Here is a 115,343-nt window from a genome sequence, read left to right on the forward strand (position 1 = left end):
CTAGGGCTGTTAAAAAGCCACCCGTTTCACGGGTGGATATTTACTCGCAGAAAAGTAAAGGAGGCTATAGGATGAAAAAGATAAAACTGGTGATTTTTGATATGGACGGTTTGATGTTTGAAACAGGTCGTCTAGCTTACCGCGCTTATTTAAGAGCCGCGGAGGAATATGATTTTGAAGTTTGCCAAGAAGTTTATTATTACCTGACTGGCAGAACGGAAGCAGATATTCGTATAGGGATGCAGGATCTTTATGGCAGTACGGTACCAACGGATCGGTGGCGAGCAGCGATGAATCGTCAGAAAAAAGTGATTTTAGCTGAAGAAAAACGGGTGTTCAAAAAGCCCGGCCTTCTTGACCTGTTAGAAGCATTAAAAAAACAAGATTGCTTGATAGCCGTGGCATCCTCTTCATCGAAAGAAAAAATCAAGGCGTACTTTGAAATGGAACAGATGCCAGATTGGTTTGATACGGTGGTTTCTGGGGATCAAGTGCGAAAGGGCAAACCTGATCCAGAAATCTTTCTAACAGCTTGCCAACAATTAGGCGTAAAGCCTGAAGAAGCCTTGGTATTAGAAGATTCTCTAGCTGGCATAAAAGCCGCAAAACAAGCCGAGATCCCAGCTTTTCTGATTGCGGATGATTTGAGTGCTTTGCCAGTCAAGAAAAATGGAAAGTATCCTTTGCTTAAACAGCCAAAACTTGAGCAAGAAGTAGCTGCACAGGTGAAAACTTTTTCTGATCTGACGAAAGTCAAAGACTGGCTCGTCGTGAATCATTTTTCTTGGGATTGATCGATATTCCAAGAAGTATCAACAAAGCAAAAGGGTATGAAGCAAGAAAGTACGGTGTTTTAAAACAGGCATAGTTTTGTGGAATCAGTAAAACAACAAAGGTTCATTTTGGCAATTGGTTTTTTCCTGCTCATTTCTCTATGAAGAAGGGGGAGTTAGAGCGTTTTTCACTAGTTTCTAGGAATGAGGCAAAAGGCTGACTAGAAAAACGAGTAAGATTGTAGCAGCTCACTTTACAGCTAAGTGAAGCTGCTTTTTTTACGCTATTCCTTCAGCAACGAAAAATGAGCATTGTGTTTTAAACGGTATTCTTTTGGCGTCAGTGAGGTCAATGCTTTGAAATTTCGATTGAAGGTTCGCACATTTTGAAAGCCTGCTTGTTCTGCTACTTCCGTAATCGGCAAGAGACTATGGGTCAGCAAAAAAGAGGCATGGCGTATTCTTGCTTGATTCAAAAGCCGAGGAAAGGTGCTTTTCAATTTATCGGTGATCATTCTGGAAACGTAGACGCTGCTATAACCGATACTGCTGCTTAGTTTTTCGAGCGTCAGTTCTTCTTTGAAATGGGATTCGATGTAAACAAGTAGCTGGATCAGGATATCCTCTTGATTTTTGGCTGGTAATAAAGTCGTTTGGTGTTCAAAAAGGTAAAGGACTTGATACAGTGCCGATTTTCGTAAATAGAGGGAATCCGTTTCAAATAAAGGATAGTAGAGCTGCTTGGCAACAGAGGAATCAATGGTGATCACCGGATCTGACAAAGCGAAATCTTTCGTTTTGGCGTAAAAATCTGGAATATACTCAGGTGAAAACACAAGAATATGCAATTGTGATTCCTTAGGGGTTTCAATCGCATGAGTCTGATAAGGCATGACTAATAACACTTGGCCTGTCGTAAGGACATAGGGACTTTCTTCGATTTTGACAACCGCTTCGCCGTCACTACAAAAAAGCAATTCAAAGGAACGATGAAAATGTTCCATGTAATTAAGCGAGTAGGGATGGTAACTGGAAACGCCTAGGTATTCGCCGAAATGGTATTCTTCTAAAATGGTCACGCGATCTATCCTCCATTTTTTGTCTATCGATGTGTGGAAATCGTCCTGTGAATGATAGCGATTTCATTCTATAATTATGACAGTTCAGCTGAAGAAAGTAAATAGAACAATGATTAGTGAATATTTTTAAAATGAGCTGCAGCAGCAAGTTTCTTTTTTTTGTTAGGTATATTAGTAAAGAAAACTTACTAACTGAATGAAGCTCATTCCTACTGACACTCAGTTGAATCACAAAATGCCAAAAAGGGAAAGAGGAGGAAATTTTTTTGATTACCAATCCGATACTAACAGGCTTTCATCCAGACCCGAGTATTTGTCGTGCAGGTGAAGATTATTACATTGCTACGTCGACCTTTGAATGGTTTCCAGGTGTGCGCATCTTCCATTCGAAGGATTTGAAGAACTGGCGCTTGATCAGTACACCAGTCAATCGTGTCAGTCAGTTGAATATGCTAGGAAACCCAGATTCTGGGGGCGTTTGGGCGCCAAACTTAAGTTACAGTGATGGTCGTTTTTGGTTGATTTATTCAGATGTCAAAACACAATCTAATAGTTGGAAAGATGTGAACAATTATTTGATCACCTGTGAAACCATTGATGGGGATTGGTCAGAACCAATTTATATGAATTCTTCTGGTTTCGATCCCTCGTTATTTCATGACGACGACGGCAAAAAATATTTTCTGAACATGGTTTGGGATTATCGCCTGACAAACCATTCCTTTTATGGGATCGCTCTCCAAGAGTTTGATTGGCAAGCCAAGAAATTGGTGGGGCAGCCCAAAATAATCTTCAAAGGAACAGAGCGCAAATTGACGGAAGCACCGGTTATGTATAAAGTGAACGGCTATTATTATTTATTGACGGCAGAAGGCGGCACTAAGTTTGAACATGCAAGTACCATCGCTCGTGGGACGCACATCGAAGGGCCTTATGAAGTTCATCCTCAAAACCCTCTGATCAGTTCCTGGGGACAGCCAGAGATCCTGCTACAAAAAGCTGGCCATGGTTCATTTGTGAAAACGCAGACCGATGAATGGTATTTTGTTCACTTAACAGGGCGAGCGCTGAAGTATCCAGAAACGCCCCTCTTAGAAAATCGCGGTTATTGCCCGCTCGGACGAGAAACAGCGATCCAGTCTGTTTATTGGGAAAATGATTGGCCGTATATCACAGGCGGAAACTTTCCAAAAGAGGAAGTCCCACAGCCACAGCTGCCTGAACATCCGTGGGAAATAGAATCAGGCTTTGATGATTTTGAAGAGGCGTCGTTGGCACCAGTGTTTCAAACCTTGCGGATTCCTTTTTCTGAGGAAATCGGTAGTTTGACCGCACGACCAGGGTACTTGCGCTTGTATGGGCGAGAGTCGTTCAATTCCTTGTTCCATCAAGCACTGGTGGCAAGAAGATGGAGCGATTTTCGTTTCGAAGCAACGACTGCCGTCGAATTTTCACCGACCTCGTTTCTACAGTTGGCAGGCATGACGAATTACTACAATACACAAAACTGGTCGGCGATCTACATCACTCATGATGAGACGAAAGGCAGAATCATCACTGTATTGGCAAGCGAAAAGGGCCAACTGAAGAGTCAAAAAGCACCAGAAGTTGTGATACCAGCCGATGTACAAACAGTCTACTTCAAAACGATCGTTAATTATGCCCACTATCAATACGCGTACTCGTTTGATCAAAAAGAGTGGCAGGTCATCGATCATCTATTTGACAGCTTGCAATTGTCTGACGACTATGTAGCAGAACATTACGGTGGATTCTTTACAGGGGCTTTTGTAGGGATGTTTGCGATCGATACGACCGGCAATCGTTTGGCGGCTGATTTTGATTCATTTGACTATCAAAAAATCGAGGAGGAAGAAAGATGAAAAATTGGAAACGGGTCTTACAAACAGCGTCAGTAGCGGGCTTAGCAGCTTTTATGCTTAGTGGCTGCGGGAATGGTTCTGGAAACAGCAGCTCAGATAATAGCGCAACGGGAAGTAGTGGCAAGGATGAACTCGTGGTTTGGACCTTTACTTCAGAATTATCAACAATGATCAATGATTACTATTTGCCGGCGCATGACGACTTGGCCTATGACATTCGGATCGTGGAGATTCCTTCTGACCAATTCGAGACCAAGCTCGATCCGATTCTCGGTTCCAAAGATGCACCAGATGTGATTGCTTTAGAATCTGCCTTTGTCAAAAAATATGTGGAATCAGGCATGATGGCAGACCTTGGTTCACTGGGGCTTGATGAAGCCGCGGCAGATACGTATCAATATGTCAAAGACGTAGGGACTTCAAAAGACGGGGTTCTTCATGCCTTGGCTTGGCAAGCTGCTCCTGGCGGTTTTTATTACCGGGCATCGATGGCAGAAGAGCTGCTAGGGATCGATGATCCAGCGGCTGCGCAAGCGGCATTGTCAGACTACGACAAGTTCTATGAGCAAGCCAAAGCAGTCAAAGAAAAAAGTGGTGGAACCACCTATATGATCTCTAGTGTCCAAGATTTGGCAAAGCCTTTTTATGGTCAACGTGAACATGGCTGGGTTGAAGACGGCAAATTAGTGATCGACGACAGTTTGTATGACTTGTTGGATGTATCACGCAAATTTGTAGAAGAAGGCCTGACACAAGATACAGAAGGACAATCAGAAGCTTGGTTTGCTGGAATGAATGGCGACAATGTATTCGGTTATAGTTTGCCGACATGGGGGCTGCACTATTGGTTAAAACCAAATGCGACAGCTGCCGATAACTCTAGCTCAACAGAAGGGGACTGGCGCATGATCCAAGGACCTTCGTCGTGGTTCTGGGGCGGCACATGGATCGGTGCTACGGCAAATTCTGAGATGCAAGAAGAAGCTGCGCAATTGGTGGCTTACTTGACCACAGATCAAGCATTTTTAAAACAATGGGCCGAAGATACCGGTGATTTTGTATCAAATGAACGAGTCGTTGAAGAAATTAAAGGCGAATATGAAGAGGAATTTTTAGGCGGTCAAAACCACTATGCAGAATTTGCCGATATGGTTCAAGACATCAACGCGAAAATTCTGACCGAGTATGATCAGACGATTGAAACCCTCTTTACGGATAGTTGTTTGACACCATATTCAAAAGGTGAAGTGGATCAGGAAACGGCGATCCAAAACTTTAAAGATGCGGTCGTCAATGCTTATCCAGATGTTCAAGTAGATTAGGTGTTGGAGAAACCGGCACCGAAGACGGGGTCGGTTTCAACCTTTTCTAGGTACTATGCGCTGCTTAAATGGCTTGTCTTTACAGGCAGAAGTTGGCAGTAGAAGAAAAAATATCAGGGGGATTACGATGCAGAATAAGAGAAGATTTGAACAGTATCATCGCTATGGGCTATTATTTATCGCACCATTTTTTCTAGCATTCTTGGTTTTTCAGCTTTATCCAATTCTCTATACGATTTACCTAAGCTTTACGGATCTAAAAGGGTGGAATCCAGCTGCCAATCTTGTCGGACTGGATAACTATTTTGCGATTTTTCGCAACCCGTTATTTTTAAAATCCATCAGCAATACCTTTATTTTGTGGGGCGTAAACTTTGTCCCTCAAATTGGCTTGGCTCTGTTGCTGGCGGCATGGTTTACCAATATCAAGTTGCGCTTGCGGGGGAAAGGCTTTTTCAAAGTCGTTTTTTACTTACCCAACATCATTACTGCCGCTTCAGTAGCAATCTTATTTTTCGTTTTGTTCAGTTTTCCGTTAGGTCCGATCAACCTAGTCTTGCAGCATTTCGGTGTTTTGGACCAGCCCTATGACTTTTTCCGTAGTGAAACGGGCACTCGGCTGATCGTTTCCTTTATCCAATTTTGGATGTGGTATGGTCAGACCACGATCGTTTTGGTTTCGGGCATTTTGAGCATTGATGATGCTCTTTTTGAATCAGCAATGGTCGATGGAGCCAATGATGGTCAAATTTTCCGCAAGATCACGCTGCCTTTGTTAAAACCAATCTTGCTTTATACATTGGTGACATCTTTGATTGGCGGCTTGCAAATGTTCGACATTCCTTTTTTGCTGACAAACGGCAATCCCAACAATAGTGTCTTAACGATCACGATGTTTATCTACAACCAAGCCTTTACCGGGAGTCGGAATTTCAACGTTGCCGCAACCGCGTCGGTGCTATTACTGGTACTTTCAATCGTATTAAGCACGTTATTGTTTCAATTTTTCAAAGAAAATAGCAAAGTGGGGCGAAAATAAATGGAAAATAGCTATCGGGCAAAACGATTGTTGATCTATGTCTTTTTGGTGTTGCTGACCATCTTAAGTATTCTGCCCTTTTGGGTCGTCTTAGTCAATGCGACCCGTTCAGCAGAACAGATCCAGCAAGGGCTGTCCTTGTGGCCAGGCGGTAATCTCCAATACAACTGGTCCGTCTTAATGGGCAGAGGCTTCAATGTTTTCAATGGATTTAAAAATAGTTTCTTGATTGCGGCTGGCGCTACCGTTCTCAATGTATATTTTTCGGCATTGACAGCTTATGGCGTGATCGCCTATGAGTTTCGTGGCAAGAAAGTCCTGTTTGCTGTCATTCTTGGGCTGATCATGATTCCTCAGCAAATTAGCATGATCGGTTTTTATCAATTTATGAATCGCTTAGGGCTCTTAAATAATTTTCTGCCATTGATTTTACCAGCGATCGCATCACCTGCTACCGTTTTTTTCTTAAAGCAATACTTAGAAACGATCTATCATCCTGATTTGGCAGATTCTGCTCGTTTGGACGGAGCCGGCGAAATCAAAATTTTCCATCGCATCATGTTGCCCTTGATGAAACCGGGCTTAGCCACCATGGCGATTTTCTCGTTCGTGACCTCGTGGAATAATTTCTTGATGCCCTTGATCTTGATCAACGATACGGAAAAGTATACGTTGCCGATGCTGGTCCAATTGCTGAAAACGGATGTTTACCGTACTGAATTTGGCAGTATGTATCTAGGGATTTCATTAAGTATTATTCCTTTGCTACTGATTTACCTGTTTCTATCGAAATACATCGTGGGCGGTGTGACGGCTGGCGGAATCAAAGGATAGCGATACCCTTTTACCAAAAGAAAACGCTGGACTGAGTTTTCAGTCCAGCGTTCATTTAACGGATCACACGGGAGAGATCAAGTGCCGCAAAGCGCAAATCGTTGATATTCAAGAAATGTTTCGCCACTAAAACGTTGCCGCCAAACAGCGGGGCCTGATCGCCTAATCGACTGTTTTTGATCTTCGTGTTTTTGGTGAACTGGCTGGTCAATTTTTGTTGCAGCGCCAGTAATAAATCAGGAATTTTGCGATAGACCGAGCTGTTGATATAGACTTCTTCGGGATCAGAAAAAGTGATGACATTGTTTAGCCCAATACTAAGAAACTCAACATTTTGTTGCGCCAATTCGACTGCTGATTTTTCTCCGGCATGATAGGCTTGTGCAAATGTATCCGAATTAACGAACGCTGTTTTTGTATAGTGACTGTAGGTGTCAAACAAGACTTTGTTCGACGCATATTGCTCTAAGCAGCCTCGATTGCCGCAAGGGCACAAGTTGCCGTGAGGAAAGAGCGTAGAATGGCCAACTTCCCCCGCCATGCCGTGAGTACCGGTTTGCAGCTGCCCATCAACGATGATTCCGACACCGATCCCACTATGGACGCTGACGCTCAGTAAATTCGTGGAATCAGAAGAAAAACAGTACTCGCCTAAAGCCGTCAGATTGGCTTCGTTTTCTATATAGACCGCCGTATTGTATTTTTGGCTCAAAGGGGCGATCAAATCAAAGTGTTCCAAGTCGTAGTAGGGGGCAAAGGTGACCGTCTGATTGTGAACGATGCCGTGGATCGCCAAACAGATTCCTACTAATCCATGAGTGGTTTGCGGCATTTGCGGCCAAAACTCTTTCATCATGGAATCGATCGTCGCTAGTACATTTTCTTTGGTGATCAATTCATGGGAATGGTCGGCAGAGGCGATCATCTCGCCATTGATATAAGAGAGCATCCCTCGAACATAGTTATAGCCGATGTCAAAGGTAACAGCTAAGCTGCTACGGTGATTGAATTGCAATTGAATCGGTTTGCGACCACCGATCGAAGTGGAATCACCAATGCCGACTTCGCGCACGAAGTCCGTGTCGATCAGTTTTTTGGTTATTTGAGAAACAGACGCTTTATTGAGATGGGTCAAATTTGACACTTCCGCTCGTGACACATTTTCATTGTCAATGATCGTCTTCAATACAGCCGCTTCATTTTGTTCGCGTATGCCCATTTTATTGATAATCATGTGTTCTCCTCTTCGTAGATGTGATTAGTGTTAGTTTACCGTGCAAATTAATATTGTGCAAGCTGAAGAATAAAGAAAAGACGCAGAATGTAGGAGCAGCAGTTTGAGAAGGAAAAACCATGAAAGATTCGTTGAAAGCGCTTGACAGGAATGCGAGAATCGTTTACTATCCAATTAGTTAGTTTTGAATGCTAATTAACCGTTTAAGAGTCAATGGTTAACTGCTTCAAACAGAGGAAGGAGAGAAGAGATGGCTTATTTTTTAGGGTTGGATCTAGGAACAAGTGCGTTAAAAGGCTTAGTTTTTGATCAAACCGGGGAACTCCAAGGAACAGCAAGTGCTGACTATCCATTGTCATCCCCTAGACCGGGATTCAGTGAGCAAGAGCCGGTGCATTGGCAAGAGGCGGCAGATAAGGTGATCAAAACCTTGATCCAGCAGATTCCAACGCTGCAGAAGGAATTGATCGGCGTCAGCTTTTCTGGGCAAATGCATAGTCTTGTTTTATTGGATGAAGAAAACCGAGTCATTCGTCCGGCAATATTATGGAATGACGTTCGAACCACCAAACAATGCCAAGCGATCATGGCATCCTTTGGAGAGGAAATAAAAGCAATCACCAAGAATGTTGCTTTGGAAGGATTCACTTTACCAAAAATTTTATGGGTCCAAGAACACGAGCCTGAACATTGGCAACAAGTTCGTCACATGATGCTGCCAAAAGACTACTTGGCTTTTTTGCTGACTGGGAACTATTCGATGGATTATTCCGATGCAGCGGGTACGTTACTGCTGGATATCGAAAAGAAGTGCTGGTCTGAAGCCATTCTAGAAAAATTCGAAATCGCATCGGATTTACTGCCGCCGCTTTTTGAATCAGCAGCGCCTGTAGGGCAAATGCGAAAAGAGCTGCAAGAAGCCTTTGGCTTTGAACAAGAGGTGACGATCTATGCAGGTGGCGCAGACAATGCCTGTGCTGCATTAGGTTCAGGGATCATCGCCGAAGGTGTCGGCATGGTGTCGATTGGCACGAGCGGTGTGTTCTTATCCTTTGAAGAAGCGCAAGAGGTTGATTATCAAGGAGATCTACACCTTTTCCGTCATGCGATCAAAGACAAGTTGTATTCAATGGGGGTCACGTTAGCCGCTGGAAATTCCTTAAGCTGGTATCGTGATACGTTTGCCCCCAACCAATCGTTTCAGGAATTGCTTTCAGCGATCAGTGAGGTAAACCCAGGGGCAGAAGGCCTGCTGTTTACGCCTTATATCGTGGGCGAACGCACCCCGCATACCGACAGCCAAATCAGGGGTAGTTTTATCGGCATCGACACACGGCATCGCGAAAAGCATTTCAGTCGTGCGGTCTTAGAAGGGATCACCTTCTCTTTAAAAGATTCCCAAATGATCATGGAAGAACGGGCACAACGGAAATTCACCCAGATCGTTTCTGTGGGGGGCGGTGCGAATAATGCCGAATGGCTGCAAATGCAAGCCGATATTTTTAATGCAGAAATGCTGACTTTGTCTACTGAGCAAGGCCCAGGTATGGGCGCAGCAATGCTGGCAGCAATCGGCAGTGGCATTTATCCAGATGCAGCTGCCTGTGTTAACGCCTTTGTCAAATACGGCAAAGCCATTGCACCGATTCCTGAAAATGTCGCCAAATACCAAGAAATTTATACGATCTACCGCACCGTCTACCAACAAACCGCCCCTATCTGCCATGCATTGGCGCAAATCGAGTAGCGTAATGGCAGCAGGCAATCTACCTGATCAAAGCGAGGAATCGTTTTTGGTTCTAAATGATTGGAAACAAGTAAGTTAGTTTATTACACTAAAAAACATAAAATGGAGGCAACAACAATGACTTATTTTCCAGAGATCGAAAAAATCCGCTACGAAGGTCCTAAAACAGACAATATGTTTGCATTTCGCCACTACGATGCCGAAGAAGTTGTTTTAGGCAAGAAAATGAAAGATCATCTACGTTTTGCAATCGCCTATTGGCATACGATGACGCAAGACGGCTCTGATCCTTTCGGCGCACCTGTCAACAAACGGACGTGGATCGGTGACACCGAAATGGAAACGGCGAAAAATCGAGTAGAAGCCTTCTTCGAGATTTGCGAAAAATTAGGGGCAGAGTTCTTCTGTTTCCATGATGTTGACGTGGCACCTGCAGGAGAAACGTTAGAAGAATTTTTCCAAAACTTAGACGAAATCACCGATTTGATCAAAGAAAAAATGGAACAAACGGGAATCAAACTATTATGGAATACAGCAAATATGTTCTCACATCCTCGTTTCAATAACGGCGCTGCTTCCACCAATAATGCGGAAGTTTATGCGTATGCGGCAGCCCAAGTCAAAAAAGGCTTAGATATCTCGAAAAAATTAGGCGGCGAAAACTATGTCTTCTGGGGTGGCCGTGAAGGCTATGAAACCTTGTTGAATACAGACATGAAATTTGAACAAGACAACATCGCCCGTCTATTCAAAATGGCGATCGCTTATGGCGAAAAAATCGGTCATAAACCGCAGTTCTTATTAGAGCCGAAACCAAAAGAACCATCAAAACATCAATATGATTTTGATGCAGCGACAACGATGGCCTTCATTCAGCACTACGGCTTAGAAGGAGATTTCAAATTAAACCTAGAAGCCAATCATGCAACATTAGCTGGCCATACCTTTGAACATGAAATCGCCGTTGCCCGTAGCTATAACGCATTAGGCTCACTTGATGCCAACCAAGGAGATATGCTGTTAGGGTGGGATACGGATGAATTCCCAACCAACGTCTTTGACTCCACACTCGCTTTATACGAAGTCTTAGAAAACGGCGGCATCGCGCCGGGAGGAATCAATTTCGATTCTAAAGTCCGTCGTTCGTCATTTGAAATGGAAGATCTGTTGTTAGCCCACATCGCTGGTATGGATACGTATGCCAGAGCGTTGAAAGCAGCAGCGAAACTAAAAGAAGACCGCTTCTTAGACGAGTTGAAGGAAAAACGGTACGCCTCTTTCCAAGAAGGCATCGGAGCGAAGATCGTTGCTGATGAGGAAAGCTTAGAAACACTGACAGATTACGCATTGGCTCATGATCAAATCGAATTAGAATCCAGCCACATTGAATATGTGAAATCTCGTTTGAATGATTACCTGTTTTAATAAGAAACGACTGTCGTTCTGAGGAGCGGCAGTTTTTTCACCTAAAAATATCTTTTAGCAATTGTTACGAATCAACCAAATTATGATACGATAAAATGTAACCGATTTATTTCGGTTTAGGAAATGAAGGAGGCAACTTGATGTTTCACACAAACTTAGATCCTTTCCCAGAAAACTTCTTATGGGGGGCAGCTTCGGCGGCCTATCAAATTGAAGGAGCATGGGCAGAAGACGGCAAAGGTCCGTCGATTTGGGACACCTATGCCCAAATTCCTGGCAATACTTTTGAGGAAACCAACGGCAAAGTGGCGATCGATCATTACCATCGATACAAAGAAGATATTGCCTTGATGAAGCAAATGGGCTTGAAAGCCTATCGCTTCAGCGTGGCGTGGTCGCGAATCTTGCCTGATGGCGAAGGCGCGGTCAATGAAGCGGGTGTGGCGTTTTACGAAAAGCTGGTGGACGAATTGCTTCGGCAAGGAGTAGAGCCGATTTTGACGCTGTATCATTGGGACCTTCCCCAGGCTTTGCAAGACAAATACTTAGGATGGGAAGGCCGAGAAACAGCAGAAGCATTTGAACGGTATTGCCGGATCCTTTTTGAACGCCTAGGAAAGAAAGTCATCTATTGGGTCACGATGAATGAACAAAATGTCTTCACTTCTCTTGGGTACCGTTGGGCGGCACATCCACCAGGCTTGAAGGACTTAAAACGGATGTATGCAGCCAATCATATCATCAACCTTGCCAATGCTAAGGCGATCAATTTGTTCCATGAGCTGGTTCCTCAGGGCAAGATCGGTCCAAGTTTTGGCTATGGACCGATGTATCCGTTTAGCTGTGACCCTGAAGATGTGCTGGCAGCAGAAAATGGCGAAGCCTTCAACAACGCATGGTTTTTAGATGTCTATTGCAAAGGCGAATACCCGAAATTTGTCTACAAGCAATTAGCCAAAGTTGGCTTGGCTCCTGAAGTCACTCCAGAAGATCAAGCACTATTAAAACAGGCAAAACCTGATTTCTTAGGGATCAATTACTATCACGGTGGGACGGCTCAGCAAAACAATTTGCAAAAGCAGTCAGCTGAAAAGAAAGAATTTTCTAAAGTCGATCCGTATTTGATGCAAGCGGCAGCTGGTGAGTTCTCACCCGAAGAAACCATGTTTGCGACAGCAGAAAATCCCCACTTGAAAAAAACGGATTGGGGCTGGGAGATCGATCCCGTTGGTTTCCGTGTAGCCTTGCGGCGCATCCAAGCCAATTATGACTTGCCGATTTTTATTACTGAAAATGGGTTAGGCGCTATCGATCAATTGACAGAAGACAAACAGATCCATGACCCATACCGCATCACCTATTTGCAGGAACATCTGGTTGAACTGCAAAAGGCCATCACGGATGGGGTTGAGCTGATCGGCTATTGTGCTTGGTCCTTTACAGATCTACTAAGTTGGTTGAATGGATACAAAAAACGCTATGGGTTTGTTTATGTCGATCGCGACAATCAAAGCGAACGTCAGTTGGCGCGCATCCCGAAAGATAGTTTTTATTGGTATCAAGAGGTGATTCGCACCAACGGGGCAAGTTTGACAAGTGAAACATGATGTAACGAAGGAGTAGCTGAAAATGGAGGTTGGAAAATGCGTAAAGTGTTGATCGTTGACGATGAAGCATCGATCCGAAATGGGCTACCTCTGATCATCGATTGGGAACGTCTGGGGTATCAAATCGTCGGGTCGGCGGAAAACGGCGAAGCTGGCTTGGCAATGATCCGCGAATTGAAGCCAGACGTTGTGATCGCTGATATTCGTATGCCGGGAAAAAATGGTCTTGAGATGGTGCAAGCAGCATCGGAGGAAGGGCTTTTGTTTTTTGCCATTATTTTATCCGGCTACTCAGATTTTGATTATGCCAAACAAGCGTTGCAACTGGGCGCTGTGACCTATTTGCTGAAACCAGTTGACGAAGAAGAGCTGATCGGTATTTTGACGAAAATCGATCAAAAAGCCAAGACCGATCAGCAGAAAAATCAGAAGAGTCAGTTGATGGAGAAATTGTTTGGCGGGGATCAAACGGGAATCAAAGACGCACAAGCCATCAAGCTATTGCGTCTTTCCGAGGAGGCAGATGCCCAAAAGCTGGTTGAGAAATTGCAGGAGCAAGTGGCGCAAGTCGTCACCTTGATCCATCGGCATCATCGGTATTTGGTCTTGTTAAACGAGGAGCGCTTTCCCGACGAGGCGATCGATGCATGGTGCCGTAAAAAAATGGCTCACCAAGAAATCTTGATCTCCCGCTGGTTTGCGGCGCAAGATAACTTGAAGCCATTGATGATCGATATCCAGACATTGAGTAAATTGATTTTCTTATTTCCCAATCAAGTCATTTCTCACCATGTTTTGGATACGACGCAAGAAGCAGAAGAACGAAGCGATTTGCGTGAAGAATTAGTTAAGGCGATTTTGGCAAACGATCCGTTAGAACAGCCGTTATCCCGCTATTATCAAACCTTTTATCATTCATTGGCATTGGAAGAAGAGATTAAATGGCAAATCAATGGTGACATTGAATGGCTGCAGCATCAAATCAGTGAAAAAGTAGCCTTAGCGATCGAATGGTCGACAGACGAAGTACATCAGCAGATTTTTCTCGCCCAGACGTTTCCAATGCTGCAAGAGGTGATCACCGCAAAACTAGCAGACTTGCAAGCAACAGTCGCCAGCAGTTTGAACCAAATCGATATCATTGCAGAATTGATCCAATACACGAAAAAGCATTATCAAGAAGATTTGACCTTGAAAAAAATCGGGGAACGTTTCAATTACAATAGTGCCTATCTAGGCAAGAAGTTTCGCAAAGAAACTGGGAAAAATTATTTGGCGTTCTTGGATGAAGTACGAATGGAAAAAGCGGTGGAAATCTTGCGTCATTCCAATCTGATGGTCTACGAAGTTGCTGAATTGGTGGGCTACAGCAATGTTGATTATTTCTACAAAAAGTTCAAACAATACCATCAAGTTTCACCGAATGAGTTTCGGAAAACATAAGAAAATTCGCTGATACATGAGCAGCTGTTTTTCAGGAAAACAGTCCATCGCATAGGCAATGAAAAGAGAAATTTGTGAAAAGAAAAAGCGGCATTACAGGTTCGCATGGCGGCAGCAAGAGACAACACGTCTTTTTTTGTCGCCATTTTTTTGAATAATCTCGTCAGAAGCTCATACAAGAAAATGCTTTAAAAAAGCTATTGACGTCGTTTTCATTTTGAAGTATAGTAAGTGCATCGGATCGTTACTGATAATGCAGGCGTGACCACAGGTATGAGATTTTCTCCATTCGTTTGTTTTGGAAAAAGATCATAGCTAGTTGGTGACGTTATTTTTTTGTTTTATTTTAGGAGGTGTTGACCATGGAAATCGTCAAAGTATTTAATAATAATGCTTCATTAGTCCTGAACGACAATCACCAAGAAGAAGTTGTGATGGGGAGTGGCATCGGCTTTGGTTTGAGGCCAGGCGACACTGTCGATCAAAAGAAAATAGAAAAGCGATTCATCATTAACGACCAAAAAAGCATTGCAGATTTGGAACAGCTGCTTAAACGGATTGAATATCGTGATCTGCAACTGGCCAGCGATATTTTAAAATTGTTTGAGGAAGCGTTTCAATGCGAAAGCAATCCTGCACTGCTAGTGGCACTTGCAGACCATATCGGTTTTGCTCTGACGAGGGCAAGAGAAGGGATGAAAATTCAAACACCCCTAGAATGGGAATTAAAGCAGGTGTACCCGAAAGAATATGAAATTGGTCTTCAAGCGGTTGAGCTGATGCAAAAGCGAACACATCTGAATATTCCGAAAGATGAGGCTGCTTTTATTACGCTGCATTTCGTGAATTTTTTAGGCGATAACAACGGAATGGAAGAAACAATGCTGATTTCCAAAGTCATGAAAGATATTTTGACGATCATCAATTATCATTATGGCAAAGAATTCAGACAAGACTCTATTTATTTTTCCCGATTCATCACTCACATTCGCTACTTTGTTAAACGACAGATGAGCAATGAGCTACCAGCTCAACCAGCCTCTAGTTTATTAGATGTGATTCAACTGAAATATCCGTTGGATTATGAGTGTGCTATGAAAATCAAGCAATTTCTGGAAAATAGGTATCAGTGGGAAATCACTGAAGATGAAGTGTTGTATTTAACCTTACATTTAAATCGATTGGCATCTTAACGGATCGTTACTGGTAAAGCAGGCGTGACCTAGAGTGAGCACTCAAACGAGTCTTTTGTTTGAGGTGTCTTCTAGATCACGCTTTTTATTATACGCAAAAGGAGAATAACTATGAAATTTGAAAACGAAAGTGCCGCGATCATTCGCTTGATCGGTGGTGAAAAAAATATCGACAGCTTGGTTCATTGTGCAACGAGATTGCGTTTTGGCTTGAAGGATGACGCCAAGGCTAATAAAGGGGAACTTCAAAAACTACCCTATGTGATGTCCGTTGTACAAAGTGGAGGACAATATCAAGTCGTAATCGGCAGCAATGTATCAGATTATTATGCGACGATCTCAGCTATGGCTGGGTTATCAGATCAAGAAACAGGTTCTTCGAAAAAAACAGGTTTTAATTTGAACGCCGTATTTGAAATTATCTCAGGTGCTTTTTCTCCTTTAATTCCTGCTCTAGCAGGTTCGGGGATGCTAAAAGCACTGCTGACGGTTTTGACCCAATTTAATTGGTTATCAGCAGAATCTTCTACTTATGTCATTTTGAGTGCCGCGAGTAATGCAATATTTTATTTTTTACCGATTTTCTTAGGGATCACGTTGTCGAAAAGATTAGGTGCCAACATGTACGTTGGCGGTGTGATTGGTGCAGCATTGTTGGAACCTCAGTTTACTGGGTTGATTGGCGTGGAAAATACAAATTTCTTAGGGATACCAGTTCAAGCCGTGGACTATGCCACAACCCTATTTCCGATTTTTGCGGCTATTTTTATTTATCAATTTGTAGATAAATTTTTGAAAAAGATTATTTATAAAGACATTCAATTGTTTGCCGTACCCATGCTTAGTTTGATGATCATGATTCCATTGACCGTTATCCTTTTTGGTCCATTCGGCACCTTTTTCGGGGATCTTTTATCAGGAAGTGTAATGTGGTTATTTGAAAAAAGCCGGATCCTTTCAGGCATCGTTTTAGGCGGCGGGATGACCTTCATGGTTATGTTTGGTTTGCACTGGGGCTTTACACCTGTAACGTTAGATAATCTGACAAGATTAGGTGGAGACCCTATTGAAGGAATGGCATTGGCCGCTGTTTTTGCTCAAATCGGGATTGCAGTTGGCTTCTTCTTACGAGCGAAAAAACATTCGAAAATGCGGGCTTTGGCAGGCCCAGTTGCCTTGACTGGCTTCTTTGCCGGCGTGACAGAGCCCATCGTCTATGGGATTATTCTTCGTTACAAAAGACTTTTGCCGATCGTAGCTATTTCCGGTGGTTTAGGCGGAGCAGTGTTAGGCGCTTTTGGTGTGACGATGAATGCGTATGTTTTCCATAATATTTTTTCCTTGCCTGTTTATAGTCCTTTGGTGGGTTATCTGATCGGAATCACCGTTTCATTGTTGTCAGGAGCTTTACTGGCTTATTTCTTCGGCGTGAAGGAAAGTGAACTAGCAGAATTTGAAGCAGAGCCTGAATCAGAGGTAGAAAGTATCTTAACCAATGCAGCAACTCCGATTTATTCACCGGTAAAAGGACAAGTGATGCCTTTAGCAGAAGTGGAAGACGATGTGTTCGCCAGCGGAATCGCTGGACAAGGAATTGCGGTCATCCCCGATGAAGGAATCATTCGGGCACCTTTTGCAGGTACTGTTGTTGCTGTTTTCCCTTCTAAGCATGCGATTGGTATTAAATCTGATCAAGGGGTTGAATTATTGATCCACGTCGGATTGAATACCGTGAATCTAAATGGTGAGTTTTTTGATGTTAACGTCGAAAATGGTGCGACAATTGCACGAGGAGATCGTTTGTTGACCTTTGACCGGCAGGCGATTCTGGATAAAGGCTATCAATTATCGACACCCGTGATCGTTACAAATTGTGGACCAGATACAGTAATCGAGTACGAAACAACGGCCGGAACAATTGAAGTAGAAGGGATTCTGTTTACCGTAAACAACGAAGGATAGGAGTTTGAAAATGAAAGAAAACTTTTTATGGGGCGGTGCGATCTCCGCTCATCAAGTGGAAGGTGCTTGGCAAGAAGGCGGGAAAGGGATCAGTATTGCCGATGTGATGACAGCAGGAACGAAAGATCGGCCTCGGAAAATTACCAACACAATCTTGCCTGAGGAATATTACCCGAATCATGAAGGCATTGATTTTTACCATCGTTACCCGGAAGATATCAAACTTTTTGCGGAAATGGGTTTCAAAGCTTTGCGAATCAGTATCGCATGGACACGAATTTTTCCTTTAGGAGATGAACAACTACCGAACGAAGAAGGGCTGTATTTTTACGATCAGGTCTTTGGCGAGATGCAAAAATATGGAATAGAACCTGTTGTGACGTTGTCTCATTTCGAGATGCCCTATCATTTAGTTGAAACCTATGGGGCTTGGCGCAACAGAAAGATGATCGGATTTTTTGAACGTTTTGCGCAAACTGTAATGGAACGCTACAAAGAAAAAGTGCGGTATTGGCTAACATTTAACGAGATCAACAATCAGCGGATCATCGATAATCCAATTTACAGTTTTACCAATTCTGGTGTGATCTTTGACGAGGATGAGGAGAAACTAGCAGGCATGTACCAAGCTGCTCACTATCAGTTTGTTGCTTCAGCTCGTGTCGTCACAGCTGCGAAAAAAATCAATCCTGAGTTTCAAATTGGCTGCTGTTTAGCTGCCACGCCTAATTACCCCCTGACCTCTGATCCTCGTGATCAATTGTTAGCACAACAAGAGGATAATAATCAACTCTATTTCACAGATGTACACGTTCGCGGACACTACCCAAAAAGAATTCTCAATGAATGGCAGAAAAAAGGGTACACGATCGATGTAACAGAAGCCGATCTTGATGATTTGGCAAAGGGCACCGTTGATTATATCGGGATTACTTATTATTTAAGCAATACAGTATCTACCCGCTCAGATGCAAACTATTTACATGATCCTCTGTTGGGCAGCAGTGTGCTGACAACGAATCCTTATGCAACGATGACGGAATGGGGCTGGACGATTGACCACATTGGTTTGCGCTATATGCTGAATCTCTTGCAGGACCGTTATGAACTGCCGATTTTCATTGTGGAAAATGGCTTTGGTTTTAATGACCAAATGACAGAAACCGGCATTCATGATCCCGAACGGATTGACTATCTAGCAGAACACATCAAACAAATGATGCTTGCCATCGAGGAAGACGGCATTGATGTGATTGGGTATACAGCATGGGGCTGTATTGATCTCATCTCATTTACTACAGGTGAAATGCGAAAAAGATATGGGTTCATCTATGTAGACCGTGACAATGAAGGGAATGGTTCGTTTGATCGAATCAAGAAAGATTCTTTTGATTGGTATAAGGAAGTCATTGCTTCAAATGGAGCAATGCTGAAATAAAAAAGAAGTATCCTAGAGCCTATCGGAGACAGAAAAAGCTAATTTTTATAGTAAGAAAGTCTATTCTAAGAAGTAGGCTTTCTTTTTTTTCTTTTATATAATTTAAATGAAACTGTAAGCGCTTTTCGAACGGAGGAGGAGAAATGACAGATGTACGCCTGTGCTTTGATGTAGGCGGGACCTATATCAAATTCGGGGTTTTTACCGAGAAGAATCAATGGCTGGACCGAGGCAAAATCAAAACCCCGAGTAATACGCGGGATGAATTTTTTGCTGCCTTAGCTGCCAAAATAAAAGAAGTCGAGCAAGTGCATGTCATCGAAGGGATCGGGCTGAGTTTTCCTGGTTTCATTGATTCAGTCAATGGCCGAGCGATCATGGCGGGGGCGTTGGCTCCTTTACACGGCTGTGCTGTTGTACAAGAGCTGCAGCAGCGTTTAAACAAGTCCTATCCGATCTGGATCGAAAATGATGCGAAATGTGCTGCTTTAGCAGAACTTTCTACCGGCAATGCTGCTGACGTACAAGATTTTGTCATGATCACATTAGGCACCGGTATTGGTGGCGCGCTCGTTCATCAGCGCCAGTTGATTCACGGACATGGGTTTCGGGCAGGAGAATTCGGAATGATGATCACTGATTTTCAAGCATCTTCTTTTGCGACCCTCCATGATCTAGCTTCAACGAGAGGACTGATTGCTGCCTATCGGCGGGCAAAAGCGATTCCTGAATCAGAGGAGATTTTAGGCGAAACCATCATGCAACAGCGGTCGAGTGATCCTGAAACGCAGGAGATCCTGAAACAGTGGGCACGTTATGTCGCACTTGCGATTTACAACCTAGCTGTCACGATGAATCCCGAAAAAATACTGATCGGCGGCGGCATCAGCCAACACCCTGATCTATTAGCTATAATCAAACAAGCAATCAATGAGAACCCCCATTGGCCGGATTTCCAAGTGCCGATCGAGACTTGTCGTTACTATAATGATTCCGGTCTGTTAGGGGCGTTGACATTGATCCAACAAGGAGGAAAAAAATGAAATTTTCAGATGGCGGTTGGTTATTTCGTGAAGGATTTGATGTGAAATTTGCGGTGCATGTCTACGATGCCCGTAAAGAAGAAAACAAATTGGTTTTATATCTGCCTTATAGCTATGTCGGACATAAAGGGGCAACGCTGGATGGCGGATTGTTAACGATGGAAGTCACTACCCCTAGAAGCAATATCATTGGGATCACCCTCTATAACTATAAAGGGGTCCAAGCCAAAGCCCCCGATTTTGAATTGATGACAGAAGCGATCACTCCTGATATTTCAGAAGACGAGCAATCATATGTTTTTCGCTCGGGAGACTTGCAAGTCGTAATCACCAAAGAGGAAAATGTGACAGCTTCGTTTTATTACAAAGAACAGCTGATTACCCAAAGCAAGCCTCGCAGCAAAGCCTTAGTGATCGATCCGCAAGCAAATACCCATATCAGCGAACAGTTGACCCTGGATGTGGGAGAAACGATCTATGGTTTAGGGGAACGCTTTACAAATTTCGTGAAGAACGGCCAGAGTGTTGATATCTGGAATGCCGACGGGGGCACTGGTACAGAGCAAGCTTATAAAAATATTCCTTTTTATGTAAGTAATAAAGGGTATGGCGTCTTTGTCAATTCACCAGATCGGGTGCAATTCGAAGTGGGGAGTGAAAAAGTTTCGCGTGTTCAATTCAGCAATCCAGGACAATCGCTGCAGTACTTTGTGATTGCCGGCGATGAGTTAAAACAAGTGATTCAGCGCTACACTGATTTAACGGGGAAACCGTCGTTGCCGCCTGCGTGGTCCTTTGGTTTGTGGCTAAGTACCTCGTTCTTGACGGATTATGATGAACAAACCGTGACGTCTTTTGTAGACGGTATGGCAGAACGTGATATCCCTCTTGAGGTCTTTCATTTTGACTGCTTATGGATGAAAGAATACGAGTGGTGCAACTTCACATGGGATGAACGAACTTTCCCAGAACCTGAAAAAATGCTGCAGCGCTTGAAAGCCAAAGGATTGAAAATCTGTGTCTGGATCAATCCTTACATTGGGCAAAAATCACCCTTGTTTGATGAAGGGATGGCGAATGGCTACTTTTTGAAACGCGCCAATGGAGATGTCTGGCAATGGGACAAATGGCAAGCTGGTTTGGCGATCGTCGACTTCACCAACCCTGAAGCGGTCGCTTGGTACAACAGCAAGCTGCGTGCCTTATTAGACATGGGGGTGGATTGCTTCAAAACGGATTTTGGTGAACGGATTCCCACCGATGCGGTGTACTATGATGGCTCTGATCCAGAAAAAATGCACAATTATTACGCCTATCTATACAATAAGGTCGTCTTTGACTTGCTGAAAGAAGTCAAGGGAGCAGAAGAAGCCATCGTTTTTGCGCGGGCAGCTTCGGTTGGTTCACAACGCTTGCCTGTACACTGGGGCGGCGACAGTACCTCAGATTATCCATCGATGGCAGAGTCGCTGCGGGCAGGTCTGTCCTTTGGGTTAGGCGGCTTTGGGTATTGGAGCCACGATATCTCAGGGTTTGAAGCTGGCTCAACGCCAGACCTCTACAAGCGCTGGACACAATTTGGTCTGCTGTCTTCCCATAGCCGTTACCATGGCAGCTGGGAATACAAAGTGCCATGGGTCTATGACGACGAAGCCGTGGCGGTAGCTAAAGCCTTTACCAAGTTAAAACTGTCCTTGATGCCTTACTTGCAAGCCCAATCGGTGCTAACCGCTCAAACGGGGATTCCGATGATGCGAGCAATGGTCTTAGAGTTTCCTGAAGACGAGATGACCCATCATTTGGATCGCCAATACATGCTGGGGGAACACCTTTTAGTGGCGCCCATTTTTAATGATCAAGGAACAGTCTCCTTTTACGTACCGAAAACGAAGGGGTATTGGATCGACTATTTATCTGGCAAAGCATACGAGGGCGGACGCTGGTACCAAGAAACCTATGACTATTTCCACTTGCCACTGTTAGTCCGACCAAATCAAGTCATTATCGAAGGCCATGAACAAACCAAAGCAGTCTATGACTATGCCCAACAGCCAACGATCCATCTTTTTGATCCGCAAGACAAGACCGCTGCCGCTATCTATGATCACCACGGTGAGTGGCTTGGCGAGGCCATTGTCGAAAGAGTCGATCAAGAACTGATCGTCAAGCTGACTGGCATCCAGCAAGCATCCTTGCAGATACACACGACTGCTGGAAAAACGAGCCATGAGCTGACGGCTGACCAAACCACGATAAAGGAGTTTTAGATGCCCATGCGAACCATCACGAATCCAATTTTACCTGGATTTCATCCAGATCCCAGTATTTGCCGTGTCGGTGAAGACTTTTATCTGGTGACGAGTACCTTTGAATATTTTCCTGGATTACCAATCTATCACAGTAAAAACTTGGCAGACTGGCAGCTGATTGGCCATGGACTTTCGCGACCTGAGCAGTTGCAGCTACCGACGAAAAATCCCAATGCTTTTGGTCTGTATGCCCCAACCTTGCGTTTCATCAAGGACCGCTTTTACCTCGTTTGTACTAACGTTGGCGCAAACGAAGGAGGAGAAGGCAACTTTCTGATTTGGACGGATGACATCGCTGGTGAATGGTCTGACCCGATTTGGCTGGACACCCCTGGGATCGACCCGACGATTTTCGTAGATGACGATGGGCAGACCTATTACTTAGGCACCCATAAGGAGATCTATCTGCGGACGATCGATTTGGCTTCTGGAGAACTAGGCCCGCGGCAAAATATTTGGACGGGCAGCGGAGCGGCTGATCCAGAAGGCCCCCACTTGTATAAAAAAGACGGCTATTACTACCTGTTGATCTCCGAAGGCGGAACGTCCTATGGGCATATGCTGACCATGGCCCGCAGCCGTTCCTTGACGGGACCCTATGAAGCATGCCCAAACAATCCAGTGATGACCAATCGCAGTACGAATCTGCCACTGCAAGCCGCAGGGCATGCGGATCTCGTGCAAGATACTAAAGGCAACTGGTGGGCAGTCTGTCTAGCAGTACGCCCCATCAGCTATCCTTTGAGGCATTTGTTAGGGCGGGAAACATGCCTACTGCCAGTAGACTGGTCAAACCCATGGCCGGAGTTTGGCGAAGAAGGTCATTTACCAGAAACCATTCAGGTAGACACAGCGGCGGCACCAAAGGAAACACAAAAGAAGAGCAGCAAGCCTGATTACGTGACTTTATTCGAATGGGACCCGACGTTGATTGAAGAAGAGCCGCATGGCTTCTTGCTGCATCCTAATCAGACGGGTCTGTCTGATCAAGGCAAACTTGCGGCTGTGTTCCAACGGCAAACCGCCTTTGATCAACAATTTCAAGCAACCTTTGATTGTCGGCAACTAACGGATGGACAAGCGGGATTGACGGTTTTCTTAAATGCCACCCATCACTATGAGGGCTACTTGGAAAAAACGGCGTCCAGTCAGCAGCTAGTTTTCCGCCGACAAATCGGTTCCCTATGGAAAGTAGAAAAGAAACTGCCTTATGCAGCAGATACAGTCACCTTGCAGCTGAGCGCAGATAAAGAAACTTATCGTTTTTCTGTTGTTGATGAGCAAGGACAAGCACAACCTTTAGGTAGGGGAGAAACAAAATATCTGACTACTGAAGTTGGCGGTGTCTTTACTGGGATCATGGTAGGCTGCTATGCTAGCGCCTCTTCATCCCAACAAACCCTTCGTGTGCGGGATTTCTAATCAATCAAAAGCCCCCCTTCGATTTCTGAAACAGGAATCGAAGGGGGGCTTTGCTGTTTTAGTGAGGAGAAGATGAATCTTGGCTTAGATCGTGGATCCGCAAGGTGACTTGTGTGCCGCTGCCCAACACACTCTCGATCGTCAAGCCGTATTCAGGTCCATAAAACATTTTGACCCGATGATTGACGTTGGCTAGCCCAATGTTCTTTTTGGCATGGGTGGAGGGCGTCTTGATTTTTTGCTGCAAGCGTTCAAGTTTTTCTGGCGGTATCCCGCTGCCGTTGTCTTGTACCACGATCACCAGATCATGGCCGTCTTTGGTAATCGTCAAACGGACAAACCCTGGATAGGTGATGCCTTCCAAGCCATGGGAGATGGCGTTTTCCACCAATGGTTGAATCAGGAGGGGCAATATTTGGACTTCTTTTTGGTCGATCTCATTGGAGACTGAATAGGAAAAGTTGACTCGATCGCCAAAGCGCATCCGCTGGATCTTGACATACACGTGAACCGCGTCTAAGGACTCTTCTAAGCTCGTTCGCTTGGTTCCGTGGGCTTCTAGCGTATAGCGCATCGATTTTGCCAGTAACTTGATGGCATAAACGACGTCAGAATTGCCAGAAGTCAGCGCCATCATACGAATCGTTTCTAATGTATTGAACAAGAAGTGGGGGTTGATCTGCCCCGCTAAGATATTAAATTCCATTTGCTGCTGCTGAGTCAACAGCTCTTGCTGTGCCAAACGTGAACGGTAGATCTCTTCTTCTTTTTTCTTGATTCGTTGAATGATCTTGTGGAAATCAAGAGAGATCTGTGAAATCTCGTCTTCGCCGCTGATATTTTGAAAGAAATCATAATCCTCGATCGAGGCAAAGTAGACCGCCTGCTGCAGTTGAGAGATTCGTTTGGTAAAGAATCGAGCAAAGAGAAAGACGATGATGAAAGTAGTGATCAAAATCACCAAAACGATCGTGCTCCACCGGATCAGATTGGTGCGTAGATTGCTGTAGGCATTGGTATCCGCACTATAAATCGTGATGATGTCTTCTTTGTTACTCATGGGTAAGGTGCTTTTGGTGAGCATCACCTTGGTACCATCATTTTTTAAAAAGGCAGCACTCGTTTGCGGCTCAGAAAGAGCTGTCAGCTGTCCCGGTTCCCCAACTTGATTGATTTTGTCGCTATAAAAGATGACATCATCATTTAACTGTAATTCCAATTCATAGGATGAATTACGAAGTCGGTTGCTGAGATAATTGTAATCGACTTGGATCTCCAAAACGGCTGTTTCTTTTGATAAAGGCAAAGGCAACGTTTTATAAAGACTCAAGCGATTTGCTTTGTAATCCTCTGGCATCGTCATCAAAAAAGCATCGGGTTGCTTGAGCGCTCGTTGGTACCAGGCGGTCGCTTGAATCGTGTCATCTGCCTGTTGAAAATATTTATAGTTCGGAATGGTTTGATTCGTCGTATAGATGGTTAATTTCGCAATCGAGGTTTGAAGATTTCTGATCTCATCTAGCTGATCATAGCTATTGATGTCCACAATCGCTTCTTGATCGTCAAGGTAATTGGCAGTTAAAAGTTGACGTAGATGGGTATCGTTTGATAAGGAACTCGCCGTGTTGGTCAGCGTGTTTGTTGTATCAAAAAGAACAGATTTGACACGCTGAGCATTCAACTCTGCCAAGTGTTGGTAATTGCCTGTCAGCTGTTTGGTTGAATCGTAGACCAATAAGAGACCTATAGTCACTGTGGATAAAAAAACAACAGGTAGATAAAGAATGAACAATTGTCGCCGAATGGAAAACTGACTCAGACGACGAAAAAGTGAGAGATGACTGATTCTTTTCATGCTTGTTGATTACGAAAGATAGAAAGCAACAGGAACGAACTACAATAAATAACAAAAGAAAAGCCGAAAATCAACAAGAGAAATTTAAACAACGGAAATAAAACAACAAAACAAAACGCAGCGGTAGGAATAAGTGCGAGGGCTAACGAACGGATAGGATCCGCGATCGGTAACAGAAACGCATTTTTTAGTGTTTGCCTAAAGCTGTTTTCATAACGTCCAATTAAGGCAAGGCAATAGACTAACACAATAAACAGATAAATAGCTGTAACAATTAGAGCGAAAGCAAAAATACTGGCAAGAATGGTTTTTGAGGAAAACCAAAACAAGCTACTATACAGTAGTGCTACCATGGGGAGCCCAAGAAGGAGAAAACTACCGGTGGCTTTCATAAAGTTTGCTCGTAGCGCTCGCACATAGCCTACAATCAATTCACCACGCTCCTCATCCGCATAACGAATCGTCACTTCATAAAGGGCAGCTGTCGCAGCACCAATCGTAATAATTGGCAAACAGCTAATGATATATAGTAAATTTAACAATGTGAATTGTGAAAAAACGGTGGTTATTTTGTACAGTTGGCCATCAGGATTGTACTTCATTTTTATCCCTCCAAAATTGATATATTCCTATAGTACTCGCAAAAAACAAATTTTGAAAGCCTTACCATTCGAGCGGTTTCTAGCGAAAACATTGATAGATCAACGTTCTTTATAAATAAAAGAAAAATGAAGTCTAAAATGTACGGATTGACCTCTATTTTTCACAGGTGGCAAATAAGCATTCAGGTGCTAGTATTAAAAATGTAAAAGCGGTTACAAAAAAAGGGGGAGGAAAATGGAAAGTAAACTAAGCAGTGTCCCAAGAAAAAATAAGCGGGTGACACGAGAAGGGAAGATTTTGTTTTTATGTATCGTTCCCTTTCTGATTCTCGTGTTTTTGTTCTCTTATTTTCCTTTGCACGGATGGATTTATTCACTTTATGATTACAAACCAGCATTAGGTTTAGCGCGCAGCGAGTTCGTAGGCTTCAAATGGTTTCGACTTCTTGTCTCTAGTCCAACACAAGTGGATCAGATCGTACAAGTAATGAAAAACACCTTTGCCATGAGTTTTTTAGGGATCGCCACTTCGATCCTACCAGTAGGCTTCGCCATTTTACTGAACGAAATCAAGTGCAAATGGTTTAAAAATTTGGTCCAAACGCTGACCACGCTACCGAATTTTATCAGTTGGGTTTTGGTGTATACGATTGCCTTTAGCTTGTTTTCTTCAACAGGGCTGGTAAACACGTTGCTGCAAGAATGGGGCTTCGTTACCGATCCAGTCAAATTTTTGGATAGCGGCAATCATACGTGGCTGATGATGTGTCTTTGGAATATTTGGAAAGGCTTGGGCTGGGGTGCCATCATGTATCTTGCAGGCATTTCAGGAATTGACCCCGAATTGTATGAATCGGCACGAATCGATGGGGCGAATCGTTTCCACCTGATGCGTCATATCACACTACCTGCCTTGATGCCGACGTTCCTTGTGATGCTGATGCTGTCTATCGCCAACTTGCTGAACAACGGAATGGATCAGTACTTTGTCTTCCAAAATGCATTCAATCGAAACACGATCCAAGTCCTCGATTTGTATGTCTACAATTTAGGGATGGGCGGAAATAGTCTATCGCTAGCGACCGCGATCAGTATGCTAAAAAGCGTCATTTCTGTTGCCTTGTTAGCCATCGTCAATATTGCTTCGAAAAAAATTCGGGGGACATCCATTATTTAGAAGAGGAGGATATCAATGGAACTATCGATTAGTGAAAAGAAAAAGGCGAAAAAAGTACGCAAACGTGAAAACCTGACGTTTAGTATCCTCAATTATACCTTTTTCTTTTTGATTACGTTGATTTGCGCGTATCCCTTTTATTACTTGATCATTAATTCAATCAGTAATAATGAGTTGAGTGCGTTAGGCCAAATTCGCTTTTTTCCACAAGAGATCCATTTTGAAAACTATAGTCAAGTGTTACAGCTAAAAGGATTGCCTCTAGCCGCAACGGTTTCGGTGGCTAGAACGGTGATTGGTACCGCCGCGACTGTCTTAGCTTCAGCCTTCTTAGGCTTCATGTTTACCCAAGAAAAAATGTGGAAACGAAAATTTTGGTATCGCTTTGTCGTGATTACAATGTATTTCAATGCAGGGTTGATTCCATTATTCATCACGATGAAGACATTAGGTTTAACGAATAACTTTTGGGTCTATATTTTGCCGGCTGTCGTTCAGCCCTTTAATATCATCTTGGTGAAAACCTATATTGAGTCGATCCCCAAATCATTGCAAGAAGCAGCTGAAATGGATGGAGCTGGCATCATTCAAGTATTCTTTCGGGTAATTTTACCCAACTGTACCCCGATTTTAGCAACAGTAGCGATTTTCTCGGCAGTGGGTCAATGGAATTCCTTCCAGGATACACTGATTTACATTACGGATCAAAGTCTCTACTCCTTGCAATACCTTCTTTACACGTATATCAATCAAGCCAATTCGTTAGCACAAATGGTCAAAAATACATCGGGATCACTTTCTAGCATCGCTTCAGCAGCAACAACGCAGACGCCGACGTCGATCCGCATGACCGTTTCAGTCATTGTTGTTTTACCAATCATGTTCATTTATCCGCTATTCCAGAAGTATTTTGTTAAAGGAATTATGTTGGGTGCGGTGAAAGGCTAATAAAAAGAAAGAGGGAAGAAAATGAAAAAAATGTCCAAATATGTAACAACAGGTTTGTTAGGCATGACATTGCTAGGTAGTTTAGCCGGCTGTGGAGGAGCGGCTGAATCTGAGACAGATGCTGCTTCCAGTGAAAGTGGCTACGATGAAACGATCACGATCGATGTCTATAATGGGCTAGCCAACTATATGGGAATGCAAGAAGGTTGGTTTGCCAAAATCGTGCGGGATAAATTCAATATGGAATTGAACATCATCGCACCAAACGTTGCTGGAAACGGTGATACCCTTTATCAAACGAGAACGGCAGCAGGCGATTTGGGTGATTTGATCATTGTTGATAATGGCCAACAATACAACGAATTGGTTGAAGCAGGTTTGTTGACCGATGCGAGCGAGTATTATGAAACTATGGAAAACGTTCAACGCTTCGATGCGGCTGTTCAAAATCTAAACAAAGATGCCGATGGGCTGTATGGCTTTCCAACTTCTGTTTCTACCTTAAAGGCCACCGATCCTTCAGAAGGATTAGATCCTACATTTGGTGCTTATGTGCGTTGGGATCTTTATGGGGAGCAAGGATACCCAGAAATCGGGACATTGGAAGACCTGCTTCCTGTGATTCAAAAAATGCAAGAAGACAATCCAACAACAGATTCTGGCAAAAAAGTGTATGGGTTTTCTCTATTCAGCGATTGGGACGGCAACATGATGAATGCAGGCAAACAGCTTGTCACCTACTATGGGTACGATGAATCAGGATTTGTCTTGGCAAAAGCCGATGGATCTGATTATCAAAGCATTCTCGATAGTGACTCTGAATATATTCGTGCACTTAAGTTTTACTTCGAAGCCAATCAAATGGGCTTAGTTGACCCAGAATCAACGACGCAAAATTACGATACACTTTTTGCAAAATTCCAAGAAGGACAAGTGTTATTCTCATGGTGGCCTTGGTTAGGTCAAGCGGCCTTTAATACGACCACGAACTTGACTGAAGGAAAAGGATTTATGTTGGCACCGATCCAAGATCAAAAAATCTTCTCTTATGGTGCGGAAGTATACGGTGGCAAACAATTTATCGGGATCGGTTCTAATGCCGAAGACCCAGAGCGAATCGCAGCCTTCATTGACTGGCTCTACTCTTCAGAAGGTGTGTTAGCAAATTCTTCTCAAACAAGCGGCAGTAGTGGTCCAGAAGGCTTGACTTGGGAAATGAAAGACGGCGAGCCTGTCTTAACTGAGTTCGGAAAACAAGCATTGCTAGATGGTGATGGGGATGTGCCAGAAGGATACGGTGGCGGAAGTTACAAAGATGGCGTATCTGCACTCAACGTCAATACGGTATTACCGATCGATATCAATCCTGATACCGGCTTCCCATATGCTTACACAATGTGGGAAAGCTATCAAAATGAAACAACCGATCCTGTAAAAGAAGATTGGTCAAAAAATATGGGTGGTGCAGAATCCACCATTGGCTATTTAGAGGAGAACGACCAATTGTTAGTTGCCCCTGGTGCCAGCTATGTAGCGCCAGAAGATAGTTCAGAGATCTCTACGTTGCGTAACCAAGCCAAAGCGACGATCATCGAGTACTCTTGGCGAATGGTTTTTGCCAAAGATGAAGCAGAATTTGATCAATTGCTAAAAGAAATGCAAGAAACAGCAGATGGTCTTGGCTATCAAACCGTTTTGGAATTTGACATGAACAATGCAAAAGATCAAAACGAAAAACGGATAGAAGTAGCGAAAGAATTTGGGGACTAATCAAAAACAAACAAAGAATCGCTCGAGTGATTTGCCAACGGTTCCTTGGCAAAAGTGAGTATACAGCCTTTGGATAAGCAATCACTTAAGAAGATTGATCCAGCACCAGCGGATCAGTCTTCTTTCTTTAAGGAGGAAAACAATGATAGTGGATAAAAAAGATCGTTTGCTTTTTATGGGGGATTCGATCACAGATAGCAATCGAAAATATCAAGCGATACCTGCAGGTTGGTCTTCATGGGGGGACGGCTATGTTCATCTGATCAACGCCTATACCACAGCATTACTCCCGCAAATGGAATTAATGATCGTCAACCGGGGTGTCAGTGGGGATACGGTTGTCGATTTGAAGAAGCGCTGGAAGGATGATGTGTTGGCATTTCAACCAGATTGGGTAACGACCATGATCGGTGTGAATGATGTGTGGCGGCATTTTGATGGAACCTTTGCTCAAACGGAACTAGTGGGGATCGAGAGATTTGAATCAGAGCTGCGTGATTTGATCGAGCAGACCTTGCCAAATGTCAAGGGGATGATTCTTTTGAGCCCGTTTATGGTTGAAGCCAACAAAGAAGATCCGCTAAGAAAAATGCTTGCCAATTACCAACAAGTGCTTGCCAAAGTAGCGCAAGAGTATGGTATCCTTTTAGGGGATACGCAGGAAAAGTTTGATGATTTTTTGCTTTATCAATCATCCTATGTCTTAAGCAGTGATCGCGTGCACCCCTCGACTGCAGGACATGTGTTGATTGCAAAAACATGGCTGGAAACAGTCGGTATTTTGGAGGAAAAACAATGATCACAGTAGAAACGATCCAGCAAGTCGCACATCAAGGCCCCTTTTTTCCAAATTGGCAGTCATTGGGCGCTTTTGTTCTACCGGAATGGTTCCGCAAAGCAAAATTTGGGGTCTTCATTCATTGGGGACTGTACAGTGTTCCAGCCTTTCACAATGAATGGTATTCAAGAAATATGTACATCAAAGGCCATCCAGAATACGATCACCATATTGAAACCTATGGTCCACAAAAAAACTTTGGCTACAAAGACTTTATTCCGATGTTTACCGCAGATAAATTTGATGCAAATGAATGGATTCGCTTGATCAAACAAGCCGGTGCCAATTATCTTTTTCCCGTTGCAGAACATCACGACGGGTTTCAGATGTATAAAAGCGAACTGTCTGAATGGAATGCGTCAGTTATGGGGCCGAAAAAAGATATTCTTGGTGAACTAAAAGAAGCCGCAGAGGAGCAAGGCCTGCATTTTTGTACCTCATCTCATCGTGCCGAACATTGGTTTTTTATGGGACACGGTAAGGATTTTGACAGTGATATCAAGGAGCCGTTGGCAAAAGGCGACTTTTACTGGCCAGCGATGCCAGAGCCAGACCATGAAAGTCTCTTTAGCGAGCCATACCCGTCAAAAGAATTTTTAGATGATTGGCTGCTTAGAACCTGTGAACTCGTCGACAACTATCAACCAGAGCTGCTGTATTTTGATTGGTGGATCCAACATGAAGCCTTCAAGGAGCATTTGCAACTTTTCGCTGCTTACTATTACAATCGTGGGGCTGAATGGGGCAAACAAGTTGGTATTTGCTACAAGCACGATGCCATGATGTTTGGTAGCGGTATCGTGGAGATTGAACGGGGGAAATTTGCCGAACCACAACCTTTTTACTGGCAAACAGACACAGCAATCGCTCGTAATTCATGGTGCTATACCACGACATTGGATTATAAAACAACACGTGAGATTTTACAGGATTTGATCGAAGTCGTCAGTAAAAACGGCAATCTCCTTTTGAATATCGGGCCGAAAGGGGATGGTTCGATCCCAGAAAAAGATCAAGCGATCTTAAAAGAAATCGGTGCGTGGCTGGATGTAAATGGTGAAGCCATTTATGAAGCGAAACCATGGCGCAAAGCAGGGGAAGGGCCCACGACCGTAGTTTCGGGCCAATTTCAAGAAGCACAGGCGACGACATACACGAGCCAGGATTTCCGCTTTACGGTTCAGGGGGATTCGTTGTATGCGATTGGCATGGCAAGTCCTGAGAATGGACACGCAAGGATCCAAGCACTGGCACAATCGAAAGACCAAAATTTGCCAGAATTTCACGGCATCATCAAAACCGTCACGATTCTAGGATACGAAGAACAGCCTGTTGATTGGCAAGTGACCGATGAAGGCTTGCAACTAACTTTTGAACCAATTGAAACCGACCAACCAATTGTCTATAAAATTACAATGAAATGAGGCGCAACCCGTGATACATGAAAAAAGATCTGCACTTTTACCAGAAAGCCAAGCAAGTTTAACTACCTATGTCATCGAAAATTCTCCTGAAATGGAAACAGATCGTGTCCGACCAGCTGTCATCATCTGTCCTGGCGGTGGCTATGAAATGTTGTCGGATCGAGAAGCGGAACCTATCGCCATCAAAATGATGAGCTTTGGGTTCCAAGCCTTTGTGTTGCATTATAGTATCAAACCGGCTGTCTATCCGTTAGCCTTAAAGGAATTGGCTGCTGCCGTTCGTCTTGTCCGCACCAATCATGACACCTGGCACGTCGATCCTGGAAAAATCATCGTTGCTGGTTTTTCAGCTGGTGGCCATTTAGCTGCTAACTTGGGTGTGTCTTGGCAGCAACCTTTTCTAGCAGAGGCTTTACAAGGAGCCAATGAAGAATGGCGGCCTAACGGGTTACTGTTGAGCTACCCAGTATTATCTAGTGGAGAACTTGGGCACCAAGATTCCTTCCGTTCATTATTAGCAGATCGTTACGAAACAGAAAAAGCCGCCTTGTCTTTAGAGACTTTAGTCAATGAACAGACACCACCAACGTTTCTTTGGCATACGTTAGAAGATGGATTAGTCTTGGCGGAAAACAGCCTCCTTTTTGCCGAACAGCTGCGCAAATTTAATATACCTTATGAGCTACACATTTTCCCTCGGGGCGGTCACGGGTTAAGTTTAGGAACGCCAGAAACCGCCAACAGCGATCAACATGGGATCGAAGCGTCGGTTGTCCGTTGGCCAGAATTATTTGCTGATTGGGTAAAATGGAATTTTTGAGAAACGTTTAATGATCGAAAGAAATAAGCCATTGTCTGCTGAGTTCAGACAATGGCTTTTCTTTTCGTTGTTATCAGATAGTTTATTCAGCTGAAAAGACAACCGTTCCTTGATAAAAACTTTTGCTGACGAAGCCTTTGCGGGCAACGAATTCTGCCGTACAAGCAGCTGGTGTCAGCAAGAAATCAGCCGAATCACCAACCTTAGGCCATTGCTGCGCACCGTTTTTATCTAATGGCACTTTGCCATCAGTAACCAGACCTAGGGCTTGCGTCAAGTCTTCCTGACTTTTGACAGCAAAAATCTCTAAATAGCGCGCCAGCTTTTCTTGTAAAGAACCGTCGCCAAGAGAAGACCAAGAATCATAGACATTGTCGCAACCGATATGAACAGCCACGCCATAGCTTTGCAATTCCTTCAGTGGCGGGATCGTTCCTGGGCTGATGGGAATACTTGAAATGATATGGATCTCTAAGTCTGCTAAGGCTTGAAAGACTTCTTTGCGTTCTGCTCCCTCAAAGTCATTTAGACCAAAGGCGTGACTGATCGCCACTTTTCCTTGCATATTGAATTCCTTCGTCAAACGAATCATTTCTTTAATGGTCGCTCTACCAGCTTCTTGCCGATCATGAAGATGGAGGTCAATACCGACATGTCCTTTTTGAGCAAGTTCAAAAGTTGTTCGTAAGGAAGTTTTATAATCTTGATCGAGTGTATACGGATCAACACCGCCAATATAAGAAGCTTTGCCCGTTGCTAAGGCTTCTTCAATCAAAGAAGCTGCATTTGAGCGCAGCAAGCCATGTTGGGGAAATAAGACCAGCTCTGAACCAAAAGGCTGTTCGGCAACGAATTCAGTGATCGCATCAAAATAACGCAGCTGAGTCATTGGTTCAATATCGATATGTGAGCGGAACATCACCGCACCGTGAGGTAGTTCTAAATCAATCAGCGCTTGTCCGCGTTCTTTGATCGATAACGGTAAGGCATCTAATTGGGGAATCTCAGTTTCAAATCGTTCCACCAAGCTAGCTGCTGGCGTGACTGGACGCCAAGGAGTACCTAATTTACTTTTGTCCAAATGACAATGTTTTTCGATCAATCCTGGCAACAATAACTGATTTTCTCCATCAATGATCGTCGCTTCGCTTGATGCCTGCCATTCAGTCATCGGCACGATCTCCGCTATTTTTCCATCATTGATCCCGATTGCTGTATTTTCTGTTTTGGTTCCATAAGACCAGTCGCCTTCTTTTAAATAACTCGTCTCAAGTTGAACATTTGTAAGCCATAAATCCAAGAAATCGCCTTCTTTCGTGTTTGCTTCATGGTATCATAACCGCGGCTGGTTCCCAATCAAATCGCTTGCAAAAAAACAGACAAACTAAAACGTTTTAGCAATATAGCTATTTTTCTCTCTGGTGATAGGAATATTCTTAGAATTTTTTTGTGAAAACGCTTGAATGGAGAAAAATTGTCTGGTAATATGTGGATGTAACGAAAAGGTTTTCGAAAGGAGGGTACTTATGCTGATCTTAAGATTGCTAGCATTTTTAATTGATGGAATAATTATTTTTCTTCCTAGTACAATGCTTAGCTATCTGCTAATGGTGCCTGCTGGAATAACTATTGTTTTGCCTCAATTGCTCTTTGTGGTCTACAACATGGTTTGCTTGAGTAGTTTTGAAGGAAAAACGATTGGAAAGCATTTTGCGAAACTTGTTGTTTTTACGAATCAGCGTAATCTACTAACGGTGGGGATGAGGGAAGTAGCAAAATTGCTCTACTTTTTGCCAATGATCGGTTGGTTGTTTTTCATTTGTTCTTTCTTAGTCTATTTGGGTACGAAAAAAACTTTACACGATATAGTAGGACAGAGTACGGTGGGATTTAATAAGAAAGAGGAGAATGATCACTATGAGCGAAACCTCCTTCGATGAATTGTTAGCTGGAAATCCTTTAGTAGAAATCAATACACAAGCTCTGTTTTTGTTAGTTGTTCTTGCCTGGGCTAGTGCGAGTCTTATTGCTTGGAAGTGGCGAAACGAATACCAAGCCGCAAAAATAATTAGAGATTATGCTTATTATGCGCCACTTCACTTAATCGTAGGATTTGTTTTTCTTAACGCAGCAATTGTTCTAGTAATTGGTAGTTATTTAATGGGCTTGATTGTACTTTTATTTCGGTCCAATAATTATTTTTATAAATAAAAAAATTTTTGAAAGAAACTAAAACGTTTTCTTAAGATCTAGGAGGAAAAAATGGAAACAGCAATGCAGTATTTAAAAGAAGACCCATGGAAAATTACGGAAAAGGCCTTTGATACAAAATGGTTAGGCAAGGCAGAAGCGATTATGTGCTTGGGCAATGGCTATCTGGGGATGCGCTCTGCCACAGAAGAGAAATATGTTGGTGAAACCCGTAATCTTTTTGTCGCAGGAACCTTTGATAAATTCGACGAAAATGAAGTGACTGAGCTGCCCAATGTACCTGATATGATAGGGATGGAACTTCTTTTTGATGGCGAACGATTAGATTTATCAAAAGGCACTTATTCAAACTATTCACGTTGCTTAAATCTGAAAACAGGGGAACTAACGCGATCCTTTCAATGGAAGCATGGTCAGATCAATGTCGAACTGACCTTTAAGCGATGTGTTTCCTTTGCACAAAAGCATGTGTTTGCGCAACAAGTGATGATCAAGAATTTAGGAAAAGAAGTCACGTTGGAAATTATTTCTGGTATTGATGGACAGATGACAAATAGTGGTTCGCAGCATTTTACTGAAGGAGACAAATCACTCGTCGATAATCGGTTCTTACAAATGATGCCAAAGACCACTCAATCTAACATCGCCTTTGTTCTTTCCACAGCACATAATTTAGAAAAAACAGTAGATTGCTATGATGAAACCAAGAAACGGATCGAGATGGGTAGACGAAAAATCTACAATCGTTATTGGCAAACGTTAGCCGCAAATGAGATGTTAAAGATTGAGAAGTTTTCTTCTGTTTATACCAGTATCGATAAAGAATATTTAGGGAAATCACCACAAGAGTTGAAGAGGATTGCTCTTGAAGAGCTAAAAGAGATTCGTAAAAACGGCTATCAGGAATTAGCAAAAGCTTCAGCCGCGGCATGGGACAAAGAAGTTTGGTCCGTTTTTCCAATCAACATTAAGACAGAGAACCCACTAGATCAACTAGCGATTCATTTTGCGAAATACCACCTGCATGTGATGACACCAGCCCATGACGAACGCATGAACATAGGTGCCAAAGGCCTGTCGGGAGAAGGGTACAAAGGACATACATTTTGGGATACTGAGATTTTTATGTTGCCTTATTTTACCTTCACACACCCAGAAATCGCCAAAAAACTAGTGACTTACCGCTATTTAGGTTTGGCTGGTGCCCACAAAAAAGCTGCTGAAAACGGCTATCAAGGCGCCCAATTTCCGTGGGAAGCTGCTTGGCCTGAAGATGGTGAAACTACGCCAGTTTGGGGCGCTGCGGATATTATCACAGGCTTACCAACAAAAATTTGGTCAGGGTTTATTGAACAGCATATTACCAGTGATGTTACTTATGGCATCAAGCAATTTATCGATGTAACGAATGATCAACAATTCGCGGGGGAAAAAGGTTATGAAGTGATTTTTGATACGGCGATTTTTTGGGCGAGTCGTTTAGAGTGGTCCGAAGAAAACAAACGCTATGAAATTCTAGACGTCGTTGGACCAGATGAATATAAGGAGCATGTCGATAATAATGCATTCACGAATCATACTGCGCACTGGAACATTCAATTGGCAATCTCATTATATGATGAGCTGAAAAAGAACCAGTCGGAACTTTTTGGGAAACTATCGGAAAAACTGCCGTTAAATGAGGCGTATCAAGAATGGCAAGCGAAAGTAGCTGCAATTTATTTACCACAGCCGAATGAAGCAGGAATCATTCCACAAGACGATACCTATTTGTCGAAAAAAGAAATCGATCTCACCAAGTATAAAAATGATTCGCAAGTAGGCACATTGTTCCACGAGTATAACTTAGAACAAGTCAATGAAATGCAAGTATCAAAACAAGCCGATGTCCTCTTGCTCTTGTTCTTATTTGAGAACCTTTTTCCAAAAGAAGAGAAACGGTTGAATTGGGATTACTATGAGCCAAAAACGCTCCATGATTCCTCCTTGTCATTATCGACACATGCCATCCTCGCTGCTGATTTAGGGGAAATAGCACTTTCTTATGACCTGTTTCAACAAGCGATCAATATCGACATGGGGGAGAATATGCTGTCTTCCAATGAAGGGATCCATGCAGCATCACTCGGTGGGATTTGGCAAATGACAGTCTTCGGTTATGGGGGCGTGCGTTGTTTAGACGGCCAGTTACGAATTGAACCACATTTACCAAAGGCTTGGGAAGCACTTGATTTTGGTATTATGTGGCACCAACAGCCATTACGGATTGAAGTCACACAGGAAGGTTTTACGGTCACTAACCATGGGGAGCAAGCGATCGAGTTTATCGCTTTTGATAAAGTTTATCAGCTTAAAGAACAAATCAAAATCAATTTTTAGGAGGAAACAAAATGACTGGATGGAAAAAAGTAGTAGGAACAGGGCTTCTATTGTCTGTAGCAGCATTGCTGGCAGCTTGTGGCGGGAACGAAGACACCAGTAGTTCGACAGATCAAACGGATTTCACGGGGGATTCGTTAACGATCGGTGTTTGGGGTGGAAATGAGGCGGAAGAAAAATCGTTGGATGAAATGATCCAATCTTTTGAAGAAGCAACGGGTGCTACAGTTGAAAAGAAAGTATACACCGATTATAACACCCAAATTCAAGCTGATATGGCGGGTAGAACTGCACCTGATGTTTTTTATGTGGATGCCTATATGTTCCCATGGTTCTCGGAGAACGGCACACTTGCAGAATTGGATCCGGCTGATTTTGAAAGTGAACAGTTTTATGATAGCTTGATCGATGCTTTTACGACCTCGGATGGACAACTGCAGGCTGTTCCTAAAGATATGTCAACTTTAGCACTCTATTTCAATACAGCGATTTTTGATGAAGTTGGTGTATCGATCGATGAAGTACCAGACACTCTTGAAGCGTATGTCGAATGGCTACCATCGTTTCAAGAAAAAATCAATGAAGCTTATGGTGAAGGGAATGTTTTTGCCATGAGTTATAACCAAGATATGGCTCGTAACTACCATCTTGCAACGCGTGAAAATGCTCAACCAATCAATGAAGACGGGACGGCTAATTTGGCTGACCCAGCAGTAGTTGATAATCTTTCAATTTTAAAAGAATTGGTCGATACGAAAGCAGCGGTTACCCCGCAAGACATCGGAACAGGTCGGAACGGCGAAGCTTTTGGTTCTGGAAAAATTGCGATCATGGATGAAGGAAACTGGGTGTATGAGACACTGAAGACAGAATTTCCTGATATTCCTTTTGTTGTAAAAGAAATGCCAACGTATAAAGTAACGGAAGGGTCAATGATGTTTTCTGTCGGTTGGGGAAAATATGTTGGGACTGAAAAAAGTGCCTTGGCAGATAAGTGGATTCAACACGCTACTGGACAAAGTGGTATGCAAGCTTGGGTAGAAGGGACAGGAACCTTGCCTAGTCGCCAAGATGTTGCAGATGCAGCGAAAATCACTGAAAATAGTGACTTGAATGTTCACTTAGAGGCATGGGATTATGCAACGATTTGGCAAAATGGAACCACTCTAGATACCATCAACAAAGCGTATCAAAACTTTTTACCTAATGCTTTGAATGGAAACATGACCTTTGAAGAAGCGATGGAAGCTGCCGATGATCAAGCGAATGCGGATATTACAGCAAACTAGTCAGACATTATAAAGAGGGGGAGACCCTCCCTCTTTTCTTTGGAGAAAGGTGACAACACGATGGAACGAAAAAAACACAACTATACAAAAAGCCAATGGCAAGAAATCCGACAGGCGTGGCTCTTTCTGGCTCCAGCAATTATTGTCGTAGGAATCTTTTTCGTCTTAGCTGTTCTCTTTGCTTTTTATCTATCATTCAACGATGTCAATTTGTTTACCAATACGTTTTCTTTTAAAGGGATAGAGAATTATGTACGTATCTTTACCGATCAAAAAGCACGAATTGCACTTAGAAATACGGCCACTTTCGCGTTGGTCGTCGTTCCATTACAAACGATTTTTGCTTTGATCATTGCGTATATTTTAAGTAGCAGAGGAATCAAAGGGAAAAAATTGTTTCGGATGATTTATTTTTTACCGACTCTAACTTCTAGTTCAGCGTTGACGATCATCTTTATGTTTATTTTTAATATTTACGGTCCAGTCAATGACTTATTTATGAATTTAGGATTTTACTCAGAACCAATCAATTTTTTACAAGAACCGGCCTATGCGTTGAAAGTGATTATGGTGATGAATATTTGGTCGACCGTGCCCTATTATATGACGATCTATTTGGCTTCCTTAGTTGATCTGCCTCATTCGTTGTACGAAGCAGCGGAGATCGATGGCGCGACAACCGTGGATAAATTACGATATATTACGATTCCTTATCTAAGACCAATCACTACCTATGTATTGCTGACGGGCATCATTGGTACCTTTCAGATGTTTGATCAGGCGTATATCTTCTCGAACGGATCAGGAGGACCCAACAATTCGACTCTGACCTTGTCACTAATGATTTACCAATACGCCTTTGGACAAATGAACACGATGGGCTATGCGGCTGCATTAGCGATTGTATTGGCAATCATTATTTTTACTACATCACTTCTAGCAGAAAAATTGAACAAAGAAAGAGGGTAACGTCAATGAAAGGAAAAGAGAAAACAAAACTATTGAAAATCCTTCTCTATATAATCTTGATTCTTTATGCAGTGTTGACGTTTTATCCTTTTATTTGGGCAATCGCTGCATCTTTCAAACCTTATAGAGAAATTGTTTCTGGAGATATGAGCTTGATTCCGAATGAGTTTACTCTAGACAATTTTCGTTATGTCTTAGGGCGCTCCTCCTTGTTTATGCGCTGGTTTTTAAACTCCGTGATCATATCGGTTATTGGAACGACCATCAATATTTTATTAAATACGATGGCAGGTTATGCCTTAGCAAGGTTAAATTTTCCAGGACGTGAACGAATTTACTATGGTTTTTTGGCATTGATGATGGTACCAGCTCAAGTCTTGTTGATTCCCAACTACCTGATCTTGATGAATCTAGGGATGTTAGATAGCTTTTCGGCCTTGATTTTACCGGCTGCCATCAATATCGGGAATATTTTTATGATGCGCCAATTCTTTTTATCGTTTCCTAAAGATGTGGAAGAAGCTGCTGCGATCGATGGTTTGGGAAGGTTTCAAACATTCTTTCGTATCGTGATGCCATTAGCAAAACCATCGATCGCGACACAAGCTGTCTTTATTTTTATGGGCTTTTGGAATGAATTCATGAAACCAATGCTATATTTGACTACGCCAAGTAAATATACTTTGACTCTAGGGTTGCAGACTTTCCAAAGTCGAAATGGTGGTGTACGATGGGATCAGACGATGGCGGCAAGTGTGATCACGATCATTCCCATTGTGATCATTTATTTGCTGTTCAATAAATATTTCTTACAAGGAGTGCGAATGGATGGCGAAAAATGATTCGTTTAAAGTAAGTGCAGAGGAACTTTCTCATCAAACACACGAGTACCTAGAAACATTGTTTGCAGTTGGTAATGGTCAAATTGGCGTGCGGGCAGGGCATCCTTTAAAAGTTAATGAGCACTATGCGGGAAATTCGGGCTCCTTTGTTAACGGTTTTTTTGATAGTGAGCCGATTCAATACGGTGAATGGGCGTATGGCTATGCCAAAGAGCATCAGACGATCATCAAACTGCCAAATCTAAGAGGCGTGCGCTTACAGATTGGTGACGAGGACTCTAGTGCTTCAGAATGGCAAATAAAGCCTATAAAAATGACTTTAGATTTGAAAAAAGGCGTGTTGGATGAATCCTATAAAGTAGTAACGCCACTGGGTAAAACTTTTGAACTGGTGATGCAGTCTTTTGCCTCAATGGCACGAAGTGAGCTTTACATCTGTCATTATCAGATTAAAAACACAAATTTCTCGGAACCAATCTACATGACACACCCGATGGAACAAAAAGCAGCAATTGTTCAAACAGATGATCCTCGGGTTGCCAGTAAAGCGCATCGCTTACGAAAAGCTGATTTTCAGGATTATGCGATTTGGACAGCTGAAACTAGTCAACGAAGCATAGCAATTCGAGTGATCAATGGCGAAAAGCAATTACAATCAGAGGAAACGCTTACGACGGTTTTCCAAATGAAACTACTTGAAGATAATCAAAATCCCGAAACACCTTTTAAACAAGAGTTAGCCGATTTTGAAGTTCTCTTGCAAGAGCAGCAACTAAGCTACCAGCATTTTTGGGCAGCCAGTGATATTCAAATCGAAGGAGACCCAATTCTTCAAAAAGGGATTCGATTCAATTTATTTCATTTGAATCAAGGAGCAGGAAGAGATGGTAGAACAAATTTCGCGGCCAAAGGATTGACGGGGGAAGGCTATGAAGGTCATTACTTCTGGGATACGGAAATGTACCTTTTACCGTTTTTTATTTTTACGAATCCTGAAATTGCCAAAGCATTACTTTCTTATCGGGGGAACATCTTACCACAAGCCAAACAACGGGCGCAGGAGCTAGGGCAAGAGGGAGCATTATTTGCTTGGCGGACAATCGACGGACATGAAACAAGTGCTTACTATCCAGCGGGAACCGCTCAAGTTCATATCAATGCGGATATCGTGTATGCATTCCAATTGTATGAACGGGTGACAGGTGATGAGAGATTCATTGAAACCGTGGGTAGTGATGTTGTTTTTGAAACGGCAAAATTCTGGTTGAGTTATGGCGATCTGGTAGAAAAAGACGGCAAGCTTGCTTTTTGTATCAATGGAGTGACCGGACCTGACGAATACAGCGCTCTTGTTAACAATAATTTTTATACGAATAAGATGGTTCAAAACAATCTTTACTACGCAATTGAGTTAGCACAGCGATTTGGAAAATACCAAGAATCAATTAGTGCTTGGCAGCAGGCAGCCGATTTAATGTATTTTGGCTACGATGAACAGCGAGGCATTACCAAACAAGATGATGGATTCTTAGAACAAGCAGTCTGGCCGTTTGAAACTACATCGGCTGAAAAGTATCCTCTCCTGTTACATTATCATCCGATGGTCATCTACAAACATCAGGTCTGTAAACAAGCGGATACGGTTTTGGCACAAATGCTTTATACAGGAGATTTCAGTCTTGAGCAATTAAAAAAAGATTATGATTATTACGAGCAAGTAACGACGCATGATTCTTCCTTATCTCGTTCTATTTTCAGCGTGATGGCGAGTCGAATTGGGGATTCTGAGAAGGCGTATCGTTATTTCATGGATACGGCTTTGATGGATTTAACGGATTTACAAAAAAATGTTGTCGATGGCATTCACGCAGCCAATATGGGCGGAAGCTGGCTGAGCTTGATTTACGGATTTGCTGGTTTGTATTACGATCAAGGGCTGCGATTAGCGAATCACTTGCCACAGAAAATAAAAGAACTAAAATTTACGCTCTTTTATCAAGGAGAACCTGTTAAAATCAGTTTAAAGGATCAATGTATTGACTGTCAGTTAGCGGAGGAAACACGATTGATCGCTAGTAAGACTGATGGTGGTATCTGGATAAAGGAGAGATAGCAAATGCGAACAACGATTCGCGATGTGGCAAAGGCAGCCGGCGTATCAATAGCGACTGTATCTAAAGTTTTTAATGGGTATAGTGATATCAACCAGCAAACCAAGCAAGACATTTTAAAAATAGCGAAAGAATTAGATTATTCCCCCAATATGGCAGCAAGGACACTGTCTTCGAAGAAACAACAAACGATCGCCTTGATTTTAAACGAGTTGAATTTTAATCGAAAATCAACGATGCCTTTGGAAGTGTTGAATGGGGTCTATCGCTATACGGATCAATCAGATTTTGAATTTGTCTTTTATGGAACAAGCACCGAGAAACAAAAGCAGAAAACGTTTAGTCAGTTCTGCAATGAGCACAATATCACTGGAGTAGTGATTCAAGGCTTAAAAACGACAGATCCATACTACCAAGAAGTACAGCAAACCTCTTTGCCGACTGTTTTGATCGATATGGAAATCGACAACCCTATGATTGGTCTGGTTTCGATTGACAATGAAAAAGCGGCGCAAGAAGCAGTGGACTTTTTGATTGCCAATAATCATCGACAAATTGGCATGATAAACGGAAGCCGTGATGCCAATGTCAGTGAACTTAGAGAAAGAGGTTATCGCGCTTCTTTGGCAGCTCACGGTTTGCTAGTAAATGAATCCTATATTCAATACGCAAATTACGAAGAAGAAATTGCCTACTTGATTTGTAAAAATTTGCTAGAAAATAATCAAGAAATCACTGCATTGTTCTGTGCCAGTGATATTATGGCAATCGGAGCGATACGTGGAATCAAAGATATGGGCTTGCGGGTTCCTGAAGATATTTCGGTCATTGGATTCGATGATATTATTTTGGCTAGTTATGTAACGCCTGAATTAACAACCGTTGCCCAAGATATGGAACGAATCGGTTATGAAGCAGCTGAATTACTAGCAGACATCATCACCAATCAAGCAGAAACTAGCCATCGGAAAATTAGTCCTCATCAATTAAAAGTGCGACAGTCGGTGGGGAAAATCGAATAAAGTGTTTCGATTGAACGTAGCATACGATTTCCTTTGATGGAATCTGTGCTACGTTTTTTAGAGTAAGTCTGAAACGAAACAGTAAACCTCTTTGCATGTTTTTTCTGCCTTTATTTAGTGGCTTGTCAAACGAGAGAAATCGCTTAGAAGCTCCCTCAAGTTGACAGGATTGCTTGAAGGTGTAGGATAGAAGAAAGATGGAACCTTAAATCAAACCAAGGAGTCGGACGATGAAAGCTTTCAAATCCCATACCGCACTTTTGATCATCAGCAATACGATCACGATCATCCCGTATCTTTATTTTTTATCTTTGAGCAAAGAGCAGTCACTAAGTGCAGCATTAGCCTTTGCGCTCTTTTATACCTTTCGCATGACAGGGGTCTTTTTCTTACAGACGCTTACGGCGCTTTTCGCACCATCGCTGTTAGCAGCAAGTGTCTTGATCGGCGGTGCCGGCGCATTGGTGGGTATCTTGAGCACTTGGTGGAGCGTGGCACTCTTGCCAGCTGCTGGTTTGTTGGGGATCAGTGCTTCTTGGCTGCCGCCAGCTGAACTGATGGTACGCCAAAAAGCCAAGCTCACTGAACAGCCGCTGAAAAATGATTGGAAGGAGGCGCTGTTCTATCTTTTGGTTTTACTCTTTGCCTTACGGTTGCCTGATGACCTTCAAGGCATTGGTCTATTTGGCAGTTATTTTGCACTCTTTGTGCTGGCAGCTAAGTGTAGTCAAACCTTCAACAACCTCCCAAAAAGACCGTTGATGCAGCGCAACCAGTTATTCAACAAGCAGTTTTTGTTGTATTTCTTTTTCTTTCTCTTACTGTTTGGCTTGCGAGCAGCAAGGCTGATCAAGTCGAATGCCCTGTTTGAATGGGCGATTACTGGCTTCTTGTTTCTCTTTGCTTTGCTGCTGATCACTTTAACGAAACGCAGCCGCTCGTGGAAACAGCCACTTCATCTAAATGTGCTCACCTTCATTCGTGGGGTGATCGGAAACTTTCTTTTTCTTTTCGGCTCGGTGTATGTTACCGGTCGATTTGGAGCACAAGCGCTAAGCACGCACGTTTACTTACCATATGCACTGGGCCTTTTTGGCGCGATGTTTCTCGGAGGAAAACTCGCTCATCGTTTAGAAAAACAGCTGGTACCAACATATTTACTTGGGCTGATGGCAGGTGTTCTTCTGTTCAGCAGCGACACACTGATTCCAATAAGTTTATTCGTCATTAGCTTCTTTAATGCGGGATTGAATCAATGGCTTACGAAACAGTATTTGGCGGCAAAACCCGAAGCAATCGAGCAGCAGAGTTTAGCCAAGTATGCCACACAAAGCAAAGGGAGTCTGGTACATCAATTTCTTTTGATGACACTCCTGTTTGTCATTCTTCGTTTTGAACATCAGCCGCTGGCTTTCTTGTTTCAGCTATCAGGAACGACGGAAACGAATCAGACCTCAAGGATCCAAAGCTTTTTAGAGCCAGCAAAATGGGGCTCGATTGCAGGAGTAATCTGTTTGCTAGTAGGCGGACTGGTGGTTTTTCGTAGGAATCGTAAAGAAAAATGATGGAGAAATGATTTGGAGTTGATTCGGTGTAATCGACAAAGAGAATGTTAAGTAGTTTTGTATCAACTAGAAAAAAGATGAAACCAATTATAGGGAATAAAGTCTAAGAAAGAATAATGAACGGTAACTTGAATCGACAAATGATAGCATATATGCTATCATTTGTGTATGGACAAACCTAAGTTTGAGTTTTATGAGCGACCAAATGGACACAATGAATTTATTGAGTTTTTTGAACAGTTACCTGAGAAAGACCAGAAAAAAATGTTAGCAGTCATTGCGAATGTGGAAGAACATGGAATACTGATCGCTCAAAAAATGAAATGGGTGAAAAAACTGGGAGATAACCTATTTGAGCTGAGATCAGGAATGGGAGGAAACATTCAAAGAGCTTTATATTTTCATTGGCTAGGTTCTAAATTCATTATTACCCATGGTTTCACCAAGAAAACGCAGAAGACGCCAATTCAAGAAATAGCAAAAGCGATAGAGATCCGAAAAGAATTTGAGGAGGAGATCAAAGATGCCAACAGTTAAATTCAATGATTTTTTAAAAGAAAAAATGAAAGACACTGAATTCAAAGCTGAATATGAAGCTGAAAAAGCGAAACTTGCTAGTGCTGTAGCATTGATGAAAGCGCGAGAAAGTGCAGGACTCACACAAAGAGAACTTGCAGAGCTCGCCGCTGTTCCTCAGTCAACCATTGCACGTATTGAGAGAGGGGATAATACAAGTTTCGAAACATTATCCAAACTTGCTTCCGCCCTCGGAAAAACCCTGACCGTTAGTCTAGTTTAGGTAACGCCTTAGTTATAGATAAACCAAGCGAATATTCTCAAAAAGCAGACACTGTCTTATTTCTAGACGGTGTCTTTTTTTTGAAATCGAATAAAAACCGAACATTCAGCGTTTTATATTCCTTTATGATAGTGAATTTTATTGCACTATTTTCGAATAGCGTTAAAATAAGAACATCGTGTTAGTGAAAAAGGAACATTAAATGAACGGCTTTTTCCTGACAATGTCTTAGAGAACGGGGGAAATCAAACAAATGGCAACCATTCGCTATTTTAAAGGAGATGTTTTCCATACGCCAACTGATGGAAAACTAGAATATATAGAAGAAGCTTTGATTCAAGTCGATGGCGCAGGGATCATCACGAAAGTCACTGCCAAAACAGATCAAGGGTATGAGGTAGAGCTGGCAAAAGCATCAGAGAATCTTCAGGCTTTATCCGAAGGCCAGTGCTTTTTACCAGGATTTGTCGATCTGCATGTCCATGCACCACAATGGCCGCAAGCAGGGATCGCGTTAGATGAACCGTTAAATGTCTGGTTAGATGAATGCACGTTTCCGCTGGAGGCAAAATATGCCGATCCAGCATTTGCCAAAGCTGTCTATCAGGATTTGGTGGCACAGTTGTTGGCAAGAGGAACGACAACGGTTCTTTATTTTGCAACGATCCATCTAGAAGCGAGTCTTCAATTGGCGAAGACTTGTGCCGCTCTTGGTCAACGGGGATTAGTCGGAAAAGTCGTTATGGACGATCCTCAAGCCAATCCTGCTTTTTATCGGGATGCGTCAACAGAAGAGGCATTAGCGGATACAGAACGTTTTATTCAAGAAGTACAAGCAATCGCAAAGACCGCACCTCAAGGCGTCTATCCTGTGGTCACTCCGCGATTTGTCCCCAGCTGTACCGATGAAGGCTTGGCAGGGTTAGGCGCATTGGCTGAAAAATATGATGTTCATGTTCAGACCCACTGCAGTGAAGGGCAATGGGAACATGACTTTGTTCAAGAACGATTTGGCAAAACGGATACCGAAGTGCTGCAAGATTTCGGCTTGTTGCGTGAAAAAGCAGTGATGGCTCATGGCAATTTCATCAGCCCAGCTGACGGCGCTCGTTTTGTTGAAACCGGCGCCGCAGTTGCGCACTGTCCCATTTCAAATGCCTACTTTGCCAATGGCGTGATCCCAATCAAGCGCTTGAAAGAACAAGGAGTCACGATTGGTTTAGGAACGGATATCTCCGGCGGTTTTTCACCGAGTTTGTATGACAACATCAAACAAGCTGTGATGTCTTCGAGAATGTTAGAAGATGGCGTGGATGTCACGCTTCCTCAAAACACACGAGGAGTAGCTGATTCTCGTATATCCGTGATCGATGCGTTCTCATTGGCGACAAAAGGCGGCGGTGAGGCACTGAAATTACCAGTAGGTGTCATCAAAGAAGGGTATGCGTTTGATGTGCAAGTGATCGATACGCGACAAAAAGAAAATCCTTTGCCTGACTTCGGTGTGTTCACCTCACCCGAAGCAAGATTACAAAAAATCCTGTACTTAGCAACGATGCAAAATATTCGCCAAGTCTGGGTCCAAGGAAAAAAAGTACACGAAAAATGAGGAGAATGAGACAGTGGAATCAACGAAAAACAAACATTTAACGATCGGAATGAATGAAGACATTCCCTTTGGTCAAGCAGTACTTTTAGGATTACAGCATGTGTTGGCAATGGACGTGTATGTGCCGCCATTTATTATCGCAACCGCGGTGGCAATGTCCTCTTCAGACGCATCAGGTTTGATCCAATCGACCTTTTTAGGAGCAGGGATCGCTTCTTTGATCCAAGTCCTCTTTTTCTTGAAATTACCCGTATGTCAAGGACCATCCTTTGTACCCGTTGGAGCGATCATCGGTATTTATTTTGGTGCCAACGGTATGGACACGGTGTTAGGTGCCAGCATTGTTGGTGCCGCAGCAGTCATTTTACTAGGTTTTACTGGCATCTATAAGTATATCGTTCGTCATTTTATTCCTACGATCGTCAGTGGAACGATCATCATGATCGTTGGTTTGACGCTGCTGCCAACAGCATTTACTAGCAATATCTATCCTGCCACTGAAACTCTAAGTGCCAATCAAAACATGTTGTTAGCTGCGATTACTGCTGCGATTTTGATCTTGTTTTCCATGTTAGGCGATTATTTTCCAGGAATGGGAAAATACTTCCGAATCAGTTCGGTCATTATTGCTTTGGTTATCGGTACCGTGATTGCTTCCTTTATGGGAGGCGTTGATTTTCAGTCGGTGGCGGATGCTTCTTTCTTTAGTCTGCCAAAACTGGTATTTCTAAACTATGGCCTGCATTTTGATGTTTCAGCGATCTTAACGATGCTAGTGATCTATATGGTTCTCCTAGCAGAAACAACAGGAACTTGGTACGCGGTCAGTTCTGTGACAGAAGAACCTGTTACGGATGAACAGATCAATAAAGGCGTGATCGGTGAAGGGTTAGGCTGCTTGGTTGCCGCCTTAGTTGGAACGACACCTGTAACTGGTTATTCTACCAATGCAGGGATCATTTCGATCACAGGGGTTGCTAGTAAAAAAGTCTTTGTGATGGCGTCCGTCTGGTTTATCCTATTGTCCTTCATGGGAAAACTTTCAGCCTTGATTCACGCAGTACCTTCTGCTGTCATCGGCGGCGTGTTCGCGGTCGTCTGCGTCATTATTTTGTTGAGCGGCTTTCGGGTCATTAAGAATGAAGAGTTTTCCGAGCGGGAGTTGTATATTATCGGGGTACCGTTGATTATTGCCATCGGCTTGTTGTTTATGCCAGCAGAAATCAAAGAATCTGCGCCTCAATTCTTACAATATTTATTAGATTCACCGATTGCTTTAAGCGCTATTGCGGCGATCGTCATGAATAAATTGATCCCAGTGAAGAAAAAATAGAAAGTAAATGAGGAATGAGACCTTGTCTCGTTCCTTCTTTTGTTACAATCCTGTGTAAAAAGAGGTTTTTTTGTAATATAGGAAAGGTTTTCTAAGGTTAACTGGTTTACCTGAAAACAAAATAACTGTAATGTTGAAAATTACAGCAGAACAAAGCTTGATATGATAGGATTCTCAAATTCTTACGAAACGTAAGGCAACTGTCGTTTTCGTAATCATCTGTAATGAATTCTTTACCTATGAAATATTCTTCGATGTTAGACTTGTTTATGCGCTTGAGTCATCTCAAATGACGCAAAATGAGTTTCAAAGAAGGAGATTTAATTATATGAAGTCTTTAAAAACTGTTTTACTTAGTACAGCTGTCCTTGCCGGTTTCGGCCTTTTCTTAGGTGGGAAAGACGCCTTTGCAGACGAACAATACACTGTTCAATCTGGTGATACATTATCAACAATCGCTACTAACTTTTATGGTTATAGCTCTGATGATACGATCAATGCGATCGTTGAAGCAAACGAGATTGCTGATAAAAACTTGATTTTTGTTGGGGAAGCATTGATCATCCCTACAGATGGCACTGCAACTTATACAGAATCTGCAAGCACGACTGCTGCAGCAAGTGTACAACAACCAAGTGAACCAGCAGCTTCACAATCAAGCAACACACAATCTGCTGCAAGCACACAAAGTAGCTCAAGCTACAGCTCTTCAGCTAGCGGCTCAGAAGCTTCAGCAAAAGAATGGATCGCAAACAAAGAATCTGGTGGTTCATACACAGCGACAAACGGACAATACTATGGCCGTTACCAATTAACCAACTCTTACTTAAATGGTGACTATTCAGCTGCTAACCAAGAAAAGGTTGCCGATGAATATGTTGCATCACGTTATGGTTCTTGGTCTGCTGCCAAAGCATTCTGGGAAGCAAATGGTTGGTACTAAGATTCTCAAATGAATCTTGTCCATGACATCTAGTAATCAATTGCCCTTATTGGCGAGTACAACTTACTCGCTGATGAGGGCTTTTTTGTGTCTTCTGAGAAAGGTGAATGAATGTAACGCCGCTTACAGCTGCATGTAACGTCATTATCAGTCGACATGCCACTGATAAAAAATCCCTTTTTCCACGACAACCATGTATAATAGTAGGAAATAGAGCAGCAAGCGATTCAATCTGTCAAAACTGAGGCAGAAAATGGCGATTTTGATAGCAGAAAGTGGGGGACACACAATGAGTACATCGATTGAAGAAAAAATTGCAAAAAAAATGCAGCGATTTCAAGCATTTGGGGAAGGCTTGCCGGGAGCCAAAGTCTATTATCGCGAAGATTGGGATGCAATCTACTTTGATTTAGTAGGACAGCAGTTTGGAATCATGAGTCCACAACCAGAAGAAACAGCGTTTTTGACTTTGAAAAATCTGCCCGAGGTCAACGAAACGCTGCGAGAGCAATTTCCTGACGTCATCATTCCAGGGTATTATGCCAATAAGACCCATTGGAATACCATCAAGTTGGCATCTGATGCCTTGATGGAAGAAAACATCGAACAAATGATTTTGGTTTCCTACGATTTAGTCAAACAAAAACTGACAAAAAAACAAAAAAGTGAGCTGGAAAACAGCGAATCGTAAGTCAAAGATTTAGCGACAAAAAATAATCAAACCAGTATCGAGGATCATCATAATCCCTTTACTATTCGTTATTTTCGACAACATTTATGCAATATTTTCAAAGAGCTTTCATGAAAGCTCTTTTTGTTTTATTTGTTCGCTTGTTTCCCGTCGTGATCCATGGTAAATTGTTGTGCAACCGAAATTTTTTGGCAGTCTTTTCTGCTAAACACAAAGGAGTGGTACGTATATGGATCTGGTCTTACGCCATGTCAAAAAGTACAAAGCGGCAACCGGCATTGCCTTATTATCGGTCATTTTAATGGTCGTTGCTGCATTATGGCAGCCGAAGCTCTTGCAGCAAGTGCTAGAATCAATTATTACCGAAAACAATGATGAAATGAAAAAAATTGGTATGCAGCTGATTGGGCTAGCATTGCTAGGCCTTGTTGCAGGGATTATCAACACGATTTTTTCTGCGAAAGTGGCGCAAGGCGTTAGTGCCGATATTCGGGAAGAGATGTTTCGGAAAATCCAGACATTCTCATTTGGTAATATCGAAACCTTCTCGGCAGGAAACCTAGTGGTGCGCTTGACCAATGACATCACGCAAATTCAAAACTTAGTGATGATCTCGCTGCAATCGTTGTTTCGCATCCCGTTCTTATTTATCGGTGCCTTCATTTTGGCGATGACAACCATGCCGCAACTTTGGTGGATCATCGTCTTACTAATTATCGCTGTCCTAGTGATTACGGCACTCTCCTTTACACGGATGGGCAAACACTTTATGATCATCCAGAACTTGATCGACAAAATCAATGGGATTGCCAAAGAAAATTTGATGGGGATTCGTGTGGTGAAATCTTTTGTTCAAGAAGAAAACCAGCTACAACGCTTTTCCAAAGTCAGTGAAACGTTAACGAAGCATAATATTATCGTAGGAACCTTGTTCTCTGTAATGATCCCCTCCTTTATGCTGGCAGCCAACTTAGCCGTCGTCGGCGCGATCTTCTTTGTCAGTGATCTAGCGAAAGATGATCCAACCTTGATTGGGGGAATTGCCTCATTCATGAATTATTTGATGCAAATTATGATGGCGATCATTATCGGCGGCATGATGATGATGATGACATCGCGGGCTGCAGTTTCGCTAAAACGGATCAAAGAGATTCTAGATACCGAACCGGATCTGCAATACCAAGATGTCCCAGAACAAGAGTTGTCTGGAAGTGTCGCTTTTGAAAACGTCAGTTTCCGTTACCCTGGGGATGAAAAAAATGCCCTAACGGCTATCAGTTTTACCATCAAACCTGGCGAAATGATTGGGATCGTAGGGGCGACTGGTGCCGGCAAATCAACACTGGCGCAGCTGATTCCCCGTTTGTTTGACCCAACGGAAGGTGTCGTGCGAGTTGGCGGCGTTGACTTGAAAGAAGTCAATGAACAAAGCTTGCGTAAAACGGTCGCTTTTGTCTTGCAAAAAGCGATCCTCTTTTCAGGAACGATTGCCCAAAACTTGCGGCAAGGGAAAAAAGACGCCTCAGAATCTGAGATGTCTCGCGCAACGGAAATCGCCCAAGCCAGTGAATTTATTCAAAAATTGACCGCTGGGTTTGAAGCGCCGGTCTCCGAGCGCAGCAGCAATTTTTCTGGAGGACAAAAGCAACGCTTATCGATTTCTCGAGGGGTGATCGGTGAACCGAAAATTTTGATTTTGGATGATAGTACGAGTGCATTAGATGCTCGTTCGGAAAAATTGGTTCGCGAAGCGTTTGAAAAACAATTAAAAGACACGACAACGATCATCATCGCGCAAAAGATTGCCTCTGTTGTGAAAGCCGACCGCATCTTCGTTTTAGATAATGGACGTCTGGTTGGTGAAGGAAGCCATGAATTTTTAGCCAATAACAATGCTATTTATCAAGAAATCTTCGCAACACAGAAAGGAGAGGAGTAACCATGACAGATTTGTTCAAAGCGAGTAAATTTTTCTACCATTACTTAAAACAATACAAGTGGTCGTTTCTATTCATTTTTGTGACGGTGATTCTGGCAACGTATCTGCAAGTGCAAGCGCCAGTCTTTGTCGGAGAAGCGTTCCAAGAGTTGGCGAATTATGTTGGTGGTTTGATGCAAGGGGTCGATGATAAATCAGCTTTTCTATCGATCATTTGGAAATTGTTGATTTTTTATGTCTTAGCCAGTGCAGCCAATTTTGTTTATAGTATCTTGTTCACGCAAATGGTGGGGAAATCAACCAACAGAATGCGGATCGGTTTATTTAATAAACTGGAAAAATTGACGATCAAATTCTTTGATTCTCATCAAGACGGTGATATTTTGAGCCGTTTTACCAGTGACTTGGATAACATCCAAAACAGTTTGAACCAAGCATTGTTGCAAGTGCTGACCAATGTAGTCTTAATGGTGGGAATCTTGATCATGATGTTCCGTCAAAACGTTGAATTGGCATGGGCAACGATTGCTTCTACCCCGATTGCGGTCTTAATCGCGGTGATCGTGATCCAAAAAGCCCGCAAATATGTCGATCTGCAACAAGATGAAGTCGGAAAATTAAACGGCTATATCGATGAAAAAATCAGTGGTCAACGAATCATCATCACCAATGGACTGCAAGAAGAAACCATCGACGGTTTCTTGGTCCACAACCAACAAGTCCGCGAAGCTACCTACAAAGGGCAAGTCTACTCTGGGCTGCTTTTCCCATTGATGCAAGGGATGTCCTTGTTGAACACGGCAATCGTGATTTTCTTTGGTGGCTGGTTAGCATTGAACGGTGACTTAGAACGTTCTGTTGCTTTAGGATTAGTTGTGACCTTTGTCCAGTATTCGCAGCAGTATTACCAACCATTGATGCAGATCTCTTCTGGTTACAGCATGATTCAATTGGCGATCACCGGTGCGCGCAGAATCAATGAAATGTTTGATGAACCCGATGAGGTCAAACCAAAAGACGGGATCAAAGTGAAGGGCATCAAAGAGGCGGTTGCTTTGAATCATGTGGACTTTGGGTATGACAGTCAAAAATTGGTCCTAAAAGATGTCTCGATCACAGTCAACAAAGGCGAAATGGTCGCATTAGTCGGACCGACGGGTTCAGGAAAAACGACCATCATGAACCTGTTGAATCGCTTCTATGATGTGAATGGTGGTTCTGTGACCTTTGACGGCATCGACATCCGGGAGCTAGACTTGGATCTGCTGCGTTCTCAAGTGGGAATCGTTTTGCAAGAATCCGTGTTGTTCTCAGGGACGATTCGCGAAAACATTGCTTTTGGGAAACCAGAAGCGACTGAAGCCGAAGTCATTGCAGCAGCGAAACAAGCCAATATCCATGAGTTTGTTATGACGTTGGAAAAAGGCTATGACACGGAGATCACCGAAGAGAATAATCTTTTCAGTACTGGTCAAAAACAATTGATGAGTATTGCCCGAACGATTTTGACCAATCCAGAATTGTTGATTTTGGATGAAGCCACCAGTAACGTTGATACCGTGACCGAAGCGAAAATTCAACGAGCAATGGATGAAGCGATCAAAGGACGAACCAGTTTTGTGATCGCCCATCGCTTGAAGACGATTTTGAATGCCGACCGCATCGTTGTCTTGAAGGACGGCGAAGTCATTGAAGAAGGCAATCACCATCAATTGGTGGCGGCTGACGGCTTTTATGCAGAACTGTATCACAATCAATTCGTTTTTGAATAAGCGCAAACCAACGTAAAATCATCAAGAAGACACTAGCAGGACAGCCCGCAATTTCGTCAACCAATCGACGAAACAGCGGGCTGTTTTTTTTTAGGTTAAAGCAAGCGCTTCTTATGACGACAATGTCTATGAGCAGTTAGTGGTATAAGGGGTCCGTTGATCTGATAGACAAAAAAGACCAGCCTTAAGCATGGTCTTCTTTGGTTTTTTAGTGATACGCAGCGGTTTGAGCCAACCACTCAATAAAATGGTCTGGCTGTTGCGTATCCTGTGCCACGATATTCCACTGCTGGTTTTTGCAGCGAGTGCATTCATGCAGGAGCTGATAGCCTTTTTTGGAATGTTGGCGATAGTCAATCGGTCGCATCAAGCCATGGCAAGTATTTTGACGATCACCCGGGCGAATATCCACGTGTAACGAGTAGAGACACTGGGGACAATGGTTGCGGTAAGAACCATTGGTCAAGGGTGCCACAGGCGTACTGCAGTTTTTACAAACAAAGGTCGTATTTTCATCTTTTCTCATTTTGCTTTCCTCCAAAAGAATGATTTCTTTTGAGAGAAAAGGGTTCCGTTCGTTCTTCATCAGGCTTCTTTGGCTAGGGACACATTCACCGTCCGTAACGATTACTTCTGCTTCCAGCTTCATGCGATTTCGCAATCCGTACCACGCTTAGTTTTTTCGTTTTGTGCTAAGCACTGTGTTGCGGCAGCCCACAACCCAGCAGTAAGTGTAGTCCAAAGTCACTGTCATTGGCGTCGTCCCCTAGAAAGCAATTGAGGAATGCTTTTTCATCGAGTACCTCCTATGTGTTTATGAGGGTATTATAGCAGAAATAAAGTTGGAATTCTAAGACAGATAAAACCAGATCGTAATTCATCCCTCTTTTTTTATCGTTAAAAACAATAACATGTAGATAATAATGCTATTTTGTGACAAAATGTTTACATGTAGGTTTCGCTCGATTTTATTTTGGTCACTGAAGAAGAGACACGGAATCACAAAATGAAGGAAGGATGACCTAACGAAAGGAGAACAAAAATGTTTGGTACGAACAAGAAATCCGAAAATTCGAATGGTACACAAGGCAAGAAACGAAAAAAGAGTTTGACTGTAGAAGACCTGATCAACCAGTATATTGTAGAAAAAGAGGTTCATGAATTGAGTGAGGGTCTGTCTGTTCAGATTTTTAATGACTTAGCTGCTCACCGCGGACTGTTCATGGAGATCCCCAAACTCAGTTACAAAGACCTCGGAGCAGCTATCCAAATCGATCAAAACTGGATTAAAATCAAGCAACAAGATACGATCATCAAACAACAGGCAGAGATCATTCAGCTTTTGAAAGAAACACGATAGAAAAAATATAATTTTTTCCATTGAAAAACCGAAGAACGAGCTGAGCGGTTCTCCTTAAAAAGGAGGGCAAGTTAGCTGGTTCTTCGGTTCTTTGTTGATGATGAAAGATCAATAGTACTCCCCGTGGCGATAGTCCCATGAGTTGAAGTGATCAGAAAGGTACATTTGGATTTTTTCAACATCGAGTCCTTTACGGATCAAGACAGGTGCGGGAGTAATGGAGCGTTGGTCTCCTTGCTCAGGAATCAAGTTGCCGTCTTTATCAACGAAAGAAACCATGACTCCTTGCTCATAGCGGGTTTCCAGCGTTTTGTCTGGTTGGATCGATGCAACATAGTCATTGCCTTCAATGATTAGATCGGCTTCTTGCGCGATTTGTTCGCCGATCCCTTCAACAAGTCCGCGGTTTCCTTTGCCTGAAGGGTTCGCTGAGCTGGCGAAAAGCAATTTCTTTTTCTGATCCCAAAGTTCTTTTGAGATCTGCTCACCAGGGACACCGAATTTGATCACAAAACAGCTGGTTCCCCGAACGTCCGTCATCAATTCTTCTGAACCATCGTTTGGGATATAGGCTTTTCCTGATTCTTTCCAAGGCAAAATCGCACCGAATAACACGTCATTGTTCCAGCAAGTTTCGTAAACGGCGGCGGTTTCCGCATTTAATTCGGCTAATTCATGTAGCTGTTCCAATGAGCTGCAAAGAACGACGCCTGGTTTGTTACGCTTGCGATTCTTTGCTGAAAACTTGCGTTCCAGCCCTTTTTTATCAGAGACGGCAATGATATAGCCAACTTTGGTTGGGCAAACGATCACTTTGCCTTCTTCATTCAAATAGTTGATCGCACGTTGATTTGGTTCTCCTGTCCATGGGACTTGTTTTGTTTCTTTCACTCTCTTCATCCTCCCTGTCTTCCAATGAATCGCCGTCATGAAAAATATAACGGAATATTCTGAAAATTCTGATTGAATATGGTTACCCTTGATGATAAGGGAATCAATCTGTGTAGTCAAGGGGATTTACACCAGAATGTAAAAAGAGTGGAAGAGGAAAATCGAATATACGTCATTAGAGAATAGAGTGAATGATTGACAGCGACACTATTTTTTTCCGCTTTGTATGAAAAAATTGACTGTTTTTCATGTTATTTATATGGGAAGATAGGCTTATAGATAGAAGAACGCAATCAAAAGAATAGTTTTTTTGTGAAAGATGAGGAGTATCATGAGTGAAAAGAAAAAGATACGCAAGCTTTTGCTGGCATCGATTGTCGCTGGGAGTATCTATGGTGGCGGGGCCTTGCTTTTTGGGTTGCTGGTCAGTTATAACGTCCTCTTGTTAGATGGGGTCTATACATTGATTGGTGCAGTGATGTCACTGATTGCTTTGTACGTGGCAAAATATATCCAAGCCCAAGATTTTGAACGTTTCCCATTCGGTAAAGAGGCATTGATGCCATTAGTGGTATTTATTCAATATAGTATCATCCTGCTGATCTCAATTTATGGGATCATTGAGTCTGCTTTTAGTTTATTACACGTCAGTGATGGCATGATTGATCCAATCGGTTTGTATTTCTCGCTGGTTGGTACGATCTACTGTTTCTCTTTTTACTTGTACTTAAAAAAGAAACCACTGATCCATCCCTTTTATTGGGTGGAACTAGAACAATGGCGTTTCGGCTTTTTCTTTAGTCTGGGTGTCGTCGGTTCATTTCTTGTGTCCTGGCTGATCCAAGCCAGTCCCTATGGGAATTTTGCGATGTATGTCGACCCAATCATCTCCATCGGGATCACCTTGTTCTTTATCCAGCTTTCGATAAAAGAGTTGAAAGCAGCGATTTTAGAATTGACTTCTTCTACTCCAAAAGAAGAACTGCGGGAGACCATCATGACGATCGTTGAAAAAGAATTGCGCGCAGAAGAAGTGGTGGACTTTGTGTTACGTACCGCCAAAGTCGGTAATCAAGTCATTGTGGAATTAGATGTAGTGATTTTACCTGCAACTCCTCTCGATACAGTAGGTCAGCAAGATCCCTTGCGAGAACGATTGAATCAGGCAATCAGCCAACAGATTTCCGGTTATTCCCTCTGGCTAAACATAAATTTTGTCGGTGACATCAAATGGGCGTATAGTGAGGAGTAAGAATGGCTGCAAAGCAGCTTGAATAAACCGTGAAAATGACAGAGAAAAGAGGAAACAAATGACAATTCTGAAAACCTATGGAAAAATCACCGCAGCGCTTTTCTTGTTAGCGGCAAGCATCAATTTATTTTTGGGCCCGCATCATGTGGCAGCTGGCGGTGTCAGCGGAATCGGTATTTTATTAGAGTCAGCATTCGGTTGGGATCGAGCGGCTGTGATCATGGTCTTGAATATTCTCATGCTTATTCTTGCCTATGCCTTTTTAGGGAAGGGGCCTTTTTTGAAAGTCCTCTATGGTAGTTTTGCTTTTCCAGCAGCAATTGCTTTAGTTCCGGAATATATGGTGGCTGAAGACCGGTTGCTTTCCGTGATTTTTGGCAGTGCGATTTTTGCTTTAGGAGTAGCGATTTTGTACAAAAATCAGTCTTCCAGCGGCGGCACAACGATTCCACCGCTGATTTTCAAGAAATACTTTAATTTGAATCCAGCGATTGGCTTGCTGGCGACCGATGCGATCGTTGTTTCCATGAACTTGTTCGTTTTCGGGTTTGAAGAGTTCTTGTTTGCGATCTTATCGATCGTGATCACCTCTGGTGTGATGACCTACATTGAAACCGGCTTTAACCGAAAGAAATCTATCATGATCTTAAGTGAGAACCACGTGAATGAGATTCGAGAAGCGGTCTTTGATAAAACAGCTCGGGGTGCGACCCTGTTGGCTGCCCAAGGCGGTTACCAGCAAGCCGACAAGCAAGTGCTGCTGATCGTTGCCAGCGACCAAGAGTTTATGCAGATCAGACAAATCATTGAGACGATTGACCCAAAAGCGTTTGTGATCGTCAATAATGTCTCAGAAGTACTGGGGCAAGGTTTTAGTTATCACCCGATTGAATGATCGTATTCTCGCTTGTTCAGCATATGAAACCACCCTCGTCAAGTAGGCTATCTACTCGACGAGGGTGGTTTTTAAGGTCCATGATTTTCAAATAGCTTACTCTGTAAAGTAATCGGGAAAGGCTTTTTCCACAAAAATCAGATCGTTATCAATGACATCAATGTGTTGTCCGACCAAGGGAGCAATTTTGGCTTGGTCTTTTTCTTTTAAGGTTGCTAAGATTTCTTCATGATCTTGCAAAATAATTTCCCAAGACAATTCCTCCACCTCTAAACGTAAGAAGCGGAAGCGATTTAATGGCAGATTGATCGTTTGTAGCCAATTCCAGACATTTTCTTTGTCGGCGATTTTATAAATCAACTGATGGAAGGTCTCGTCGAGTTGGAAAAACTCGATTTCATCCTTCAATTGGGCATAGGTTCGCTGCAAAATAACGAGTTTTTCTAGTTCTTTCAGCTGTTCTTCTGTAACGGCTTGGCAGGCAGCTACGAATACTTCTTTTTCAAGCGTTTCTCTGACAAAACGAGCTTCTTCAATTTGTTTGATGCTGATTTTAGAAATATAGGTGCCGCTTTGGGGAACGACATGGATCAGTGCTTCACGGCGCAGACGAATAATTGCTTCACGGATCGGCGTCCTACCAATGGTTAGCCGTTGCTCCAATTCCTTTTCAGATATTTTTTGACCGGGAATCAGCTTGGCGGTTAAGATCAACTCTTTGATTGATTCATAAGCTTGTGATTGAAAATTTGTAGGGTTCAACATAAACGCTTCTTTCTGTATCAGGCATTCAATTCCCTTCGAAAGAAAAACTTTGAAGGAAAGTGCCTAGGGATAGTTTTGAGTAATAAAACTAGTATATAAGTTGAATAACCTTTTGTAAAGGCTTGCAATTCAGTACGGAATGAACTAGAATACTAATATATCAGTTTTAAGGAAAAGGAGGAAGTAGGATGTTTGATTTTGCTGCCTTGAAGCAGGCAGGAGTTACGATGCCGGTCGTTCCCAAAGAAGTGAGGGATCAATCAGATACTCAGTTTCAATGGCTACACTTTGGTGGGGGGAATTTGTATCGGGCTTTTCACGCAGAAGTAGCCCAAACGTTGATCGATCAACAAGCGTTGTCAAAAGGAATCGTAGTGTGTGAAACCTTTGATGAACAAGTGATCGATCAAGTGTACGCGCCTTACGAGAATGACATTTTAGAAGTGATCATGCACGAAGGGGGACGGTTGGAGAAAAAATTGCTCCAGTCAACGGCGGCTAGTTATTATTGCCATCCTTCCCGCACTGCGAGTTATGAGCATATACGCAAAGTATTTCGTGAGCCGTCACTACAATTGGTCACCGTAACAATCACAGAAAAAGGCTATGGCTTAAAAGACAGTCAGGGGAATTTTTTGCCTGTCGTCCAAGCGGATCTCGCTGCGGGTCCTCATCAGGTCAACCATACAATGAGCATTTTGGCTAGCTTTTTATGGGATCGTTTTCAATCAGGGGCTCTTCCGATCGCTATGGTCTCCACCGATAATTTTTCGCAAAATGGGCTCCGTTTCCAAGCGGCGATTGTCACCATCGCAAAAGAGTGGCAAAAGCTGGGGCATGTTTCAGAAGCGTTTGTTCGATACTTAGAAAACAACGCGCAAGTGACGTTTCCGTGGTCAATGATCGATCGGATTACGCCAAATCCTTCAACAGCAGTTGCAGAAGAATTAGCAGCAGCTGGCATTCAGCAGTTGCCAGTCATCCGGACCGATAAAGGAACGACGATCGCTCCGTTTGCTAACACAGAGGCGACTCATTACTTGGTGATTGAAGATGATTTCCCGAACGGTCGCCCGAATTTAGACAAAGCAGGGGTGATCTTGACGAGTCGAGAGATCGTAGACAAAACCGATAGTATGAAAGTCACAACTTGTTTGAATCCACTGCATACGGCAATGAGTTTGTTCGGCTGTTTACTCGGCTATACATCCATTGCTGCGGAAATGACCGATCCAGATATTGTCGCTTTGATCAAAGGAATCGGCTATCGTGAAGGCTTACCGGTAGTGGAAGATCCTGAGATCATTCAGCCAAAGAAATTTATCGATGAGGTGGTCGGTCTTCGTTTACCGAATCCGCTGATTCCTGACACCCCACAGCGGATCGCCGCGGACACCTCACAGAAAATCGCCATCCGTTTTGGCGAAACCATCAAAAAGTATGTGGAGAAAGAAGGCTCGGCTTCTGAGCTGACTTTCATTCCCTTAGCGATTGCTGGCTGGTTGCGTTATCTCTTAGCGATCGATGATGAAGGCCATCTATTTGTCCCAAGTCCTGATCCCCTCTTAGCAGAATTGCAAGAGATTTTACGGGAGTGTCAGTTAGGGACAGCCGCCGATGTTCAAGGGATCATTCGCCCAATCTTAGCAAATCCGCAGATTTTCGGGTTGGATCTCTATCAAGCAGGAATCGCTGAAAACGTGGGTCACTTGTTGGCTAAGATGCTAGCAGGAACCGGCGCAGTCCGTAAAACATTACATGAAACAGTAGAAGGGATTGAATAAAAAATGGAAATGACATTTCGTTGGTATGGAAAAGAATACGATAAAATCAAGTTAGCAGATATCCGTCAAATTCCTGGGATGAAAGGCATCGTCGGTACACTCTTTGATTTGCCTGCTGGAGCAGTTTGGCCCAAAGAACGGATCAAGGCGCTCGTGGAAGAAGTCGAAGCAGCTGGACTTTCTCTGAAGGTGATCGAAAGTGTCAATATTCATGATGACATCAAGATTGGCTTGCCTTCGAGAGACCTGTATATCGAAAACTACAAAGAAACGATTCGTAATTTGGCAGCATACAGGATCGAAGTGATCTGCTATAATTTTATGCCGATTTTTGATTGGATCAAAACGGATCTCGATTATCGCTTAGCCGATGGTTCTTCTACGATGGCATTTGAAAAAGCAGGGATCGACAAAGACCCAGAAGAGATCGTCAAAGAAGTTGAGGAGTCAAGCTCTGGCTATACCTTGCCAGGCTGGGAACCAGAACGTTTGGCTCATGTCAAAGAATTGTTTGCTGCGTATAAGGATGTCGATGATGACAAATTAAGAGAAAACTTTGCTTATTTCCTAAAAGCCATCATTCCCACCTGCGAAGAGGTCGGCATCAAGATGGCTGTTCATCCAGATGATCCTCCCTATTCGATTTTTGGTCTGCCGCGTATCGTTAAAAACCGTGATGATCTGGATTGGGTCTGTAACGTGGTCGACAGTCCGTCAAATGGCATCACACTTTGTACTGGCAGTATCGCCGAAGACCCAGCCAATAATGTCTATGAGATTTTGGCTGAGTTTTGTCGCCGGGATCGAATTCCTTTTGCCCATGTTCGTAACATTCAATACTTAGGCAATGACAAAGACTTTTATGAAGCACCGCATCTCTCCTCTGAAGGCTCGTTAGACATGTATCAGATCCTAGAAGCGATGTACAAAAATGGCTTTGACGGCTATATTCGACCAGATCATGGGCGAATGATCTGGGGAGAAACGGGACGTCCAGGCTATGGCTTATATGATCGGGCGATCGGCGCTTCCTACTTATTAGGGTTGTGGGAAGCCATCGACAAGAGCGTGGGGCGTCAAGAAAAGGAGCGAAGAAATGTTTTTAACTGACGATTTTATTTTGAAAAACAGCTTTGCCAAAGAGTTATACCATGGGTATGCAAAAAAGCAGCCGATCATTGATTACCATTGCCATTTAGATCCGAAAGAGATTTTCGAAGACCAAAACTTCACCAATCTGACCCAAGCGTGGCTGGCGGGGGACCATTACAAATGGCGCTTGATGCGAGCCAATGGTGTTGCAGAATCTTTGATCACTGGCGATGCTGATGACTACGAAAAATTCTGTGCTTGGGCGCAGACCTTGGAGGCTTGCATTGGCAATCCATTATATGTCTGGACCAATTTGGAATTGAAGCGAATCTTTGGTATTGATGAGCGGTTGACACTAGCCAATGCAGCAAGCATTTGGGAAAAAGCCAATCAACAGTTGCAGACGAAGGAATTTTCACCACGAGGGCTGATAAAAAAGATGGCCGTTGAGGTGATCTGTACGACGGATGATCCCATTGATTCGTTGACGTATCATCAAAAGCTGGCAGAAGAATCCTTTGCTGTGTATCCTACCTTTCGTCCTGACAAAGCAATTAATCTGCAGAATTCAGAATTTCCAGCATACCTTAAGCAATTGGCTGCAGCTGCGAGCAAAGAAATCACTAGCTATCAAACGCTGGTTGAAGCATTGACCGTGCGTATTTCCTACTTCCAGCAACGGGGCTGTCGTTTAGCAGATCACAGTCTGTCACGTCTTGGAGAGGAAGCCTACGATACCGCTGCACTTGAAGCGATTTTTCAGAAGCGTTTGACCACTGGGACACTGACTAATGAAGAAATCAGACAGTTTCAAACCGGCTTGCTGATTGACTTGATGCGCCAATACGCAAAGCAAGGCTGGACCGCGCAATTGCATCTGATGGCGACTCGCAACAACAATCAAAAACTTTTCCAACAACTAGGACCTGATAGCGGCGGTGATGCGATGGGGGACGACCGTCTAGCGAGCGGCTTAAGTCGGACATTGGCGCAGCTTCAGGCGGAAAGCTTACTGCCAAAGACGATTTTGTATTCACTGAACCCCAAAGATTATCCAGTGTTGACTGCGCTGATGGGGGCGTTCCAAGAAGAGAGCAAAGGCAAGCTGCAATTAGGCTCTGCTTGGTGGTTCAATGATACGTATTCTGGTATGCGGCATCAGTTGACGACCCTAGCAGAAGGCGGGATTCTTGGAAACTTCGTCGGCATGCTGACGGATTCTCGCAGCTTTTTGTCTTATCCACGCCACGAGTATTTCCGGCGGATTTTGTGTCAGGTGATCAGTGAATGGGTAGAAGACGGACAACTACCAGCAGATGAAATATATTTAGGGCAGATCGTCGCAGATATCTCTTATCACAATGCGAAAACCTACTTTGATTTTCCAAACTAATGACTACTCGATTCGTTCTTGGCTTGCTAGAGAACGAATCGAGTGTTTGTATGGCTATTGCTAAAGTTGCGTCTGTTCATTTACTATTGGCAGGGAATCCAGTACTATGATAGAAAGAATCAAAGAAGGAGCGAACAGTATGAATCCATTCTATGAAGAAGTCTATGCGCTGGCGCGGCAGATCCCTTTTGGTAAAGTCGTCTCCTATAGTCAGATTGCGTGGAAATTGGGACAAATCAACGGCGCGCGAGCAGTCGGTCGAGCGATGCGCTTGAGCCCTCAGGATGTCCCTGCCCATCGTGTCGTGCGGGCAGATGGCGTCTTAGTTGGTCCCTCCGCCAATGTGCGAAAAGCAGCACTCGTCGATGAAGGGGTGGTCTTCAAAGCCAGTGGTCGTATCGATATGAAGGCTTGCAGTTGGTCCATGAGCGAGATCGCTCCCGCTCAAATGAAGGAGCCGTTATGAAAAAACGTGAATTTATCGTACAAGATCTGTTGAGTAAAATCTATCAGGAAGAATTTTCTGCCGGCAAACTACCCAACCAAAGAACTCTTGCACAAACCTATGGTGTTTCTCGGTTTACGATCCAGCAAGCAATCAAAAACCTTGAAGAGATCGGGATCGTCAAAGTGGTTCAAGGTTCAGGGATTTTTATCCATGAAAAATGGGTCAAAAATCCAATGATCTTTAATTCCTTGACCCGCACCCCTTATGACCGCATCCATTCCAAAATGATTTCCTTGAATAAGGCGGTAGCAACGTTGGATGAACAGCAGATTTTCCAAATAGGCCCAGACGAGGAAGTCTGGACCTTTGAACGAGTGCGGATCGTCAATTATAAAATCGAACAGCTGGAAACCTCTAAATTGCCCGTCAGCCTATTTCCTGAATTGACACAAGAAATCGTGGAGCACTCGATCCAACGCTATGTCGAAAGCTGCGGATACCGCATTTCCCACTACATTACCAGCTATACCCCCATCACCACATCGACCGCGCAATCGGGTATTTTATTGTGCAAGCGGGGAACACCGGCAATGCAGATCAGCAATCGGGCGATTTTAGAAGACGGCCGCGTGTATGAGTTCAGCAATATCGTTGCCATTGATTATGCTGTGACCTATATCCGTCCCTTTGACCGTGAGATCCATCGCTCACGCATCGATTGATTTTGGAAAAGCAAATGTGCCAGTTGCGTTGTCCTTACCCAGAGAGAACAAAGACATCCCCTGTCGATTGGACAGGGGATGTCTTTTGTTGTGTTTAAGGAGTGATCAAAGTGCCGTCTGGTGTACGGCTCTGGGTCCATTCATGAGGACGGTAAACCACGGGAAATTCCGCAGCTGCTGCTTCATCGAACGTGATTCCGATCCCACTTTTCTCGATGGGATAAAAATAGCCGTTTTCAGGTTGCGGACTACCACCAAAGACCGACTGGGTATTTGCTGGGATCGCAATCGTTTCTTGGATCGCGGCATTATGGAGATGGATATTTAGATGGTTGTTGACGGCTAAGCCGACAGGGCTGATATCAGACGGCGTGTGCCAAGCGATCCGAATGCCCATCGCATCGCAGAAGTGAGCCAATTTCAATGCTGGCGTGATCCCACCAATTTGTGAGACATGGGCGCGCATAAAGTCAATCTGTTGATTTTTGACTAGCTCTTGCCATTCCATCGGATTATTGAACAATTCGCCGGTCGCGATCGGGGTCGCCGACTGGCTGCGGAGTTGCTGCAACCACTTGTTTTGATCCGGCGGCAAAATATCTTCTAGGAAAAAGAGATTGAAAGGCTCAGCGGCTTTTGCAAATTGAATCGCTTGGTTTGGATGTAGCCGTTCATGCACGTCATGCAGCATTTGAAATTGATTGCCGTATCGTTCTTGGATCGCAGCAAACATTTTCAGTGTTGTGTCCATGTAGTCTGTTTGATCAAAATAGGAACCAGCGATGGGCTGATCGGGTGTTTGCAGTTGGCTAGGATTTCCACCATAAAAGCCTAATTGGCAACGGATATAGCGATAGCCCTCAGCCAAGAAGCGATCGATTTCTTGATAAAGGTCTTCGAGATTATCTGCCACGGCATGGGTATAGGCGGGAATCGCCGTACGCGCTTTTCCACCTAACAGTTGATACAATGGCATATCGGCTAATTGTCCCTTGATGTCCCATAAAGCCATGTCGACTCCTGAGATGGCATTGTTGGTGATCGGACCATTCCGCCAGTAAGAATTGACATTCATCACTTGCCAAAGATCTTCGATTTGATTGGCATCGCGGCCAAGTAAGAGGGGTCGTAAATACTCGTCAACGACGGTTTTTACGGCTAGTGGGCGAAACTGGAAGGTTGCACAACCTAACCCAGATACGCCTTTGTTCGTTTCTACTTTAACGACAACAAGGTTATGACGATCAGGTTTGATCGCAAAGGCTTTGACGTCGGTGATGATCGTTGGTGTCATTTCATTCACTCCAATTTTTGTCTCTAGTTGCTATAGCCATTGAAACATGCTTGGCAACCGCTGTCAATTTGGTCTAATAAAAACTGGATATACACCATAAAACCAGTCCAATTTTTGCCTAATTTATAATAAAACGTTGATATATAGCGTTTTTATTCTAGTTTTATCAAAAAAGGACTGGTTTTACAAGTCTGTGTGAGCATGCTACTATGTGTGTGAAAACGGAAACACCTGAAAGGGCGCCCGTCAAAAGGATCAGGACCGTTAGCAAACAACAGGGGGAAAAAAAGATGACCAAAGAAGACATCGTAAAACAGATCATTAAAGATGTTGGCGGATCAGACAATATCAACAATGCATGGCACTGTATGACTCGCTTGCGTTTTGATTTAAAGGATGAGAAAAAAGTCGACTATGCGGCGTTAGAAAAAACACCCAAAGTCGTAGGAACAAAATATCAAAGCAATCAGCTGCAAGTAGTGATAGGAACGGATGTTGCTGATTATTATGCACCTTTGGCCAAAGAATTAGGACTTGATGAAGCGAACCAAGGGGAGTCATCTGAGAAAAAAGGCGCCGTTTCCTTATTTATGGATACCGTTTCTGGCGTTTTTGGTCCGATCGTTCCAGCTATCGCTGGCGCAGGAATGATTAAAGGATTGATGGCTGGATTGGTGGCATTGAATGTCATCTCTAATCAAACAGATACCTATTTAGTGATCGACATGATTGCGAGCGGCGTATTCACATTCTTGCCATTTTTTGTTGCTGCTTCTGCCGCTCGGATTTTTAAAACCAATCAATATTTAGCGATCGCAATCGCGGCAACGCTGCAATTTCCAACAATGACCAATGCGGTAGCCGAAGGAAGCATTTCCGCCTTTCGTTTGTTCGGCGTACTGCCAGTACCCGTCTTTAACTATGCAGGGACAGTGATTCCCATTATCTTTGCCGTGCTGGCACTCAGCTATATTTACCGTTGGGTCGATAAACTCTTACCACAAGTGCTGCGTACCGTGTTTACACCGACGATTTCGTTGTTTGTCACTGGTATCTTGACATTAACGGTCATTGGCCCAATCAGTATCCATCTAGGAAACTTATTGGCTGCTGGCGTGGCTGGATTATTCACTATCTCGCCTGTCTTAGCAGGAATCGTGGTAGGGGCGATTCGACCAATCGCAATCTTCACGGGACTGCATCATGCCATGACCCCGATCGCTTTGCAAAACTTTGCCAATCAAGGATATGATATGCTGATGCCAATGATGTTTATGGCAAATATGGCAATCACCGGCGCAACAGCAGCTATTTATTTCAAAGTCAAAACCAAAGAAGAAAAATCGATCATTCTATCGTCGGCGGTTTCAGGCTTGTTAGGGATCACAGAACCTGCGTTATTCGGGATTTTGTCGAAGTATAAAAAAGCCTTTATCGCAGCAACAGTTGGTAGTTCTGTAGCTTCTGCCTTCATCAGTTTCTTCGGTGTTCGTATTTATGGGTACATTCTTTCAAGTATCTTTAGTTTGCCAGCCTATATCGGGGAATACTTTGTCTACGCCGTTCTAGGGATCATCTTGGCGATCGGCTTATCTTTTGCCATGAGCTGGTTCTTGGTACCAAATCAAGCAGCAGAAGGCGATCGTTACACCAACGAAGTGGATCTGCATGCCGTGACCCATGGTGAATACGTCCCATTAGAAGATGTACCAGATGAAGTTTTTTCAACGAAAATGATGGGAGAAGGCTATGCCATCGAGTCCCAAGATGGCCAAATCTTTGCACCAGTCAGTGGCGAAGTCACCACTGTGTTCCCTTCAAAACATGCCGTCGGGATCAAAACCCAAAACGGCGTTGAAGTTCTTGTGCATATGGGGATCGATACAGTTTCCCTTGGCGGTCAAGGCTTTGAAGTCTTTGTCAAAGCTGGGGAGCAAGTCACTCCGCAAACCAAACTGGCACAAATGGATCTGCCATTTATCAAGCAGCAAGGCAAAGAAACCATGGTGATCGTTTTGATCACCAACATGGATCGCGTGCAGCAATTTTCTGTAAGTACTGATTTAGAAGGCAGACACCAAGCCGGTGCATTGCTGGAAAAAGTCGTCTTGAATGCCTAATAAAAGAAAAAAGATGAGCTTCGTTAACGAAGTTCATCTTTTTTTATTTGTCCAGTAACTATTTATGTTTATTCATAACGCAAAGCTTGGATTGGATCTAGTTTACCTGCTCGGTTAGCAGGCAATGTGCCGGCTAAAAAGGCAATCAATAAGATGACACCCATAACAGTCAGCGTGTTCGACCAAGAAAAACCAATCAATTGAAATCCGGTCAAAGCTTCAAGAAACGTGCTTGAAGCATAGTCATTGATGATATTTCCTAAACTAAAAGCGGCGACGATCCCACTGAAAGCGCCGAAGAAACCAATTAAGAGTGCTTCGAAGCTAAAGGTCAGAAAAACTTTGCTGCGACTCATTCCTAAGGCTTTCATTAAGCCAATCTCACGGGTTCGGTCTTGAACAGACATATACAATGTATTGATAATACCAAAGCTGGCAGCTAACAGTGAAATTGCCCCAAATAAAGTCAAGACGCCAGTAATCGCATCAATTACCATACGAAACATATTGATTTCATCTTCCACAGTCATTCCTTGGAAGCCATTTTCTTGTAAAGATTCTTTGATGGTATCGATTGCTTCACTGGATAAATTTTCTTCTAGATATGCCTGTACAACAAAAGATTGGTTTTTTAAGTTTTCTGGTAAGCCTACTTCATAAATTTCCAACACTTTTTGACTCAAAGCCTGATTAAAAATAGTCATTCCAGCTTGAATAAAGCTGAAATGGCGAACCCCAACAATTGTTGCTGTGACAGTTTCTTGTTCACCAGTTGCATGAGAAGACACTCCAATAGTAACTTCTTTTTCCAAAGCCTCTTTGGCATCTTTAAAGCCTAAAATTTCCACATAATCTTGATCAAGAATGACTTCAAATCCATCAACTTCATTATTGACTTGTCGACCATCTTCTAATTCTAAATCGATATCACCAGAAGCCATTGCGGTGAGTTGATATTTCGTAGTGGAACTCCCCTGAATGTAATCCGCTACTAAAAAGCTGATTGGTTTAACGGTATCAATATGCTCGATACTTTCAATTACTTCCATATCTGCAGGTGTAATTACGTTAGCTTCTGCAGAGGATTTCTCTGGATCGTATTCTTGAATAGTGGACGCTGGTATTATATTATTACTGCCATCCATTTTGTAGACTGCTAGTAGGCTATTGTCACCGGCAGCTGTAATTTGTTGATCGAGGTAATTATTAATACCGGTGTTGATACCCATCGTTAGATAAATGGTAAAGGCACCAATAAAAATAGCAATGATCGTCAGGAGTGTTCGGCCTTTGTTTCGCAACAGATTTTTCGCAGAAGTTTTTAACAAATCGTTGAATTTCATTTATCGTCCTCCTCAATCACTAAACCATCTTTAATATGGATCTGCCGATCACAGCGGGCAGCTAGATCAGGATCGTGGGTGACGATGACTAGGGTGATATTTTCTTTTTCGTTAAGATCAAATAATAGCTCTTCGACTTTTTCTCCCGTCGCTGAATCAAGATTTCCAGTAGGCTCATCGGCAAAAATGATTTTGGGTTTGTTGACGAGTGCTCGGGCAATACAGACCCGTTGTTTTTGACCGCCAGAAAGGTCAGATGCTTTATTTTTTGCTTTATCACCCAATTCTACGGCTTGTAGTGCTTCATCTACCAGTTTTTTTCGTTGATTTCGACGCATACCGCTGATTTTCAATGGTAGCATCACGTTGTCATGAACCGTATCTTTGGCGTTCATAAAAAATTGCTGAAACACGAAGCCAAAGGTTTCGTTTCGCAGTTTGTTTAATTCAGCAGCCTTTTTTCCTTTGACATTTCTTCCAAGTAAAAATAGATCTCCGCTAGTAGGCTGGTCCAACAAGGCTAATAAGTGCATCAATGTAGACTTACCTGAACCACTTTTACCGATAATTGCCACTGACTCACCCGCATAGATTTTTAAATCAATGCCCTTCAAGGCATCGAATCTAGTTTCTCCTTTTCCATAAACCCTCGTTAACTTTCTTGTTTCTAAAACGATCATTACATTCCTCCTCTAAAAACGTTAATAAGTTAAGATTATCACAAATAGTTGCCAATAAATCAGTCTTTAGGAGTAGTTTCTGAAATTAAATGAAAAAAAGCGACCCCCACTGGGAATCGCTAAGAAGCTATAAAATAAATTTTAAGTTCAATTAACTACGCAGCCCGCGGCCTTTTTGGATCAAGTACCAGCATACGCTGTATAAGACGACAATGAACAAGACCAAAATACCGATGGAGAGGAAAATCGGGACATCGATGGTGCCCAAAAAGCCGTAACGGAAACCAGAGATCATATACACGATCGGGTTGACTTTGGAGATCGTTTGCCAAATCGGCGGCAGCATGCTGATGGAGTAAAAGACGCCTCCAAGATAGGTCAATGGTTGTAAAACAAAGGTTGGTACGATGGAAACATCGTCAAAGGATTGGGCGAAGATCCCATTTAGCAACCCTGCTAATGAAAATAAGATGGCGGTCATGACAAGGGTTAAGACAACGATGACCCAAGAATAAACATGTAATGGGACGAAGAAAAGGGAAATGATGGTCACCAATGTGCCCACCAAGATACTACGGCCAAGTCCGCCAAAGACAAAGCCCCAAATGATGACGTGGGTAGGGACCGGCGCCACTAAGAGTTCCTCAATGTTTTTTTGAAACTTCTGTGAAAAGAAGGAAGATGACACGTTAGAGTAAGAACTAGTGATCGTTGACATCATGATCAGCCCAGGAACGATAAATTCCATATAAGAAAAGCCGCCCATTTCGCCGATGCGGCTGCCGATCATTTTCCCAAAGATAATAAAGTATAAGGAAGTAGTGATGACGGGTGGGACGAGGGTCTGCACCCAAATCCGTAAATAGCGGTTGGTCTCTTTGACCGCTAAACTTTTTAAGGCTGTAAAATAAAGACTAAACATGGTTTTCCTCCGCTTCGTGTGATTCTTCGGTGATTTTCAAAAATAGTTCTTCCAAGCGATTGGATTTGTTGCGCATGGAGAGGACATTGATCCCTTGCTGACTGAATTGGGCAAAAAGATCGTTGACGCCTTGATCTCGAGCGACTTCAACAGCGATGGTCTGTTCATCTTCCATTTGGATCGGATACCCAGTGATCGTTGGTGCTTGCTTGATCGGTGCGATATCAAAAAGAAAGGTTTCAAATTGCAGTTTTGCCAATAAGGACTTCATGCTGGTGTTTTCGATCAGTTCACCAGATTGGATGATCCCGATGTTGCGGCAAAGCATTTCCGCCTCTTCTAAATAATGGGTCGTCAAAATGATCGTTGTGCCCTTTTGGTTCAATTCCCGCAAAAAGCTCCACATTTCCCGCCGTAATTCGATATCGACACCTGCCGTCGGTTCATCCAAAATCAATAGCCGTGGTTCATGCATCAGGGCACGAGCAATCATCAAACGGCGTTTCATCCCGCCCGACAGCATCCGCGCACGAACATTGCGTTTTTCCCACAAATTCGACTGCTTCAGGTATTTTTCGCTGCGCTTGATGGCTTCGTTGCGAGGGACACCATAATACCCAGCTTGATTGACAACGATCTGCTGGACCGTTTCAAAGGGATTGAAATTGAATTCTTGGGGAACCAGACCAATCTGTTGTTTGACTTGGACCAATTCTTTGTCTAAATCGTAGCCGAAGACTTTGACGCTTCCCGAAGATTTATTGACAAGAGAGGTGATAATGCCGATGGTGGTGGACTTTCCAGCGCCGTTTGGGCCTAACAAGGCATAAAAGTCGCCTTCTTCCACCGTCAAATTTATGCCCCGCAACGCTTCAACGCCGGTAGCATAGACTTTGCGTAAATCGGTTAGTTCTAGTGCATAGGTCATGTTTGTTTGAACTCCTTCTATGTATGATGGTTTATTCTATCATTTTTTTTCAAGAAGAACCGCATGATTTGATTTTTTTCATTTGATTAGATAACAATTGTTGCTAATCGATGAAAAGTGGGAAAGAGGCAAAAGAAATAACGACCATTTGATCGTTTTTTCGATAAAGTCGATTGTTAGCATAAATACCGTTCTGGTCGTTCTGTCTGTCCTAATAAGTAATCGACAGAAACATTATAGAGGGAAGCTGCGTGTAGCAGCGTCAATACATCGGGTAAGCGATCGCCTGCTTCGTATAAGGTGTAATCGGGGTAAGACACATCGAGATGCTGGCATACTTCTTTTGGGCTCAATCCGCGTTCTTCTCTTAAAAATTTGAAGCGGCAACGCAAGGTGTCTAATAAAAAAGCTTCTTCTAATGTCACTTTGCGGTCCTCCTTAAAAAATAGCGCTTTTTTTCGCACTATTCTCTTTTTATTGTACCAACAAAAGCAAAATATGCGAAGTGATTCACATGAAGGGCGATCGGTTTTTGTCAAAAAGTGAAACAAATGACTTGCTCTGAGACGCGTTTCATACAGTATGCTTGATTTATAAAAAGGAAGGCGGGATGGAAACATGAATACATACATGAAGAAAAATGGTGCGGAATGTTGTTATGTGACGTTGGCATTTGATGGACAACAACTGGTATTGACGAAGCCAAAAGGGTTCTTTCAAGAACGGTTAGTAGAAATTCCTGTGGATGAGATCAGTCACTTGACGTGTGATGAACACTTCGGGTCTCAGCGCATCGGATTTATCCATCACAACGATTACTATGAATTTTATACATGTGGGCTAAGTGTGATAGACTATATGAAAGAACAATTATTCGTTTAAGGAGCAGTGAGTCATGGCAAACATTCGGGATATTGCACGCTTGACCGGCTATTCGGTCTCAACGGTTTCACGAGTCATTAATAACAATCCTTATGTCAGTGAAGAAAAGCGTCGTAAGATCCTGGCTGTCATGGAAGAGGTCAACTATATTCCGAATTACACGGCGCGGGCATTAAGTGTCGGCAAAACCAAAAACATCGGCGTGATCCTACCGTTTGTCAATCATCCCTATTTTGATCGATTATTGAGCGGCATCACGACAGCAGCGTTTGCTCGTGGCTATAAGGTGACGCTTTTAGCCACGAACTATGATCCGCAAGTAGAGGAAGCATATTTGCAAGAATTTGCGGCGAAAAGCTTTGATGCTTTGATCATTACCTCGCGGGCGAATCCGATCGAAACCTTATTGCCTTATCGTTCATACGGACGCATCGTCTTTTGTGAAAATATCTCGTATTTGACTGACGGCTGCACTTATATCGATCGAGAGGAATCGATCAAGGAGGTCTTCACGTATTTTAAGGAACAAGGCATCCAGAAAATCGGCGTGACATTGGGACGTAGCCGCAAGCTCAGCAGCAATTCAAAAATCACGGTCCGTTTGGCTCATGACTATTTTTCGACCTTTTCCGAAGACTTGATTTTTTGGGATTGTTTGACGGAAGAAGATGGCAAAGAAGCGGCTGCTTATTTTGCATATAAAGGAGTCGAAGCGATTTTCACCAATGGGGATCATGTTGCTGCAGGGATCCAGTCGCAGGCGCCGGGAGAATGGCTCGTGATTGGACGGGACAATCTATACATCAGCGAGCTGCTGCAGCTTTCAACGATCGATCATCACTTGCAAGCTTGTGGGGAGACTGCCGTCCAATTGGCGGTAATGGAAAAAAGCGGCAACTATCGCATGCCTTATGAGTTCATCAAACGATAGCTACAGACGAAACGATGCGCAAACAGTGCCCCTGAGCGGGCAGTGCTTGCGCATCGTTTATTTAATGGGATTTGGTGTAATGGTCAATGATCTGTTTCAACAGCTGCGCGCTGCCGACGCCTGCTTTTTGATCGTAATAGGCGGTAAAACGCTCGTCTTGAACGTACATTTCCCCTAAAGATCGGTGATATTCTGCTGAGTAAAAGGGCGCTGCTTGTTTAAGCCATGCTTGATGCGCAGCAAAAGCCTTTTCGGCTTTGTCAGAAGGGATTCGTTTCCCTTCCTTTTCATTCAATAGCTCTTTTATCAGCTGCAATAAGCGGTTTTCGTTGTCGGTCAGTGCTTGATAATCGACTTGGGTCATCTGCTGCCACTTTTGGTTGCTTTGTTCGATGATTTCCTCACCGTAGGCTTCTCGTAATTCGGCACCGTAGTTCGCTTCGTTTTCACGAATTTTTTGTTCCTTAAAATAACTGAATTTCTCTTGATCGGTCATCGTCTTTTCTCCTTCATAATAATCAATTGTTTGCGCCAAGGTGGTCAAAAGACTGTCCAGGGCTGCTCGCTCTTGTAAAAGCTGTTGGTAATGCTGCAACAAGACCGTTTGGATCGATTCTTGTGGCTTATCCAAGATTCCGCGGATTGTTTCTAATGACAGCCCAAAAGACTTAAAATATAAAATCTGCTGTAGGCGATCGACTTCCTGTCTCCCGTAGATACGGTAACCAGCTGAGTTGGTGCGTTGCGGTTGTAACAACTTGATCTGATCATAATACCGCAGGGTACGGCTGCTGACTCCTGACAGTTTAGCTAAGGCACTGATCGTATATTCCATCGGCTTTTCCCTCCTTACACCTGTATCCTAAAGGTTGACGTAACGACAAAGTCAAGAAAATTTTTTTGCGTTTTTTAAAATGTGCTATAATTATAACAAAGAAAGGAAGATAAGATGCAAATAGTTTTTTCTGATATTGATGGGACGTTCCAAGAAATGGGGCACCCGATTCATGAGATCAATAAAGAAGCCATCCGTTGTTTGCAAGACCAAGGGGATCACTTTGTGTTTGTCACAGGGCGAGGATTTGAGCTTGTTCAAGATATGATGGCGGAAGAAGGCCTTTCCTGCGATGTGATTTTTGGAAACGGCGCTGGTCTAATGGTAAAAGGAGAAGCGCCTGTTTTGACGCATACTTTGCCCTATAAGACATTGGCGCAAGTGATTGGTATCTTAGAAACAGAAGAGGTTTTTTATTTCTTACATACTGACCATGGCATCATTTCCCCACAAGCGCATTTGTATGAAGCGCAGTTTCAAGAAAGCCGCAAGCAGTTACTCGCGGAGTTAGGGGAGCGAGGACAAATCATCGCTGACTACAAATATGAGTTCTTTTACAACGAATGTCTTCATAAAGACGACGTGCTGCAGTTTATGAAGGAACATCCAGAGATAAAGGTCATCAAAATCGAACTGATGGAAGCGTCAGACGAAAAAAGAGAACGGCTACGGGAGATGATCCAATCAGAAACGGCTGCGATTTTTCAATCCTTTGTCCAAACACTGGAGATCGTTGATCCATTGGCGACCAAAGGTGCCGCGATCCGTTCCTTTTTAGAAGCTTTTCCCGCTGCCAAAAGCTACGGGATCGGTGATGGTGAAAATGACCTTGCGATGTTTGAAGCGGTGGATGTTTCTTTGGCTGTAGCAAATGCCAGCCCAGCGATCAAAGCAGTTTGTGATCGAACCATTGAGCGCGCGGAAGATGGCGGTGTTGGCCGCTTTATTTTAACAGAATTAGTTTCGAGAGAGGATGTTGTGCATGAAGTTGATTGAAACCCCAGTAAACCAAAATCTAAATATGGAAACTTTTTACCCGAACATCTCCAAGTATCTATTCGACAAAATAGCGATCAAATACTATAAATTGTACTCGCTTGATCGGACGCAGATTCTCTATGTGGATAGTTTTGATACGATTTCTTTAGTATTGATCAACAATAAAAAGAAAATCAGTCGGGAAGAAGTCGACACAGCGATTCATCGTTTGCTGAAGGTCGATCGCAAAGACGTGACCGTCAATGTTAATATTCGTAAAGAAATGGAAGCAAGAGGCATCACCTTTTCTAAACCGAGGAAAGATGTCATTCTTGTTCAATTGCCTGTGAAAGAATAGTAGTTGAAAGAAGTTGGGACATGCACGTTGCAAGAGCAATCAAACGTTGAACAAAGGGGCGACCTTACACGCGCGCAGGAATGATGCGCCAATAAGTAGGAGGCTGACCCATGCTTTTGAGCAATTTGTTCTCAGATGGATTGCCTTGTACTAGCAAAAACCCAACTTTTTTTTGAAAAAAACAAGATTTTCTGTCTTTTGTGTTTTTTTTGCTATAATGAGAAGAAGTAAGCTAGAGGGAGTAAGAACATGCAGAAATTATTTAAAGATGACAGCTTGACGCTGCACACCGATCTCTACCAAATCAACATGATGCAAACCTATTGGGAGTTAGGCAGAGCCGATCGTAATGCGGTGTTTGAATGCTATTTCCGTGACATGCCTTTTGAAAACGGCTATGCGATCTTTGCCGGTCTGGAACGACTGATCGACTATTTGAACGATTTATCCTTTTCAGAAACGGATATTGCCTACTTGCGAGAAATCGGCGGCTATCCAGAAGCCTTTTTAGAGTATCTAAAGGAGTTCAAGTTTGCTTGTACCGTTCGTTCTGCGTTAGAAGGCGATTTAGTCTTCAACAATGAACCGATCATTCAAGTAGAAGGGCCGTTGGCACAAGCACAGTTGATCGAAACGGCGTTACTGAATATGGTCAATTTCCAAACACTGATCGCCACGAAAGCGGCCCGCATCAAATCCGTGATCGGCACGGATCCCTTGTTGGAATTTGGTTCACGGCGGGCACAAGAATTGGATGCAGCCATTTGGGGGACCCGAGCGGCTTATATTGGCGGAGCAGATGCGACGAGTAATGTGCGGGCAGGGAAGATTTTTGGCATCCCAGCCAGCGGAACCCACGCCCATTCCCTCGTGCAATCCTACGGCAATGACTATGATGCATTTATGGCGTATGCCCAAACCCATAAAGATTGCGTATTCTTAGTCGATACCTATGATACATTGCGCTTAGGTGTGCCAAATGCGATTCGTGTGGCTAAAGAGATGGGGGATAAGATCAATTTCTTAGGTGTGCGGATCGACAGCGGCGATATGGCGTATATCTCGAAAAAAGTCCGTGAACAGCTGGATGAAGCGGGATTCACGGAAGCCAAAGTCTATGCTTCCAATGATCTAGACGAAAATACGATTCTAAGCTTGAAAATGCAAAAGGCGAAAATCGATGTGTGGGGTGTCGGCACCAAGCTGATCACCGCTTACGATCAACCGGCATTAGGCGCGGTTTATAAACTGGTGGCCATCGAAAATGAGCAGGGAGAAATGATCGACACCATCAAATTATCCAGCAATGCTGAAAAGGTTTCGACCCCTGGGAAAAAACAAGTTTGGCGGATCACCCGTAAATCTGACGGCAAGTCAGAAGGCGATTATGTCACGCTATGGGAAGAAAATCCACAAGCAGAAGACGAACTGTTCATGTTCCATCCTGTTCATACCTTTATCAACAAAACAGTGACGAACTTTGATGCGCGACCATTATTGCAAGACATCTTTGTAGATGGCCAGCAAGTGTATCAAGTGCCTGACTTAGAACACATCAAAGCCTATGCGACGAATTGCTTGGATTCCCTTTGGGACGAGTACAAACGTGACTTGAATCCACAGAAATACCCAGTCGATCTTTCGCAAGAATGCTGGGATCATAAAATGCGCACGATTGAAAAAGTACGCAAACAAACCAATGGCGCGATTTTGTAATCCGCAACTGCGCTGGTCCTAGGATCAGTCAGCTGCTTCAAAAAATAAGAGGAGGCGTTTCTATGACCATGCAACAAGAAATTATCAAAGAATTAGGAGTCTTACCGACCATCGACCCGAAAGAAGAAGTTCGTAAGAGTATTGATTTTTTAAAGGCGTATCTGCAAAAGAATCCGTTCTTGCATACGTTTGTCTTGGGGATCAGTGGTGGACAAGATTCGACGTTAGCTGGACGGCTTGCGCAATTGACGATGGAGGAAATGCGCAGCGAAACTGGGAATCCCAACTATCAGTTCATAGGGGTACGCTTACCTTATGGGGAACAAGCAGACGAAGAAGATGCCAAAAAAGCGCTAGCGTTTATCCAACCAGACATTGAGCTGCGGGTAAACATCAAAGCCGCCGTCGATGCGCAAGTACAAGCGGTGGAAGAAGCAGGGTTAGCGGTTTCCGACTTTAATAAAGGCAATATCAAAGCCCGTCAACGGATGATCACGCAATATGCCATTGCGGGTGAAAAAGCAGGAGCTGTTCTGGGAACAGATCATGCTGCGGAAAACATCACCGGCTTCTTTACGAAGTACGGGGATGGCGGAGCCGATATTTTACCACTGTTTCGTTTGAATAAGCGCCAAGGCCGTCAACTCTTGCAATATTTAGGCGCGCCAGAAGCGTTGTATACAAAAGTCCCAACTGCGGACTTGGAAGATGGTAAACCTTTAGTGGCAGATGAAGCAGCTTTAGGAGTGACCTACAACGACATCGATGACTATTTAGAAGGCAAGGAAATTTCGGCTGAAGCCCAACAAACCATTGAAAACTGGTGGAACAAAACGCAACACAAACGCCACTTGCCAGTCACGATTTTTGATGATTTTTGGAAATAAACGAAACCAATGATTGAGTTCCATTCGGATAGAAAGAAGAGTCTAGGGGGCAAGAAACCTTAGACTCTTTTTTTATGAGGCTTGCTTTCTTTAAAAATAACAAAAGCTTCTTACCTCGGCTTTACTTTCTTGCCTCGAAAGCATAAAATACGAGGGTACCTAGAATGTGTAGAAAAGGAGGAATGTTCCTTCGTGAAAATAAATAGCCATCCTTATCTGAAGATCGCATTAAAAGGCATCGCCATCGTCCTGTTGATCATTTTCAGTAATTTATATTTGCAATGGTGTCAAAACAATCTTTCCGTTGAATTAGCTCTGAAATTTGCCTTTTCGTGGCATACAGCAAAGTTTTTCTTGGCTTGTGGGGTGCTACTGCTGGTGTATGGGGTGTTTGCCAGCTTGGCAGGTTCGGTACTGATCGGAGGCGTCTTTTATAGTGTCGTCATCGGAATCTTAGGATATGCCAACCACACAAAGATGGTCTATCGCCAAGAACCAATCTATCCCGATGATTTAAAGATGGTCACTCAATTCGACCTTCTACGAACCATGATCGGCAATAGCGCCTTTTTCTTAGCCATCCTCTTCGCTCTGGCGGCGATCGGGGCGATCGGCTGGAGTATCTATCGCAGCCGCAAATTAAACCTGCGTTTGCAAGTGATGCGAGGAGCAGTGCTGGTCGTATGCTCGCTGGGCTTAGTCTATGTTTCTCACTTCAATGACAGCAACAACCTTTTACGCAAAGCCTACAATCAGACGGCGCTCTGGATTCCGTATTCACAAAAAATGAACTACTACAATACGGGATTCATCGGTGGGTTTTTGTACAACCTGCGGGTAGATGCCATGACGAAGCCTGAGGGGTATTCAAAAGAAGCGATCCAAGCGATTGCGGACACCTACAATGCACAGGCTGCGGAGAAAAATCAAGACCGTGAAAGTGAAGCACCAAATATCGTCTATGTGATGAGCGAGAGCTTTTCCGACCCGAGCCATTTAAATGGCTTGTCGATCACCGGCGATCCGTTGAAAGACTATTACCACGTCGCCGATCAAACCATCAGTGGAAAAATGCTTTCGCAAAATTATGGAGGCGGTACGGCAAACATCGAGTTTGAAGCGCTGACTGGTTTTGCCATGGGCCTATTGAATCCGCAAATGACGACGCCTTACACGATGCTGGTGCCGAAATTGACGCAACTGCCATCCTTGGTTTCTTTCTTGGAACAATCAGGGTATACGGCAACGGCGATCCATCCATACGATACATCGATGTATAAACGCAAGGATGTCTATGGGGTGATGGGGTTTGAACAGTTTATCGATCAAGAGACGATGACCTATACCGACAAAATCGAAAATAATCCTTATATTTCTGATGAGGCGGCCTACAAAGAAGTGCTGGCATTGTTGGAAAACGATCAGCAACCGCAATTTGTCCATTTAGTGACGATGCAGACCCATATGCCGTATGCTGGTAAATACGATACCTTGAATTACCAAGCAAGTGGTCCGGGCAATATGGCTTCTTTGGAAAACTACCTGCAGGATATCTCCTACAGCAGTACAGCGTTGAAAAACTTTGTAGCTGAATTAGAGCAGCTGGATCGGCGAACGCTGGTCGTCTTTTGGGGGGATCATTTACCAGGCATTTATGCCGATGAGATCAAGGAGCAAAATGAAACGGCTGCCCTGCATGAAACGGAGTTTTTGATGGTCGATTCGCAAGGAAATTTTGCCCCAGAAGATGTACCTGTAACAAGTCCCTTTTACTTTGCGCCGAACCTATTAGAAGCCAGTGACCAACCAACGAGCGGGTTTTACCAGTTGTTATTGGCCTTGCAAGATGAGCTGCCAGCTTTTGAAATGGGTCAATACTATCAAGGCGGGCAATGGCAGACGACCCTTGCATTGGATCAAGAAGCCCAAGAAATCTATGATGCCTACAATTTGATCCAATACGATGTGTTACAAGGAGAGCAATACAGTTTAACGACTGGTTTGTTTGACTAAATGAAATGTAAAATAGCGCCTTATCCCAGTGTTAGTCACAGGATAAGGCGCTTTTGTTTGTATGAAGTTATAAATCCTGCCATTTACGGTTTTGATCAAAATCATTGGCGGCGGTATAGGCGTCTTGAACGATCGTTTCAGGGTAGCCCATGACTTTTAAGAGGGCGATTGCATTGCGGCTCAAGGCAGGACCGGATTTGACCTTGTAATCAAAGGAGATGCCGTCATCTTCCGTGACTTGTTCAGAAAAATGAATGTTGCAGCAGTCATTTTTCAATATTTCAGTCAGCTCAATATCATGAGTGGCGACAAATGCCAATGATGGGTAGGCACGCAGCCAATGGATGATGCTGGCAGAAGCAGCGATCCGTTCCACCGTATTGGTTCCTTTTAAAATCTCATCAACAAAACAATAGCAGCGCTGGTTCGTAGCAACGGTGTCTAGCAGGCGTTTGATGGATTTGATCTCTGCTACAAAATAGCTGTCGCCTTCAAATAAATCATCTTCGACAGCCATCGAGGTAATGACGTGACCGGGAACCATCGTAAAGGTTTCGGCAACTGCTGTCTGGATCGTTTGTGCCAAGATGCAATTGATGGCGATACTTTTGACATACGTCGATTTGCCCGAGGCATTGGAGCCAGTCACGAGGGTATTGTGGGTCCAAGCAACATCATTCATGACTGCTTCACTTAGAAGCGGGTGATACGTACCCGTTGCTTGTACACCTCCGCTTGTTTGGAAGGTCGGTAGGCAAGTGATGGGCATATACGTGCGAAAATTTAAAATGGCGGCTGCGACTTCCAATTTTCCCAGCAAATTCCACAGATCGATGGCTGCTTGTTGGTGCTTTGCCAGGGTAGTGGTGACCGTTTGATAGGAAATAAACGGCAGCATAAAAATGATATTGATGTATTCAAACAACATGTCTCCTTCGCTGCCGTTTTTGGCACGAAACGAAAAGGCGAAACGAGTGATCTTTTTTAATGGTGCCAAGGATTGTTTGATCTCATCTTGGAGGGGCGTGTTGATTTTAGCGATCTGACTGCCACAGGCAATCGTTTGAACCAAATAGCGCATGCTGTTCAGTTCTGTTTCCAGCTTGGCTTTTTTGATGGAGTAATAGATCGTATTGAAAACGACACTAACCAACGTCAACAGGATGCCTTGGACAAACCCCAGCAGGAGCAGCAAGATGCCGACTAACGGCAGCACACCTAAAAAGACAAAGAACGGCAGAGAGCCGATCGATTGCGCAGCTTCATTGGCCAAGTAGGCTTTTGAGAAATTATCATCTTGTTTTCCTAAACGAGCAAACGTATATTGGGATTGTTCGCGTGCGGCACTGTCAGCAGCAAAAAAGTCGATCAATTTGGTCAGCTGTTTGTCCGTCTTGAAGCGAAAATTGCGTAATTGCTGGTACAATGCTTCTGAACCAACACTGGAAAACGTCAGATTAATGGACTCAAACAACGAAAAGCCATCCAAGTCATACCAAGTGATGTCATCGACCTCGCTATCAAAATCGTGAAACTTCTTCTCAGTCAGCCAAGCCTTTTTCAAACTCGCTTCTTTATCAAAGCGGGGCTGACGGGGAAGCTTTCCCCAAGCAAGCCGAACGTAACGGCGTACTTTGTATCGATTCCAGATATCTAATGCGGTCAAGATGAGAATGCTGGCGAGTATGATCAAAATGACCATCGTTTGTGGTTCCATATGCAAAAGTCCTCCTAATGGCTAATGAATGCTGGCTAAAGTTAAGTGTTGCTGTGGGCAGGATCGATTTCTTTCAAACAAGCATAGATCCGTTCAATATCTTGGGTCGTGCCTCGCAGCTCGAAATCCGCTAAGAACGGGATCGAAAATTGCTCCGCATATTGCTTTGCGGTCAAGCAATATTGATAATTGAAGTTTTTGTTGCCACTGCCGATCACGCCTAAGCAAAGAGCTGCGTTGTTTTCATAGTCAATGTATTCCCGCATGGTTTCTGTGAGAATCTCCTGATCGCCGTTATCGACGCCATTTCCACCTTCTAAATAGGTAGGGACAAAAACCACATAAGGTTCGTCTTCTTGTTCAAAGACACTATTGTCATGAATTTCTTTGGCTTCCCAAGTACTCGGAGTGTCTTGCTGATCCGCATAGGCCAACAAGCGGTTGACGAATGCACGGGTATTTCCAGAGATTGAAATATAAAGTAGTTTCATTTTTTTCATCACCTTCCGCTTTCTAGTATAACAGAAACCATTTATGAAAAGATGAGAACTTCGGCAGTCTTTTCTAGTAAAATGCAGCCAAAGGCTTTAAACTGAGAGAGGAGTCCAATACAAAGGAGTGGCAATAATGTTTTCAAAAATGCATCATGTGGCGATCATCGCCAGTGATTACCAGCAGACCAAAGAATTTTATGTAGAGAAATTAGGCTTTGAAGTGATTCGTGAACATGCGCGCCCAGAAAAGAAAGATGTAAAAATCGACCTGCGCTTTGGGGAATCAGAAATAGAACTGTTTGTGGTGGAAAACCCACCAGCAAGACCAAGTTTCCCCGAAGCAGCTGGCTTGCGGCATTTGGCATTTGCGGTGGAAAATATTGAAGCAGTCGTGGCAAAGTTAGCCGCCAAAGGAATTGCGTGTGAACCGATTCGTTTCGATACCTTTACGAATAAGAAAATGACCTTTTTCCAAGATCCAGACGGCTTGCCGTTGGAATTGCATGAATAAATAAGGAAAACTTTGTGTGGATCCTTTGTCGATTCAACTTGGTTTTTCTTGAGAGAATTGTTATTCTATGTATAGAAGTAAGGAGGAGAAAACGTGATAAGATTTGCAAAAAAAGAAGATCGCTTTGTCATGGCTGAACTCGTTTTAGTCATTTTAAAGGATATGGAATTGCCCTTTGTCAAAGAGATCGGTGAAGCAAAGACCTTAGAGATCTTGGCAGATGCCATGCTAGAACCCGACTATCGTTACGGCTTTCGCCGTGCGTTGGTCAATGAGATCGACGGGGAGGTTGCTGGGGTCGCCTTTGGATATCCAGACAAAGAAGAGGCGACGATCGATCAGCCTCTAGATAAAGTGCTGGAACAGTACGGTTTGAGTAAAGACATGAAGCTGTTTATCGATGAAGAAACCTTACCAAATGAATGGTACTTAGATACCATCTGTGTGGCTGAGAAATTTCGCGGTAAAGGTGTCGGCTCAGCCTTATTAGAAGCGTTGCCGAAAATTGCTTCTAGAGATGGCTATGAGGTGATCGGCTTGAGTGTTGACCGAGCAAATCCCCATGCGAAGCGGCTCTATGAAAAGCATGGCTTTGAAGTCGTGGCCCAAAGAGAGATCAGTGGCCACCTATACGACCATATGCAAAAAAGAACCAGCTGATTTTTCAGCTGGTTCCATTTGTTAGTCGAAGCTCAAGAGGATGGTCTTTCTTGCGGTGCCGATTGTACAGCCAGTAATCCATGACGGCAGCGATACAGATGCAGACCGGTGCATCCCGATCATCAACGACATCCAGTACATAATAATCCCCCGTCAATAAGGTCGCCTTATCCATTTCCATGATCTTTTTATTGAAATGATGGATCCCATAGCGATGATTGTAGATATCGCCGTGGACCGCCCAGTGAAGCTGCTGGATATAGTAGAAATCACCCGGCCAGTTAAAGATTTTTTGCAGTGTACCGACTTTCTCAAAGTCTTTGTAGATCTCAAAGCGCGTACCAAAAGTAAAACTGATTTGTTTGATACTAGCAACCATTTGCCCATTCAAGCGGTAAAGGGAAAGAGCATCGCCCTTAGTTCCCCAACGGCCCACCATTAAAAACAGTGATTTGCCTGTTTCATCTTTGACAATGGTGCGTGTGACTCTGCTAAGTTGTCTGTCTTGGATGAAAAATTCTGACATACTTACGCCTCCTCATGTATCCCCAAAAAGCTGCGTGATTTAAAGATTTTCATCAATTGCCCGAACGATCGCTTTGCCGACACCAGACTCAATATTGGTGTCCGTCAAATACTTCGCGGCTTCTTTTACCTCTAACTCGCCATTTCCCATTGCAAAACTAACGCCTGCCAGTTGCAGCATACTTACATCATTTAAGTTGTCACCGATCGTCATCACTTCCTCCAGTGAGATCATCCGATCCTTAGCGACATGCGCCACTGCGATTCCTTTTTGCGCGTTTCGGTGGTTGATCTCAATATTGTTTTGTCCAGAAGAAGTCACCACTAGATCGCCGTACCCATCGATGATTTTCGTGATAGGACCCAATACCCGCGCACCATCTTGATGGAAGCAAATCACTTTCAAAAATTCTAATTCTTCGATCGAAAACAACTCACTGAAATCATCGACATAATTGATCGGTAAAAATTCCAAACGGGCTGCTGTCATAGCAATCGCCATCTTATGGGTTAAATGGGGCATTGCTTCTGCCGTGTGGATCGCAAAATTTTCGATCCGACGTGTTTGGCTTTCCGAATAGATCCCGTTGCTCGTGGAGATCTCAAAATAGATGTCGTTTTCTTTGAGTAGGTCGATCAACGAACGAGTTTGTTCATGGCTGATCGGTACAGTAAATAATGAATTACCCGCTTCGTCGTAGACTTGGGCACCATTCAAGGTGATCATTGCACAGTCGATCCCGGCTTCTTGCAGCGGCGGCAAAGCCTCTTTGCGGTTACGGCCAGTTGCGACCATAAATTCGATTCCTTTGGATTGGGCATGTTTGATTGCTTGGATATTTTCTTCTGAAATCTGCATACTAGCATTTAAAAGCGTACCATCCATATCAGAAGCAATTAATTTGATCATTGTCAGCGTCCTTTCTTAATCGTTTCTACAAATAGTGTACCATAAATCGCGCATTTTTTTTCTTTCGAAGAGTAATTCTTGTTTCTAAGGGGAGGGATTTGTTATCCTAGAAGAAAACAAAGGAGATTCGCCATGAAACGAATATTGGACAATGATTGGCAAGAACAATTGCAGGAATCATTTGAGCAGCCGTACTACCAACAACTGCGGACTTTCTTGAAACAAGAATATGCCCAGCAAACGATCCATCCAGCGATGGATCATATTTATGAAGCCTTAAAACTGACACCATACCATGACGTAAAAGTTGTCATCTTAGGTCAAGATCCTTATCATGGCCCTCACCAAGCCCACGGACTGTCGTTTTCCGTACAGCCGGGGGTCAAAATACCGCCTTCGTTGCGGAATATTTACAAAGAATTAGCTGATGACTTAGGGATTCCACCTGTGTCCCACGGTTATCTCGTACCTTGGGCGCAACAAGGGGTCTTATTGTTGAATACCGTGTTGACAGTACGTGAAGGGCAAGCCTATTCACATCACGGGCATGGCTGGGAGCAGCTGACTGATACGATCATCGAAAAATTGAATCAACGAGAAGAACCGGTCATTTTTGTGCTTTGGGGCAAACCCGCCCAAAAGAAAGCCGCTTTGCTAGATACTAGCAAACATATTATTATAACAGCGCCTCATCCAAGTCCGTTATCAGCGCATCGAGGATTCTTTGGTTCGAAGCCTTTTTCTAAGATCAATCAAGCATTGCTGGCGTTAGGGGAAGAACCGATTTCCTGGGCGTTGCCGGAAAAAATAACACAGTTGTAAAACTGTGTTATTTAGAATGAGTGAACTTGTGAAAAAGGTAACGATATTTAAAATAATCGACTAATACAGGATTTTTATCTGTTCTTTTTTTCGCAATTATTGTACAATGGAAGGGTATAAAAAAACTGGAGGTCTTTACCCGTGGAATTATTCGAAAGTTTAAAATTTAAAATCGTGCGTCGTCATATCAAAATCGTTTTTCCTGAAGCAACAGATCCTCGTATCCTAGGTGCTGCTAGCCGTTTACGTTCAGAAGAATTGATTGAACCTGTTTTGATCGGTAACCCGGTTGAAATCGAAAAAGCAGCGGAAGCTCGCGGAATCAACGTATCAAACTTTGAAATTTTAGATCCTGAAAATTATGATCGTTGGGATGAAATGGTTGAAGCTTTTGTGGAACGCCGCAACGGCAAAGCAACCAAAGAACAAGCAGAAGAAATCTTAAAAGATGTCAACTATTTCGGTACAATGTTGACTTACATGGGCATTACTGAAGGAATGGTTTCAGGAGCGATCCATTCTACGGGTGATACAGTAAGACCCGCTTTACAAATCATCAAAACAAAACCAGGTGTGAGCCGTACAAGTGGTGCTTTCTTAATGGTTCGTGGTCGTGACCAAGAAAAATACTTGTTCTCAGACTGTGCCATCAATGTAAACCCAACTGCACAAGAATTGGCAGAAATCGCTGTTGACTCAGCGAAAACCGCTGAATTATTTGAAATCGATCCAAAAGTTGCTATGTTAAGCTTCTCAACGAAAGGGTCTGCGAAAGCACCAGAAGTAGATAAAGTCGTTGAAGCAACAAAAATCGCCAAAGAATTGGCACCAGAATACCAAATCGATGGAGAATTGCAATTCGATGCTGCGTATATCTCAGCAGTTGCGCAATTGAAAGCTCCTGAATCTGAAGTAGCAGGTAAAGCAACCGTCTTTGTTTTCCCAGATTTACAATCAGGAAACATTGGTTACAAGATCGCCCAACGTTTCGGTAACTTTGAAGCGATTGGACCAATCTTACAAGGATTGAACAAACCAATCTCTGATTTGTCTCGTGGTTCAAATGAAGAAGATGTCTACAAATTATCAATCATTACTGCGGCACAAACACTAATGGAAAAATAAGCAGCTAATCGCTGCACTGATGAAAAACTGATCCCTTGAGGGTCAGTTTTTTGTTTTGCTCTTGGAAAGTTGAGGGCAGCAAAGGAGGAAGTGTGCGCAAAAGCAACGATCCAGTGATCGTCGGGAAATTTTCCCTAAGCTCCTTCTTTACAATTCCTTGAAAAACAAGCTATACTAGCAACTAGTAAATTAGATTGATCAAAGGATGGGGACTATGTTTACCATTAACGACTTAGAAGCAACCGCAGCATTTGCAAAAATCATTGGAGAGGCAGCCGAGCCAGGGGATAATCTGGTATTGACGGGCGATTTAGGTGCTGGCAAAACAACCTTGACGAAAGGCATCGCCTTGGGGCTAGGGATCGAGCAACTGATCAAAAGTCCGACCTATACGATCATTCGTGAATATACCAATGGACGGCTACCGCTGTACCATATGGATGTCTATCGGGTGGAATACGGTGCAGATGATTTAGGACTGGATGATTATTTCGAAGGGGATGGCTTGTGTGTGATCGAGTGGGGCAATCTCTTAGAAGCCTCCCTGCCAGAGGATTATTTAGAACTGATTTTGGAAAAAGATGATACAGATGAACAAAAACGTCTTGTGAAATGTCATGCATATGGCATCAAAGCAACCGCCTTTTTGCAACGGATCACAACAAAATGGCAGGCAGCCCATGAGTGAGATCCAATTACAGATCAAAGAAGCCACGGGTGCTGATGCCAAAGCTGTGTTAGCAGTCAGTCAACAGCTAGGAGAAGAAACGGATTTTCTTTTGATGGACGAAAGCGGCTTGGCGTTGCCAGAAGCCTTATTGGCAGAACAGCTGGACGCTATCTATGAACGGGACGACTATTTGCTGTTGTTGGCATTTGATCAAGAACAATTGATCGCCATGGCATCAGTCAAAGGCCATGAAGAGTGGCAATTAGCCCATGTCGGGGAGATCGGTATCTCGATTTTAAAAGACTATTGGGGCTTGGGCTTAGGTTCGCTCTTGATTGAAGAATTACTGGACTGGGTAGTAGAAGTTGGCGAATTGACCCGCATCGAGTTGACCGTTCAAGCGAGAAATTTACGGGCGATCCATCTGTATCAAAAATTTGGTTTTTTAACAGAAGGCTGTATGAAAGAAGCGGTGCAAACCCGCAAGGGGCAAAAAGTTGACGTCTTGATGATGGCACGTCTTTTTGAATCATAAAAAGGAGTGAAGAAAATGGAGTTTCGGGAACCGACGATCGCAGACTGCGATCAAATCGAAGCGTATCGGCAAGCCTTCGAGAAGAATCAAGAAGTCATCCACGGTGGGGCAGGACTTGTAGAAAGTCCCACAGCCAAAGACTGGCTAGAGGGATTGGCGGATTTTAAAACAGCAGAAACGGTACCAGAAGGATTCGTTCCCGCCCGTACCTATCTGGCTATCCAAGATCAAAAAGTGGTCGGTCTCTTGAATCTGCGTCTGACACTTAATGCGTATTTGCGCCAAATTGGCGGACACATCGGGTATTCAGTGCACCCAGACCATCGAAAGCAAGGCATCGGCTCGGCAATGTTGGCACAGTCATTGGTAAAGGCCAAACAATTTGGCTTGAACAACGTGTTAGTAACCTGTGAAGAAGCCAATCGCGCCTCCGCCAAAGTCATTGAAAACAACGGTGGTAAATTGACAGAAAAAGTCATTGATCCTGAAGATGGCGCTATAATCTGTCATTATTGGATCGATTTGACTTAAAATGAATCCTTCCTTAAATGAAAACGTGCGTCCTAAAGGCTAGCGCAATGCTGACTTTAGGACGCACGTTCTTATTTATTTGACTAAAACCAATTTTTTTAATGGATCGATGCCAAATTCTTCTTCTTGACGCAATAAGATTTGGGCACATGCCCGACTATCTTCTAGTGCATCATGGTGGTTTAGTAAAGGAATCTGTAATTGCTCACAAACCGTGTTTAATTTGTGGTTCGTAAATTCTGGATACAGCTTGCGGCTCGTTCGCACCGTGCATAAGGAAAGATAATTTGGTTGTGACAACCCATAATAATCAAGACATCCCGCCAAAACCCCCGTATCAAAACCAGCGTTATGGGCAACGATCAAACTGTTCAGTTGATAATATTGTTGGATTTGTTTCCATACGTCAGGAAACTTAGGCGCTTCTTGTACATCTTCTGGACGGATGCCATGAATTTGAATGTTTTTCCAAAAAAATTCCGTTTCCGGTTGGATCAATGTGTAATATTCGCCCACGATTTTGCTATCTTGTACCATGACTAGTGCAAGGGAACAGGCACTATGCTTTTGATAATTTGCTGTTTCAAAGTCCATTGCGATAAAATTCATCAGACTCACCTCATTGCCATTCTAGCACAAAATCAAAGAATGAAAAGCGAACAAACGTTAAGAAAAACTGAAGTTTTCTTACGGATAGTTGAGATCCAGTTCCACCGGACAATGGTCACTGCCAATGATATCTGTATGGATCTTGGCGTCTAGCAAGCTCTCATTTAAGTCATCCGAAACGACAAAGTAATCGATGCGCCAGCCAGCATTGTTTTTGCGAGCGTTGAAACGGTAGCTCCACCAAGAATAAATACCTTCTGCATCTGGATAGAAATAGCGGAACGTATCGGTAAAGCCAGCAGCCAAAAGAGTCGAAAACTTTTCCCGTTCTTCAGGTGTAAACCCAGCACTTTTTTGATTGGTTTTCCAGTTTTTGATGTCGATATTTTTATGGGCAACATTCAAATCACCACAGAGAATCACTGGCTTTTGTTGTTTCAATTCAGTCAAGTAAGCCAAAAAGGCATCTTCCCAAGTCATGCGATAATCCAAGCGGCGCAATTCATTTTGGGAATTCGGTGTGTAGCAAGTAATCAAGAAAAATTCAGGATACTCCAGCGTGATGACGCGACCTTCCGTATCATGTTCTTCGATTCCTAATCCATAACGGACCGATAGTGCAGGTTCTTTTGCGAAAATCGCTGTGCCAGAATAACCTTTCTTCTCCGCATAATTCCAGTATTGATGATAGCCTGGTAGATCCAATTCGATCTGACCTTCTTGCAGCTTTGTTTCTTGCAAACAAAAGAAATCAGCATCGAGGGCTTCAAACACTTCAGAAAAATTTTTTTTAACGATGGCCCGTAAACCATTGACATTCCAAGAAATAAATTTCATTGAGACTCCTCCTTCTTTTCCACTACGCCTCCCATTTTACCTAAAAAAGCCAGAAGCGCAAAGCAAGTGAGCGGAATGAGGAAAACAAGGAGGAAGAATGAGGATTAAATTTGGATGCTAGAGAAAATTCGTTTGTAGTACGGAAAAGGAACGATAGCTCTTTACGCTTACTTCCATTTTATGATACAGTCATTTTGAAAAGGGGGCAGTTTCATGACGATCAAAGCGCAAGTTTCAGCGAAAATGACTTCGAAAAATCAAATAACTATTCCAAAAAGTGTGCGGCAAATACTAGGCTTAAAAGAGAATCACTGGGTAATTTTTGAATTTACCCCAGAAGGTGAGATCAAGGTAAGAGGCGAAAAAGCAGCACCTTCTTTTGAAGCTTTTTGGAAACAAGAATTAGCGATCATAGAAGAAATGGGAAAATTTGACACAGGTGAGATGTTTTTTGAAAAAGATTTAGGTGAGGAGAACATTGAATGGTAAGGCAAGGAGATATTCTTTTATTGACTTAAATCCCACCAAAGGAAATGAAATGGCAAAAAAAGACCGTGTGTAGTGGTTAGTAATGATTATTATAACAAGAGTTTCAATACCATCTTAGTGATGCCACTCAGTAGCTCAAAAAAATATGTAGAAGAAAAATTTGCTCGATCGAATGCGTTTCAAACAGTTACCGAAACACAATAAAGTAAAGTTCAAGGGACGATTCTTTGTCAGCATATTTGCAGTGTGGACTTCTTGCATCGCAGCAACTTAGAAGTAGTCGATAAAGTCACTACGGAGATGAAAGAACGATTATCTGAAATAACAAAACACTTTTTTTGAAGCTTACTCTTTATTAATCAGGTCATTCGAAAAGAGGCGCTTATAGGTCATTCGACCATTAAGCTTTTCTTTGATTCACCAGAGGTAGCAACTTTTCCTTGAACATGCTAAAATAAGTGAGATGTTTATTGTGAAAGGAAACCTTCTCGTGAATAAAGACTTGATGATTGCGCAATTCCCTGAAATTGCCTTATTAAAAGATGAACCCTTATTGAACTATACGTATACAAAAACTGGTGGACCGGCAGACATTTTGGCTTTTCCCAAAACAGCAGATGAAGCCAAACAGCTGCTTGATTATTGCCGAGAACAAGCGATTCCTTGGATCGTCTTAGGAAATGCCAGCAACTTGATCGTCCGTGATGGTGGTATTCGCGGCGTGGTGATCATGCTATCAGAAATGAACCAAATCGTGGTGAACGGCACTTCATTGATCGTCGATGCTGGAGCAAAGTTGATCGATACCACCTATGTCGCTTTGCATGAATCGTTGACTGGTTTTGAATTTGCCTGCGGGATTCCTGGCAGTGTCGGCGGTGCTGTCTTTATGAATGCTGGCGCCTATGATGGCGAGATCCAAGATGTCTTTGCGTCCTGCGACGTTTTGCTGGCTAATGGTCAAATCGTGACTTATACCAAGGAAGAAATGGAATTTGCTTATCGTCATAGCAAATTGCAAGAGCAAAAGATGATCATTTTGAGCAGTCGCTTTGATTTAGCAAAAGGCGATCAAGAGCAAATCAAAAAGCGGATGGATGAACTGACAGAATTGCGGCAATTGAAGCAACCGCTAGAATACCCCTCTTGTGGGAGTGTCTTTAAACGTCCAGTCGGTCATTTTACCGGAAAGCTGATCCAAGATGCAGGCTTACAAGGATTGAAATGGGGCGGAGCCCAAATTTCGGAAAAACATGCGGGCTTTATCGTGAATGTCGATCAAGCCACTGCAACGGATTACGTTGAACTGATCGCTCATATCCAACAAGTCATCAAAGAAACCTTTGATGTCACCTTAGAAACAGAAGTCCGAATCATCGGCGAAGAATAGATTAGCGAAAAGATTGTCCCGAGGGGCAGTCTTTTTTTATGAGAGCTGATAAAAAAGAGCTTAGGTTTGTAAGCTTTCTCAGTCTTCGGTACAATAAACGAAAAGGAGTGAGCAGGATGAAAAAGTGGGGACGCGTCATTTTGTTTGTTGGGTTCGCCTTTCTTTTCGGTGGTTGTACGAAATTACCGCAAGAACAGTTTGCCGAACAGTTGACGAATCAGCAAGCAGCGAATGCTGGTGAATTCCAAGCGACGATCGATACCTTTGAGATGGGCAGCAGCAGCGAATACGGTCAAGAAGCCGATAGGTATGCCTCTATGTTGATGTCACAGTTAGTCGGCTCGTCATTTAAAGGGGACTTCGTCCAGGACAAAGAAACCAAAGCGATTTTACTCAATCTGGCAGTCGCTTTTGGGGGGCAGGAGCTGCCGATCAAGCTGATCGTCGATCCAGAAAAACAAGAAGCGTATGTGTCAGCTGAAATCTATGAAACACTGCAAGGGTATATCAGCGCATTTGGTAGTGACAGTTATGGGACAAAACCAGACGCTGCGGAATATGAAGGCAAATACCTGCGCATCGATCAAGAAACCTTAGATTCTTACTTTGGCGAAGGAACTTTTGCAGAGGACGGCGAGGGGACAACCGAAGCAGAAAAAGAGCCTGAAAACCTCTTTACCATGAACAGTCTTTTTCATAATGAGACATTTGCAGACTATTTGAAAACCTTTGAACCGGATGCTTTCAAAAGAGATGGAGATACGATCAGCCACACGTTTACCAAAGAAGAATTGGCAGATTATGCAGATTATGCCCAAGAACACGGCGCCGATCAAAAGCAAGTCGCCGAATTAGAAACGATGTTGGAAGAAGTCGAGCAGTTTGACTTAACCATGACCGTCAATACGAAAACAAATCAGCAGAAAATGGCTTTTCACTTCGTGCAAGCGGATGAGCTGCAAACCACTATCGGAGCCACGGTGACTTTTACAGGGAAGAAAAGTGATACTGCTGTTGCAATCCCTACAGCGGAAGAATTGATTGACCCAGAAGAATTGTTTTCTCCCTATGATTATGGTTGGGATGACAGCTATGACGATGGGTATGAAAATGATTATGATGATGAGTACTGGGATAGCTATGATGAAACCGATGATTGGTCTTCTTATATGCTGACGGATGAGGAGTTTGAAGAACTGCTGCTGCAAATCAAGCAAGAGCTACCTTATTTGACCCAAGCAGATATCGACGATTATCTGACATTTTATGAAGAGTATTTGACCCAAGAGCAGTATCAAGAGCTTGTCGAAGCACTCCAAGTGACACAAAGTTTATGAGACACTCAAAAGGGAAGCGACCGCCTAAGTTAGCCAAAAAGCTAACTTTGGGCGGTCGCTATTTTTTTAGATACGATTTTTTTTGCGATTCATGACTAAGCGTAAAAGGACGGTTCCAACTGCCATCGTGGCGATTCCCGCTACAATGGCTTCAGGTACACCTTGGGCGAAGATTACACCTAAAATCGCTGCATAGACAGCATTGCCGGCTTTTCCTACAACCTCCGCATATTCTTGCTGGAACAAGAAGTAGATCAAGTTCATAACCAGGATCGTATTCGTCAAGCCTCCCGCAACACCAGCAATCAGTAGCGAAAGACTTTGCTGTTTGTTTTTCCAGATTTTTTGACAGCCTTTGTACACAAAGTAAGGAACGACACCAATCAAAATACGAGGAATCAACGCTACGAGGATCGCTTTCCAGCTTCCTTGATCACTCCCATAAATCGGTACGAAAGGGGAGAAGACAAAAGAAAGCGGGGTGATGATCCAGGTCGAACGCACCATACTGATGATCCCAAAGGCGCCGCCTAAAAAGCCGCCGATCCGAGGGCCCAATACAATAGAAGCGATGATCACAGGAATATGCATCGTTGTCGCATTGATTGGTCCTAAGGGAATAAACCCAAGAAAGGGAACCGATGCTAAAAGAATCAAGATTCCTAAAAAGAAAGCTGTTAAGACAAGTTCAAAAGTTGATATTTTTTTCATTGTTAGACACTCCGTACTTCCAAAGCAGTCAATGCTTTTTCAAGAATCGTTTCTGTTGCTGCTAATGCGCCTCTGCCGAAATCACCGCAAGCCAGTAACGCTTCACGGGGTTCAATCTCTTGGAAGCCGACTTCTTTCAAAATCCCTAAATTTCTTTGAACAATCGGGTTTTCGTACATGACGGTATTCATGGCTGGCGCAATCAAGCGGGGCACGGATAACGGCAACGCTAAGGCAACTGTTGAGATCAAATCATCGGCTATCCCATGCGCCAGCTTGCCAATACTGTTGGCACTGGCTGGGGCGAGCAAGAAAAGATCGGCTTGTTTGGCTAGTTCAATATGATTGATGCGATCTGGTTGACGTTCTTGCATAACATCCACATGGATCGGGCGTTTGGATAATGACTGTAGAGTCAAAGGCGTAATAAATTGTGTGCTATTTTGAGTCATTAAGACATCCACTGCATAGCCCTTTTTGGTTAATTCATTGGTTAGGTCGGCTGCTTTGTATGCAGAGATACTGCCGCTGACGCCAAGCAGAACGTGTTTTTGTTTCATGTTTCTTTCTCCTTTTCTAAAAAAACATCTAGCTAAGCACGCAGGTCATTGCGTAATGTGTCAACGATCAAGGTTGCGATCTCAGCTTTTGTGCGGCCAGTCCCGATTTGTCCTTCTTGTGTCAAAAGGTGTCCGACATGCTGGTTTCCAGAAATTTGCGTCAAGTCGTTGGCCAACACATAATCCGCTTGGCTAGCCAGCAGACTTTTTCGTGCGACCGCAAACAACTCGGCTTCCGCTACGTCTACTAATAATTTGAATCCGACTAATAAGGTTGTCGGCTGTAATGCTTTGATGGTTTGGATCACTTTCGGGGTTTTCTTCAACACTAAAAACAAATGATCAGTATTGGAAGAAACTTTGCCTGCCGTTGTTTCAGATTGTGTGAGCACGTGTGCCATCAATGCCGGAGTGACCTGATTGTCATAAGCTGGTAGGGCATCGTTGATTGCTTCATAAAACGCTGCTTCTGAAAAATGAGCAGCAGGGGTGAAATCACTGACTGCCATACTGTGGATCACAGCAGCATACGAATGGGTCGTCAATAAATCGGTCAACTGCGCCAACAAGTCCGTGGTCCCTTCAATGAAATAACAGGTAACTCGTGGATCGGTCGGCGGTTGTTTGGCAGTTTTCGTCGTAACGTAATCGATGGTCACCTCAGGGTATTGCAGCCATTCCTTGGCAATGGCCTGACCAAGTGAGCCCGTGGAATGATTCGTAATTGCACGAACATCATCGATTTTTTCGGAAGTACCGCCAGCCGTAATCAAAATTCTCATTGTGCTTGTGACACCTCAACGATCGTCCGTCCTTGGTGCGTGCCTGCTAATAAAGCTGCCAATGTTTCTGGCAAGTATTCCAAAGTGATGGCTTTCGTGTAAAGCTGATCGATCACATTCCACTCACCCGCTAATTTCTCCCATAATGCCGTGCGGATCTCATGGGAAACATTGACCGAATCGATCCCAATTACGCGAATCCCACGCAAAATAAAGGGTAAGACAGTCGTTTCGATTTTGATCCCACCAGCATTGCCGCATAAGAAGGCACCGCCCCCATAAGCGATTTGCGGAAGCACTGCCGCAAGCAATGGACCGCCAACTGTATCGATGACCGCTGCAAACGTTTGTTTTGCTAATGGTTTGACCTTTTCTGGTACCACGTCATCAGGACTGACGATTTTCGCTGCGCCTAGGTCCAACAACCATTGCGCATCGGTTTTCCGAGATAGCGCCACTATATTTGTATAGCCCAGTTTTTTCAATAAAGCAATGCTGACACTGCCGACGCCACCGCTAGCACCTGTCACCAAAATAGTAGCGTCTTTTGCTAAGTGCAGCTGTTCTAATTCTTGCACCGCTAAAGCTGCTGTGAACCCAGCAGTGCCATAGGTCATACTGTCTTTTGCTGAAAAACCAGCAGAACGTTTCACGAGCCACTCGGCTGGGACCCGTTGAAATTGACTGTAACCGCCTGGGTGAGAAACCCCTAAGCCATAACCTGTCACTAAAACTTGGTCGCCTGGGGCAAAATCAGCAGACTGACTGTCCACGACTTCCCCTGCTAAATCGATTCCCGGCGTCATCGGATACGTGCGGATCACGCCGCCATTTTCTTTTGCTGCCAAGGCATCTTTGTAATTGACATCTGAGTAATCAACACGGACAAGCACATCGCCTGCTGGCAGCTCGTCAAGGGTTGCAGTTGTGAGTGAAGCAGTAAAATTTGGTTCATTCATGACACGAAAGGTAGAGAAATTCGTCATTTCAGACACTCCTTTGATGGTTTGTACTCATAATACCATAAGTTTTATTTTTTTAACCAGCGAAGCAAGAAAAGGTAGGTCTTCTTATCAAAAAATCAGCAAAAACAGATCATTATTAAATCTACCTTTTCTTCGTTAAAATAGAAGTTGTTCTTTTAAACCTTTGAAAAGCGAAAATGACGGGACCGCCACTCCTTTCCTTTATAATACAAGCGTTTAGCGTCACTCCTTTTTTTGATCAGAGAGAAAAGATTTCAAAAAAATGAAGAAAAAAGGCTTGTGTTTTTTGCAATTATTTGTATACTAGAAAAAGTGAAATTAAACATGAAGTTTACTTATAGCAAACTTTTTTATTTGAAGTTGTGTCAATCAAAGGGGGAATGAACATGGAGATTGGCGAGAAGCTGCGCAATTTGCGCGTTCAAAAGAATTTGACCCAAGAAGAATTAGGCGAGCGGACCGATTTGACGAAAGGCTATATCTCACAGTTGGAGCGTGATTTGAGTTCGCCTTCTATGGAAACTTTTTTTACGATCTTAGAAGTTTTAGGCGTGACACCAGAGGAATTTTTCCGAGAAGAAAATGCGCAGCATCAAGTGGTTTATCGCGAAGAAGATAGCACGCTTTATTATGATGAAGAAAATGGCTATGAATTGAAGTGGCTGATTCCCGATTCCAATGAAAATGAAATGGAGCCAGTCTTGCTGACTTTTGATAAAGCGGGCGAATACAAGACCTTTGAACCATCGTTAGCAGAAACATTTATCTATGTCTTAGAGGGCAGTGTGGCCTTGACACTAGGAGAAACGCAGTACAAGGCTCGTAAAGGCCAATCGATTTATTATCAGGCGACTGAGCCGCATCAATTAAAAAATATTGCGGGCAAAAAAAGCCGTGTGCTTGTAGTCGTGACAGATTCTTATTTATAGTACAGGAGGAAAGAGTGTGGGAAAAACAATAATTTCATTCAACAATGTGGTGAAGCGATTTGATGATGATGAAACAGTTTTGAAAAAAGTGAGTTTTGATATTGAAGAAGGTCGCTTTTATACATTGTTAGGTCCTTCAGGTTGTGGAAAAACAACCATCTTACGCATCATTGCGGGTTTTTCGGACGCAACAGAAGGCGACGTTTATTTTGATGGACAAAGAATCAATGACGTTCCTGCCAATCAACGGCAAGTGAATACAGTCTTTCAAGATTACGCCTTATTCCCGCATATGAACGTTTTTGAAAATGTGGCATTTGGTCTGCGAATCAAAAAATTACCAAAAGATGAAGTGAATAAAAAAGTCTTAGAAGCGTTGCGGCTAGTGCAGCTTCCTGGTTATGAGAATCGTGAAATCAGCGAAATGTCAGGAGGTCAACGCCAACGGGTCGCAATCGCACGAGCGATCGTCAATGAGCCCAAAGTATTGCTTCTTGATGAACCCTTGTCCGCATTGGATTTGAAATTGCGAACCGACATGCAATACGAGCTGCGGGAATTGCAGCAGCGACTAGGCATCACCTTTATTTTTGTCACCCATGACCAAGAAGAAGCGTTGGCGATGAGTGATGAGATTTTCGTTATGAACAAAGGGAAGATCGTCCAAAGTGGCACACCAGTGGATATTTACGATGAACCAATCAATCATTTCGTGGCGGATTTTGTCGGTGAAAGCAACATCGTCACAGGTACGATGATCGAAGACAACTTAGTGGAGTTTGTCGGCAAGCAATTTGAATGTGTCGATGGCGGGATGCGGCCGAATGAAGCTGTTGAGATCGTGATCCGTCCAGAAGATTTGAATTTGACGACGGCGGAAAAAGGCAAGCTGGTCGTTGAAGTAGACACGCAATTGTTCCGAGGCGTGCATTACGAAATCATTTGTTACGATGAACAAGGCAACGAATGGATGGTTCACTCTACAAGAAAAGCCACTGAAGGAAGCAAGATCGGGCTTTCCTTTGAACCAGAAGACATCCACGTCATGCGTTTCAATGAGTCCGAAGAAGATTTTGATGCTCGTTTAGAGAGCTACGAAGATTAGGAGGGAAAGCTAATGACGAAAATGCGTCGTTTTTATGTGATACCCTATGTCTTTTGGTTATTGCTATTTGTTATTGCACCAGTCTTATTGATCATCTACCAATCCTTTTTTGATATGAACGGCAACTTTTCGCTGGTCAATTATCAAAGCTACTTAGGTTCTGGCAAATATTTGATCATGACCTTAAACTCGGTTTGGTATGCCTTTTTGATCACCGTGATTACCTTAGTGATCAGCTACCCGACAGCCTATTTCTTAACTAAGCTGCGTCACAAAGATTTGTGGCTGCTGTTGATCATCTTACCAACGTGGGTCAACTTATTGTTAAAAGCTTATGCGTTTATTGGGATTTTCGGCATTCATGGCAGTGTCAACAACTTCCTAGAAATCATGGGTGTTGGACCAAAGCAGATTTTGTTTACCGACTTCAGCTTTTTGACGGTTGCAGTCTATATCGAACTGCCCTTTATGATCATGCCGATTTTTAATGCCTTAGAAGAAATGAATCCCTCTTTGATCAGTGCCAGTCGCGATTTAGGGGCAAACAGCTACGATACGTTTCGACGAGTGATTTTCCCTCTGTCGTTAAACGGTGTGAAAAGCGGCGTCCAAGCCGTCTTCATTCCGTCGCTCTCCCTCTTCATGTTGACCCGTTTGATTGGGGGCAATCGAGTGATCACGCTTGGTACAGCGATCGAGCAGCACTTTCTCGTTACCCAAAACTGGGGCATGGGTTCGACCATCGGCGTCATTTTGATCATCGCCATGTTCCTCGTGATGTTGTTTACGGGAGAAAAGAAAAAAGGAGGGCAACGTAAATGAAAAAATTTCGCTGGTCGAATCTTTATCTGATCGTCGTCTTTATTCTTTTGTACGTGCCGATCTTTTATTTGATTTTCTATTCCTTCAATGAAGGAGGCACCATGAATGCTTTTACGGGTTTCACTTTTGAACATTACCAATCCGTCTTTCAAGATACCCGTTTGATGATCATCGTGTTGAACACCTTTATGCTGGCATTTTTATCAGCATTACTGGCAACGATCATCGGCACATTTGGTGCGATGGGCATCTACTATACCCGCAAACGCCGAACGAGAACGGCATTGTTGAGTTTGAATAATATTTTGTTGGTTTCACCAGATGTCATCATTGGTGCTAGCTTCTTGATTTTCTTTACGATGATCGGCAACTTGTTCCGTGGGTTTAGCTTAGGCTTTTTCAGCGTATTGCTTTCGCATATCGCCTTTAGTATCCCGATCGTGGTGTTGATGGTCTTGCCGAAACTGCAAGAGATGAACGATTCAATGATCGATGCTGCCCGTGATTTAGGCGCGAATAATTTTCAAGTCATTAAAAATATCATTTTGCCTTTCTTGACACCGGGCATCATCGCCGGCTATTTCATGGCCTTTACTTATTCACTCGATGATTTTGCCGTGACATTCTTTGTGACAGGCAATGGCTTTAGTACCTTATCGGTAGAGATCTATTCTAGAGCACGTCAAGGAATCAGTTTAGAAATCAATGCATTAAGTACACTTGTCTTCTTATTCTCCATGATCCTGGTGGTAGGCTATTACTTTATTAGTAAAGAAAACGGCGCGAAGAAATTGCGTAAAAACCGCCGTGTGGAGGTGGCAAATCTGCGATGAAACGACTACAATCTCTGATTATCGGTATTGTTGCGATCGTCCTGATCTTGCTCTTTGGTGTCCGTGAATTGGAACGCTCCTCTGGTATGGTAGGCGCTGAGGTCGTCAACATCTACAACTGGGGCGACTACATCGACCCAGATTTGATCAGTAAGTTTGAAGAAGAGACTGGCTACAAGGTCAATTATGAAACCTTTGACTCAAATGAAGCGATGTTCACGAAGATCCAACAAGGCGGTACGTCCTATGACATCGCCATACCGAGTGAATACATGATTGAGAAAATGATGGAACAAAATCTTTTAAAACCATTGGATCACAGTAAAATCAAAGGGTTAGACAATATCGACCCTCGCTTTTTGGACCTGAGTTTTGATCCTGGCAATCAATATTCCATCCCTTATTTCTGGGGAACACTGGGGATCGTCTATAACGATAAATTCTTTGATGAAGGTGAGATCACCCAATGGGACGATCTTTGGAAACCCGAATTAGCAAATAGCATCATGCTGATCGATGGCGCGCGTGAAGTGATGGGATTAGGTTTGGACAGCTTAGGCTATTCTCTTAACAGCAAAGACGATGATCAGCTGCAAGAGGCATTCAATAAGCTACGGACCATGACCCCAAACATCAAAGCCATCGTCGCAGATGAAATCAAGATGTACATGGCAAATGAAGAAGCATCGGTTGCGGTCACATTTTCTGGGGAAGCAGCCGACATGATGTACGAAAACGAGCACATTCATTACGTGATCCCTTCGGAAGGCTCCAACCTGTGGTTTGATAATATGGTCATTCCTAAGACCTCACAAAACGAAGCCGGTGCTTACGCCTTCTTGAACTTTATGCTAGAACCCGAGAACGCTGCACAAAACGCAGAATACATCGGCTATTCCACACCTAACCAAGCAGCCATGGCATTACTGCCTGACGAGATCACCGAAGACGAACAATTCTATCCATCCGATGAATTAATGGAACACCTCGAAGTCTATGAAAACTTAGGTGCTGAGTATCTGGGCATCTATAATGATTTGTTCTTGGAATTGAAGATGTATCGGAAATAAACAAACTGCCATTAAGCAGGGAATGTATCCTGTTTAATGGCAGTTTTTGTAATTTACTATGACATATCAAAGGAACCTCTTGGAATATGTATTAGAAAAGAAAATTTATAGAGAATAAACCTGCAATTGTTTCAAAAAATTAGAAAAAATCAACCTCGTTTTGTTCAAAATGTTTCAAAAATCACTTGACCTAAAGTCAACTCTAGGTGGTATCTTTTTAGATAGAAGAAATGAGCAGCAATTGTTGAAACTAAGAAAAATCACAATTTCCCTTCAGGATAACTTGCTATTTCTTGGTTTGACAGGAATTTAAAAAAGAGCGTCCATCTCCGATTGGCGCTTTTTTCATTCCAGAGAACGATCTACTCATTTCGACTTCGTGTCTTTTTCCTTGTGAGTAAACACACGAACCATTCGAACATTTCTACAGGAGGTACGTACATGTTATTAGAAAAAATCAAAAGCCCCAAAGAGTTAAAAGAATTGACCAGTGGGCAACTTCAAGAACTAGTAGTAGAAGCACGAACTGCTTTATTGGAAAAAATCAGTCACCATGGGGGGCATAATGGCCCCAATCTGGGGATGGTTGAGATGACGATCGCGTTGCATAAAGTCTTTGATTCCCCCACAGATAAGCTGATTTTTGATGTGTCTCATCAGACCTATATCCATAAAATGTTGACGGGACGCGCCCATGCCTTTCTTGATGCTGCTCAGTATGATGCGGTTTCTGGTTACACGAATCCGAAAGAAAGCGAGCACGATCTCTTTACGGTCGGTCATACCTCCACCTCAGTTTCGTTGGCAAATGGTGTGGCGAAAGCCCGTGACCTAAAAAATGAAACGTATAACGTCGTTGCCGTCATTGGCGATGGTTCTCTATCAGGTGGCTTAGCGTTTGAAGGCTTGAACAATATTGTGGAATTAGGCACCAATACCATTGTGATCCTCAACGACAATGACTAATCGATCGCGGAAAACCATGGAGGGATGTACCAGAATTTGCGGGCATTGCGGGAAACCAAGGGGCAAGCAGCAGACAATCTGTTCAAAGCGATTGGTTTTGAGTACCACTATTTAGATGAAGGAAATGACCTCGCTGCCTTGATCGCTTTATTTGAAAAAGTGAAAGACATTGATCATCCTGTTTTATTACACATTCATACGATCAAAGGCAAAGGCTTCAAGTTTGCGGAAGAAAATCGTGAAAAGTTTCATGCAGGCGGTCCCTTTCGTTTAGAAACAGGCGAATATATTTCTGTTGGGGGCAATCAAGTAACCTACAACAGCTTAACGACGGATTATTTATTAGAAAAAATGGCGACAGATCCTACAGTCGTGGCAGTAAATGCTGGTACACCGATGCTGCTTTTTTCTCCAGAACAACGAGAAAAAGCAGGTAAACAATTTGTAGATGTGGGTATTGCAGAAGAACATGCGGTATCGATGGTTGCTGGGTTAGCAAAAAATGGAGCGAAACCTGTCTGGGCCGTTTTTTCTACCTTTATGCAACGTAGTTTTGATCAAATTTCCCATGATTTGGCCCTAAATCATCTGCCTGGAACGATTTTGGTATACGGTGCATCGATTCATGGAATGAATGACGAGAGCCATTTGGGAATTTTTGATATTCCATTTTTGGCACATATTCCTAACCTTGTTTATCTTGCGCCAACCTCTAAAGAAGAATATCTAGCAATGTTGGATTGGTCGCTGGAACAAACCAACGCTCCAGTTGCGATCCGAGTACCGGTTGGACCTGTCAACGAAACGGCAGTGGCAGCCTCTACTGACTACAGCGATCAAAAAAATGAGGTGACTCAAGCTGGCACGCAGGTAGCCATCGTCGGTGTCGGAAACTTTTATGCGCTAGCGGAAGAGATCGCAGAACAATTGAAAATGCAACATGGAATTACCCCAACGGTGATCAATCCTAAGTTTATTTCAGGGGTCGACAAAGAATTGCTGGATGCTGTGGCACGATCACATAAACTCGTTGTCACGTTGGAAGACGGCATACGAGAGGGCGGCTATGGACAAATGATTGCCAGCTATCTTGGTGATCGTGAGATTGCCGTCAAAAACTATGGCTTAGAAAAGAAATTTTATGATAATTACCGAGCAGCGGACGTTTTATCCGAACTTGGTATCACTGCTGAGGCAATTACGAAAGATATCATAGAACAGCTGCAGAAATAAGTTCTCTTAGGGTGTCTTGTGTAGCTGATAGGATTGATAAAAAATGAATGATCGAAGGAAACCTTGCAGAAAAACAGACTGCAAGGTTTTTTCGCAGACTATCGGTGACGATCTGCAGCAAATGCAGAAGACCAATGCTTTTCAAGCATAAATCCTCAGCGTAGGAAGCATTGGTCAAATGCTGGCGATCCAGCAAATAATAAAGAGGTAGGAAAAGATTGCTTTGGTGTCTTATCCGGTTGAGCTCAGAGAAACAAAAATAGTATTTTGTAAAAAGAAAAGGGGTAACTATGAAATTTTTTTCAATGAAGTTGCTGGCACTGTTGTCGGTGGCAATGGTCGTCTATTCGGCACCGGCGATTTCTGCCAATGTTCCAGCGATTGCGGCAAGCTTTCCAGAAGTAGATGCGGTCTACGTCGGGTTACTGACCACGATTCCGTCATTGTTTCTTTTGCTGGGGATTTTTACTACTAGCATGATCGAAAAAAGGATCGGCAAAAATACACGATGGTCACCGGCTTGGTCATTGTGGCGATTTTTGGCACACTGCCGGCATGGTATCAGGGGAGCTTTCCTGTCTTGTTTCTTTCGCGCGCGATTCTTGGCTTCGGGATCGGTTTATTCAATCGTTTGGCGATTCAAATGATTAGTTTGTTGTTTCAAAATGAGCCGCAAAAGAAAGCCAAGGCCCTTGGATTAGAAAGTGCCGTCGGTGGTTTAGGCGGTATCTTTATGACTTTGCTGGTAGGGCAGCTAGTGAAGATCAGTTGGGAGATCTCTTTCTTCGTTTATGGCTTTGCCTTGATCAGTCTCTTTTTTGTTCAGGTATTTATTCCCAATGAAACAAAAGCGACCACCGATGCGGCTCTGATAGCGAACGTCACGGTTTCAAAAGAACGGAAACAAAAGTCATTTGTTTTGGGGGTGCTCTTGTTTCTGATCGTTGTCTTGTTTATCAACTACAATCTGCAGATCACCCCGTTGTTGTTGGAAAAAGGAATTGGTGATGCGACCGATGGCAGTAACATGATCGCCGCCATTGCGACGGGGGCATTTATCGCCGGCAATGCCTTTGGCTTGATATATAGCCGCCTACATCGCTGGTTGCTGCCCGTTGCGGCATTGCTTGCAGGAAGCAGCATCTATTTGACCTATCCCTTGCAGACGGTGGGGCTGCTCTTGGGTTGTTCTTTACTACTAGGCTTTGCCTTTCGCAGCATCATGCCTTTTTTCACCCACTTGCTGACGACTGGTGGTGAAGCGGAAGCTAAGTTTGGCACGATCGTCTCGATCGTTGCATACAATTTAGGGGTCACGTTAGCACCTTATGCATCACGCTTGCTGATACTAGTCAGCGGCAATGAAACAGCAGGGATGCAGATGATCCTATCAGGGGGTTTGTTGTGCTTGATTGGTGTCCTAGCTTTTTTGGGAAATAAATACTTTCTGTATTTTGAACGAGGATAGGCGAAAGATAGCTTGATCCTCGTTTTTCCATCTTCATTTCATCCTTCTCATCGCTTATAATAAAAAGAAACAATGATGAGTTGAGCATACTAGACAAACTGCCGGCGTCAATCAGAGGGGAGAACCAGATGTATCTTTTTCAAAAAATTGAAGAAGCAGCGTTTAAACAAAATGATGCGAGACGAACGATCGGTGACTTTTTATTAAGCAATCGAGAAAAAGTTAGTGAGTATAGCATGGAAGAAATCGCAAAACTGACCAATACTCTCAACGCATGTTGATCCGTTTTTGCTAAATACTTCGGCTTAGTAGATTGTCAAGAAGCTTTATCTATGAGCGGGCGCTTATTCATGAGTGGCAGCGGCAATTGGTGTAAATATCTATTTTCGATAAAGCCGCAGACATATTCGAATACATTAAAAATTTGGCGATCTTAGGCATGCAGATGATTAAAGCACCAGCAGCACTTATGACAGTGAAAGACCTGATCCAATCCGAAGGGATCATCAATGAAGCTTAAAACCTCGTCATTTACGACTGCAGACTAAATCAGTATTTGAACAAGATCAATTAAAAAGCCCACATCTCTATTTTCCTATGAAAGTATCGAAAAGCAAAACAATCATTATGTAGCGGAATTCAAAAATAGTTGCAAGTCACATGATTTCGGGGCATCGGCTTTTCGAACCGCTCTATTTAAGGAAATGAATGCCAACAGAATCTCCTGCTGGAAATGATGCAGCATACACTTGAATCCAAATAAAAAAGTAGAAGATCTAAATTATCTTTAAGTAAAAAAGCACTCGCTTCTAAACGAGTGCTTTTTACTATTGAATAATTTGCCATTCTTGAATTTTTTTCAAGAGTACCGCTTTGTCGGCAGCTTCCGCAAAGGAATGCTGAGCGGCGGTTTCGTTTAAGAAGCGCATCTCTGATTCGGTCATGTCGCAATGATGAGCCATTTGCAGGTATTCATTGGTCAATGTCGTGTTTGAGACCGTTCGGTTATCGGTGTTCAAACAAAAAGGGACCTTGGCTTTTAGCCATTCTCTTAATGGGTATACCGAGTATGTGGGAATCGCACGCGTATGAACATTGCTGGTAGGGCAGCCTTCGATACAGCGATTTTGTTCTCGAACAAACGCTTGAGCAGTAGGATCTCCTTTTAAGGCGATGCCGTGGCCAATCCGCTGCGCACCGCTTTCGATGGCTTGATAAATGTTTTGCACACAGCCGCATTCGCCTGCATGTAAGGTCAGTTGGACACTTTGGTTCTTGAGGAACACTTGATAGCTGGCAGCTAAATCAGGGACGTACCCGTCTTCTTCTGGACCTGCCAGATCAATGCCGACGACTTTTTCATCGGTAAGAGCGATCGCTTCATCAAAAATCGCCGTAATAGCTGGTAGGTCTTCTTGACGCATCCCAATGATCAAAACATTGCCTTTGATTGGGTAGCGTTCTTCTGCTCGTGCGATGCCTTCGATCACGGCTTGGATGGTCTGGCTGCAAGTGAGTCCTTTGTCCATCGATAAGCTGGGAGCAAAGCGGATCTCAATATAAGCGACCCCATCTTGAGCGGCTTGTTCCATCACGTCATAGGCGGCAGCTGCTAACGCTTCTTGTGTTTGCAAATACGGCCGAACGAAATCAAAGCAGCGAAGATAATCCCTCAGGTCATGACAATCTTTGGGGGCTTGCATCTGTGCTTTCACAGCTTCTATGTCTTGCTCAATCGGTAGTTCTTGCTGATTGGCGATGGCGATCAATGTTTCTGGACGAATGGAACCGTCGAGGTGGCAGTGAAGTTCTACTTTGGGAAATGCTTGGATTTGTTGTTGAGTAAGCACAGTGTTCCTCCTGTCTAGGTCGAATTTTTTTAAGTATGAATATAGCATACTTAAAAAGCCCATGCTACCCAAAAAAGGAAATTCTCATAGAAAGCAAACCAGCAGCCGCGAATTACTTGTGCGGCTGCTGGTTTTATTGTGGGAGAGTGGTTCAAATCAATTCCGATAGATCGGTAAAAGGCAATGACAGATCGTGAGCGGCTTCTTTTGAAGTAAATGCGCCCTCATAGGCGATGACCCCTTTAGCAAGTGCCTGATTCTCTCGCAACGCTGCTAAAGGATCGTTCGCTAGCTGCTGGGCATACGGTAAGGTGGCAATGCTCAATGCGATGGTTGCCGTTTGCGGCACAGCACCTGGCATATTCGCCACTGCATAGTGAATAACTTCTTCCCGGATATAGGTTGGCTCGTCGTGGGTGGTGACTTTGTCTTCGGTCTCAAAAATTCCGCCTTGGTCAATGGCAATATCGACGATCACGGATTTTTCAGGCATCTGTTTCACCATGTCGCGGGTCACTAAGCACGGGGCTTTTTGTCCTGGCAATAAGACGGCTCCTACCACCAAGTCTGCGGATTGGATCGTTCGTTCGATATTCAAGCGATTGGAATACAAGGTTTGAACTTGACCAGAAAATTGTCGATCCAGCTCTTGTAAGCGTGGGATCGAAACGTCTAAAATCGTCACTTGTGCGCCTAGACCTACGGCGACTCTCGCGGCATTCTCACCGGCAACGCCACCACCAATGATCGTTACCCGACCTTGACGGACACCGGGAACACCTGAAAGCAGGATCCCTTTTCCGCCATATATTTTTTCGAGAAATTGTGCGCCGATTTGAACAGACATTCTTCCAGCGATCTCACTCATAGGCGATAGCAGAGGCAGGGTACCGTTCGCCAGCTGGACGTTTTCATAAGCAACAGCGATCACTTTGCTGTCGATCAACGCTTGAGCAAGCTGTTGATTGGCGGCTACGTGGAAATAGGTGAATAAAACCAGTCCCTCATGCAAAAAGGGGTATTCTTCTGGTAAAGGTTCTTTGACTTTCATAACCAATTCAGAGGCCCAAACCTCTTCAGCGGTAGCAATCGTAGCACCGACTTCCTGATACGCTTGATCAGAAAAGGTTGATCCTGCACCAGCGCCTTGTTCAACGAAGACTTCGTGTCCGTCTTGGACTAACTCATAGACTCCCGAGGGCGGCAATGCCACACGATTTTCATTGTTCTTGATTTCTTTGGGGATACCGATTTTCATAGACTTCACACCTTTCTTTCTTCCATTATAATAGAAAGCGGATTCCTAAGGGGAGAAAGAATGGTTTTTTTATTAAAAAAGTAAGATCCAGTTGCTGCCTACGCCACGACAAAGAAAAAAGCCCCGAACGGGGACTTTTTTCGATCAATCAGCTGAAGGTCCAAAAGCGTAAGCTTTGATTAGCGATTTCATCTAGTGTGTAATAGATAGCGTAATGGGATTTTTCTGGATCATCATTGGGATCTAAGACAAACACTTGATCGTCCATCATTCCACCTAAGACCATAATATGGCCGCCATCTGTAAATTCCCCTGGAGTCACAGAAACGATGACCGGATGATTTTGTTGCAAGTAAGCTTCAACGCTGGCTAGATCTGTGCCAAGATCATAATAGTTGTAGCCGTTTGCATCGGCAAAGTCAGAAAAAATCCGCCAGTCCGTTCCTTGGCCGTCAACGTAATAATGATCTCCTGCCCAATCGAGGACTTCTAGTGGCGAAATGGGATAGCCTTCAAGATAGGATTGAACCATCGCAAGAGAAGCAATCGCACATCCGTTTTCTGCCAAGGTTTGGCTGCCGTCATTGCCATAGGATCTATCGGCCCAATCTTCGTTCGTCTGCAAGAAAATCGGTGTTGTGATGTCCATTTCCCATAAATAAGCATTGATGTCATCACTAAAGATAGCCTGAGAATAAACATATTCGTCGTCATAACTCTCATCATAGGCAACGACGGTGTGCACGTGTTCGGACAACTCTCCGTACAACACGTGATGAGAGATTCGATTGAACCCTATCCAAATCAACACCAATCCTGCCAAAACAACCATTGGCCGACGCTTTCGATAAACATCTGTCTGTTTTTGCATTTTTCCCTCCTTGTTTTACGAATCGTACGTATTCATCCTGTACTTTTAAGTAAAACAAAGGAGGGGGCGCTTGTCATCGGCCTACAGACCGATTCCACGATCAACTTTCAAATGCCTCTAGTTCTAAGCTAGTGTTTTCCCATGCTTCTAATAGGGCTTCTTGTTCAGTGCGGGCTTGTTCTAATGCTTGATTCAACGCGGTCAATTTGACATGATCATTCAACGCATCTGGTGCGGTCATGTCTTGTTCCAGTTGTTGGATCGTTTCTTCTATTGCGGCAAGTTCTTCTTCGATTTGGGTGACTTTTCGCTGTAAGGTTCTAACGGCTTTTTGCTGTTCCTTGCTTTGGACAAAGTTTTGCTTGCCCGCTGAGAGGGTGGTTTCGGTTGTTTTTGCTTCCAACATCGCTGCGATCTCAGCTTCTTCTTGTTTCTTTTCTAAATAATAATCGTAATCGCCGAGATAGAGCTTGCTGCCGTTTTCAGACAGTTCCACGACCTTGGTGGCGATTCGATTGATAAAGTAGCGGTCGTGAGATACGAAGAACAAAGTGCCTTCATAATCGATCAGCGCATTTTCTAAGACTTCTTTGCTGTCGATGTCTAAATGGTTGGTTGGCTCATCCAAAATCAAGAAATTGTCATGGTCCATGGCTAACTTTGCCAAAGCGACACGGGCTTTTTCGCCACCGCTTAATAGCGTGATCGGCTTTTCAACATCTTCTCCAGAAAATAAGAAGCTGCCTAATATATTGCGAATCTCGACTTCAGGTGTGGTGCTGTGGTCATCCCAAAGCTCATGGAGGATCGTTTTGGTTGAATGCAGATCGGATTGAGTTTGGTCATAGTACCCGATTGAGACATTGGCGCCAAAATGCACCTTTCCTTGAATAAAGGGGATTTTATGAATCAGCGATTTCAGTAAGGTTGATTTGCCGATCCCATTCGGTCCTACTAAAGCGATCGCATCTTTGCGCCGAACATCTAAGTCGATGGGCGCCGATAAGACTTCTTCTTCAGAATAACCGATAGCGGCATTTTCTACTTGCATCACAACATTTCCTGAAGGCTTTTCAATAGAAAAAAGGAAGTGGGCGGATTTTTCATCTCCTTGCGGGCGATCCAGCCGATCCATTTTCTCTAATTGCTTACGGCGACTTTGCGCGCGTTTGGTGGTAGACGCACGGACAAGGTTGCGGGCAACAAAGTCTTCCAGTTTATTGATTTCTTCTTGCTGCTTCTCAAAGGCTTTCCATTCACTTTGCAGTTGCTCCGCTTTCAGGGTCAAATAGCGGCTGTAATTGCCTTTGTAGTGGCGCATTTTTTGGCGACTCAGTTCGTAGACTTCGTTGACGACTTTGTCTAAGAAGTAACGGTCATGGGAAACGATCAGCAATGCACCGGCATATCCTTGCAGATAGTTTTCTAACCAAGATAACGTTTCGATATCTAAATGGTTGGTCGGTTCATCCAGAATCAAGATATCAGGTTTTTGCAGCAGCATTTTTGCTAATGCCAAGCGGGTTTTTTGACCACCAGAAAGGGTATTGATGGCTTGCGTGTAAAAAGAAGGATCAAACTGAAAGCCGTGCAAGACGGAGCGAATTTCATTTTCATAGCCATAACCATTTTTTTCTGCAAATTCATGCTGCAACTGGTCGTATTCTTTCAGGAGATTGCCAGAGTCAGCAGCAGGATCTGCTTTGGAGATGGCGATCTCTAAGGTACGCATGCGCTGCTCCATCTGTCGAACCGTTGCAAAAGCCCCCAGCATTTCTTCCCAAACGGTGGCCTGACTAGCAAGTCCGGTATCTTGAGCTAAGTAGCCCATCGTAGCGGTCTTGTTTTTAGCGATCGTTCCTTTATCAGGACTTTCGAGTCCAGCAATAATTTTCAGTAGCGTTGATTTACCAGCACCGTTGCGTCCAACAAGCGCGATTCGGGAATTGCTGGCAATCTCTAATTGGATTTTTTCAAATAAAAACTCGGCTCCGAAAAGACGGGCGATTTGGTTGGCTTGTAATAAAATCATGTGTATGTCATTCCTTTCTTTAAGAAACTTGTCTGTATCAAGGTTGCAATACTACAAGTCTATCATATTTTAGGGGAAACGGCGATTGGGAAAAAGTTTGATTTTACCATTATAAAATTTATATTTCAAATTATGAGCATTCAAATTGATTTTTGAACAATGTATTTGTTATGATAGCTTCATCACAAGTGAATTTTTCACAATGGGGGAGTATTCTTTGAAAGATCATCAAATTCCAAAGGCAACAGCGAAGCGATTGCCTTTATATTATCGTTACTTGCGTATTTTGCACCAAGCAGGCAAATTAAAAGTTTCTTCGACCGAACTAAGTGAAGCTGTTCAAGTTGATAGTGCGACGATCCGCCGCGACTTTTCCTACTTTGGTGAATTAGGAAAACGCGGCTATGGCTATGACGTTGAAAGCTTGATGCAGTTCTTTGCGAAGACATTGAACGAAGACCACATGACGAATGTAGCTTTAGTCGGTGTCGGAAACTTGGGGAGCGCCTTGTTGAAATACAAATTTCACCAAAGCAACAGCATTCGGATCAGTGCCGCATTTGATGTCAACGAAGATCTAGTTGGTCGAATCGTAGATGGTGTGCCGGTCTATCCAATGGATGACATGAAGGAACAAGTGAAGATCCAGCAGATCGATGTGGCTATTTTGACGGTTCCCGCACAACATTCACAAGATTTAGTGAACGAGCTTGTGAAAGCTGGCATTAAAGGAATCTTGAACTTTACACCTGCACGGATCACTGCACCAAAAGGCGTGCTGATTCAAAACGTTGACTTAACCAATGAATTGCAAACATTGATTTATTTCTTGCATTCAGGCAACGTCTTGTCCCATGAAGAACCAGTAGAAGAACCATCACTAAGCGAATAATCGCATCACATAAATAGGAACCAACAAAACAGCTGCCAGATCGTAGTATATACAACGATCTGACAGCTGTTTTGTTGCTTTCATTCACTGAACTTACTCGTCTAACTGGTCAAAAAGTGATTCATAGGAATCTTGCTCTTCAACGCTTGTGAGCGCTTCTTGATACCGCAAGATTTGTTGAGTCAAACGTGTGAAATCGATGATGCGGGCTTCACGATGCACTTCTTTCCCATTCGCGAACAAGAGGACGACGGGCACCGTCAAGACCGAAAATAGACTGGCTGCTTCTGGCTCTGCCAGCGTGTTGATGGTAAATAGGGGGAGTTGCTGGGTTTGTGCCAGTTTTTGGATGCGTGGTTTGTCTGCAACACAAATACTGCAATTCGGTTGAGAGAGATAGATTAGTGCCAACGGTTGTTGGGCGAGCTGCTCTTGGATCGGTTGATTTTTTTGCATAAGTCATTCCTCCATGGAAAATGTACGCTGTTCTTGAGGAAAAGTCAAAATATCTGCTAGCAGCTGATCGCTTAGGTGAGTAAGAAGGATTCAAAGATAAGGGAAATCTAAAGCAACGATTAAAAAAATAGGCTGCTTTAAAAAAAACGTTGTACAAAAAAAGGAAAAAACGTATAGTAATTCCAGCGTTTCGAATTTATTGATAAAGAAGGTTAAAGTTATGTTTCAGGCATTACCGAATTCTGTCCTGCAAATGAGTGTTATTTTTTTATCTATCGTCATTGAAGCCTTGCCGTTTGTCCTATTGGGCTGCTTGATCTCAGGTGCCTTACAAGTCTTCTTGACGCCAGAAAGAGTCACGAGACTCTTACCAAAAAACAAATTGGCATCGATCACAGTTGGTTGTGGTCTGGGGGTCTTTTTTCCTTCCTGCGAATGTGGGATCGTACCGATCGTTAATCAGTTCGTAAAAAAAGAGGTGCCAGTGTATACGGCGTTTGCCTTTATGCTGACTGCACCGATCATCAATCCTATCGTGATTTTTTCTACATTCATTGCCTTTGGAAATTCCGCGAAGTTCGCCTTTTTGCGTGTACTGGGCAGCTTATTGGTCGCAATGGTCGTGGGGATCTGGCTGGCGTATTTTAACAAACAAGAGATCTTAAAAACACGGCTTGCCAATCAATTAAGTGGCGGGAATGAGCAGGCAGCTCACCCACACCATCAGGGGCATGATCACGCCCACCATCAAACGGAAAAGAGCAGTCATCCGCTCCTTCGGCAGATTCGTCATTTGCTGCAGCATAGTTTGGATGAGTTTTTCGATACTGGGCGTTATTTGATCATTGGTGCGTTGATCGCCTCAGCGATGCAGACCTATCTGCCAACTGGTTTGATGCTGACATTAGGCTCCACGAAGCTGTTAGCGGTCTTCGTCATGCTGTTGTTGGCACTAACGTTATCCCTATGTTCCGAAGCAGATGCCTTTATCGGCTCTTCGTTGTTGAGTTTATTCGGCACTGGACCAGTCGTCGGTTTCCTGATTTTTGGTCCAATGGTAGATATTAAAAACCTGTTGATGATGAAGCGGTACTTTTCAGGGCGTTTTATCGCTTCTTTAGTTGGATTAGTCGCAATCGTCGTTTCAATTTATGCATGGGTGGTGTAAAGAATGGTTCGTTTTTTGATCTTATCAGGCTATTTTGAATTGATGATGTACTTGCAAGTGACGGGCAAACTCAATCAGTTTATCAACATTCATTATCGCTATCTCGCTATTTTATCCATGATCATTTCTTTATTATTGGCTTTGGTCCAGCTGTATTTTTGGGTCAAACAAGAGCCTGAGCATCATCATGACGATGAGCATCAGCATGGATTGGAGAAAAAACACCAACGAGTGATTGCGTATTTTCTATTAGCCTTACCGATCATCGTGGGTCTCTTTTTCCCCACCGTTAGCTTGGATACGACGATCGTTGAAGCAAAAGGGTTTAATTTCCCCCTAAGTGAAGAATCTGTGGGGGATCCAGAAATGACGACCCAATATCTGAAACCCGATACAAGTCTTTATTTTAACAAAGAAGATTATGACACTCAGATGGATGCAGCGTTGGCACGTTACGCCAAAGATGAGACAATTGCGGTAACGGAAGAAAATTACTTGGAAGTCATGGAGTTGATCTATACGTACCCGAGCGAATTTATTGGCAAGAAAATCACCTATGATGGATTTGTGTACCATGCAGATCAAGATGATGCCAATGAAATCTTTTTGTTTCGTTTTGGCATTATCCATTGTGTGGCTGATTCAGGCGTTTTTGGCTTGCGAGTGGAATTACCACAACAAACAACGGCAGAAAATAACCAGTGGCTCCACGTGGAAGGGACGATCCAATCGAAGTACTATCAACCCTTCAAACGGGACTTGCCGATGGTGGTAGCAGACCAAGAGAAGACGATTGAAGCACCAGAAAACCAGTATGTCTATCGCGCTTTCTAGCTTTTTTTAAGAAAGTTCATAAAAACATCATAAACCTTTGTTATAATGGAGAAAATCTAAGCATATGTTTGTAGTTTTATCAAACGTTTAGTACAATATAGTAGGAACATATGCTAAAATCTATACAAAAGAGAGGTGTCGTGAAATGGGTTTTACAGATGAAACAGTTCGCTTTGATTTTGATGATAGCCGTAAAAAAGAAGTC

Annotated in this window: 107 protein-coding genes and 1 pseudogene (1 of these 108 running past the window's edge); 78 read left to right on the top strand and 30 right to left on the bottom strand. The window is 43.4% G+C overall.

What is annotated here, in order from left to right:
• The first annotated feature begins 71 nt into the window (after positions 1-71).
• A complete protein-coding gene (locus Q1X33_RS12225; RefSeq protein WP_005228439.1) occupies positions 72-794 on the top strand; it encodes an HAD family phosphatase in 723 nt (240 codons plus the stop codon).
• Positions 795-1,057: 263 nt separating this feature from the next.
• Here the strand turns inward: Q1X33_RS12225 and Q1X33_RS12230 are convergent, their stop codons facing one another.
• On the bottom strand, positions 1,058-1,852 hold the full coding sequence (locus Q1X33_RS12230) for an AraC family transcriptional regulator (RefSeq protein ID WP_005228440.1): 795 nt from the start codon (positions 1,850-1,852) through the stop codon (positions 1,058-1,060).
• 266 nt (positions 1,853-2,118) lie between these two features.
• Here Q1X33_RS12230 and Q1X33_RS12235 point away from each other — a divergent pair, with 266 nt between their 5' ends.
• The 4 genes from Q1X33_RS12235 (at position 2,119) to Q1X33_RS12250 (ending at position 6,930) form a co-directional block, all read left to right on the top strand.
• Positions 2,119-3,735: a glycoside hydrolase family 43 protein gene (locus Q1X33_RS12235; protein ID WP_118215079.1), complete on the top strand. Its 1,617-nt coding sequence runs from the start codon at positions 2,119-2,121 to the stop codon at positions 3,733-3,735.
• Complete coding sequence (locus Q1X33_RS12240; RefSeq protein ID WP_005228442.1) at positions 3,732-5,057, top strand: ABC transporter substrate-binding protein; 1,326 nt, start codon at positions 3,732-3,734, stop codon at positions 5,055-5,057. The genes Q1X33_RS12235 and Q1X33_RS12240 overlap by 4 nt, the downstream gene beginning before the upstream one ends.
• Before the next feature lie 127 nt (positions 5,058-5,184).
• Positions 5,185-6,096 carry a carbohydrate ABC transporter permease gene (locus tag Q1X33_RS12245; RefSeq protein WP_034858631.1) on the top strand — a complete coding sequence of 304 codons (912 nt, stop codon included), beginning with the start codon at positions 5,185-5,187 and terminating at the stop codon, positions 6,094-6,096.
• Positions 6,097-6,930: a carbohydrate ABC transporter permease gene (locus Q1X33_RS12250; RefSeq protein ID WP_005228444.1), complete on the top strand. Its 834-nt coding sequence runs from the start codon at positions 6,097-6,099 to the stop codon at positions 6,928-6,930. It abuts the gene before it with no gap.
• Positions 6,931-6,985: 55 nt separating this feature from the next.
• Here the strand turns inward: Q1X33_RS12250 and Q1X33_RS12255 are convergent, their stop codons facing one another.
• Complete coding sequence (locus Q1X33_RS12255; protein WP_015510297.1) at positions 6,986-8,164, bottom strand: ROK family transcriptional regulator; 1,179 nt, start codon at positions 8,162-8,164, stop codon at positions 6,986-6,988.
• A 250-nt stretch (positions 8,165-8,414) separates the two neighbouring features.
• Between Q1X33_RS12255 and xylB the strand changes: the two genes are divergently transcribed.
• From xylB to Q1X33_RS12305, 10 genes are all read left to right on the top strand, one after another.
• Positions 8,415-9,911, top strand: a complete 1,497-nt coding sequence (gene xylB / locus Q1X33_RS12260) for a xylulokinase (protein ID WP_005228446.1) — start codon at positions 8,415-8,417, stop codon at positions 9,909-9,911.
• 117 nt (positions 9,912-10,028) lie between these two features.
• Positions 10,029-11,336: a xylose isomerase gene (xylA, locus tag Q1X33_RS12265; protein ID WP_005228447.1), complete on the top strand. Its 1,308-nt coding sequence runs from the start codon at positions 10,029-10,031 to the stop codon at positions 11,334-11,336.
• Between the two features lie 140 nt (positions 11,337-11,476).
• A complete protein-coding gene (locus Q1X33_RS12270) occupies positions 11,477-12,943 on the top strand; it encodes a glycoside hydrolase family 1 protein (protein ID WP_034869103.1) in 1,467 nt (488 codons plus the stop codon).
• Between the two features lie 36 nt (positions 12,944-12,979).
• Complete coding sequence (locus Q1X33_RS12275; RefSeq protein WP_074535429.1) at positions 12,980-14,386, top strand: response regulator; 1,407 nt, start codon at positions 12,980-12,982, stop codon at positions 14,384-14,386.
• Positions 14,387-14,748: 362 nt separating this feature from the next.
• The gene (gene licT / locus Q1X33_RS12280) at positions 14,749-15,579 is read left to right on the top strand and encodes a BglG family transcription antiterminator LicT (RefSeq protein ID WP_034869106.1); all 831 of its coding nucleotides are present in this window, start codon (positions 14,749-14,751) and stop codon (positions 15,577-15,579) included.
• 111 nt (positions 15,580-15,690) lie between these two features.
• On the top strand, positions 15,691-17,541 hold the full coding sequence (locus tag Q1X33_RS12285) for a beta-glucoside-specific PTS transporter subunit IIABC (protein ID WP_005228451.1): 1,851 nt from the start codon (positions 15,691-15,693) through the stop codon (positions 17,539-17,541).
• Positions 17,542-17,551: 10 nt separating this feature from the next.
• Positions 17,552-18,979: a 6-phospho-beta-glucosidase gene (locus tag Q1X33_RS12290; RefSeq protein ID WP_005228452.1), complete on the top strand. Its 1,428-nt coding sequence runs from the start codon at positions 17,552-17,554 to the stop codon at positions 18,977-18,979.
• A gap of 143 nt (positions 18,980-19,122) precedes the next feature.
• On the top strand, positions 19,123-20,022 hold the full coding sequence (locus tag Q1X33_RS12295; RefSeq protein WP_005228453.1) for an ROK family protein: 900 nt from the start codon (positions 19,123-19,125) through the stop codon (positions 20,020-20,022).
• Positions 20,019-22,289: an alpha-xylosidase gene (yicI, locus tag Q1X33_RS12300; protein WP_005228454.1), complete on the top strand. Its 2,271-nt coding sequence runs from the start codon at positions 20,019-20,021 to the stop codon at positions 22,287-22,289. The genes Q1X33_RS12295 and yicI overlap by 4 nt, the downstream gene beginning before the upstream one ends.
• Positions 22,290-23,753: a glycoside hydrolase family 43 protein gene (locus Q1X33_RS12305; RefSeq protein WP_118215077.1), complete on the top strand. Its 1,464-nt coding sequence runs from the start codon at positions 22,290-22,292 to the stop codon at positions 23,751-23,753.
• 58 nt (positions 23,754-23,811) lie between these two features.
• On the opposite strand, the gene Q1X33_RS12310 is transcribed toward Q1X33_RS12305, so the two are convergent.
• Both Q1X33_RS12310 and Q1X33_RS12315 read right to left on the bottom strand, forming a co-directional pair.
• On the bottom strand, positions 23,812-25,608 hold the full coding sequence (locus tag Q1X33_RS12310; RefSeq protein WP_005228457.1) for a sensor histidine kinase: 1,797 nt from the start codon (positions 25,606-25,608) through the stop codon (positions 23,812-23,814).
• Positions 25,605-26,210 carry a YesL family protein gene (locus tag Q1X33_RS12315; protein WP_005228458.1) on the bottom strand — a complete coding sequence of 202 codons (606 nt, stop codon included), beginning with the start codon at positions 26,208-26,210 and terminating at the stop codon, positions 25,605-25,607. Before Q1X33_RS12315 ends, Q1X33_RS12310 begins: the two co-directional genes overlap by 4 nt.
• Positions 26,211-26,445: 235 nt before the next feature.
• Between Q1X33_RS12315 and Q1X33_RS12320 the strand changes: the two genes are divergently transcribed.
• From Q1X33_RS12320 to Q1X33_RS12345, 6 genes are all read left to right on the top strand, one after another.
• Complete coding sequence (locus Q1X33_RS12320) at positions 26,446-27,387, top strand: sugar ABC transporter permease (RefSeq protein ID WP_005228459.1); 942 nt, start codon at positions 26,446-26,448, stop codon at positions 27,385-27,387.
• 15 nt (positions 27,388-27,402) lie between these two features.
• On the top strand, positions 27,403-28,335 hold the full coding sequence (locus Q1X33_RS12325) for a carbohydrate ABC transporter permease (RefSeq protein ID WP_005228460.1): 933 nt from the start codon (positions 27,403-27,405) through the stop codon (positions 28,333-28,335).
• Positions 28,336-28,356: 21 nt separating this feature from the next.
• Positions 28,357-30,105, top strand: a complete 1,749-nt coding sequence (locus Q1X33_RS12330) for a hypothetical protein (RefSeq protein WP_005228461.1) — start codon at positions 28,357-28,359, stop codon at positions 30,103-30,105.
• Between the two features lie 142 nt (positions 30,106-30,247).
• A complete protein-coding gene (locus Q1X33_RS12335) occupies positions 30,248-30,904 on the top strand; it encodes an SGNH/GDSL hydrolase family protein (RefSeq protein ID WP_301969706.1) in 657 nt (218 codons plus the stop codon).
• Positions 30,901-32,367, top strand: coding sequence for an alpha-L-fucosidase (locus Q1X33_RS12340; RefSeq protein ID WP_005228463.1), 1,467 nt, complete (start codon positions 30,901-30,903; stop codon positions 32,365-32,367). The genes Q1X33_RS12335 and Q1X33_RS12340 overlap by 4 nt, the downstream gene beginning before the upstream one ends.
• A 10-nt stretch (positions 32,368-32,377) precedes the next feature.
• Positions 32,378-33,187 (top strand): alpha/beta hydrolase, encoded by an 810-nt coding sequence (locus Q1X33_RS12345; protein ID WP_005228464.1) that lies wholly within the window; start codon positions 32,378-32,380, stop codon positions 33,185-33,187.
• An 82-nt stretch (positions 33,188-33,269) separates the two neighbouring features.
• Here Q1X33_RS12345 and Q1X33_RS12350 read toward each other — a convergent pair whose 3' ends face one another.
• On the bottom strand, positions 33,270-34,487 hold the full coding sequence (locus Q1X33_RS12350; protein WP_005228465.1) for an amidohydrolase family protein: 1,218 nt from the start codon (positions 34,485-34,487) through the stop codon (positions 33,270-33,272).
• 226 nt (positions 34,488-34,713) lie between these two features.
• Here Q1X33_RS12350 and Q1X33_RS12355 point away from each other — a divergent pair, with 226 nt between their 5' ends.
• From Q1X33_RS12355 to Q1X33_RS12435, 17 genes are all read left to right on the top strand, one after another.
• Positions 34,714-35,127 carry an RDD family protein gene (locus Q1X33_RS12355; protein WP_034869110.1) on the top strand — a complete coding sequence of 138 codons (414 nt, stop codon included), beginning with the start codon at positions 34,714-34,716 and terminating at the stop codon, positions 35,125-35,127.
• Complete coding sequence (locus Q1X33_RS12360; RefSeq protein ID WP_118215072.1) at positions 35,105-35,398, top strand: hypothetical protein; 294 nt, start codon at positions 35,105-35,107, stop codon at positions 35,396-35,398. Before Q1X33_RS12355 ends, Q1X33_RS12360 begins: the two co-directional genes overlap by 23 nt.
• Positions 35,399-35,449: 51 nt before the next feature.
• Positions 35,450-37,777: a glycoside hydrolase family 65 protein gene (locus Q1X33_RS12365; protein WP_301969707.1), complete on the top strand. Its 2,328-nt coding sequence runs from the start codon at positions 35,450-35,452 to the stop codon at positions 37,775-37,777.
• A gap of 11 nt (positions 37,778-37,788) precedes the next feature.
• A complete protein-coding gene (locus tag Q1X33_RS12370; protein WP_301969708.1) occupies positions 37,789-39,066 on the top strand; it encodes an extracellular solute-binding protein in 1,278 nt (425 codons plus the stop codon).
• Between the two features lie 60 nt (positions 39,067-39,126).
• Complete coding sequence (locus Q1X33_RS12375; protein ID WP_005228471.1) at positions 39,127-40,035, top strand: carbohydrate ABC transporter permease; 909 nt, start codon at positions 39,127-39,129, stop codon at positions 40,033-40,035.
• Between the two features lie 5 nt (positions 40,036-40,040).
• Complete coding sequence (locus Q1X33_RS12380) at positions 40,041-40,877, top strand: carbohydrate ABC transporter permease (RefSeq protein WP_005228472.1); 837 nt, start codon at positions 40,041-40,043, stop codon at positions 40,875-40,877.
• Positions 40,864-42,990, top strand: coding sequence for a glycoside hydrolase family 65 protein (locus tag Q1X33_RS12385; protein WP_005228473.1), 2,127 nt, complete (start codon positions 40,864-40,866; stop codon positions 42,988-42,990). The genes Q1X33_RS12380 and Q1X33_RS12385 overlap by 14 nt, the downstream gene beginning before the upstream one ends.
• 3 nt (positions 42,991-42,993) lie before the next feature.
• Entirely contained in the window at positions 42,994-44,010 is a 1,017-nt protein-coding gene (locus tag Q1X33_RS12390; protein ID WP_005228474.1) for a LacI family DNA-binding transcriptional regulator, read from the top strand.
• A 230-nt stretch (positions 44,011-44,240) separates the two neighbouring features.
• The gene (locus Q1X33_RS12395; protein ID WP_005228475.1) at positions 44,241-45,575 is read left to right on the top strand and encodes a hypothetical protein; all 1,335 of its coding nucleotides are present in this window, start codon (positions 44,241-44,243) and stop codon (positions 45,573-45,575) included.
• Between the two features lie 168 nt (positions 45,576-45,743).
• Positions 45,744-46,112 (top strand): type II toxin-antitoxin system RelE/ParE family toxin, encoded by a 369-nt coding sequence (locus Q1X33_RS12400; RefSeq protein WP_005228476.1) that lies wholly within the window; start codon positions 45,744-45,746, stop codon positions 46,110-46,112.
• Positions 46,099-46,374 (top strand): helix-turn-helix transcriptional regulator, encoded by a 276-nt coding sequence (locus Q1X33_RS12405; RefSeq protein ID WP_005228477.1) that lies wholly within the window; start codon positions 46,099-46,101, stop codon positions 46,372-46,374. Before Q1X33_RS12400 ends, Q1X33_RS12405 begins: the two co-directional genes overlap by 14 nt.
• Positions 46,375-46,627: 253 nt before the next feature.
• Positions 46,628-47,983 carry a guanine deaminase gene (gene guaD, locus Q1X33_RS12410; RefSeq protein ID WP_005228478.1) on the top strand — a complete coding sequence of 452 codons (1,356 nt, stop codon included), beginning with the start codon at positions 46,628-46,630 and terminating at the stop codon, positions 47,981-47,983.
• A 49-nt stretch (positions 47,984-48,032) separates the two neighbouring features.
• Positions 48,033-49,316: a uracil-xanthine permease family protein gene (locus Q1X33_RS12415; protein WP_016612741.1), complete on the top strand. Its 1,284-nt coding sequence runs from the start codon at positions 48,033-48,035 to the stop codon at positions 49,314-49,316.
• A gap of 328 nt (positions 49,317-49,644) precedes the next feature.
• The gene (locus tag Q1X33_RS12420) at positions 49,645-50,259 is read left to right on the top strand and encodes a LysM peptidoglycan-binding domain-containing protein (protein WP_005228480.1); all 615 of its coding nucleotides are present in this window, start codon (positions 49,645-49,647) and stop codon (positions 50,257-50,259) included.
• Between the two features lie 289 nt (positions 50,260-50,548).
• A complete protein-coding gene (locus tag Q1X33_RS12425; protein ID WP_034869114.1) occupies positions 50,549-50,950 on the top strand; it encodes an MmcQ/YjbR family DNA-binding protein in 402 nt (133 codons plus the stop codon).
• Between the two features lie 229 nt (positions 50,951-51,179).
• Positions 51,180-52,889: an ABC transporter ATP-binding protein gene (locus Q1X33_RS12430; protein ID WP_005228482.1), complete on the top strand. Its 1,710-nt coding sequence runs from the start codon at positions 51,180-51,182 to the stop codon at positions 52,887-52,889.
• A gap of 2 nt (positions 52,890-52,891) precedes the next feature.
• A complete protein-coding gene (locus Q1X33_RS12435; protein ID WP_005228483.1) occupies positions 52,892-54,661 on the top strand; it encodes an ABC transporter ATP-binding protein in 1,770 nt (589 codons plus the stop codon).
• Positions 54,662-54,869: 208 nt separating this feature from the next.
• Here the strand turns inward: Q1X33_RS12435 and Q1X33_RS12440 are convergent, their stop codons facing one another.
• Positions 54,870-55,187 (bottom strand): RNHCP domain-containing protein, encoded by a 318-nt coding sequence (locus Q1X33_RS12440; protein ID WP_010749914.1) that lies wholly within the window; start codon positions 55,185-55,187, stop codon positions 54,870-54,872.
• Between the two features lie 516 nt (positions 55,188-55,703).
• On the opposite strand from Q1X33_RS12440, the gene Q1X33_RS12445 reads away from it, so the two are divergent.
• Positions 55,704-56,021, top strand: a complete 318-nt coding sequence (locus tag Q1X33_RS12445) for a hypothetical protein (protein WP_005228485.1) — start codon at positions 55,704-55,706, stop codon at positions 56,019-56,021.
• A gap of 108 nt (positions 56,022-56,129) precedes the next feature.
• Here the strand turns inward: Q1X33_RS12445 and Q1X33_RS12450 are convergent, their stop codons facing one another.
• Positions 56,130-56,921, bottom strand: a complete 792-nt coding sequence (locus Q1X33_RS12450) for an L-threonylcarbamoyladenylate synthase (protein ID WP_034859003.1) — start codon at positions 56,919-56,921, stop codon at positions 56,130-56,132.
• 322 nt (positions 56,922-57,243) lie between these two features.
• On the opposite strand from Q1X33_RS12450, the gene Q1X33_RS12455 reads away from it, so the two are divergent.
• Together Q1X33_RS12455 and Q1X33_RS12460 are read left to right on the top strand one after the other, a co-directional pair.
• Positions 57,244-58,164, top strand: a complete 921-nt coding sequence (locus tag Q1X33_RS12455; protein ID WP_118215066.1) for a cation transporter — start codon at positions 57,244-57,246, stop codon at positions 58,162-58,164.
• Between the two features lie 58 nt (positions 58,165-58,222).
• Positions 58,223-59,059 carry a YitT family protein gene (locus Q1X33_RS12460; RefSeq protein WP_301969709.1) on the top strand — a complete coding sequence of 279 codons (837 nt, stop codon included), beginning with the start codon at positions 58,223-58,225 and terminating at the stop codon, positions 59,057-59,059.
• Positions 59,060-59,155: 96 nt separating this feature from the next.
• Here Q1X33_RS12460 and Q1X33_RS12465 read toward each other — a convergent pair whose 3' ends face one another.
• Positions 59,156-59,824, bottom strand: a complete 669-nt coding sequence (locus Q1X33_RS12465; RefSeq protein ID WP_034869120.1) for a GntR family transcriptional regulator — start codon at positions 59,822-59,824, stop codon at positions 59,156-59,158.
• 188 nt (positions 59,825-60,012) lie between these two features.
• Between Q1X33_RS12465 and Q1X33_RS12470 the strand changes: the two genes are divergently transcribed.
• The 5 genes from Q1X33_RS12470 (at position 60,013) to Q1X33_RS12490 (ending at position 65,263) form a co-directional block, all read left to right on the top strand.
• Entirely contained in the window at positions 60,013-61,608 is a 1,596-nt protein-coding gene (locus Q1X33_RS12470) for a mannitol dehydrogenase family protein (protein WP_005228490.1), read from the top strand.
• Positions 61,609-61,611: 3 nt separating this feature from the next.
• The gene (gene uxuA / locus Q1X33_RS12475) at positions 61,612-62,718 is read left to right on the top strand and encodes a mannonate dehydratase (RefSeq protein ID WP_005228491.1); all 1,107 of its coding nucleotides are present in this window, start codon (positions 61,612-61,614) and stop codon (positions 62,716-62,718) included.
• On the top strand, positions 62,705-64,093 hold the full coding sequence (gene uxaC, locus Q1X33_RS12480) for a glucuronate isomerase (protein WP_016608895.1): 1,389 nt from the start codon (positions 62,705-62,707) through the stop codon (positions 64,091-64,093). Before uxuA ends, uxaC begins: the two co-directional genes overlap by 14 nt.
• Before the next feature lie 139 nt (positions 64,094-64,232).
• Positions 64,233-64,559 (top strand): MGMT family protein, encoded by a 327-nt coding sequence (locus Q1X33_RS12485; protein WP_005228493.1) that lies wholly within the window; start codon positions 64,233-64,235, stop codon positions 64,557-64,559.
• Complete coding sequence (locus tag Q1X33_RS12490; protein ID WP_005228494.1) at positions 64,556-65,263, top strand: GntR family transcriptional regulator; 708 nt, start codon at positions 64,556-64,558, stop codon at positions 65,261-65,263. Before Q1X33_RS12485 ends, Q1X33_RS12490 begins: the two co-directional genes overlap by 4 nt.
• A gap of 94 nt (positions 65,264-65,357) precedes the next feature.
• On the opposite strand, the gene Q1X33_RS12495 is transcribed toward Q1X33_RS12490, so the two are convergent.
• On the bottom strand, positions 65,358-66,557 hold the full coding sequence (locus Q1X33_RS12495) for a D-galactonate dehydratase (protein ID WP_005228495.1): 1,200 nt from the start codon (positions 66,555-66,557) through the stop codon (positions 65,358-65,360).
• 290 nt (positions 66,558-66,847) lie between these two features.
• Between Q1X33_RS12495 and Q1X33_RS12500 the strand changes: the two genes are divergently transcribed.
• Positions 66,848-68,677, top strand: coding sequence for a glucose PTS transporter subunit IIA (locus Q1X33_RS12500; protein WP_005228496.1), 1,830 nt, complete (start codon positions 66,848-66,850; stop codon positions 68,675-68,677).
• Positions 68,678-68,745: 68 nt separating this feature from the next.
• Here Q1X33_RS12500 and Q1X33_RS12505 read toward each other — a convergent pair whose 3' ends face one another.
• The 5 genes from Q1X33_RS12505 to Q1X33_RS12525 all read right to left on the bottom strand — a co-directional run bounded on the left by Q1X33_RS12505 (position 68,746) and on the right by Q1X33_RS12525 (position 72,975).
• Positions 68,746-70,020, bottom strand: coding sequence for an ABC transporter permease (locus Q1X33_RS12505; protein WP_270788203.1), 1,275 nt, complete (start codon positions 70,018-70,020; stop codon positions 68,746-68,748).
• Positions 70,017-70,700 carry an ABC transporter ATP-binding protein gene (locus Q1X33_RS12510; protein WP_005228498.1) on the bottom strand — a complete coding sequence of 228 codons (684 nt, stop codon included), beginning with the start codon at positions 70,698-70,700 and terminating at the stop codon, positions 70,017-70,019. Before Q1X33_RS12510 ends, Q1X33_RS12505 begins: the two co-directional genes overlap by 4 nt.
• A 151-nt stretch (positions 70,701-70,851) precedes the next feature.
• Positions 70,852-71,622, bottom strand: a complete 771-nt coding sequence (locus Q1X33_RS12515; protein ID WP_005228499.1) for an ABC transporter permease — start codon at positions 71,620-71,622, stop codon at positions 70,852-70,854.
• Positions 71,615-72,550 carry an ABC transporter ATP-binding protein gene (locus tag Q1X33_RS12520; protein ID WP_005228500.1) on the bottom strand — a complete coding sequence of 312 codons (936 nt, stop codon included), beginning with the start codon at positions 72,548-72,550 and terminating at the stop codon, positions 71,615-71,617. The genes Q1X33_RS12515 and Q1X33_RS12520 overlap by 8 nt, the downstream gene beginning before the upstream one ends.
• Positions 72,551-72,726: 176 nt before the next feature.
• Entirely contained in the window at positions 72,727-72,975 is a 249-nt protein-coding gene (locus tag Q1X33_RS12525; protein ID WP_005234115.1) for a helix-turn-helix domain-containing protein, read from the bottom strand.
• 193 nt (positions 72,976-73,168) lie between these two features.
• Between Q1X33_RS12525 and Q1X33_RS12530 the strand changes: the two genes are divergently transcribed.
• A complete protein-coding gene (locus Q1X33_RS12530) occupies positions 73,169-73,432 on the top strand; it encodes a hypothetical protein (protein WP_005228502.1) in 264 nt (87 codons plus the stop codon).
• 13 nt (positions 73,433-73,445) lie between these two features.
• Positions 73,446-74,363 carry a LacI family DNA-binding transcriptional regulator gene (locus tag Q1X33_RS12535; RefSeq protein ID WP_005228503.1) on the top strand — a complete coding sequence of 306 codons (918 nt, stop codon included), beginning with the start codon at positions 73,446-73,448 and terminating at the stop codon, positions 74,361-74,363.
• A 61-nt stretch (positions 74,364-74,424) separates the two neighbouring features.
• On the opposite strand, the gene Q1X33_RS12540 is transcribed toward Q1X33_RS12535, so the two are convergent.
• Positions 74,425-75,198: a MerR family transcriptional regulator gene (locus Q1X33_RS12540; RefSeq protein WP_005228504.1), complete on the bottom strand. Its 774-nt coding sequence runs from the start codon at positions 75,196-75,198 to the stop codon at positions 74,425-74,427.
• 114 nt (positions 75,199-75,312) lie between these two features.
• Between Q1X33_RS12540 and Q1X33_RS12545 the strand changes: the two genes are divergently transcribed.
• The 5 genes from Q1X33_RS12545 (at position 75,313) to Q1X33_RS12565 (ending at position 81,150) form a co-directional block, all read left to right on the top strand.
• Entirely contained in the window at positions 75,313-76,194 is an 882-nt protein-coding gene (locus Q1X33_RS12545) for an HAD-IIB family hydrolase (protein WP_005228505.1), read from the top strand.
• A complete protein-coding gene (locus Q1X33_RS12550) occupies positions 76,181-76,534 on the top strand; it encodes a DUF1827 family protein (protein WP_010749898.1) in 354 nt (117 codons plus the stop codon). Before Q1X33_RS12545 ends, Q1X33_RS12550 begins: the two co-directional genes overlap by 14 nt.
• A 249-nt stretch (positions 76,535-76,783) precedes the next feature.
• Positions 76,784-78,250, top strand: coding sequence for a nicotinate phosphoribosyltransferase (locus tag Q1X33_RS12555; protein WP_005228507.1), 1,467 nt, complete (start codon positions 76,784-76,786; stop codon positions 78,248-78,250).
• A 62-nt stretch (positions 78,251-78,312) separates the two neighbouring features.
• Entirely contained in the window at positions 78,313-79,137 is an 825-nt protein-coding gene (nadE, locus tag Q1X33_RS12560) for an ammonia-dependent NAD(+) synthetase (protein WP_010749896.1), read from the top strand.
• Between the two features lie 192 nt (positions 79,138-79,329).
• A complete protein-coding gene (locus tag Q1X33_RS12565) occupies positions 79,330-81,150 on the top strand; it encodes an LTA synthase family protein (RefSeq protein ID WP_034869124.1) in 1,821 nt (606 codons plus the stop codon).
• A 67-nt stretch (positions 81,151-81,217) separates the two neighbouring features.
• Here the strand turns inward: Q1X33_RS12565 and Q1X33_RS12570 are convergent, their stop codons facing one another.
• On the bottom strand, positions 81,218-82,867 hold the full coding sequence (locus Q1X33_RS12570; protein ID WP_034869126.1) for a DNA mismatch repair protein MutS: 1,650 nt from the start codon (positions 82,865-82,867) through the stop codon (positions 81,218-81,220).
• 41 nt (positions 82,868-82,908) lie between these two features.
• Positions 82,909-83,358 carry a class Ib ribonucleoside-diphosphate reductase assembly flavoprotein NrdI gene (nrdI, locus tag Q1X33_RS12575; protein WP_005228511.1) on the bottom strand — a complete coding sequence of 150 codons (450 nt, stop codon included), beginning with the start codon at positions 83,356-83,358 and terminating at the stop codon, positions 82,909-82,911.
• Positions 83,359-83,494: 136 nt separating this feature from the next.
• Between nrdI and Q1X33_RS12580 the strand changes: the two genes are divergently transcribed.
• Together Q1X33_RS12580 and Q1X33_RS12585 are read left to right on the top strand one after the other, a co-directional pair.
• Positions 83,495-83,872: a VOC family protein gene (locus tag Q1X33_RS12580; RefSeq protein WP_005228512.1), complete on the top strand. Its 378-nt coding sequence runs from the start codon at positions 83,495-83,497 to the stop codon at positions 83,870-83,872.
• Between the two features lie 93 nt (positions 83,873-83,965).
• The gene (locus tag Q1X33_RS12585) at positions 83,966-84,532 is read left to right on the top strand and encodes a GNAT family N-acetyltransferase (protein ID WP_005228513.1); all 567 of its coding nucleotides are present in this window, start codon (positions 83,966-83,968) and stop codon (positions 84,530-84,532) included.
• 4 nt (positions 84,533-84,536) lie between these two features.
• Here the strand turns inward: Q1X33_RS12585 and Q1X33_RS12590 are convergent, their stop codons facing one another.
• Complete coding sequence (locus Q1X33_RS12590; RefSeq protein WP_005228514.1) at positions 84,537-85,058, bottom strand: LURP-one-related/scramblase family protein; 522 nt, start codon at positions 85,056-85,058, stop codon at positions 84,537-84,539.
• Positions 85,059-85,097: 39 nt separating this feature from the next.
• Complete coding sequence (locus tag Q1X33_RS12595) at positions 85,098-85,967, bottom strand: Cof-type HAD-IIB family hydrolase (RefSeq protein ID WP_034869128.1); 870 nt, start codon at positions 85,965-85,967, stop codon at positions 85,098-85,100.
• 132 nt (positions 85,968-86,099) lie between these two features.
• On the opposite strand from Q1X33_RS12595, the gene Q1X33_RS12600 reads away from it, so the two are divergent.
• From Q1X33_RS12600 to Q1X33_RS12620, 5 genes are all read left to right on the top strand, one after another.
• The gene (locus Q1X33_RS12600) at positions 86,100-86,789 is read left to right on the top strand and encodes a uracil-DNA glycosylase (RefSeq protein WP_005228516.1); all 690 of its coding nucleotides are present in this window, start codon (positions 86,100-86,102) and stop codon (positions 86,787-86,789) included.
• A 141-nt stretch (positions 86,790-86,930) separates the two neighbouring features.
• The gene (gene pta, locus Q1X33_RS12605) at positions 86,931-87,914 is read left to right on the top strand and encodes a phosphate acetyltransferase (RefSeq protein ID WP_005228517.1); all 984 of its coding nucleotides are present in this window, start codon (positions 86,931-86,933) and stop codon (positions 87,912-87,914) included.
• Positions 87,915-88,128: 214 nt separating this feature from the next.
• On the top strand, positions 88,129-88,602 hold the full coding sequence (gene tsaE, locus Q1X33_RS12610) for a tRNA (adenosine(37)-N6)-threonylcarbamoyltransferase complex ATPase subunit type 1 TsaE (protein WP_005228518.1): 474 nt from the start codon (positions 88,129-88,131) through the stop codon (positions 88,600-88,602).
• Positions 88,595-89,119, top strand: a complete 525-nt coding sequence (locus Q1X33_RS12615) for a GNAT family N-acetyltransferase (protein ID WP_005228519.1) — start codon at positions 88,595-88,597, stop codon at positions 89,117-89,119. Before tsaE ends, Q1X33_RS12615 begins: the two co-directional genes overlap by 8 nt.
• 15 nt (positions 89,120-89,134) lie before the next feature.
• Positions 89,135-89,650 carry a GNAT family N-acetyltransferase gene (locus Q1X33_RS12620; RefSeq protein ID WP_005228520.1) on the top strand — a complete coding sequence of 172 codons (516 nt, stop codon included), beginning with the start codon at positions 89,135-89,137 and terminating at the stop codon, positions 89,648-89,650.
• A gap of 75 nt (positions 89,651-89,725) precedes the next feature.
• On the opposite strand, the gene Q1X33_RS12625 is transcribed toward Q1X33_RS12620, so the two are convergent.
• Together Q1X33_RS12625 and Q1X33_RS12630 are read right to left on the bottom strand one after the other, a co-directional pair.
• Positions 89,726-90,259: a 3'-5' exonuclease gene (locus tag Q1X33_RS12625; protein ID WP_010749886.1), complete on the bottom strand. Its 534-nt coding sequence runs from the start codon at positions 90,257-90,259 to the stop codon at positions 89,726-89,728.
• Positions 90,260-90,337: 78 nt separating this feature from the next.
• On the bottom strand, positions 90,338-91,096 hold the full coding sequence (locus Q1X33_RS12630) for an exodeoxyribonuclease III (protein ID WP_005228522.1): 759 nt from the start codon (positions 91,094-91,096) through the stop codon (positions 90,338-90,340).
• 213 nt (positions 91,097-91,309) lie between these two features.
• On the opposite strand from Q1X33_RS12630, the gene Q1X33_RS12635 reads away from it, so the two are divergent.
• The 4 genes from Q1X33_RS12635 to Q1X33_RS12650 all read left to right on the top strand — a co-directional run bounded on the left by Q1X33_RS12635 (position 91,310) and on the right by Q1X33_RS12650 (position 94,312).
• On the top strand, positions 91,310-91,585 hold the full coding sequence (locus Q1X33_RS12635) for an AbrB/MazE/SpoVT family DNA-binding domain-containing protein (protein WP_005228523.1): 276 nt from the start codon (positions 91,310-91,312) through the stop codon (positions 91,583-91,585).
• A gap of 72 nt (positions 91,586-91,657) precedes the next feature.
• Positions 91,658-91,789, top strand: coding sequence for a hypothetical protein (locus Q1X33_RS12640; RefSeq protein ID WP_005228524.1), 132 nt, complete (start codon positions 91,658-91,660; stop codon positions 91,787-91,789).
• Positions 91,790-92,075: 286 nt separating this feature from the next.
• Positions 92,076-92,975 (top strand): UDP-N-acetylmuramate dehydrogenase, encoded by a 900-nt coding sequence (gene murB / locus Q1X33_RS12645; RefSeq protein WP_034869130.1) that lies wholly within the window; start codon positions 92,076-92,078, stop codon positions 92,973-92,975.
• Between the two features lie 116 nt (positions 92,976-93,091).
• A complete protein-coding gene (locus tag Q1X33_RS12650) occupies positions 93,092-94,312 on the top strand; it encodes a hypothetical protein (protein ID WP_034869132.1) in 1,221 nt (406 codons plus the stop codon).
• Positions 94,313-94,378: 66 nt separating this feature from the next.
• On the opposite strand, the gene Q1X33_RS12655 is transcribed toward Q1X33_RS12650, so the two are convergent.
• From Q1X33_RS12655 to Q1X33_RS12670, 4 genes are read right to left on the bottom strand one after another with little or no spacing between them, the layout of a single operon-like run.
• A complete protein-coding gene (locus Q1X33_RS12655) occupies positions 94,379-95,023 on the bottom strand; it encodes an ECF transporter S component (RefSeq protein ID WP_005228527.1) in 645 nt (214 codons plus the stop codon).
• Between the two features lie 2 nt (positions 95,024-95,025).
• Entirely contained in the window at positions 95,026-95,583 is a 558-nt protein-coding gene (coaC, locus tag Q1X33_RS12660; RefSeq protein WP_005228528.1) for a phosphopantothenoylcysteine decarboxylase, read from the bottom strand.
• Between the two features lie 32 nt (positions 95,584-95,615).
• On the bottom strand, positions 95,616-96,365 hold the full coding sequence (gene coaB, locus Q1X33_RS12665) for a phosphopantothenate--cysteine ligase (RefSeq protein WP_005228529.1): 750 nt from the start codon (positions 96,363-96,365) through the stop codon (positions 95,616-95,618).
• Positions 96,362-97,351, bottom strand: a complete 990-nt coding sequence (locus Q1X33_RS12670; RefSeq protein WP_005228530.1) for an acryloyl-CoA reductase — start codon at positions 97,349-97,351, stop codon at positions 96,362-96,364. The genes coaB and Q1X33_RS12670 overlap by 4 nt, the downstream gene beginning before the upstream one ends.
• A gap of 386 nt (positions 97,352-97,737) precedes the next feature.
• Here Q1X33_RS12670 and Q1X33_RS12675 point away from each other — a divergent pair, with 386 nt between their 5' ends.
• From Q1X33_RS12675 to Q1X33_RS12715, 9 genes and pseudogenes are all read left to right on the top strand, one after another.
• Positions 97,738-98,280, top strand: a complete 543-nt coding sequence (locus Q1X33_RS12675; RefSeq protein WP_005228532.1) for a helix-turn-helix domain-containing protein — start codon at positions 97,738-97,740, stop codon at positions 98,278-98,280.
• Between the two features lie 16 nt (positions 98,281-98,296).
• On the top strand, positions 98,297-99,385 hold the full coding sequence (locus Q1X33_RS12680) for an ABC transporter ATP-binding protein (RefSeq protein WP_005228533.1): 1,089 nt from the start codon (positions 98,297-98,299) through the stop codon (positions 99,383-99,385).
• A gap of 12 nt (positions 99,386-99,397) precedes the next feature.
• Entirely contained in the window at positions 99,398-100,207 is an 810-nt protein-coding gene (locus Q1X33_RS12685; RefSeq protein WP_005228534.1) for an ABC transporter permease, read from the top strand.
• Complete coding sequence (locus Q1X33_RS12690) at positions 100,204-101,040, top strand: ABC transporter permease (protein WP_005228535.1); 837 nt, start codon at positions 100,204-100,206, stop codon at positions 101,038-101,040. Before Q1X33_RS12685 ends, Q1X33_RS12690 begins: the two co-directional genes overlap by 4 nt.
• The gene (locus Q1X33_RS12695; RefSeq protein ID WP_005228536.1) at positions 101,037-102,110 is read left to right on the top strand and encodes a PotD/PotF family extracellular solute-binding protein; all 1,074 of its coding nucleotides are present in this window, start codon (positions 101,037-101,039) and stop codon (positions 102,108-102,110) included. The genes Q1X33_RS12690 and Q1X33_RS12695 overlap by 4 nt, the downstream gene beginning before the upstream one ends.
• Positions 102,111-102,551: 441 nt before the next feature.
• Positions 102,552-104,309: pseudogene (locus tag Q1X33_RS12700) on the top strand (1-deoxy-D-xylulose-5-phosphate synthase).
• A 290-nt stretch (positions 104,310-104,599) separates the two neighbouring features.
• Positions 104,600-104,956: a hypothetical protein gene (locus Q1X33_RS12705; protein WP_005228538.1), complete on the top strand. Its 357-nt coding sequence runs from the start codon at positions 104,600-104,602 to the stop codon at positions 104,954-104,956.
• Positions 104,839-105,777, top strand: coding sequence for an MFS transporter (locus tag Q1X33_RS12710; RefSeq protein WP_225582183.1), 939 nt, complete (start codon positions 104,839-104,841; stop codon positions 105,775-105,777). The genes Q1X33_RS12705 and Q1X33_RS12710 overlap by 118 nt, the downstream gene beginning before the upstream one ends.
• A 128-nt stretch (positions 105,778-105,905) precedes the next feature.
• Positions 105,906-106,058: a hypothetical protein gene (locus Q1X33_RS12715; RefSeq protein ID WP_005228540.1), complete on the top strand. Its 153-nt coding sequence runs from the start codon at positions 105,906-105,908 to the stop codon at positions 106,056-106,058.
• A gap of 546 nt (positions 106,059-106,604) precedes the next feature.
• Here the strand turns inward: Q1X33_RS12715 and add are convergent.
• The 4 genes from add to Q1X33_RS12735 all read right to left on the bottom strand — a co-directional run bounded on the left by add (position 106,605) and on the right by Q1X33_RS12735 (position 111,788).
• On the bottom strand, positions 106,605-107,627 hold the full coding sequence (add, locus tag Q1X33_RS12720) for an adenosine deaminase (protein WP_005228541.1): 1,023 nt from the start codon (positions 107,625-107,627) through the stop codon (positions 106,605-106,607).
• Positions 107,628-107,778: 151 nt separating this feature from the next.
• Positions 107,779-108,885, bottom strand: coding sequence for an alanine dehydrogenase (ald, locus tag Q1X33_RS12725; protein ID WP_015510228.1), 1,107 nt, complete (start codon positions 108,883-108,885; stop codon positions 107,779-107,781).
• Positions 108,886-109,033: 148 nt separating this feature from the next.
• Entirely contained in the window at positions 109,034-109,756 is a 723-nt protein-coding gene (locus Q1X33_RS12730) for a C39 family peptidase (protein WP_016608824.1), read from the bottom strand.
• 100 nt (positions 109,757-109,856) lie between these two features.
• Positions 109,857-111,788, bottom strand: a complete 1,932-nt coding sequence (locus Q1X33_RS12735; protein ID WP_005228548.1) for an ABC-F family ATP-binding cassette domain-containing protein — start codon at positions 111,786-111,788, stop codon at positions 109,857-109,859.
• 217 nt (positions 111,789-112,005) lie between these two features.
• Between Q1X33_RS12735 and Q1X33_RS12740 the strand changes: the two genes are divergently transcribed.
• Positions 112,006-112,680 (top strand): redox-sensing transcriptional repressor Rex, encoded by a 675-nt coding sequence (locus Q1X33_RS12740; protein WP_005228549.1) that lies wholly within the window; start codon positions 112,006-112,008, stop codon positions 112,678-112,680.
• Between the two features lie 93 nt (positions 112,681-112,773).
• Here Q1X33_RS12740 and Q1X33_RS12745 read toward each other — a convergent pair whose 3' ends face one another.
• Positions 112,774-113,136 (bottom strand): thioredoxin family protein, encoded by a 363-nt coding sequence (locus Q1X33_RS12745; RefSeq protein WP_005228551.1) that lies wholly within the window; start codon positions 113,134-113,136, stop codon positions 112,774-112,776.
• Positions 113,137-113,356: 220 nt separating this feature from the next.
• Between Q1X33_RS12745 and Q1X33_RS12750 the strand changes: the two genes are divergently transcribed.
• The 3 genes from Q1X33_RS12750 to Q1X33_RS12760 all read left to right on the top strand — a co-directional run.
• Positions 113,357-114,304 (top strand): permease, encoded by a 948-nt coding sequence (locus Q1X33_RS12750; RefSeq protein WP_034869135.1) that lies wholly within the window; start codon positions 113,357-113,359, stop codon positions 114,302-114,304.
• 3 nt (positions 114,305-114,307) lie between these two features.
• Positions 114,308-115,138, top strand: a complete 831-nt coding sequence (locus Q1X33_RS12755; protein ID WP_005228555.1) for a TIGR03943 family protein — start codon at positions 114,308-114,310, stop codon at positions 115,136-115,138.
• Between the two features lie 145 nt (positions 115,139-115,283).
• Positions 115,284-115,343, top strand: partial view of an IreB family regulatory phosphoprotein gene (locus Q1X33_RS12760; RefSeq protein WP_005228556.1) — the beginning only. The gene runs 207 nt beyond the window's last position; 60 of the gene's 267 nt are visible here — the first part of the coding sequence; the start codon lies at positions 115,284-115,286; the stop codon falls past the right edge of the window.

The organism is Enterococcus sp. B2E4, assembly GCF_030499455.1.
In the GTDB taxonomy this organism is placed as follows: domain Bacteria; phylum Bacillota; class Bacilli; order Lactobacillales; family Enterococcaceae; genus Enterococcus_D; species Enterococcus_D casseliflavus.

Excerpts from the sequence above, each read along its gene's own strand:
- Q1X33_RS12225 (WP_005228439.1), top strand. The coding sequence starts at position 72 with ATGAAAAAGATAAAACTGGTGATTTTTGATATGGACGGTTTGATGTTT.
- Q1X33_RS12240 (WP_005228442.1), top strand. The coding sequence starts at position 3,732 with ATGAAAAATTGGAAACGGGTCTTACAAACAGCGTCAGTAGCGGGCTTA.
- Q1X33_RS12245 (WP_034858631.1), top strand. The coding sequence starts at position 5,185 with ATGCAGAATAAGAGAAGATTTGAACAGTATCATCGCTATGGGCTATTA.
- Q1X33_RS12250 (WP_005228444.1), top strand. The coding sequence starts at position 6,097 with ATGGAAAATAGCTATCGGGCAAAACGATTGTTGATCTATGTCTTTTTG.
- Q1X33_RS12255 (WP_015510297.1), bottom strand. The coding sequence starts at position 8,164 with ATGATTATCAATAAAATGGGCATACGCGAACAAAATGAAGCGGCTGTA.
- xylB (WP_005228446.1), top strand. The coding sequence starts at position 8,415 with ATGGCTTATTTTTTAGGGTTGGATCTAGGAACAAGTGCGTTAAAAGGC.
- xylA (WP_005228447.1), top strand. The coding sequence starts at position 10,029 with ATGACTTATTTTCCAGAGATCGAAAAAATCCGCTACGAAGGTCCTAAA.
- Q1X33_RS12270 (WP_034869103.1), top strand. The coding sequence starts at position 11,477 with ATGTTTCACACAAACTTAGATCCTTTCCCAGAAAACTTCTTATGGGGG.
- Q1X33_RS12275 (WP_074535429.1), top strand. The coding sequence starts at position 12,980 with ATGCGTAAAGTGTTGATCGTTGACGATGAAGCATCGATCCGAAATGGG.
- licT (WP_034869106.1), top strand. The coding sequence starts at position 14,749 with ATGGAAATCGTCAAAGTATTTAATAATAATGCTTCATTAGTCCTGAAC.
- Q1X33_RS12285 (WP_005228451.1), top strand. The coding sequence starts at position 15,691 with ATGAAATTTGAAAACGAAAGTGCCGCGATCATTCGCTTGATCGGTGGT.
- Q1X33_RS12290 (WP_005228452.1), top strand. The coding sequence starts at position 17,552 with ATGAAAGAAAACTTTTTATGGGGCGGTGCGATCTCCGCTCATCAAGTG.
- Q1X33_RS12295 (WP_005228453.1), top strand. The coding sequence starts at position 19,123 with ATGACAGATGTACGCCTGTGCTTTGATGTAGGCGGGACCTATATCAAA.
- yicI (WP_005228454.1), top strand. The coding sequence starts at position 20,019 with ATGAAATTTTCAGATGGCGGTTGGTTATTTCGTGAAGGATTTGATGTG.
- Q1X33_RS12305 (WP_118215077.1), top strand. The coding sequence starts at position 22,290 with ATGCCCATGCGAACCATCACGAATCCAATTTTACCTGGATTTCATCCA.
- Q1X33_RS12310 (WP_005228457.1), bottom strand. The coding sequence starts at position 25,608 with ATGAAAAGAATCAGTCATCTCTCACTTTTTCGTCGTCTGAGTCAGTTT.
- Q1X33_RS12315 (WP_005228458.1), bottom strand. The coding sequence starts at position 26,210 with ATGAAGTACAATCCTGATGGCCAACTGTACAAAATAACCACCGTTTTT.
- Q1X33_RS12320 (WP_005228459.1), top strand. The coding sequence starts at position 26,446 with ATGGAAAGTAAACTAAGCAGTGTCCCAAGAAAAAATAAGCGGGTGACA.
- Q1X33_RS12325 (WP_005228460.1), top strand. The coding sequence starts at position 27,403 with ATGGAACTATCGATTAGTGAAAAGAAAAAGGCGAAAAAAGTACGCAAA.
- Q1X33_RS12330 (WP_005228461.1), top strand. The coding sequence starts at position 28,357 with ATGAAAAAAATGTCCAAATATGTAACAACAGGTTTGTTAGGCATGACA.
- Q1X33_RS12335 (WP_301969706.1), top strand. The coding sequence starts at position 30,248 with ATGATAGTGGATAAAAAAGATCGTTTGCTTTTTATGGGGGATTCGATC.
- Q1X33_RS12340 (WP_005228463.1), top strand. The coding sequence starts at position 30,901 with ATGATCACAGTAGAAACGATCCAGCAAGTCGCACATCAAGGCCCCTTT.
- Q1X33_RS12355 (WP_034869110.1), top strand. The coding sequence starts at position 34,714 with ATGCTGATCTTAAGATTGCTAGCATTTTTAATTGATGGAATAATTATT.
- Q1X33_RS12360 (WP_118215072.1), top strand. The coding sequence starts at position 35,105 with ATGAGCGAAACCTCCTTCGATGAATTGTTAGCTGGAAATCCTTTAGTA.
- Q1X33_RS12365 (WP_301969707.1), top strand. The coding sequence starts at position 35,450 with ATGGAAACAGCAATGCAGTATTTAAAAGAAGACCCATGGAAAATTACG.
- Q1X33_RS12370 (WP_301969708.1), top strand. The coding sequence starts at position 37,789 with ATGACTGGATGGAAAAAAGTAGTAGGAACAGGGCTTCTATTGTCTGTA.
- Q1X33_RS12375 (WP_005228471.1), top strand. The coding sequence starts at position 39,127 with ATGGAACGAAAAAAACACAACTATACAAAAAGCCAATGGCAAGAAATC.
- Q1X33_RS12380 (WP_005228472.1), top strand. The coding sequence starts at position 40,041 with ATGAAAGGAAAAGAGAAAACAAAACTATTGAAAATCCTTCTCTATATA.
- Q1X33_RS12385 (WP_005228473.1), top strand. The coding sequence starts at position 40,864 with ATGGCGAAAAATGATTCGTTTAAAGTAAGTGCAGAGGAACTTTCTCAT.
- Q1X33_RS12390 (WP_005228474.1), top strand. The coding sequence starts at position 42,994 with ATGCGAACAACGATTCGCGATGTGGCAAAGGCAGCCGGCGTATCAATA.
- Q1X33_RS12395 (WP_005228475.1), top strand. The coding sequence starts at position 44,241 with ATGAAAGCTTTCAAATCCCATACCGCACTTTTGATCATCAGCAATACG.
- Q1X33_RS12400 (WP_005228476.1), top strand. The coding sequence starts at position 45,744 with ATGGACAAACCTAAGTTTGAGTTTTATGAGCGACCAAATGGACACAAT.
- Q1X33_RS12405 (WP_005228477.1), top strand. The coding sequence starts at position 46,099 with ATGCCAACAGTTAAATTCAATGATTTTTTAAAAGAAAAAATGAAAGAC.
- guaD (WP_005228478.1), top strand. The coding sequence starts at position 46,628 with ATGGCAACCATTCGCTATTTTAAAGGAGATGTTTTCCATACGCCAACT.
- Q1X33_RS12415 (WP_016612741.1), top strand. The coding sequence starts at position 48,033 with ATGAATGAAGACATTCCCTTTGGTCAAGCAGTACTTTTAGGATTACAG.
- Q1X33_RS12420 (WP_005228480.1), top strand. The coding sequence starts at position 49,645 with ATGAAGTCTTTAAAAACTGTTTTACTTAGTACAGCTGTCCTTGCCGGT.
- Q1X33_RS12425 (WP_034869114.1), top strand. The coding sequence starts at position 50,549 with ATGAGTACATCGATTGAAGAAAAAATTGCAAAAAAAATGCAGCGATTT.
- Q1X33_RS12430 (WP_005228482.1), top strand. The coding sequence starts at position 51,180 with ATGGATCTGGTCTTACGCCATGTCAAAAAGTACAAAGCGGCAACCGGC.
- Q1X33_RS12435 (WP_005228483.1), top strand. The coding sequence starts at position 52,892 with ATGACAGATTTGTTCAAAGCGAGTAAATTTTTCTACCATTACTTAAAA.
- Q1X33_RS12440 (WP_010749914.1), bottom strand. The coding sequence starts at position 55,187 with ATGAGAAAAGATGAAAATACGACCTTTGTTTGTAAAAACTGCAGTACG.
- Q1X33_RS12445 (WP_005228485.1), top strand. The coding sequence starts at position 55,704 with ATGTTTGGTACGAACAAGAAATCCGAAAATTCGAATGGTACACAAGGC.
- Q1X33_RS12450 (WP_034859003.1), bottom strand. The coding sequence starts at position 56,921 with ATGAAGAGAGTGAAAGAAACAAAACAAGTCCCATGGACAGGAGAACCA.
- Q1X33_RS12455 (WP_118215066.1), top strand. The coding sequence starts at position 57,244 with ATGAGTGAAAAGAAAAAGATACGCAAGCTTTTGCTGGCATCGATTGTC.
- Q1X33_RS12460 (WP_301969709.1), top strand. The coding sequence starts at position 58,223 with ATGACAATTCTGAAAACCTATGGAAAAATCACCGCAGCGCTTTTCTTG.
- Q1X33_RS12465 (WP_034869120.1), bottom strand. The coding sequence starts at position 59,824 with ATGTTGAACCCTACAAATTTTCAATCACAAGCTTATGAATCAATCAAA.
- Q1X33_RS12470 (WP_005228490.1), top strand. The coding sequence starts at position 60,013 with ATGTTTGATTTTGCTGCCTTGAAGCAGGCAGGAGTTACGATGCCGGTC.
- uxuA (WP_005228491.1), top strand. The coding sequence starts at position 61,612 with ATGGAAATGACATTTCGTTGGTATGGAAAAGAATACGATAAAATCAAG.
- uxaC (WP_016608895.1), top strand. The coding sequence starts at position 62,705 with ATGTTTTTAACTGACGATTTTATTTTGAAAAACAGCTTTGCCAAAGAG.
- Q1X33_RS12485 (WP_005228493.1), top strand. The coding sequence starts at position 64,233 with ATGAATCCATTCTATGAAGAAGTCTATGCGCTGGCGCGGCAGATCCCT.
- Q1X33_RS12490 (WP_005228494.1), top strand. The coding sequence starts at position 64,556 with ATGAAAAAACGTGAATTTATCGTACAAGATCTGTTGAGTAAAATCTAT.
- Q1X33_RS12495 (WP_005228495.1), bottom strand. The coding sequence starts at position 66,557 with ATGACACCAACGATCATCACCGACGTCAAAGCCTTTGCGATCAAACCT.
- Q1X33_RS12500 (WP_005228496.1), top strand. The coding sequence starts at position 66,848 with ATGACCAAAGAAGACATCGTAAAACAGATCATTAAAGATGTTGGCGGA.
- Q1X33_RS12505 (WP_270788203.1), bottom strand. The coding sequence starts at position 70,020 with ATGAAATTCAACGATTTGTTAAAAACTTCTGCGAAAAATCTGTTGCGA.
- Q1X33_RS12510 (WP_005228498.1), bottom strand. The coding sequence starts at position 70,700 with ATGATCGTTTTAGAAACAAGAAAGTTAACGAGGGTTTATGGAAAAGGA.
- Q1X33_RS12515 (WP_005228499.1), bottom strand. The coding sequence starts at position 71,622 with ATGTTTAGTCTTTATTTTACAGCCTTAAAAAGTTTAGCGGTCAAAGAG.
- Q1X33_RS12520 (WP_005228500.1), bottom strand. The coding sequence starts at position 72,550 with ATGACCTATGCACTAGAACTAACCGATTTACGCAAAGTCTATGCTACC.
- Q1X33_RS12530 (WP_005228502.1), top strand. The coding sequence starts at position 73,169 with ATGAATACATACATGAAGAAAAATGGTGCGGAATGTTGTTATGTGACG.
- Q1X33_RS12535 (WP_005228503.1), top strand. The coding sequence starts at position 73,446 with ATGGCAAACATTCGGGATATTGCACGCTTGACCGGCTATTCGGTCTCA.
- Q1X33_RS12540 (WP_005228504.1), bottom strand. The coding sequence starts at position 75,198 with ATGGAATATACGATCAGTGCCTTAGCTAAACTGTCAGGAGTCAGCAGC.
- Q1X33_RS12545 (WP_005228505.1), top strand. The coding sequence starts at position 75,313 with ATGCAAATAGTTTTTTCTGATATTGATGGGACGTTCCAAGAAATGGGG.
- Q1X33_RS12550 (WP_010749898.1), top strand. The coding sequence starts at position 76,181 with ATGAAGTTGATTGAAACCCCAGTAAACCAAAATCTAAATATGGAAACT.
- Q1X33_RS12555 (WP_005228507.1), top strand. The coding sequence starts at position 76,784 with ATGCAGAAATTATTTAAAGATGACAGCTTGACGCTGCACACCGATCTC.
- nadE (WP_010749896.1), top strand. The coding sequence starts at position 78,313 with ATGACCATGCAACAAGAAATTATCAAAGAATTAGGAGTCTTACCGACC.
- Q1X33_RS12570 (WP_034869126.1), bottom strand. The coding sequence starts at position 82,867 with ATGGAACCACAAACGATGGTCATTTTGATCATACTCGCCAGCATTCTC.
- nrdI (WP_005228511.1), bottom strand. The coding sequence starts at position 83,358 with ATGAAACTACTTTATATTTCAATCTCTGGAAATACCCGTGCATTCGTC.
- Q1X33_RS12580 (WP_005228512.1), top strand. The coding sequence starts at position 83,495 with ATGTTTTCAAAAATGCATCATGTGGCGATCATCGCCAGTGATTACCAG.
- Q1X33_RS12590 (WP_005228514.1), bottom strand. The coding sequence starts at position 85,058 with ATGTCAGAATTTTTCATCCAAGACAGACAACTTAGCAGAGTCACACGC.
- Q1X33_RS12595 (WP_034869128.1), bottom strand. The coding sequence starts at position 85,967 with ATGATCAAATTAATTGCTTCTGATATGGATGGTACGCTTTTAAATGCT.
- Q1X33_RS12600 (WP_005228516.1), top strand. The coding sequence starts at position 86,100 with ATGAAACGAATATTGGACAATGATTGGCAAGAACAATTGCAGGAATCA.
- tsaE (WP_005228518.1), top strand. The coding sequence starts at position 88,129 with ATGTTTACCATTAACGACTTAGAAGCAACCGCAGCATTTGCAAAAATC.
- Q1X33_RS12615 (WP_005228519.1), top strand. The coding sequence starts at position 88,595 with ATGAGTGAGATCCAATTACAGATCAAAGAAGCCACGGGTGCTGATGCC.
- Q1X33_RS12620 (WP_005228520.1), top strand. The coding sequence starts at position 89,135 with ATGGAGTTTCGGGAACCGACGATCGCAGACTGCGATCAAATCGAAGCG.
- Q1X33_RS12625 (WP_010749886.1), bottom strand. The coding sequence starts at position 90,259 with ATGAATTTTATCGCAATGGACTTTGAAACAGCAAATTATCAAAAGCAT.
- Q1X33_RS12630 (WP_005228522.1), bottom strand. The coding sequence starts at position 91,096 with ATGAAATTTATTTCTTGGAATGTCAATGGTTTACGGGCCATCGTTAAA.
- Q1X33_RS12635 (WP_005228523.1), top strand. The coding sequence starts at position 91,310 with ATGACGATCAAAGCGCAAGTTTCAGCGAAAATGACTTCGAAAAATCAA.
- Q1X33_RS12650 (WP_034869132.1), top strand. The coding sequence starts at position 93,092 with ATGAAAAAGTGGGGACGCGTCATTTTGTTTGTTGGGTTCGCCTTTCTT.
- Q1X33_RS12655 (WP_005228527.1), bottom strand. The coding sequence starts at position 95,023 with ATGAAAAAAATATCAACTTTTGAACTTGTCTTAACAGCTTTCTTTTTA.
- coaC (WP_005228528.1), bottom strand. The coding sequence starts at position 95,583 with ATGAAACAAAAACACGTTCTGCTTGGCGTCAGCGGCAGTATCTCTGCA.
- coaB (WP_005228529.1), bottom strand. The coding sequence starts at position 96,365 with ATGAGAATTTTGATTACGGCTGGCGGTACTTCCGAAAAAATCGATGAT.
- Q1X33_RS12670 (WP_005228530.1), bottom strand. The coding sequence starts at position 97,351 with ATGACGAATTTCTCTACCTTTCGTGTCATGAATGAACCAAATTTTACT.
- Q1X33_RS12675 (WP_005228532.1), top strand. The coding sequence starts at position 97,738 with ATGGAGATTGGCGAGAAGCTGCGCAATTTGCGCGTTCAAAAGAATTTG.
- Q1X33_RS12685 (WP_005228534.1), top strand. The coding sequence starts at position 99,398 with ATGACGAAAATGCGTCGTTTTTATGTGATACCCTATGTCTTTTGGTTA.
- Q1X33_RS12690 (WP_005228535.1), top strand. The coding sequence starts at position 100,204 with ATGAAAAAATTTCGCTGGTCGAATCTTTATCTGATCGTCGTCTTTATT.
- Q1X33_RS12695 (WP_005228536.1), top strand. The coding sequence starts at position 101,037 with ATGAAACGACTACAATCTCTGATTATCGGTATTGTTGCGATCGTCCTG.
- Q1X33_RS12705 (WP_005228538.1), top strand. The coding sequence starts at position 104,600 with ATGAAATTTTTTTCAATGAAGTTGCTGGCACTGTTGTCGGTGGCAATG.
- Q1X33_RS12715 (WP_005228540.1), top strand. The coding sequence starts at position 105,906 with ATGTATCTTTTTCAAAAAATTGAAGAAGCAGCGTTTAAACAAAATGAT.
- ald (WP_015510228.1), bottom strand. The coding sequence starts at position 108,885 with ATGAAAATCGGTATCCCCAAAGAAATCAAGAACAATGAAAATCGTGTG.
- Q1X33_RS12730 (WP_016608824.1), bottom strand. The coding sequence starts at position 109,756 with ATGCAAAAACAGACAGATGTTTATCGAAAGCGTCGGCCAATGGTTGTT.
- Q1X33_RS12735 (WP_005228548.1), bottom strand. The coding sequence starts at position 111,788 with ATGATTTTATTACAAGCCAACCAAATCGCCCGTCTTTTCGGAGCCGAG.
- Q1X33_RS12745 (WP_005228551.1), bottom strand. The coding sequence starts at position 113,136 with ATGCAAAAAAATCAACCGATCCAAGAGCAGCTCGCCCAACAACCGTTG.
- Q1X33_RS12750 (WP_034869135.1), top strand. The coding sequence starts at position 113,357 with ATGTTTCAGGCATTACCGAATTCTGTCCTGCAAATGAGTGTTATTTTT.
- Q1X33_RS12755 (WP_005228555.1), top strand. The coding sequence starts at position 114,308 with ATGGTTCGTTTTTTGATCTTATCAGGCTATTTTGAATTGATGATGTAC.